The sequence below is a fragment of the Arthrobacter sp. NQ4 genome (assembly GCF_029077345.1).
Taxonomy (GTDB): Bacteria; Actinomycetota; Actinomycetes; order Actinomycetales; family Micrococcaceae; genus Arthrobacter.
The window spans coordinates 1-115,343 of sequence record NZ_JARETC010000010.1 but is presented as its reverse complement, the minus strand read 5'-3'; the positions used below and the strand labels follow the sequence as shown (position 1 = coordinate 115,343).

Sequence of the window (115,343 nt, the reverse complement as noted above, 5' to 3'; positions counted from 1 at the left end):
GGCCTGTGGATAAGTGTGTGGATTACTGAGGCGCTATGTTGTGGATAACAGTGTGGATAAAATCACAGTCCCTTGCCGCTTATGGGTATGGTGCCAGTGACGGAGTCAGCGGACAGCTGCAGTATTCAGCCCTGTCTTTCGCGGGCAGTCCGTAAGTCCGCTTGGCCTTAGCGTGGCCCTGAGAGGCGTAACGGTCTGAGCTGAGTGCTTCGAGCGGCAGCGTATTTGTCTGCCTGGATGCATTTTCAGTACAGGCGGCAGGTCCTCACCCAGCCCCCCCTACAACCTTGCATGGGACAGCAGAGTCCAGTGGCGGACACTCAAGCGCGAGGAGCCGACGTTCCGGAGCCCAGAACCCGCTGTGATGGCGGTCCTATTTGAATATGACACGTGCTTCGTGGGCCCTAGCCTCCAGAGGCTGCGGGCGCTCCATCCTTCCACACCGACCACCGTACCCGGGCCACCGGATACAGGCTAGCTGCCAGCTGGATAGCGGCGGTTCCCTGTTATCCGGAACGTCAACTGTTCCGCCTGTCGGCTGCGATACCAATCGCTGCCCTCTCCCGAATGTCGGCGCGGTCCCCCTCTCTCTCGAGTAGAATGACGAAGCAGCCGCAGAGTCCATATTCGACCCGCCACATAGCTGCGCGCTCAGTATTCTGGGCCGCCGTTTCACGTGAAACATGCCGGCCGTCGCCAGGGATTGTTTCACGTGAAACAGCTCAGGAGTAGCTGGATGGCAGGCAAGACTCCGTCGGAGTTCCTAAACGCGTGATTGAGTTGCTTCTGAATCTGTGAGTGGACATCGGGCGTCCACCGAAGGGCACGTGGGCTTTCAGATCGTTCACCACGCTTCAATGGTGGCCACGCCATACCCCCAAGCGTGGCCCTGGCTGGCGCGCGCGTTACTGAGTCGCCCGCATTCATGACCCGCGCCGCGCCAACCTCTACGGATCCGTGCGGCTAAGCGTCTTGTACCCGGTAGACGCTTTTGGTACCCGCTATACGCACGGTGATCCTCAAACTATGGTGACCTATCGTCGCGATGGTGTGCTGCAGCATCTTTTGTACGCAACCCCAAAACACGCGCGGCCAAGCTACCAGGTTCGCCCGCCTGTGCACGTGCTGTCCAGCCACATCCAACATGGATGTAGGCGGCTGCGGGTTCCCTGCTCGGCGCTCGTCCTGTGGCCGACGCAGAAGGCCAGCATCCAGGTCCCTATACCTTCGACTCTGATATATGCGTCTCCGATGCGGGTACCTGCTTTCTGCAATGGCGCAGGAAGCACGCTGGACAATGGATATTTGCATCCGGACGACCAGGCGGATACCTGTCGAAGATGGGCCAGCTTTGTTCCGGCCGAGCCGCGGCCCGAGGTGCAGCCTTCCCGTAGGCTGCTTCCGCCGAATGGTGACATACTCCGAGGGGCAAAGTGATGAGTGCGCCCCGACACCTAGCGGGCTAGATTGGGGCGCTGAGCGCTGCATGTTTCACGTGAAACAGTGCTCCAAGCGTCATCAAGGGTTCATAGCTAAGACTTACCATCGGCCTTCGACGGTGGTGGGTGCTCCAAGCTGGGGTCATCCCCCGACGTCCTGGCATATCGCTTCGCAGACGCACTTGATGCATTTTCCATAACGTCGATCTACATGCGCATTCCGCTACCGATGCAAGCAGATGCGCTCATCCAAAAACGGTCAGCAGGCGCCATATGCTGACCGGGCGGCCTACGTACATCACAGCTCGGCATAAGCCTTAATGCCTCAGTGGTAGTGAATCGGCACGTGTGTGGAAACGAGTTCCGCGTCGATTGGCCGTGTTTCACGTGAAACGTACCGGCAACGGGCACCCAGGCGCAGGCTTCGGACCATCCGCACACCTGCACACACGTCTCATGTCTACCACCATGACTCCAGAGCTCCAGATCTCCGGAGCACAGGCAAAAAAGTGGCCACCACCCGAAGGCGATGGCCACTTTCCGTTAGACCCCGGCTAAACCCGCAGGGTCCCCCGATACTAGGACAGAACGTCAGAGAATTCCTTCTCGAAGAACTGCTTCGGCTTGGCACCGATAACGGTGTTCTTCACTTCGCCGCCCTGGAATAGGTAGACGGCCGGAATGGAAGTGATTCCGTACTGGGCAGCAATGGCGGGGTTGTCGTCGACGTTGACCTTGACGACGTTAACCTTTTCGCCGTATTCCACTGAAATTTCATCCAGAATTGGTCCGAGCTTGCGGCAGGGACCGCACCATTCGGCCCAGAAATCAACAATTACCGGCTTATCGGCGGACAGGACATCGGTGCCGAAACTTGCGTCAGTCACATCTTTTGCGTTGCTCATAACCTTATCTTTCTCTTCGAATAACAGTGGCGCAGATTATGCGGGCAGGTCTGCCAGGTAGTGCTCAACATCGATGGCCGCAACACATCCCGAACCCGAGGCGGTAATCGCCTGGCGGTAGGTGGGATCCACAACGTCACCGGCAGCGAAGACACCCGGGAGACTGGTGCGGGAGCTCCTCCCGTCCACGGCAATGGTTCCCTCCGGGGTCAGATCCAGAACGCCCTTGACGAGGTCAGTGCGGGGGTCATTGCCGATGGCGACAAATACACCGGTGACGGGAAGATCGGACAGGGAGCCGTCCAGGAGGTTCTTCAGCCGAAGACCGGTCACCTTCTCGGTTCCCAGGACGTCATCGACGGTGCTGTTCCAGACGAAGTTGATCTTTTCGTGGGCGAGTGCGCGGTCGGCCATGATTTTCGATGCCTTCAGCGAGTCACGGCGGTGGACAACCGTTACTGATTTCGCGAACTTGGTGAGGAACAGCGCCTCTTCCATGGCGGAGTCGCCGCCGCCGATGACAGCGATGTCCTGATCCTTGAAGAAGAAACCGTCACAGGTTGCGCACCAGCTCACACCGTGGCCCGAGAGCCGCTTCTCATTGGGCAGGCCCAATTCCCGGTACGCGGAGCCGGTGGAGAGAATGACAGCCTTTGCCTTGAAGGTCTCCCCCGTAGCGATGGTGACCGTCTTGACGGGGCCGTCGAGCTCAAGGGCCGTTACATCCTCGAACTGGATCTCCGTCCCGAATCGTGCCGCCTGCTTCTCGAAGTTTTCCATCAGGTCCGGGCCCATGATGCCTTCCGGGAACCCAGGATAATTCTCCACGTCCGTGGTGTTCATCAGTTCGCCGCCGGCGGTTACCGAACCAGCCAGCAGCAAAGGCTTGAGGTTTGCCCTGGCTGTGTAGACGGCGGCCGTGTAGCCCGCCGGACCTGAGCCCACAATAATGACGTCGCGAACGTCCGACGCCGTCTTCTCTTCGATGGTCACTGGACCGTGAACCTCTTCCTTGTTCGACTCGCCTCCCGGTGGAGGCCGGCCACATGGCACAACTGTGTCCGGGTGCTGAATATTCCAGCGCCCGGACACCGTGGGCCATCGCAGGAGACAGAGGTCCAGCCGTCGCAGGGCGCTCTTTGTAGACTACATTCCCTGCTGCTGGGGAATGGATTCCAGCAGCAGGGGTGCACTATTGCGACTAAGCGCTACTGGACCTTGATTTCTGCGAGCCGGAGACCATAGCCGTACCGGGTCTTGGGCGCCGCAAGTTTGGGCAGTGCATTGATCGATACGATGACGTACTGCGCCTGGACGGGTTCCGGGAGGGGCATGTTCAGGTCAGTGGACGTGAAGCTGTTCGTCCCGACTGCCTTGGCGCCGTCCATGGAAGGCTTGTCGTTGGTGTAAACGGTGATGTTGCCGCCCGATCCCCCGAGCTGGGAGAGCGTGATGGAAGAGATGGTGGCAGTGCCCTTCAACTTCACAACCAGCGGGACGCCCTGGGGAGCCAGGCCACCCCAGTTCTCAGTGGCGAACTCCATGTCCGACCAGTAGCTGGCGGCGTTGCCGTCATATGCCTTGACCAGGTCTCCGTCGAAGGTCGCGGCGAAATCGAAGTTCCCCTGGCGGGTGACACTTTCGATGGCCGGCGGGACCACCGGCGGCGCGGACGGGGCTGCCTGCGTTGCCGGTGCAGAGTTCTGCGGGGCGCCACTGGTAACAGGAGCAGCCGTCGGCTTGGCCTGCGGCTCCGACGTGAAGAGGCTTCCCAGGTTGGTCACGGCGAAGATCAGGCCTGCGATGAGCACTACAGCCAGCAGGCCCCCAACGAGCCAGCGCATCGACCGGGGCTGGTTTTCAGACTCATCACGGTCATCGTTGTAGTCGTCCCGGTCAGCGAACGACACACCGGCGGCAGCGGGCGCTGCAGCGCGGGCGAAGAGCGCCGACTTGCTCCTGACCGGGCGGGATTCCTCCGGAGCATCGTCTGTGTCCTCGTAGGGGTCCTGGTCCCCCGCCTGGGCGTAGTCGTCATTGGACCAGAGGGACACCTTGGGCTTGCGGTCCCCGGCGGAAGGCTGGGCACCTGCCGCAGTGTGGGCCACAGCAGCGGTATCGTTCGGGCCCGTATCCGCCTCGGCGGAGGCTGAACGCTCCGACGAGGTTGCAGCATTGTGCGCAACAGGCTGCGCGGCGGTGGCATTGGGATCAGTCCGAGAGGAGCCAGTCCCCGTCTTCGACGCGGGGGCCGCGGCACCAGCAGCCGCGGCACCTGATACAGCGGCACCAGCAGCTGCCGCGGCAGCTCCCGCACCGGCGCCAGTGCGGCCGGTGGAAGCCGGCTGCTGGGCGGCGGGCCGGACCGGAGGCCTGGGCGGGACGGCAGGAGCCGACCGGGCAGGAGCAAGCCGGTCCGGGGCAGAGCGGTAGGGATCAACCTGGTTGGGGTGAGAGTCGGCGTAGCTGATGTAGCCCGCCTCGACGTGGTCTTCCTCGTCGTACGGTTCGGGCTCGTGCGACCGCGCCTGTCCGAAGATTTCGCTGCCCAGGGTGTCCGTGAAGAACGGCTCCACGTAGGGCGGATTGGGGGCCACCACCAGGTCCAGGAGGTCGGCGGCCGACGTGTGGTTGGTAATGAGGTAGGTGGCGTCCTCGGTCACGCCAAGGTCCAGGACCTGCACCGTTCCGGGACGTTCGCCGGTGGCCACTTCGCGGGCGCTCTGCGCAACCTGCTCGGTGTTTTCAGGTCCGGCAACCAGGATGCTGACCGGGCGGTTGAGGACCTGGTCCACACCATCCAGCACCAGATCGTGGTCGTGCGAGGCCAACACTGTGGCGGTGACCTTGTAGCGGCCGCCCAGTACTGATCCGACATCGATCGGGTTGGACACGTGTTCCTCCTAGACTGTCCGGGATTGCCGGCCTCGGTGACGCAACCGCCCTTCAGGTGCCCGCGTCGCACGGCCTGCCCTGAATGCAACTACCCCTGTACCTGTTCGATCCTAGCCGATCCGCTCCCGGCGGCTGCGGAGAAGACGGGCGCCGCAGCGCACGGGATTTACTTTTTACGCTTGCGCCGGCTGCTGAAAAACGGGTTCTCGCCGGCCTTCCCTTGGTAGGTCCGCCGGCCGGGAAGGGGAATCTGTTCGCTGAGCAGTCCTCCACGGGCCGTGCTGGGTTGGTCCTCACCCGGCAGGTAGGCGCCTTCGGCACCCTGCGGCGCGCCGGCGTCGTACGATTCCGGGCGGCGGGCCCCACGCTGGGGGTCCGGGCCCGCACGGAAGGAGACGGCGTCGAACTCGCCGGAAATCCGGGGAATGAGGCCGGTGTCCACGGAGGTGGTGGCACGCTCTGGGTGGTTCCCGCGGTCAGTGGAGGATCCCTCGGAAGGAGAGGGCGACGGCGCGTCCCCGGCTTCCGGAGCAGCGGCTGGGCCGCCCCGGCCGATCCGTCCCAGCAGGGGCCGCAGCATGTCGCTGAGTTCAGAGACACGGAACACCCGGAGGAGCAGGAAGTACACGGCCAGCATGACCGGTCCGACGACGGCGAGCGTCACGAGTGCCTGGAGGCGGCCGCTCCACGCGAAGCCGTCCGGGTTGTAGCTGCCCATGAGCCACAGGGCACCTGCGCCGGCAATGGCCGAGCCCAGGGCCGCGTACCCCATGCGGATGTAAGAGTTGGCGATCCGCGCCCCATCGAGGTGCCCCAGCATGCGGCGCAGGAAGAATGCGCTGATGACCACGGAGAGGATGTTGCCCACCATGTAGAGGATGGCGATGGCATAGATGATCTGGCCCACCGGCAGGAACTGGATGGCGAACGCACCGGCCACATAAACCACTGCCAGGAGCAGCTGCACGTAGAACGGGGTGCGGGCGTCCTCGTTGGCGTAGAAGACGCGGGACATCATGAAGTTGGCGCTCATGAACGGGGTGCTGAGGGCGAGGATGGTCAGCGTCTGGGCCAGCATGACGCCGTCCTGCACCTTGCCGCCTGAGAAGAACATGCCCAGCGGACCTGCCAGCGCAAACAGCGCCAGGGCACCAAAGACGGTGGCCACGGCCATGGTCCGCAGCCCATGCGAGAGCGCATCCCGCAGTTCGGCCCGGTTGCCCTCCTGGGAGGCGCGGGTCATGCGGTTGAACAGCACAGTGGCCAGGGACAGCGCGATGATCGAGTGCGGCAGCAGGTACAGCTGGCTGGCCACCTCAAGGACGGCGTTGCCGGGCAGGGTGGACGCGGCCGGGTCCCCCGCTTCCTGCAGCCGGATGCGTTCCGCGCCGGGAATGGTGGCGATGCGCATGACATACAGGAAGGCCAGCTGCCCGACGGCGGCGGTAAGCAGCGTCCACACGCTCAGCTTTGCGGCGTGGCCAAGTCCCACGCCGCGCCAGCCGAACCTGGGGCGGAGTCCGAGCTTCAACCGGAAGACCGGCACCAGCAGGATGGCCGTCTGCGACAGCACGCCAATGGTGGAGAACCCGGCCACCAACAGCGTCTGGGTGGAACCCCAGTTGTCCAGGGTGTGGGTATTGACGTCGTTGGTGCCGAAGATCCAGATGAACATCCCCAAGCCGGCGATGGCCACCACGTTGTTCAGGATGGGCGCCCACATGGCTGGGCCGAACGCGCCGTTGGCGTTCAGGACCTGGGTGAGCAGGGCGTAGAGGCCGTAGAAGAAGATCTGCGGCAGGCACCAGAACGCAAAGGTGACAGCGAGGGCCTTCTGCTGTGGCGAATACCCCTGCGTGGTCAGTTCGATGACCCCCGGCGCCGCCAGCGTAACCAGCGCTGTCAGGCCGAAGAGGAGCAGGACAGCCAGCGTCAGCAGCCGGCTGATGTAGTCCGCTCCCCTGTCCGGAGCCTTGCTGGCCTTGATGATCTGCGGGACCAGCACGGCATTGAACACGCCGCCGGCCACCAGGAGGAAGATCAGGTTGGGCAGGTTGTTGGCATTGATGAACGTGTCATTGACCGTTGAACCCAGGCCCAGGGCGGTGCCGAGCATCCAGGTCTTGGCGAAGCCCAGGAAACGTGACACGAGCGTCCCGGCGGCCATGATGGCGCTGGACCGGGTCTCGCTGACGCCTGCCGCTGCAGGCTCCGCAAGGTCCGGTGCCGCCGGCTCAGGGGGCACGCCGTCGGGCGCGGCGTCATCGGGCCGGCCGGACCGGTCGGAAGGAAAGTTGGTAGCTGACATCGACTTCATCGTCTCACCCGCGCGCACTTAACACCGCAATGGCGACGGCGGCGTCCGGGCTTAAAGGTGTCCGGGCAGGACCTCGCGGGCGAGGTCGGCGATGCGGCGTTCGTTGGGGAAGGACAGCTTCCGGGCCAGCTCCTGGATCGGCACCCAGGCCACATCCACGGCTTCCTGGTCGGGATCGTTTTCGATCGTCAGCTCGCCGCCCGTGGCACGCAGCAGGTAATGGTGCACGGTCTTGTGGACCCGGTGGCCGCTGACGGTGAACCAGTAGTCGATGCTGCCCAGCGGTGCCAGTATGATGCCCTCGATGCCGGTTTCCTCGGCGATTTCCCGGACGGCGGCCTCTTCGTTGTTTTCCTTGCCCTCCGGATGGCCCTTGGGCAGGCACCACTCGAGGCGTCCACCCCTGTTAAGGCGGGCGATAATCGCCACCCTCAATTCGGCGTCGGACGTGTCCACCACAACGCCGCCGGCTGACACTTCCTCAACCGTGGGCAGCGATGCCGGTGCCGACTGCTGGGCAGGGGCAACGTGCGCACCGATTGCCGACGGCAATGGTGCGTTTGTCCTCCTGCCTGGAGCGCTCGGTACTGGATGGGCCATGGAGTCCACTCTAACGACTGTTGCCCTCCCGTGATGACCGGAACATGACACCAACATGGACGGGATATGACGCACTTTCCGGAGGGGAACACGAATCAGCGCGGATCGTGACGCTTTTTTGGACTGCCAAGGCGCTGGTTTCTGCCAAGCTTAAGGAACTATGGCGCACGCACATCACAAGATTGATTCCCACACTGTCGACTTCAAGGTGCCCCCGGTGGTCCTGGAGCTCGGACAGCGCTTCGTGGACGCCGGCCACGAATTGTCCCTGGTGGGCGGTCCCGTGCGCGACCTGTTCCTTGGCCGGACCTCCCCCGACCTCGACTTCACCACTGATGCCACCCCGGACCAGACCGTGGCCCTGGTCAAGAAATGGGCGGACAACTTCTGGGAGATAGGCCGGGCTTTCGGCACCATCGGCATGCGCAAGGCCGGTTTCCAGATCGAGATCACCACCTACCGGGCCGAGGCCTACGATCCTGATTCCCGTAAGCCGGTGGTGGCGTTCGGTTCCTCCCTGACGGATGACCTGCTGCGGCGGGACTTCACCATTAACGCCATGGCGCTGAAGCTGCCCTCCATGGAGCTGGTGGACCCCTTCGGCGGTGTCCGTGACCTGCACGCCTCCGTGCTGGCCACGCCGGGGGCGCCGGAAGCGTCCTTCTCCGACGACCCCTTGCGGATGATGCGCGCCGCACGCTTCGCCGCCCAATTGGGGGTCTCGGTCCACGATGACGTCCGGGATGCCATGACGGGCATGGCCGACCGGATCAAGATCATTTCCGCGGAGCGTGTGCGGGACGAACTGGTCAAGCTGGTCTGCGGGGCCCGGCCGCGGAGAGGTATCGACCTCCTGGTGGACACGGGGCTGGCCGAGCATGTGCTGCCCGAGGTGTCCGCCCTCCGCCTCGAGTCCGACGAGCACCACCGGCACAAGGACGTGTACCAGCACTCCCTGCAGGTCCTGGAACAGGCAGCCGAGCTTGAAACGGACGCGGATGGGCCCGTGCCCGGGCCGGACTTCGTGCTGCGCTTTGCAGCCTTGATGCACGACGTCGGGAAGCCGGCTACGCGCCGTTTTGAACCGGGCGGCGCGGTGAGCTTCCGGCACCACGACATGGTGGGGGCCAAGTTCACCAGCAAGCGCATGAAGGCGTTGCGGTTCGATAATGACACCACCAAGGCCGTAGCTCGGCTGGTGGAGCTCCATATGCGCTTCTATGGGTACGGCGACGCCGGCTGGAGCGACTCCGCCGTCCGCCGCTACGTCACGGACGCCGGGCCACTGCTGGAGCGGCTGCACCGGCTTACCCGCTCCGACGTCACCACCAGGAACCAGCGGAAGGCCGAACGCCTGGCCTTCGCCTACGACGACCTCGAGTCACGGATCGCCGCCCTGCGTGAGCAGGAGTCCCTGGACGCGGTGCGCCCGGACCTGGACGGTGCCCGGATCATGGCCCTGCTAGACCTCAAGCCGGGCCCCGTGGTGGGCCGGGCCTACAAGTTCCTCCTGAATGAACGCATGGAACACGGTCCGCTGCCTACCGAGGAGGCGGAGACGCGCCTGCTCCGCTGGTGGGCCGAACAGCCTGAATCAGCACCTGCCGGCCCCGGGGCCGAAGCCTCTCCCGCCGTCGTCGAACCTTCACCCGTTGAGGAGTCCAAGTGACCAGTCCCGCCCTAGCCCCGCGCCCCCAGCTCTGGATCCTCCGCCACGGCGAGACCGAATGGTCCAAGAGCGGACAGTACACCGGCCTCACCGACCTCCCGCTGACCGTGGAAGGTGAGCAGCAGGCCGTGGAGGCCCGCAAGGTGCTGGACGGCGTCGATTTCGACCTGGTGCTCACCTCCCCGTTGCGGCGCGCACGGCGAACCGCCGAGCTGGCTGGATTCCCCGATGCCCGGCACGAGCCGCTCGCCGTGGAATGGAACTACGGCGACTACGAAGGCATCAGCTCCGACCTGATCCGCAAGGACAACCCCGATTACCTGATCTGGACGCACGGCGTGCCCAACGGCGAGACCCTGGACGAGGTGGCCGCGAGGGCGGACAAGATCATTGGCCGGATCCTGGAATCCGGGATGGATAACGTGCTGATCGTGGCACATGGGCATTTCTCCCGGATATTGACCGCCCGCTGGCTGGAATTGCCTCCCACGGAGGGGCGGCACTTTGTCCTGGGGACGGCCAAGGTCTGCACCCTGGGATGGGATAAGAAGACACCCGCTATTGTCCGCTGGGGCCTCTAAAACTTATTTTTCGGGAAGTTTTACTCTTTCCTGGTAAATTGCTGGCAATTCACGGAATCCTGCGGTACCTTTATTCCTGACCCCACGGTGATCCACCTGGGCTCCAGACCGCATCGCAATCCACGCAGCGGACAGCAGAAAAGGAGGTTGGGATAATGATGACTTTGACTGGCGAATGGAATGCCCCCATCAATGCGTTCCCGGCCTTTGCTGATTCCGCGCGCGTTGCCCCGGTCAATGCCGGCATGGGCGGGCCCGTCGCCCTCCCAGGCCTGCTGCGGCGCCGCTAACCGGCACCAGCTTTCCCCGCCGGGACTGCCGCTGCGGTATCCGGCCAGTTCCTCCCGGCAGCAGACCGTTGCGGTTCCCCGCTGACTCCCCGAAGCAGTTCTTGGCGTAGCCACGTGCACTGCCTTCAAACGGTCCTTGCCCGGAGAAACTGGCATTCGGCTTTTGCAGTTCCGCAACAGCCTCTTTCGCGCCGGCCTGTCTAATTGCGCTGATTCGTGCATTTTTCACTGATTCCTTTTGTGGAATTCCCGCACCGTTTTTGCATGCTCTTTTTTGCCATAAAACGGTGCTGATTCTTTGTGCCCTTTTCCATTCCTGATTATCAAAGAAAGGAGGTGGCTCCCTTGGTACGACGAATCCTGGGACTCCTGTCCCGGCCCCAGCAGCGCCGCAGTTCCTTGAACAGTGCCCTGCTGGAACAGCACCGGAACGACGTGTTCGTGCTGATGCACCAGCAGTTGGGCGGACTGCGCTGACAGCTGGCCCCAACCTGGGGGAAGGGGCCGGCTGTAAGCTCGATTCCATGCACGAGACCCAGCCGCCGGAGGATGCACGACGGCCCCGCATCGTGGTGCCCAGCCGCAGTGATTCCCTGCTGCGGAATTTCACCGAGGTGATCGGCGGCCCGCTGGGGACCAGGGCTGATCCCGGCGTGGTCACACCGGGCATCTTCACCGTGGAGCGGGTGCTCATTGTCCTCACGGCGCTGGCGGCCCTGCTGGGGATCCTGCTGAAGGGTTACTGCAGGGTCAACGGGTGGGCGACGCCCACACAGTTCTATGCCACCTGCTATTCGGACTTCCCGGAGCTGTTCCGTAACCGCGGCATGGCGGCGGGACTCTTTCCCATCCTCGGCAGCGGCAGCCAGTTTGAATACCCGGTGCTCATCGGTTTGATCGCGGGGCTGACAGCCTGGCTGGTGCCAGGTGGAGATACCAACGCCCAGGCTCTGGCCTACTTCGACATCAACGCCGTCCTGCTGGCGGCGGTTTCCATCCTCACCGTGCTGGTGACGGCCCGCATGCCCGGCCGGCGTCCCTGGGACGCGGCCATGGTGGCGGTGGCGCCGGGAATCGTACTGGCCGGAACCATCAACTGGGACCTGTGGGCTGCGTGCCTGCTCGCGTTGGGAATGTACTTTTTTGCCCGGCAGCGCCTCGTTCCCGCCGGAGTGATGATCGGCCTGGCAACAGCCACCAAGGTGTATCCGCTCCTGGTGCTGGGGGCCATCCTGCTGCTTGCGGTACGCACCGGGAGATGGCGCCCCCTGCTGGTAACCGCCGGCAGCGCGGCTGCCACATGGTTGGTGGTCAATCTGCCCTTCGCTGTCGCCAACCCCTCCGGCTGGGCCTATTTCTTCCAGTACAGCGCCGACCGCGGAGCCGGTTACAGCTCAGCCTGGTTCGCGTACAACCTTGTGGCTGAACGGCTGGGCTGGTCCGGGCTTGGTGCCGACGGCGTCAGCGTTCTGTCCACTGGACTCTTTGTGCTGGCCTGCGCCGGGATTGCCGCTGTTGCCCTCACGGCACGGCGCCGCCCACGGCTGGCACAACTCGCCTTCCTGGTTGTGGCTGCCTTCATCCTGACCAGCAAGGTCTATTCGCCGCAGTACGTCGTGTGGCTCATTCCCCTGCTGGCCCTGGCCAGGCCGCGGTGGCGCGACTTCCTGGTGTGGCAGGGCATCGAAGCCCTGCATTGGGCCGCGATCTGGATGTACCTTGGTCAGGTGACCAGCGCCGGTTCCTCCCAGCACAACCTGGACATGCCCTACTACGTCCTCGCCGTAGCCGCGCACATGGCCGCGGTGGGCTACCTCATGGCACGGGTGGTCTGGGATATCTACGATCCCTCGTACGACCCCATCCGCCGGCACCACCTGGATGACCCGCACGGCGGCCCATTCGCGAATGCGCCGGACCGGTTCCCGCTGCACCCATTCCGGCCCGGCACCCCGCTCCTTCCTCCGAAAGTAAGGTCCCATGCCTGATGTCGCGGTAGTAGGCTCCGGTCCCAACGGACTTTCGGCGGCAGCGGTCATGGCGCGGGCCGGGCTCTCAGTGGAGGTCTTCGAGGCTGCAGCCAAAATTGGCGGTGGAACCCGGACCACGGAGCTGATGCAGCCGGAGCACTTCCATGACGTCTGCTCCGCGGTGCATCCCATGGCTATTGCATCCCCTTTCTTCCGTGCCTTCGAGCTGCCCCGGAGGGTGGACCTGGTCACTCCGGAAATTTCCTTCGGGTCACCGCTGGACGGCGGCCGCGCGGCGCTGGCCTACAAGTCGCTGGACAGGACGGCATCGGAGCTGGGCCAGGACGGCCCCGCCTACCGGCGGCTCATGGAACCGTTGGTCCGGCATATCGACGATGTCATGGACTTCACCCAGAACCAGCTCCTCCGGATCCCCCGGAACCCCCTGGTGGCGGGGATCTATGGACTGCGGACCCTGGAACAGGGGACCGGGCTGTGGAACGCCAGGTTCCGGGACGACCTTGCCCCTGCCCTCCTCAGCGGCGTGGCCGCGCACGCCATCTCCCATTTGCCCTCCCTCGCAGCCTCCGGAGCCGGACTCATGCTCGGCGCCCTGGGGCACGCCGGCGGATGGCCCATCCCCCGCGGCGGCTCGGCGTCCATCGCGGCAGCACTTGCCGATGACATCCGGGCCCACGGCGGGGTGATCCACACCGAAACCCCGATCGACCGGCTGGAACAGCTTCCCGCCGCCCGCGCCACCCTCCTGGACGTGGCGCCGGCAGGGCTGCTCGGCATGGCGGGCAACGCCCTTCCCGCCCACTACCGACGGACCCTGGAGCGCTTCCGCTACGGCAACGGCTCCTGCAAGGTGGACTTCATCCTGTCCGGGCCGGTGCCGTGGCAGGGCGCCGGGCTTTCCGACGCCGGCACGGTGCACGTGGGCGGCACGCGTGCAGAACTGGCCCGCTCGGAGAACGAGGTCAGTTCCGGACGCCATCCCGAACGGCCCTACGTGCTGGTGGCGCAGCCTTCCCGCTTCGACTCCAGCCGCGCTCCGGCGGGCCGGCACACGCTGTGGACTTACTGCCACGTGCCCTCCGGCTCAACACAGGACATGACCAGCCAGGTCTTGGCCCAACTGGAGCGGTTCGCGCCGGGCTTCCGTGACCTGGTGGTGGAATCGCACGTCATCACCGCGGCGGAGTTGGCTGAGTACAACCGCAACTACATCGGGGGCGATTTCAGCGCCGGTGTGATGGACGTCCGCGGGCTTATCCAGAAGCCCGTGGTGTCCACCGTCCCGTGGCGGACCCCGCTGCTGGGTGTCTACCTCTGCTCGTCGTCCACACCTCCCGGCCCCGGGGTCACGGGAATGCCCGGGATGCACGCGGCAAAGTACGCCCTCAAGGACATTTTCAAACTGCCGGTCCCGGAGCTGGGCCTTTCCTAGGGGCACCGGTGACGGCCGGTGCAGGCGCCGGGAATGGCATTTCCAGCGCCCGGGCCGGGGGATAATGGCGCGATGGGGAAATCAACAAAACTTTCGCTTGCCATAGCTGGACTCATCCTTGGTACTTCGCTGGTGGCCTGCGATGACGGAAAATCCGGGGCGGAAGCCGCGGCACAACAGCTTGCCGGCGCGGTCTCGGCGCTGGACGTAGGGTCTGTGGCTTTCGAAGGCAAGGACGCCGCCGCCGCCAACGACCAGCTGCACCAGGTCTTTGCCGCCCTGGACCCGCAAAAGCCCGAGGTCCAGGCCGGTGCACTGACGCTGGACGGAGACAAGGCGTCCGCGCCCTTGAACTACACATGGAAGTTCGGCGATGCCGAGTGGAAGTACACCATCGGGGCCAACTTCAAGAAGTCCGGGGACAAATGGCTCACCGTCTGGGACCCGGCCATCCTGGCACCAGGCCTCGCGGACAGCGAGATTGTGACCAAGGGATCCCAGTCCCCCCAGCGCGCCGACATCCTTGGCGCCGGAGACGTCCCGCTGGTGACCTACCGTCCCGTGGTGAATGTGGGCATCGACAAGCCCCAGCTGGGCGCCGCAGACCCCGCCGATTCCGCCGGAAAGCTGGCAGCACTGGTGGGAGTGGACCCCGCCGCGTACGTGCAGCAGGTCAAGGCGGCAGGGGCGCAGGCCTTCGTTCCCGCCATCACGCTGCGTGAAGAAGGCCGCACCATCTCAGACGAACAGATCGCGGCCATTCCGGGCGCCCGCGGCATCCCGGCATCAATCCCCCTGGCCCCGAGCAGGACGTTTGCCCGCGCAGTGCTTGGCTCCGTTGGCGAAGCCACCGCAGAACAAATCGACGCGTCGAAAGGCGTTCTCACTGCTGGCGACGTTACGGGCATCGGCGGGCTCCAGCAGCAGTATGACGAACAGCTTCGCGGATCAGACGCCGTCGTGATCCGCGCGCAGCGGGCAGACCTGACCCGGGAACAAATCCAGTCCGCGGGTACCGATCCCCGGCGGGTCCTTTTCCAGGTGGCACCCAAGCCCGGGACGCCGTTGAAGACCACGCTCGATCCCCGGCTGCAGTCGCTGGCTGAAACTACCCTCGAAAAAGTAGGCCCGGCCTCGGCAATAGTGGCCCTGCGCCCCTCCACGGGCGCCGTGCTGGCAGCGGCCTCGGGGCCCGGCAGCAACGGCTACAACACCGCGATGCTGGGGCAGTACGCCCCGGGCTCCATTTTCAAGATGGTGGATTCCCTGGCCATGTTCCGCAACGGAATGACGCCTGATTCCACCGTCCAGTGCACCCCAACGCTCGCAGTGGACGGACGGACCTTCAAGAACTCCGAAGGCTATCCCGAGACCTCCCTGGGCGCCGTCACGCTCCGGGACGCCTTCGCGCACTCCTGCAACACCGCCTTCATCTCACAGCGCGACGCGGTTTCACAGGGCCAGCTTGAAGCGGCTGCCACGTCCATGGGTGTGGCGGTCGAGGCACCCAAACTTGGTGCGGAGGCGTTCCTGGGATCCGTTCCCGGCCAGGCCCAGGGCACGGAACACGCAGCCTCCATGATCGGCCAGGGCAAGGTGCTGCTCTCTCCTTTGGCAGCAGCGATCATGGCCGGGTCCGTCGCCAAGGGCGCCCCGGTCTCTGCGCAGCTTGTCCTGAACCCCGACGCCGGCGCTCCCGCCGCCGGGACAACGGCGGGTTCCACTGCTCCAGCAGCCGAAGCGACGGCGACGGCCACGGCCGAGGCGCCCTCCACGGCGTCGGACAAGCCCATCACCGCAGCGGAGGCGGCCTTGCTGGCCGACATGATGCGCGCCGTGGTCACCTCCGGACACGCGGGCTTCCTTTCGAGCGTCCCCGGGGCTCCGGTGGGAGCCAAGACCGGAACGGCCGAGTTCGGCACGGAGAATCCGCCCAAGACCCACGCCTGGATCGTGGCCGTCCACGGCGACCTGTCCGTGGCCGTCTTCGTCGAGGACGGCGGCCTGGGCGCCACCACCTCCGGCCCGCTCCTGAAGCAGTTCCTCACCGCCGCCGGCTAGGTACGGCATGGGAGGATTGACGGCGTGGCCCATATTGACGTTTCCGGCATTGACTACTTCCTCTCCGACGGCACCCAGCTCCTGAACGGGGTGACCTTCAAGGTTCCGGACGGTACCAAGACCGCCCTGATCGGCCCCAACGGGACAGGCAAGACAACCTTGTTCCGGATCATCGCGGGGGACCTGGTTCCGGACGAAGGCGTCATTGGCCGCTCCGGCAACATGGGCATCATGCGCCAGTTCGTGGGCCAGGTCCGGGACGGCTCCACCGTCCGGGACCTCCTGGTCTCTGCCGCTCCCCCGGCCCTGGCGGCCGCTGCCCGCGAGGTGGACGAGGCTGAGCTGGCCATGATGGAGCACGACGACGAACCCACCCAGATGCGGTACGCCCAGGCGATCGTCGACTGGGGCGATGCCGGGGGCTACGACGTCGAAACCGTCTGGGACGAGGTCTGCATGGCCGCGCTGGGACTCCCCTTTGACCGCGCCCAGCACCGCCCGGCGTCGACCCTTTCCGGCGGGGAGCAAAAACGCCTGGTGCTGGAAGCACTCTTCGCCGGCCCGGACGACCTCCTGCTCCTGGATGAGCCGGACAACTACCTGGATGTCCCGGGCAAGCGCTGGCTCGAGGAAAAGCTGAATGAGTCGAAGAAGACGGTCTTCTTCATCAGCCACGACCGGGAATTGCTGAACAACGCTGCCGGCCGCATCGTCACCCTCGAACCCGGAATCAACGGCGCCGCGGCCTGGATCCATGGTGGCGGCTTCGGCTCCTACGTGGAGGCCCGCGCGGACCGGAACGCGCGTTTCGAGGAACTCCGCAAGCGCTGGGACGAGGAGCACATCAAGCTCAAGGAACTCGTCAACATGTACAAGAACAAGGCCGCCTTCCGCTCTGACATGGCCAACCGCTACCACGCAGCCCAGACCAGGCTGGCCAAGTTCCTCGAAGCCGGTCCGCCCGAGGCGCTGCCCATCGAACAGAACGTCCAGATGCGGCTCAAGGGCGGCCGGACCGCCAAACGGGCCATCGTGGCTGAACGGCTGGAGCTGACCGGGCTGATGAAGCCGTTCTCCACCGAAGTGTGGTTTGGTGACCGCGTGGGCGTCCTGGGCTCCAACGGCTCGGGCAAGTCGCACTTCCTGCGGCTGCTGGCTACGGGCGGCACCGACCCTGAACGCGAACACCTGCCGGTCTCGGACGTGGAGATCGCCGAGGTGCCGCATGAGGGAACCGTGAAGCTCGGTGCCCGGATCCGGCCCGGCTTCTTCGCCCAGACCCATGTCCGTCCGGACCTGTTGGGCAAGACGCTGCTGGAAATCCTGCACCGCGGGGACGAACACCGGTCCGGACTGGGCCGCGAGGCGGCCGCCGGCGCGCTGGACGGCTACGGCCTGGCGGGGCAGTCGGAACAGAAATATGAGTCCCTCTCCGGCGGACAGCAGGCGCGGTTCCAAATCCTGCTCCTCCAGCTCAGCGGTGCCACGCTGCTCCTGCTGGACGAGCCCACGGACAACCTGGACCTGCATTCGGCCGAGGCGCTGGAACGCGCCATCGACCACTTTGAAGGAACGGTCCTGGCAGTCACCCACGACCGCTGGTTTGCGCGGACATTCGACCGGTTCCTGGTGTTTGGCTCGGACGGGAAAGTGTACGAATCTCCGGAACCGGTGTGGGACGAGCAGCGGGTAGAGCGCGCACGCTGAAGCATGATCACGTAATGATTAAATGATCATCGATTGATAGCATTTGATCATGAAAACCGATGAGCGGCACCGGGCCATAGCCGAGGTCCTCCGGCGGCAGTCAAAGGCAAGCGTGGAGGAGCTCATGCAGGCCTGCGGTGCCTCCGGCGCAACCATCCGCCGCGACCTCGAGGTACTGGCCGGCCACGGCGTGCTGAGAAGGGTCCATGGGGGCGCCAGGAGCCTGATCGGGCAGGGGCAGAACCCTGGCTACGGACAGCGCGAGCTGGAGGAGCAGGACGGCAAGATGCGTATCGCGGCTGCGGTTGCCGGCCTCCTGGCTGACCGCGAACACGTCTGGTTGGACAGCGGAAGCACGGCCACTGCGGTGGCCCGGGCCCTGGCCGGCAGGGAACTGACGCTGATGCCCATGTCCCTTCAGGCCCTCAATGCAGCGGCCGGGAGCGGGGGCACCGACGGCTCACGCCCGGCACTGCTCTTGCCCGGGGGCAGCGTGGTGCCCGGTGAACTCTGCTTCCGCGGACCCCTGGCCGAGTCCAACATCAGGTCGCTCCGCTTTGACACCGCCGTGCTCACGCCCTGTGCCATGGACTTCAAGGACGGCCTCCTGGCCCACGACCTTGACGATGCGGCAGTCAAGACAGCCGGCCTGGAATCAGCAGCACGGGTGGTGGTGGCCGCCTCCGCTGCAAAGTGGCAGGCACATGCAAGGGTGCTCGTGGCCGGCCTGGCCCGGGTGGACGTCATCGTGACCGACCGGAAATTCAGCGCGCAGGACAATGCCGAACTCGAAAAATACTCAGTGGAAGTAGTGAGCGTATGAGCACCAACACCGGTACGGAACAGCAGGCAGGCCTGAAGGCTGCCGCTGTGGCAACATTCGTGGTTTTCGGCATCAACGGGCTTGTCTTTGCCAGCTGGGCGGCCAGGATCCCCGCCGTCACCCAGACGCTGCAGATCACCTCCGGCCAAATGGGCACCCTGCTGCTGTGCACGGCCGTTGGCTCCCTGCTCGCGCTGCCCACCGCCGGCCTGGTGGTGGGCAGGATTGGAACGGCCAACACGGTGCGCTTTGCCGGACTCCTGGCCGCGGCCGCAGGCGTGGGCATCGCCATGTCACTCCTGGCGACATCCATTCCCGGAACGGCCGTGTCACTGTTCTTCTTCGGCATTGGAATTGGCCTCTGGGATGTAGCTCAAAACATCGAAGGGGCTGACGTGGAGCACAAGCTCCGGCGGACCGTCATGCCGCAGTTCCACGCAGCCTTCAGCGGCGGCGCCTTCGTAGGCGCCCTGGTGGGGGCGGGACTGTCAACCCTCGGCGTGGACCTGTCATTGCACCTCCTGGTGATCGCAGCCGTGGTGGTGCTGGTGGCGCTGACGGTGCCACGCTACTTCCTCCCCCACGTCTCAACTGCCCCTGTGGACGGGGAGCCGAAACAAGCCAAGGGACCGTCCGCCTGGCGGGACAGCAGGACCCTGCTCATTGGTGTGGTGGTTCTCGGCGCCACGCTTACCGAAGGCGCCGGCAACGACTGGATCGCCAAGGCCTCGGTGGACGGGCTCGCCACCTCCGAATCCACCGGCGCCCTCATGTTCGCTTTGTTCGTCCTGGCCATGACGGCAATGCGGTTCCTCGGGGGCCGTGTCATCGACAAATATGGACGGGTAGCGGTATTGCGCGCCAGCATGGCCGCGGCGGCCGCAGGACTGGGTCTCTTCGTGCTGGCTTCCAATATCTGGCTGGCCGGCGTAGGTGCCGCCCTGTGGGGAATAGGTGCCGCCCTGGCCTTCCCCATGGGCATGTCGGCCGCGTCAGATGATCCGAAGCACTCAGCGGCCCGTGTCTCCGTAGTATCCACTTTGGGGTATATATCGTTTCTGGCCGGACCGCCGCTGCTCGGCTACCTCGGCGACCTGACCGGCATCCATACGGCACTGCTGGCAATCATGGCGCCCATCCTGGTGGCTCTGCTCCTTGCGGGAGCGGCCCGGCCCCTGCGCGTTGAGCCGGAGTCCGCTGAAGGGCAGTAGCTGTTGGGGTTAGGGTGATCACATGCAAAGCACCAGGCGCAGGGGCCGGACGTGGATCAGCCGCCTCGATAGATACCTTCTAGGGCATGTTTCCAATTTGCCGGGAGGAAACCACGACGATTTCTTCCGCCGCCTTTCCGCCTCGGCAAACCAGGGCAAGCTCTGGATAGGAACGGCCGCGGTCCTGGCGCTCTTCCCTGGCAAGACGCGGAGGGCGGCGGTGCATGGCCTGATCGCCCAGGGCGTGGCATCCGCCGTCACCAACGTGGTTTTCAAGACGCTGCTCCCCCGGACGCGTCCACTGCCCGAGCACCTGCCCGTCTTCCGCTTTGTGCACCCGCAACCGACCAGCTCCTCCATGCCGTCCGGGCATTCGGCGTCGGCCGTGGCATTCGCGGTGGGAGCCGGACTGGTGCGTCCGGCCCTTGGTGCCGCCCTGGCCCCGGCAGCCCTGGGTGTGGCGTACTCCCGGGTCCACACCGGGGCGCACTGGCCTTCGGATGTCCTCTTCGGTTCGGCGCTGGGTGCCGGTGCTGCCCTCATAACCCGCCACTGGTGGCCGGTGCGGCCGCCCATCCCGCAGACCACGCGTATGTGGACCAACGCCCCAGCGCTTCCGGACGGCGAGGGGCTCAGCATTGTGGTGAACACCCTCGGAGGCTCCTTTAAGGAGGAGACCGCATCGGCGCTCCAGGAAGTATTCCCAAGGGCGCATATAAACACCGTGCAGCCGGACGAAGACCTGGTGCAGCGCATCAGGGCCACTGCCGACTTTCCCGGGACCCGCGCCCTGGGTGTGTGGGGCGGCGACGGGACTGTGGGCGCCGCGGCCGCCGCCGCCGTCGAACGCTCCATTCCCCTGCTGGTCCTGCCCGGCGGCACGCTCAACCACTTTGCGCGCGACGCGGGAACCGGAAGCCTGAAGGATGCGGTCGAGGCTGCGAACAAGGGCGAGGCTGCCCTGGCGGACGTTGGCGTGGTCACTGCGGAACGCGGGCTGGCCGGAAACCCTGAAGTCTCGGAGATGGTCATGCTGAACACTTCCAGCGTCGGCCTTTACCCGAATTTTGTGCGCAGGCGGGAGCACCTGCAACCGGCCCTGGGAAAGCCGCTGGCCGGGGTCGTAGCCATGTTCCGGACCTTCGCGGCCGGCACGCCCATCACACTGACCGTGGACGGCGTCCGGCACAAGGTATGGATCGCCTACCTGGGCCGGGGCCGTTTCTACCCGCGTGACCACGCGCCGTTGATCAGGCCCGTGATGGATGACGGGGTCCTGGACGTCCGCCTGATCACTGCTGATGAACGCTTAGCCCGGCTCCGCCTGCTCTGGTCCGTGCTGACGGGAACGGTGGCAAGCTCCGGGATCACGCACCTCCGGGAGGCAACGGAAGTCCGGATCGACGCCGGCGGCGCCCCGATGGCACTGGCTGTGGACGGAGAAGCACTGGCCGGGGTGCGCAAAGTGGCCTATGAAGTACGGCCCCGTGCACTGACCTACTATTCGCCCCGTCCGTAGCGGGGCCGGGATGGAGACCTACCCTGATTCGCCCCTGAATCATCCCTGAGAAGCGGCGAAAAGCGGCGGCGGGCTCGGTACCGTGGGGAAGGTACCCGCACCCCACAACGTCTGCAGCCGTCCGCTGCCGTTCAAAGGATGATTCATGATCGAGGTAAACGGGCTGACCAAGGTCTACGGCGCCAAAACCGCCGTAGCCGGTGTCAGTTTCACCGTCCGGGCCGGGCAAGTTACCGGCTTCCTTGGCCCCAACGGGGCAGGAAAGTCCACCACCATGCGCATGATCATGGGCTTGGACCGGCCGACGTCGGGGTCCGCCACGGTGAACGGCCTGCCCTACGTCCAGCACAGGGCTCCCCTGCGGGAGGTGGGCGCCCTGCTTGATGCCAAGGCAGTCCACACCAGCCGCAGCGCCTACAACCACCTGCTGGCCATGGCGGCCACCCACAGCATCCCCAAAGCACGGGTGCACGAGGTGATCGAGATGACCGGACTGGAAGCGGTGGCGCGCAAAAAGGCCGGCGGGTTCTCGCTGGGCATGGGCCAGCGCCTGGGAATCGCGGCTGCCCTGCTGGGCGACCCGCAGACGCTCATCCTCGACGAGCCCGTCAACGGTCTGGACCCTGAGGGCGTGGTGTGGGTGCGCAACCTGGTCCGGTATCTCGCCGGGCAGGGGCGCACAGTGTTCCTCTCCAGCCACCTGATGAGCGAAATGGCTCAAACGGCCGACCACCTGATCGTCATTGGCCGCGGCCGGGTCATTGCTGACGCCCCGATCCAGGACATCATCACCGGCAAGGGCCAGTCCCGGGTCCGCGTCCGCACCGACCAGCCCGACCGCCTCCACCAGCTGCTCGCCGGACGGGGTGCTTCCATTGCCGTTCCGGAACGTGAACTGCTCGAGGTCACGGGCCTGGACCCGAAAGCCATTGCAGCCGTGGCGCTTGAAAACCAGGTCATGGTGTACGAACTCACGCCGCTTGTCGCGAGCCTGGAGGAGGCATATATGGAACTGACCAAGGACGACGTCGAATACCACTCCCTGCCCGCTGCGGAGGTAAGCCACCCATGAGCTCCACGACCACCGAATCCATGCCCGCGCGCGAGCCGGCGCCTTCCCCTGCCGGGCACGCCGCCCGCAACGCCGGACGGTCCCTTCCCGGCCCCACCTTTGTCCGTGTCCTCAACTCTGAAGTCATTAAGTTCCGCAGCCTGCTCTCCACGCTGATCCTGCTCGCTTCCACCGCTGTGGTCATGGTTGGCTTCGGCGCCCTCTCAGCATGGGGGACGGGCCAGTTCGCGGATGCGGCCAACCGGGATCCGCAGGCCGCGGCCAGGATGGCGGCCCAGGGCGGAGACCTTGCCGTCAGCGTGCCCACGTCGGGCATCGCCTTTGCCCAGCTGATCCTGGGGTCCCTTGGCGTGCTCCTGATGAGCTCCGAATTCACCACCGGCATGGCGCGGTCCACATTTGCTGCGGTGCCCCGGCGCCTTCCCGCCTTCGCCGCCAAGCTGGTGGTGGTGATGGTGACATCGTTCGCAGTCACTGCCGTCTCCACCTGGGTGGCGGGCCTGGCGGCGGTGCCCATCCTGGACAACTATGGGCTCAATCTGGACCTGGGCAGTTCGCAGTCGGTGAAGCTCCTCCTGGTTAACAGTGTCTATGTGGCTGCGGTGGCTGCCATCGGCATGGCCCTGGGCACCCTGATCAGGAATTCGGCCGGCGGCATCATGAGCCTGGTGGGCATTTTCTTCGTGGCGCCCATTGCGTTCCAGCTGATTCCCGGGGACTTCTTCAAAGAAGCCCGCAAGTACCTGCCCGGCAACACCGTGGAGCCGCTGACGGCTGCCCAGCACGTTCCGGACACCCTGGAGGCATGGCAGGCGGGGCTGGTCCTGGGCGCCTGGGTGGTCATCCCGGTTCTGCTCGCAGCCGTCCTGCTGAAACGCCGGGACGTGTAGCACCAATCCTGTTTCCGCCACGCGGCCGCGCCGGGCACGTGGTTTCGGGCACATTACAAATATGCCTGAAGGGAAACTTTTATTGCTCCTGGGTGTTTCCGCTTGGAGTGCCGTCCTGTTGGCGGGAATCAGATCTGTTGGACTGCACAAAGCAAGGCGCATAATGGCGGATCTAGGGTGAAACGACGATGTGGTGCATCACACGGTCCGCCGGTGGTCCACCAAGGTACGTCGCTCAACCCATGCTATTTCCCAACAGGACGGCGCTTCCATGCATGCTGACCAGCAACTTTCAAAGTCCCTGAAACCCAGGCACCTGTCCATGATCGCCATCGCCGGCGTCATTGGTGCAGGCCTTTTCGTCGGCTCGGGGGCAGCCATCCAGCAGGCAGGCCCGGGCATCCTCGTGGCGTACGCGGCCGCCGGCCTGGTGGTCATCCTGGTGATGCGCATGCTGGGCGAGATGGCCGCAGCCAACCCTGAGACAGGCTCCTTCTCCACCTATGCAGACAAGGCGCTGGGCCGCTGGGCAGGGTTCAGCATCGGCTGGCTCTACGCCTGGTTCTGGATCATCGTCCTGGGCATCGAGGCCACCGCAGGCGCTGCCATCATGCACCGCTGGGTGCCGGGCATCGACCAGTGGGTGTGGGCCCTTGTCCTCATGGTGCTGCTGACGCTCACCAACCTCGGTTCCGTAAAGTCCTACGGCGAGTTCGAATTCTGGTTCGCCTCCATCAAGGTCGCGGCCATCGTCCTCTTCCTCATCTTTGGCGTCGCCGCCATCCTCGGCCTCATCCCCGGCGTCCCCGCACCCGGCCTGAGCAACCTGGTCAACAACGGCGGGTTCATGCCCAATGGCCCGGGAGCCGTCCTGGCCGGAATCCTCGTGGTGGTCTTCTCCTTCTTCGGCGCAGAAATCGCCACCATCGCGGCCGGTGAGTCCGAAAACCCCGTGGACGCCGTGAAGAAGGCCGTGAAATCCACTGTCTGGCGCATCCTGGTCTTCTACATCGGCTCCATCGCCATCGTGGTCACGCTGCTTCCGTGGAACTCCGCCTCCGTGGCCAAGAGCCCCTACGTGGCCGTCATCGAACTCTTCGGTATCCCCGGCGCCGGAACCATCATGGACGTCGTGGTCCTCACCTCCGTGCTGTCCTGCCTGAACTCCGGCCTCTACACGGCCAGCCGCATGCTGTTCTCGCTCTCCACCCGCGGTGACGCACCCCGTGCCTGGACCCGCATCTCCCGCCGCGGTGTCCCCGCCGCCGCCGTGCTCGCCTCCACCGTGGTGGGCTTCGTGACGGTTGGCCTGAACTACATTGCCCCGGACACCGTCTTCCTGTTCCTGGTCAACACCTCGGGCGCCATTGCCCTGTTCGTGTGGCTGGTCATCTCGGCCTCGCAGCTGGTCCTCCGCCGCCGGATGGGTGCCGCAGCCAAGGACCTGCAGCTGAAGATGTGGCTGTTCCCGTACCTCACCTGGGCGGCCATCATCAGCATCGTGGCCCTGCTCATCGGCATGGTGATCGTGGAATCCACCCGTGAATCCCTGCTGCTCTCGCTGGCACTGGCTGCCGTTGTGGTGGCGGTGGGCGTGCTCCGCTACCGGCGGAAGGGCGCGGAAGCCGCCGGACAGTCCGCAGTAGCAGCCGAGGCAGCTCCGGCGCCCGCAGAATAGGCGCGGCGCTAGACTCGGGACCATGCCTTTGCCTTCCTCTGCCGCAGACCACATCCAGGACCTTGGCGCGTATGTGAGCGCATCGCCGTCGAGCTTCCATGCTGCGCATGAGGGGGGCAGGCGGCTGGAGGAAGCCGGATTCGTCTGCCTGGATGAACTGCAGCCGTGGGAGGGTGGCGCCGGATCATTCTTCGTGATCCGCGATGGTGCCCTGATCGCGTGGGTGGTCCCGGAAGGTGCGGGACCGGCCACGGGGTTCAACATCCTCGGCGCGCACACCGATTCGCCGTCGTTCAAACTCAAGCCCAAACCCACCACCGGCGCCCACGGGTGGCTGCAGGCCGGGGTGGAGATTTACGGTGGACCGCTGCTGAATTCCTGGCTGGACCGCGAGCTCCGGCTCGCGGGCCGCCTGGTGATGCTCGATGGCACGGAGCACCTGGCGGCCACCGGACCGCTGCTGCGCTTCCCGCAACTGGCCATCCACCTGGACCGGGCGGTGAACGAGGGTCTCACCCTGGACAAACAGCGGCACATGAACCCCGTCTGGGGCCTGGGGAATCCCACGGACTCGGACCTGCTGGGTGTGCTGGCAGCTTCGGTTGCCGGCACATCCGTCGATCCGGCGCAGATCGGCGGGTACGACGTCGTCATTGCGGACTCGCAGGCACCGGCAGTTTTCGGGGGCAAGGGGGAGTTCTTCGCATCCGGGCGGCTGGACAACCTTTCGGCCACGCACGCCGGCCTGGCGGCACTGATTGCGCACGCGGGTTCCGCCGGCACCGGCAGTCCCATTGCGGTGCTCGCTGCCTTCGACCACGAGGAAATCGGGTCCAACTCCCGCTCCGGTGCGTGCGGACCCATCCTGGAAGACATCCTGGTGCGCATCTCCGACGGACTGGGTGCAACGGTGAGCCAGCGGCGGCAGGCCCTGGCGGCGTCGTTCTGCCTCTCCGCCGACGCCGGCCACGCAGTGCATCCGAACTACCCCGAGCGGCATGATCCCGCCAACCACCCCGTGCTGAACGGCGGTCCGCTGCTGAAGATCAATGCCAACCAGCGCTACGCCACGGATGCCTTTGGTGCGGCGTTCTGGGCCCGGCTCTGCGGCGAAACCGGGGTGCCGTACCAGGAATTCGTCTCCAACAACGTGATGCCCTGCGGCTCCACGATCGGCCCGCTCACCGCCACCCGGCTCGGGATCCGCACCGTCGACGTGGGCGTGCCGCTGCTGTCCATGCACTCCGCCCGTGAGCTGTGCGGCGTCGAGGATCCCCTTCGCCTGGCCGCCGTCACGGAGCTGTTCTTCCGGACCGCGGTGTAGTTCCAGCAGGAGTCCAGGTGAATTGAGTGGCCCTGTGGCCCTCCGCAAAACCCGGTGCGGATACCCACAGCGTGCCGGGTTCCTCGTGTTTGGAAACGGAGGGCACGGCTACGGTGGGTTCAAACGAACGCCCTTTGGTTTTCAGTCCACGGTTCCGGACTGTCCCGGTGGCCCCACCAGGTCCCCGGCGAAAAGGGCGTCTCGGTCATAACTGATTGACGCACCAGGCTTGGCGCCACTCGTTGGCGCCTGGCGGGCGAGGGGAGTGCAGACCCCAGACTCCGCTGTTTTCAGGGTGCGCCGAGACCCTGGAGCTGAGACATGTCTTCTGCACCCGCACTGTTTTCCAGTTTTGTCAGGAAGACCGCAGCAGCCACTCACGCCGAGCCGCGGAGGGTAAAGACAACACCGCCTGTCGAGCTGCCATTCCGCCGGCTGGACGCACCTGAAGTCATTGCCCTGGGCGGCGCTTTGGTTCATTTGACCAGCTTTGACCAGGCACTGGACATCATCCTTCGGAATGCGGCCGGTGCTGCCGGCCGCCCGCTGGCTGTCGCCTCTGCAAACCTCGATCACGTTAGACACTTCGGACAAGGTGCCTCCGGGGCCGACGCATTGATGTCAGGTGCGGGCCTGCGGTGGCTTACCCTGCTGGACGGTTCTCCGCTGGTATCCCAAGCTGAACGGCTGACGCACAAGAAATGGCCCCGTTTGGCGGGCAGTGACCTCTCCTGGCCAATCCTCGAAGCAGCCGCGGCGAATTCCCTGACTGTTGGGTTTCTTGGTGGGCGGTCGTCTACCCACCAACTGGTCCGCGAGAGGCTTGGAAGGGAGCTTCCGAACCTCAGAGTGGCCGGCTATTGGGCGCCTGACCGCCAGGTGCTGGGGGATGCCGCAGCATCACGGGACTTGGCTTCAGATATCGCCGGTGCGGGCGTTCAAATCCTCTTTGTCTGTTTGGGCAAGCCAAGGCAGGAACTGTGGATTAGTGCATATGGCCACCTCACCGGGGCGCGGGTACTTCTGGGTTTCGGCGCAGCTGTGGACTTCCTGGCGGGCACGATGCGGCGGGCACCACTGCCAGTTCGAAATGCCGGTCTTGAGTGGGCTTGGCGGCTCGTTCTGGAGCCAAAAAGGCTTGCCTCCCGATACCTCGTCCAGGGGCCCGCAGCCTATGCCCGGCTCCGTTTGGCCAGCGGCTTCCCGTCGACCTCGGTTCCGTTGGATTGGCGTCCCAAAATGGAAATGGAACCAGGCGCAGTCCAACTCTCCGGCCCCGGGTCATTCGCAGACCCGGGGGAACCTGCCGAGGTTGCCGTACTGATAGTGACCTACAACAGCGAAGACAGGCTGCCATTTCTCGTTGAAGACTTGCGGCGGGAAGTGGGGGATCAAAGCATCAAAGTGGTGGTAGCCGACAACTCACCGACCACCGCCACCATAGACGCACTTGCAGACCAGCCGGATGTCCACATCTTCGCCACTGGGGGAAACCTTGGGTACGCCGCGGGCATCAACCTGGCTATGCAGCGAGCCGGGGCAGCAGACGCGTTTCTGGTGCTGAACCCTGACATGCGGTTGGAACCGGGCTGTGTCGCAGCGCTCCGGCTTCGAATGCGGGCATCGAACGCCGGGGTCGTGGTGCCATTGCTGCGCGATGATGATGGGAGCCTGTACCCATCCCTGCGCCGTGAACCCACCGTCAGCCGTGCCATGGGGGATGCCGTTCTGGGGTCCAGGCTTCCTCTGCGCCCCGGTTGGCTGTCCGAAATGGACTTTGACCCGAGCAGTTACGTGCGGCCGCACCAAGTTGACTGGGCTACCGGTGCAGCCTTGCTGATCGACAGTTTGGTGGCCCGCCGCGTGGGCGACTGGGATGAACGCTATTTTCTTTACTCTGAGGAGACCGACTTCCTGCGGCGCGTCCGCCGGGCCGGCGCCTCGGTCTGGTTCGAGCCAGCCGCGCAGGTTATCCACTCAAGGGGTGGTTCCGGATCCTCACCCGCGCTGGACGCCCTCATGGCCGCCAATCGGGTTCGATACATCCGCAAGTTCCGTCCGGCCACCTACGCTCGAATCTTCCACGGAGCCGTGATCCTGAGCGCCCTGCTGCGGTCCCCGCTGCCGGGACACCGGGGAATCCTGGGAACTATTGTGAGGGAGTCCCGCTGGGCTGCTCTGCCGGGGCCGGACTGTGTCATGGATCCGGCGCTGATGCCCACGGGGTCGGTGATAATCCCTGCGCACAACGAGGCTGCCGTGCTGTCCCGCACCTTGCAGCCGTTGGTTCCCTATGCCGCTGCCGGACGACTGGAGGTCATCGTGGCGTGCAACGGATGCAGTGATGAAACTGCATCGATCGCCGCGCAACATCCCGGAGTGAGGGTGCTGCAAATATCTGAAGCATCCAAGGTGGCGGCACTGAACGCCGCGGATCGCGCGGCCAGCCTGTGGCCGAGACTGTATTTGGATGCAGACATCGAAATACAGCCCGCGGCGCTTGCTTCGGTCTTCTCAGCTCTGTCGGCCAGGACGTCAGCTCCCGGCGGCGCTCCCTACGCTGCCCGTCCCGAATTCGTCTACGACTCCCACGGAGCGCATTGGCTTGTCCGGGCTTATTATCGGGCGCGTTTCAGGATGGCGTCGCAACGAAGTCACCTGTGGGGTGCGGGTGCGTATGCAGTCAGCGCTCAGGGGCATCAGCGGATTCAGGCCTTCCCCCGGCTCACGGCCGACGACCTGTACGTCGACAGGCTCTTCAGCGACGATGAAAAGGCCATCATTACCACCACCCCCCTTGTGGTGCGGACCCCTCGCAGCGTTAAGGGATTGCATGCAATACTGCGTCGGACCTACCGGGGGAACGCGGAACAGGGCGGTATCACTGGGGCCCCAGTCAGTCGAAAGGCCATGGAGCTACTTTCCACCGTGACCGGCCCTATTTCGGCTTTCGATGCCGCAGTCTATGCACTGGTGGTGCTTCGCAGCCGTTCTGCCGCCCGCCTGGCGTGCCCCACAACCTGGGAGCGTGACGAGAGCAGCCGGCAGCCTCCATCGTCACCCCCGGAAAATCAGGAATCGGGGAACCTTTGAAAAGTGAAGCGCTAAATTGCAGGCCTTGCACATGGTGAGCCTTCACGCCGCAATCAAGCCACTTTCTGTGTGGAGGCAGTTTCCAGCCACCGGGCGAAACCCTCGGGTCCTCGCAGGCTCGGATGAACACGTCCGGCGCAGGGGTAACGTTCCTTTGCTGCTGAGGGTCACTTCGGCCGCCATCTTTATCTTTCCCTCGTCGATGGTGATCCAACCGATAGGAGCTGCTGGGACGGTTCCTCTTCTGCTTGCCCTTCTGCTGTTTGTCTTCTGGGCAGCTTCATGCATCTTTGCCCTGCACGATCCGATCCCCTTCCGGCACCCCGGACGCCTGGCCCTGGGCCTGCTGCTGTTAGGCACCAGCATTTCCTACGTCGGCCTCTACTCCGGGTGGACAGGACCCAGCAGCGTGGCCGCCAGGGCCGCCGCGGACAGATGGGTCATGCTCCTTCTTGCGAGCACAGCACTCATATGCGTTGCAGCCGAAACGGTGCGCACCATTGCCGACGCAATGGTGCTTGTCCGTGCGATCCTGGCCGGCGGTGTTTTCTGCTGCCTGGTAGCTGCAGTTCAATTTTTCCTGCAACTCAACCCCATGGAGTGGTTCCAGAACACAATGCCGGGCTTCAGCTACAACGGCGGGGATACCACTTTCCAACAGCGTGGGGCGCTTCTCCGTGTTGCCGGAACTACGTTCACACCGATTGAACTCGCCGTTGTTTCCTCCATGCTCCTGCCCCTCTCCATCTGGCGCGCACTTTTCGATGACAAGGGCCGCAAATGGCTGCACTGGGCGGGAACATGCCTGCTTATCTTTGCAATCGCCGCAACAATTTCCCGATCTGGAATTCTTGGCATTTCCCTTGCAATGGTCATCTTCGTCCCCTTCATGCCCCGGCTTGCACGAAAATGGGCCGCACTTGCCGTCCCAATGGTTGCGGCTGTCCTGTTCATGGGAGTTCCCGGGCTGCTGAGCACGCTATTCGGTGCCCTTGTCCCTGAACCCGGCGACCTTTCCATCAGCACCCGGACAAACAACTATCCGCGCGTGGCGGAAATGTTTGAACAGCGACCCCTTATTGGCACCGGTCCTGGCAACTACCTGCCGGACAACGCCCTGCACATCCTGGACAACCAATACCTCAATGCCACCGTCACGATGGGCCTCATCGGCCTGCTTTGCACCGTAGCGTACTTTGTCATGCCAGGGCTGGCCGCCTTGTTGGCTGCGAGGACGGCCAAAGCGCCCGTCCTGCGCTGCTTGGCAGCTGCAGTGGCCGCGGCCGGCCTGGTCGCCATGGCTTGCTCCGCAACCTTTGACTCACTTTCCTTTCCCGTTTTCGCCTTGACATATCCGCTCATTATCGGTCTTGGCGGCGCGGTCTGGATTATGACCAACAACGAGAATGTTCTGACGAACAAGGGAGTAATCTAATGGATCCCATGGCGGTAATCCGCACAATGCTGCGCTACAAATCATTTCTGCTACCTGTGGTTTTATTGACGGTGCTGGCAGCAGCATATGTGTTCCAGTTCGGACCCAGGTCCTACGAGGCGAGTACCAGCTTCGCAGTTGTAAACCCCCGCGTTCCCACCGACCGGGACCTGCTCCTCGACCCAAGTCTGGCGAACCTCAACGGAGATAACCCCTTCCTGCGCTCCTCCGACCAATCGCTCATCAGTGAGGTAGTGATTTCACGGCTGGCCAGCAGTGCAGTCGCCGATGAATTTAAAGAAGAAGGGTTAAGTACTGATTACACCGTCAGCAAGGGCATCAATGGCAACGGGTTCGTCATCTCGATTACTGCGAGGGGCGACTCGGAAGATCGGGCATTAAAGACAGCGGCAGCGCTGGGCGACGAACTCCAGCGGAATTTGCGTGCTGTGCAAAAAGTCAACAATGCGGATGACAGATTCCTTTTCACCGGGCTGGCAGTGACACCGCTAAGTAAGGCGACGGAACAGTTTTCCAGCCGGCTGCGGTCGGTGATCATGGTGTTGTTGGGGGGAACTGTCCTCATGTTTGGTGCAGTCTCCATGGCCCGTTCGATGGAGGCGGCTGCCTTGAACCGGCAAAGAAGGAAGGTGCAGACTGATCGTGCTGTACAGGAAATGCCGGGAGGTAACCATACTTCGGAGGAGCGAGGCAGCATGGACTCTCATGGCGTTGACACACCTGTAGCTTCGCGCAATGCCGTTGCTCCAGCACCCACCCTGAACAGGTCCAGGGGACCGCAACCAGGGACCCGCCGCTCCAACAGGATGTCCTCCCGTCCGCAAGGTGAGGACCCCCTGCGAACTCCCGCACGGGTCACCAGGTAGCTGGTTCCAATCGCCGCAGCGGGAAATACAAGGAGCCCAAGATGGAATTGCATCAGAAGCAGGACCGGATCCTAAGCCGCAGGCTGTTCGTCAGTGGCGTTGGTGCGGCCGCCCTCGCTGGCGGAGCCGCCGGCGCTGTGCTCAGCAACGTTGGGCAGCCCAGCCCGCAGAATGTAGCCATCGCCGTGCCGAACGGATCCAATCTTGCCGCTGTCCCCTGGGAGGGAGGGCCGGAGTATTGGCGGCGCTATCCCAAGGCCGAAGCGGCGGGATGGACAAACCCCAGCTTCTTCCCAGTTGGCGTCTTCTTCGGAAGACCAGCTCATGCCAAACAACTTAAAGCGCTCGGTATAAATATTTTCCAAGCAGTGGAGCACAATGCTCCTCTTGCCGCTGCAACGGCTGAAGGCATGTTCTGCATTGTGCAGGACGAATTCAGTTCCGCAGAGATTGGGGCGGATCCGTTGGCCGTCGGCCTCCTGGCCTACGACGAATGCGACATGGGCCTGGGATGCGGAGGCCAGACGACCCAGGAGAGTCTCGCAAACATGCGGGCGCAGGTGAACGCCCTCCGGTCCCGCAACGACGGGAGATTCATCAACGCGAATTACTCAAAAGGTGTCCTTGAGACGTTTTGGGCACGTGGCACAATGCGCGACTTCATGTCCGTGGTTGACTGCGCCAGCGTGGACAATTACGCCTATACCTCGCCAGATACCGCCGCCGCGATTGCCGCCTCTTCACATTGGCCTGCCGGCGTTCCCGTCGCCCGGGCAGCCACCTACGGTTGGCTCGTGGAAAGGATGCGCGCGTTCCAGGCCTATCCAGGTAGCCAACCGAACTGGATGATGGTGGAGACTGCCATGCCCTACCTGACTGACAAGGGGGCATCCACCATCACGCCGGAACAAATAGAGGGGGCGTGCTGGTCGGCTATCGCTCATGAAGCCCGTGGCATCGTCTTCTTCCAGCACAACAACGACGGTATCAACGGCAACTACTCGTTGGTGGAGTCTCCATTGGAGAGACGGGAACGAATCCACGCCATTATCCAAGGGATCCATACGATGGCTCCTGTAATTAATACGCAGTCCTATGCGTGGGACTTCGGTTCTGACACTGACACGATGCTGAAAATGCACGATGGTGCCGCCTACATATTCGCGTCCAATGCCTTAGGTGCGGAGCCCGGTGCGCACAAGCTTTCCCTGCCGCCATCGCTTCCTGCCGCTAGTATTGAAGTTGTCGGTGAAAACCGCACGATCCAGGTCAATAATTCTGCCTTCACGGACGATTTCACCTTCGAGTACTCCCACCACATTTATAAGTTTGCCGCCAATCCCGTCTGATCCGTTTGTGTGGCATCAGGTTCGAGCTGTAAAAGAACTTAGAACTGCCCTGCGGGTCTGCAGCTGAGTTCCGGATTTAGCTGATACCATAACTGCAAAATCAAGGGGAGTTGCGGTGGACAACAGCAACCTGAGAGCGTCTTCATTCAAAGGCTCTTCTTCATAGTGATTTAGGCAGTGCATGGTGGAACTTGATGGCACATGCGAGGAATTCAAAACGTCACGAACGTAGACGCCGTACAAAATCATTTCGGAAAAATGCAATTCTTTACCGACTGCGCTTACCCAGTCCGTGCCTGTCACAGACTCAATGCGGCCAAGCATGGAACGGACCAAGGCAGGCGACCAGGCGCAGGGACAGCAAATGTAGTCGGGCAATTCCGGTGATTCCATGGACGGCAGACCAAGAAGTCGCCGCGCAGTCGCATACCAGAGCCGGTGGCGTGGCAGGCTGCTGTCGATTCCACCAGCTACCTCGTACAGGGCCAGCTGGCCGTGTTGCATGAAGGTCTGCGAGCTCATAGGCCGAATCAGGACGACGTCGGAGTCCACCAGCACGACAACGTCGGTCGTCATAGCCGCAGCGGCCCCAAGTTTGACAATTTGTTGCGCGATCCAACCCCTTATCGGTGGCAACGGCCGCCGTGCGTTTATCCACATATTCGTCCGCGGTAATTTGATAATAGAACCGGGAAGATACTCCCGTACATCCTGAATATGCGTTCGACTTCCGGCGAGGGTACTAAAAAGTTTTCGGTCTGATTCGGGAACAATGATGTACTGCTCCACGTCTGAGTAAGTAAAGCGGAGGATTGACGAGTTGAGATCACGGCAAAGTTCAAAATCAGGGCGATAGCTGGGCGTAACGACGGCAAGAGTCGGAATGCGCTGATGGTCTTTCACAGTTGAACCTTTCGTTCTTTTCCTGGGGGAACCGCGGATACGGCGGAAGCCTCGATAAGGCTGAGGAATTCCTTGGCCCGTGCCTCCCACGAGTGCGCCCGGGCAAAAGACCTGCGTTCCATTTCTGCCGCTCCGTCATTCCGGTTGTGCAGACTCTTCAGTACTTTGTCGACGAAGTCCTGCCTGTTCGCTGCGACGGCCACATGGTTCGTGGCCAACCACCGGACTGCCGGGCTGTCCGTTGCTACTACCGGAACTCCTGCGGAGAGGTACTCCAAGGTTTTCAGCGGAAAACTGGCACGGTTGAAGGCGGAATCTCTATAGGGCGTCAATCCGGTACCAAGACGGGACAATTCGTCTGGGATCTTTCCGCCCGGTAGCGGGCCTGTCCACTCAACGTTCTCATTCTGGAGCAGAGCGTCGAAGCGTTGTCCGAAAGCCGGGTCCCGGTCCGTTCGAGGTCCGATGATCCGAAGGTTAATACCGGCCTGCTGGACGGCTTCCAAGAGGTCCATATCAAGCCGTTCATTCAGCTGGCCCACCAGGCCCGCTACGTTGCTGCGTGATCGAGGGGCCCCGACCGCGGGAGCAGGGCAGCCGTTCGGCAAAACGGCGAATAGCTGCGGGTAATGGAGGGCACGTGCCGGTTCAGCAGGAAGCATAGCGCGGAGGTCTTCCAACAGGGAGCCGGAGACAGCTGCCACCACGGAGCTGTGCGCGAGGTTATATGTCATCACCCGCTGCATGGCTCGGCGGGAGAACCCCATCAGTGCTGCTCCGGACAGCCAATCATCAGTCACGTACAACACCCTGCTGCCCGGGACGTCGGACGGAAACCGGGCGAGCGGGAAGGCCGCCACTACGCAATCCGGCCTCCATCCGGCGGCAGCCAAAGCGGAACGGATCGCCCGGTTGAGACACAATGCCGTTAGCGACCGGATGCCAGGCCTGGTAACGCCAGGCGGGGCAGAGACACGAAGCCTGAGGACCGTGTCACTAGCCCAAGATGTTGTCGGCTTGTTCAGCTGACCGGTTGCTAACCGCGTTGCTGCCTTCGCAACGTGCCACGGCGAAACGGCGACGGGTGGATCCACCCAGAGGATCTGCCGGTGCTTCGATAGAGCCTCGACAATGTTCCGGTCTGTGCCGGCGACATTGTCCCAGCCCGTTCCCGCTATCCATATCAATGGGGCCCGCGAAGAGCCGAAGGGTGTCCTCATGGCGCATTCCGGCCGACAAGGCTGGCACGTGCTGCTATTGGCCTGCTGTTGAAGTCGTCCGATGCCTCCCGGCCGGTCCATCGCGCCAGCAACCGCCGGCCTTCGTAGTTCACGAAGCGGGCTGCAGCCCGCCAGTCGGTGTTAGGGGCAGCAGCGAAAGTGGTGCGGTCACGCAATGCCTTCGAGTAGATGCCTATTTGGGTGTCAGCGGCACGCTCGAGACTGAAGCGGTCCCTTACGAGCGACAGTCCGTACTCTCCAAGTTCGGCCCGACATGCGGGGTTCGTCAGTAACTCCGACAGGATCCGGCCCAGCTGTGCCCTGCCCCGCTCCTTGTCCTGGCCCACACCGTACCAGCCTTGCCACAGAAACCGGTCGACAGAAACGGGTGTGAGAAGTTCCCAGAATCCCAGCTCGCCCTGCACCACCAACGGCTTGGCGAAAGCCATGGCCCTCAGGGCGGATCCACCCATCCCAAGGCACACATCCCCGATGTCGTATGCCGCCCGGGGATCATCCAGCTCGCCGGTAAGGAGGACGACTTTCCGGTCATGGCTGCTGTTGGTTTGCTCCGCGCGGCACGTAACTTCTGCCCTCGCGGGACCGTCCCCTACGATCAACAGTTGCACGTCCCGCCCTCGCGCAAGCCCAGACACAACATCGATAGCCGAGAAGATGCCTTCCAGCTTGAGCTGGTACGCCAGACGGGAAACTATGACCACTACCTGCGCCCCAGGGCGGATGCCCCAGCGCATCCTAAAGCTGTCCTGGTCCAAGCGGAGACCCGGACGGTTGCGGGTAACGTCGACCGGTGGTTCCAGTACCGTGACTGCAGACCGCCCGGACGCCTGTTCAACAGCGGCAATTTGGTGCGTTCCTACCGTGAGGGGGAGGCTTGCGGGAAGGAACGGTGCCACTGCCATGGACATCACCGTGGAAACCACTGCGGGGCCCTCCTTCTGCCGGGCCGCCAAATGGCATTCCAGGGACGGGGGCCATTCATAGCCGTGCAGCACTTCGACTGAGCGTGACTCAACGAGATGACGCAGCTTCTTTGCGGCGGCAAGGGATGGACGGCGCCGAACGGCGGGGGATTCGATGAACTCCAGGCCCAGGTCTCCGATATATTCCACTAAGGGCCCCGGCTGGCCAAAGACCACAACGTCATGCCCCTGACCTTGGACTGCCGCCGCGATCTCGATGGCATTCATCTGGCTCCCGCCCATCTTCAAATCGTGCGGGTAGACAAGGATTTTCATGGAATCAGCTCCACGTGTCTGGGCGCCTGAGGGGCACCAATCGTGCGCAAAGCACGTAGGGTGTCACGCCGCAGCCAAAGCATGCCTGCGGTGGCTGCGGCGGCGGTGCTGCCCCCTGCCGCCAAGGCCCATAACGCCACGGGAATCCAGTGCGCGAATCCCACCGAAAGAGCTCCCACTGGAAGAGCGACGAGCAGCGGAACCCCAACGGCCCGGGCGAAAGCGGTTAGGCGCAGGCCGCCACGGTGCAGTTGCCAGAGGTAAAGGGGAAGGACCACAGCCACGGTTACCACCGCTTGCGCGGCAGCCACACCCGCCAGGCCATACTGGGCGGCACCCCCTGCCAGAGCCGGTACCAGGACCAATAGACTCCCCGCCTGGATGGCGAAGACGGTACCGGACTTGCCCAGGACAACAACAAAATCGTAGGCAAGATCGCAAATGACCTTGGATATTGCAGCAACGACGAGCCAAGAAAGTGCTGCCGCTGCGGGAAGCCACTCGTCACCGTAAATGAACCCGATCAGCGGGGCAGCGCCGGCGGATACGAAGAGAATCAAGGGAAACGTAAGACTGGCAAGTATTGAGACGATTGCCTCGAAAGCATTGTTCATCCGTCCCCGATCGTGCTGAAGTGACGAGAAGGCGGCCGGTGCGACGCGGCGCAGCGGCTGGGCAAGGATACTGACCGGCCAACTCGAGAGGTTGAAGGCCAGGACGTAGAAACCGAGGGCCGTGGAACCAAGGACGGCGCCGGTGGTCAGTTGGTCCGCGTAGCCCAAGGCGAAGAAGATGATGCTCGTGCCCGCCAGGGGCAGCCCGAACCGGAGCAGCGGCATGACCAGCTCCCGGTCCAGGCCCAGCCGGTAGGGGACCGGGGACGCCCGAAGGAACATCACGGCGGCGAGCAGGCTGCCGCCCACACGGCCGACGGCCAGCGCCATCGCTCCCATGCCCGCAAGAGCCAGGACCAGGGACAGCAGGGCCCCCACCCAAACATTCACCTGGTCGATCCCCAGCCGCGTCTTTTCGCGGAAATCCCGCTGAAGCAATGCGGCCGGGGAAGCCACCACGCCGTTGATCAGGACGCTGAGGATCAACACCCTGATGACGTCCGTGGCGTGAGGATCTCCCACGGCGGCGGTAAAAGCCGGGGCGGCAACAATGGCCGCCCCGCAGAACAAGGTGCTTCCCGCCACGGAAATGGTGTTGACGGTGGGCACGATCCGGGCCGGATCTCCCGGCCACCTGACGATGGCCAGGGAAACGCCGAGTTCGTTGAAGCTCAACACCGCCATGAGTGCCACCAGCGCCACCGCGAAGGTGCCGAATGACTCCGGTCCCAGCACACGGGCCAGGACAATGCCGATGCCCAGCGTGCCCAGCCGGGAAAGTACCGTATTCAGGACACTCCAGCCGAATGCACTGGAAGCTCCGGGGCGGGGCGCGGGTGCCGTCATGATGTCTTCACAGCATCTGCCAGCACCTCTGCGACCCGCAGCTGCTGTTCCGCGGTGATGTGCGGGAACAGCGGCAGCGACAGGATCCGGCGGGCGGCTTCTTCGGCAACAGGGAACGAACCGGAAGTACCGCCGGCGTACGCCTCGCTGAGGTGAACCGGGACGGGGTAGTGGATGCCGGCGTGGATCCCGGCAGCGTGCAGCGCCCGGAGGACCGCATCCCGGTGCTGGACCCGGACCACGTACAGGTGCCACACATCCGCGTTTCCGGGCGCCTCCTGCGGAATGTCAACCCCCGGCACGCCGGCAAGAAGCGCCGCGTACCGTTCCGCGGCTGCGCGCCGCCGCTGGTTCCATGCGTGAAGCCTGGCAAGCTTTGCCTTGAGGACTACTGCCTGGACCGTGTCCAGCCGCGAATTGAACCCAATGGCCTCATGCCGGTACTTTTCTGAGCTGCCGTGCGCGCCCAGCAGCCGGACCCGCGCCGCGAGGCCGGGATCGTCGGTCAGCACCGCTCCGGCATCCCCGGCGGCGCCAAGATTCTTGCCAGGGTAGAAGCTGGTTCCTGCCGCCGCGCCCAATGTACCGGCCTGGGCTCCAAAGCGTGTTGCACCCTGGGACTGTGCAGCGTCCTCGATGATCACGGCACCGCAGGACTGCGCGATGGGCACCAGGCGCTCCACGAACGCGGTCTGCCCAAACAAATGGACCGGCACTATGGCCTGCGTTCTGGATGTGACGGCGGCCGCCACGGCGTCCGGATCAATCAGAAGGTAGTGGGGGTCGACGTCGACGGGTACCGGGACTGCCCCGATGCGGCTGACTGCCTCTGCCGTTGCGATGAAGGTATTCGCGGGGATGATCACTTCCCCGCCGGGGCAGACGCCCCCGGCCCGCAGGGCAAGTTCCAGGGCGTCGGTTCCGTTGGCAACGCCGACACAGTGCCCGGCGCCCACAAACGAGGCGTACGCGGCCTCAAAATCTGCAACGGCCGGTCCGCCGATAAAGGACGCCGTGGAAAAGACGACAGCCAGTTCCGCCATGACTTCCTCATGGACCTCCGCCTGCTGGGCGGCGAGATCCACCAGTGGAATGGTCTGTACGTCTATCCCGGTGCTCATGACATCCCCCGAAACTTGAAGTTCTCCCCGTTGATTTCGTGCGCCGGCACACCCACCCACGTCTGGCCATCGGGAACGTTGCTGAGGACCGCCGCGCCCATACCCACCGTGGCGTAGGCCCCCACGGACGTCCGTTCACGCACGCTGGCGTTCATGCCCAGATATGCTCCCCGGCCAATCCGGACTCCGCCGCCCAGCGACACTCCCGCAGCGAATGTGGCGAAGTCGGCCACGTCGTCGTCGTGCGTGAATGTCACCGACGGCATGGCGACCACATGCGAGCCCAGCGTGACGGCCGCAGTGAGTGTGACGTTCCGCAGCAGGATGCTGCCCCTCCCCACACGGCACCCCTCCGGGTACTGGACGGAGGGATCCACGGCGATGGCATAACGGGCCTCGGTGAGGCCCAGCGCGGTCAACCGCTCCACCACAGCTTCACGGACCCGGCCGGAGCCGATGCAGACCAGGACGAACGCGTGCGTGTACTTCGCGGCGTCGTCGATGGTCCCGAGCACGGGCGCCCCGTCCACGGTCACGCCCGCCATTTCCTTGTCGTCATCAAGCAGGCCGACGACGTCGTACTGGCCGCTGCTGCGCACCATCGCCAGGACTTCGCGGGCCAGGCCGCTGGCAGCTATCAGGATCAGCTCACTCATGTGCGCATCCCGGCGGCCGCAGCCCGGATGGTGCTGATAATCCTGGCCAGCCCTTCGTCGTCGAGTTCGTGGTAGACGGGGAGGATCAGCGTCCTGTCATTGAGCCGCTCCGTCTGCTGCAGCAGGGCCCGGCCCGCGTTCCGCCACCGGTAGGCGGGCTGGCGGTGGGCGGCCATGATCCCCCTTCTGGCCGAGATGCCAGCTTCCGCCAGGAGCTCCATCAATCCGTCCCGCGTAGTCCCAAAGTTGGGCAGGACCTCCACCCAGAACGACTGGAAGTTGGTGGTGCCATAAGGAGGATCCGACACCAGCCGCAGGCCCGGCACCCTCGAGAGGCCGGCAACATACTGCGCTGCGATGTCCCGCCGCCGTGCCAGCACCTCCGGCAGCCGGCCCAGCTGCACCAGCCCGACGGCGGCCTGCAGGTCCGTCATCCGGTAGTTGAACCCCACCTCAAGGTAAGACTCCGGCGGAGCGAGCAGTGAACCGTGCCGGTCCGCAGCGGACACGCTCATCGAGTGCTCGCGCAGGGTCCTGGCCCGGGCCGCCCAGTCAGCCCGGTTGGTGGTGAGCATGCCGCCCTCACCGGTGGTCAGGATCTTGCGCGGGTGGAAGGACCATACGGCAACATCCGCGCCCGCGCCCACCGGCCGTCCCTTGTAGGTGGATCCGACGGCACATGCTGCGTCTTCAATCACGGTGATTTCGTGCCGGTCGCACAGCTCGCGGATGGGGTCGATGTCCAGCGGCACGCCGCCCTGGTCCACCACGATCACGGCACGGGTGTCCAAAGTGAGCGCAGCGTGGATGGTTTCCGCGGTCACGTTTCCGGTGGCCGGGTCAACATCGCAGAACACCGGGCGCGCCCCAACATATGTCACGGCGTTCGCGGTGGCGATGAACGACAGGGACGGCACAACCACGTCGTCCCCGGGCCCGATTCCCGCGACCACCAGCGCCAGGTGCAAGGCCGTGGTGCAGCTGGACGTGGCAACCGCATGGCGGACTCCCTGGAATTCGGCGAAGCGCGATTCAAATTCCTTGACCTTGGGCCCCTGCGCCACCCAGCCGGACGCCACCACCTCAGCCAGCGCCCGGGCTTCCTCCTCACCGAGCCAGGGCTTCATGACGTTGATCCGGGCAAGCACTGGTTCAGCAGTCATCACGCACCAACCTTCCGTGCAGCGGCGATCTCGTCGCGCAGCGGCAGCCACCAGGTGACCAGTTGCCGCAATCCCTCTTCCAGTTCCACCTCGGCCTTGAAGCCAAGGTCGCGGGCGGCGGCGGAGGTGTCAGCCAGCCGGCGCACCACGCTGTTTACCTGGCGCGCGGGCCCGTGCTCCACGGCGAGGCCGGAACCCATGACCCGCAGGAGTGCCTGCGCCATCTCCAGCAGGCTGGTTTCCGTACCGCTGGCCACGTTGTAGGTCCCTTCAACGACGTCGCTGCCGGCGGCCAGCACGTTCGCGCGGGCGACGTCGGCGGTATGGATGAAGTCCATGGTCTGGAGTCCGTCGCCAAAGATCAGCGGCGGCTCCCCGTCCATGATCCGCTCCATCCAGCGCACCAGGACCTCGGTGTACAGGCCGTGGACGTCCATCCGGGGCCCGTACACGTTGAAGTAGCGGAGCATCACGTAGTCCAGTCCGGTCATGGCCCGGAAGCTCCTGGCCATGCCTTCATTGAAGGACTTGGCTGCCCCGTAGAAAGTGTCGTTGTTCGCATGGTGGTGCCGTTCGGTGGTGGGGAACTCTTCAGCCATCCCGTACACGGAGGCGCTGGACGCCGCCACGAGCTTGGCTACCTTGTGCTCCGCGGCCGCTTCCAGGACATTGAAGCTTCCGTCCACCAGGACCTCCAGGGCCAGCCGCGGCTCCTCGGCACACTGGGTGATGCGGATGGCCGCCTGGTGGAACACCAGGTCCTTGCCGTGGGTGAGGTCATGCACCAGATCCCGGTCCTGGATGTTGCCCTGTACCAGCTCAACCTGCCCGGATGCCAAGGCGCCGGCCAGGTTGTCCAGCCTGCCGCGGACCAGGTTGTCGAGCACGTCGATATGGCTCACGCCGGCGTCCAGGAGGGCGTCCACCAGAGTGGACCCGATGGTGCCCGCCCCGCCGGTGACCAGGACGCTGGCCCCCTCAAGGCGGCTCACAGTGCTTCCTCCAACTCGGCCCCGGAGCCACCCAACGCGGCGCCTGTCGCGGCCAAGGCAGAACCGGCCACGGGAGTGGGGCGCCCGTCCTGGGTCAGGCTGCGGGTCACCGCTTCCAGGACGGACAGCACGCGGAGACCGGATGCGCCGCCTGTCCTGGCGTCACGGCCGTTGCGGATGCAGGACGCGAGTTCAGCCACCACCTGGCCGAGGGCCTCGCGCTCGGGCAGCGCGGGGGACCAGGTGTCGCCGAGGCGGTAGGAAACGGCGGTGGAGGCTCTTTCCCCGGCCGATTTGGGTTGCCGGTCCAGGCTGACGCCCCGGTCATAGACGCTAAGCCGCTGCTGGGGGTTCAGGTCATCCCACACCAGGGTCCGCAGGGAACCACCGATCACCATCTGGCGGATCTTGGTGGGGCTCAGCCAGTTCACGTGCACGTGGGCGGTGGCATCGTTGGGAAGCCGGAAATTCAGGTGCCCCACGCAGTCCCGCCCGGTTCCCAGCGGGTCCGCGCCGAAGGCGGACACGGTGGCGGGGTTGAGTCCGCCGGGGAGGACAAAATCGAGGATGGAGAGGTCGTGCGGCGCGAGGTCCCAAAAGACATCCACGTCGGGCTGCACGAGCCCCAGATTGATCCGGGTGGAATCCACGAACAGGATCTCTCCAAGGGACCCGGACTGGACCAGTTCCTGCATCTTGAGGACGGCCGGGGTGTAGCAGTAGGTGTGGTCCGCCATCAGGACCAGCCCGTTGGCATGTGCTTCGGCCACCATCTCCAGCCCGTGTTCCCTGCTGTCTGCCAGCGGCTTTTCCACCAGGACATGCTTCCCGGCCCGGAGCGCCGTCATGACCGTTCCGTGGTGGGTGCGCGCCGGCGTCGCGATGGCTACCGCGTCCACCTCAAAGGTGTCCAGCAGCTCATCCAGTGACTCCACGCAGGGGATGTCCCCGAGCGTGGCGGCAAGTTTCCGCGCCCGCTCGACGTCCAGGTCGCAGATGGCCACCAGGTCCCAGTCCGGGCTGGCCTGGAGGTTGCGCGCCAGGTTTGGTCCCCAGTAGCCGGCGCCCACGACGGCGATGCGGAGTTTGGGCGCAGGTTGCGGTTGGGTGGCGTGGAATGGATTGGTGAAGGCTCTCATGTCACTTTCTTCCCATTTTGTGGATTTGCTAGTAAGCGCCCGATGGCCGGACTACAGCCCGGAAGGTCCGCCAAAGAATCAGCAGGTCGCCCGCGAGGGACCAGTTTTCGACGTAGTAGAGGTCCAGCCGGACCGCTTCCTCCCAGGGGAGGTCCGAGCGGCCGTTGATCTGCCACAGTCCGGTGATGCCCGGCTTGATCAGGAGCCGGCGGCGGGTGTGGCGTTCATAGCCGCTGACCTCACGGTCCAGCGGTGGCCGGGGCCCCACCATGCTCATGTCGCCCAGCACCACGTTCCAGAGCTGGGGGAGTTCGTCCAGTGAGTACTTCCGCATCCAGCGTCCGCAGCGCGTGACCCTGGGGTCGTCTTTCATCTTGAAAAGCACCCCGGCGCCCTGGTTCTGCTGGTTCAGGGCCGCCAGCCTCGCCTCGGCGTCGACCACCATGGAGCGGAACTTGAACATTCCGAAGACCTGGCCGTCCTTGCCGATCCGGTCCTGGCGGAAGAGCACGGGACCAGGGCTGTCCAGCCGGACGATCAAGGCGATCAGCAGGAGCACGGGTGAGAGCACCAGGAGGGCAGCAAGCGCAGCCGTGACATCCATGACCCGCTTCAAGGCGTGCTTCGCTCCGGTGTATTGCGGGATGTCCACGTGCATCAATGGCAGGCCGTCTACGGGGCGCCAGTGGACGCGGGGCCCGGCCACGTTGGTCAGGGTTGCCGCGAGAATCAGCTCGGTGGACGATTCCTCGAGTCTCCAGCCCAGTTCGCGGATGAACTTGTTGCCGCCCGGGAGGGGACCGGCGATGATCACAGAGTCCGCCTGGACCAGGCGGACTGTCCTGGCAATGGCGTCCGTGGAGGAGAGCACGGGCACTGTTTCGTCTTCCACCCGCAGGCCGGCTCCCCGCCGTGCCCCGGGAAGGCATGCGCCCAGGATCTCGTATACAGCTCCCGACTTGCGGACCTGCTGAACCACATAGCGGACATCTTCCGGTTCGCCCACCACTACGGCGCGCGAGAGGTGGCGGCCTTTTGCCTTCTCGGCGGTGAGCCGGCGGCGGAACAGGTGGCGGTTCACCGTCAGGGCCGCCACGCCCAGCGGGAGGGACACCGTCACGAACGCGCTGGCGCCGTGGATGGAGAACACCACCGCGGCCAGGGCCATGAGGCCGAAGATGTGCAGCGTCGCCGAGGCCACCCGCTTGTACTCATCGGCCCCGATGCCCAGCACCTTGAGGTCCCTGCTGTGGTAGAGCTCAAGTGCGCCCAACCAGGCAACGGTCAATGCCGCGGCCGCGGCAGCTGCTCCGCCGTCCCTGGGTCCCTCCGGCGAAAATCCTGCTTCCGAAAGGAGGAAGCCGGCGTAGGCGGCAGCCATCACCACCGCGGCGTCCGTGCACCTCAGAAGATTGATATGCGTGGAAATCCAGGCCGCGGTTGCCTTCCTGGTCCGGACTTTCACTGCCAAGGAGGCTCGGGCCGCCGACGGCAGGGGAAAGCGGGTTCCTGCGCTTTCCCCTGCCGCCTGCTGCCCTGTTCCCGCCCGCTGTGCAGCAGCGGGGGAAACAGGCCAGTCGAACGCTGCGCGCCGGGTCCTGGCTACTGGTATTTCTGCCATGGTCACCCTTTCCGGCGTAGCCGCCTGTCCTCTGGCCGTGAAGCAAAGTTAGCCGCAGACGGCCGGGTATTGAGGGGATGGGCAAGGCCTTTGTGGCTCTTGCAGGGGAAGGTTGTGGAAACTGCGGTTACCGCAAATCCAGGGTTTTTCCTACAAAACAGGCAGGACGTACGGCTCCGTGGCCGCCGAGCCCTTATCCGTAGCGAGTGCCGTCAGCTGTGCCCGGGACTCGACACCGAGCTTGCGGTAGATCGCCGTGAGGCGCACTTCGACCGTGCGCACGGACACATACAACGTCCCGGCGATCTCCTTGTTGCGCATGCCCCGGGCCACCATTTTCGCGAGGACCCGCTCATGGTCTGCGAGCATCAGCATGGCCGGATTGCCCTGCGGGTGGACGGGCTCCACGCGTTCGTCCAGAAGGAGGGCATCCACATGCTGGGTCCATGCGTCTGCGCCGGCCTCATCGAACATCACCTTCGCCCGCAGGAGCGCATCACGCGCCTCCCGCAGCCGGCCAAAGGCATGCAGCCGCTCCGCGTAGCACATCAGCGTCCTGGCCCGCTCAAGCGTGTGACCGTTCCTGCCCTCCAGTGCCTGGCAGAAGAGCTGCAGTGACCGCTCGCCGTCCGCCAGCATCGCGCGGCTGCGGGCCACCACCATCATCAGCCAGGGGGAGCGCAGACCCACGGAGCGGCTTTCAAGGCGCAGGAGTGCCTGGGTGGCTTCACGGTGCCGGTTCAGGCGGATCAATACCTCCACCAGGTCGGCCTCACAGCGCAGCAGGGTGGGGCTGCCAAACTTCATGCCGATCTCGGCGGCCCGGGACAGCTGGGCAACAGACTCTGCCAGGTCCCCGCGCAGGAGGGCGAAGTGGCCCTGGCAGGCAGCGAGTTGGGCCATGATGGCCGGGTGGCTTTCGGCCCCTGCGTAGCGCTGGGCCTCGACGGCGCAGACCTGGGCCCGTGCAGCATCGCCCAGGGCGTAGGCGCGCCACACCCGGAAGTAGTACCGCATCCCGCGGTGGTATTTGATTTCAGGTTCGGAAAGCTCAAGGTCATCGATCAGCTTGACGGCTGCGCGCACATTTCCTGCGCGGATTTCGTTGTCCACCGCCATGAGGGCTGCGGTTTCCCGCCAGTTGATGTGGGCGGGCTCGGCGGAGCTGCGGAGCATGGCAAACGCTTCATGGGCAGTTTCGTAGTGCTCCGCGTACGTCAGTGCGCGCCCCTGCACCAGGATGCCGGCTGTGCGGGTGGCACCGGTTTGATCGTACTTTCGTCCAAGGTTTGCCGTGTCACCGCTGACGGATTCGATCAGGACCTTGGCCCGGTCGGCCAGGGCCAGGCACTGGGCGGACGCCGACCCCTGGAATCCGCCGGCGAAGTGGAGAAGCTCGGCGGCGTCCTTCAGCTCCCACCGCTCGGCATAGTAGAGGGCCCCGATGGCCAGCAGGCTGGCGGCATAGGCCGGATCGTGCTGTCCGAATTCCTTGACGAGGCGCAACACCATGCTCGAGCGGACGGAGGCTCCCTGGGCAAACTGGATCTCGAATGACAAGCCGGTCAGCCGCAGGATCAGGGCGGGATTGCGCGTTACCCGCTGCGCCCATTCCAGGTAGCGCCGCGCATACACGAATTCACCGCGGTTGAACAGCAGTTCGGCCACGCTCGTGAGCCGGGCCGCCGTCTCCGCTTCCCAGGGATTGACGGTGAGGGCGCGCTCGATGTACTCCACGGCAAAGGAAACCTCCCCGCCCCGGATCAGGTCCACGGCATGGCGGAGCAGCTGGAAAGGCGTCTGGCGCTCCAGGGCCGTAAAGCTGAGGTGCCAGCGCCGGGCATAGGGGTCCGTGTCGGCGGCTGCTTCTGCAAGGGCGCGGTGGTTGGCGGTGCGGACCGCGGGGGTCATGGCGGTGAATACGTAACCGCGGAGCAATTGGTCGCCGATGCCCAGGTGCGGCCCGGTCCGTTTCACCAGTCCCGCGGTCAGCAGTTCATCCACACTTGTCCACACGTCGCGGTCAATCTTCTCGATCGTGGAGATGTCGCTGCGGCAGGACAGCGCAAGCAGGTCCAGGACGTTCCGCGCGCCAGGTGTCAGCGAGCCCACCAGCGCCGCGTACTCTGCATCAAAGCTGCCGCTGGAGGGCAGCGGGACGGGCAGCGCGTACTTGCCCTCAGCATGACGTTCAATGAGCCGGTCATAGAGTTCGACGGCGGCAAGCGGGTTGCCGCACGTGGCTGCGGCAACCGCGTGGGCGGCCGCCGTCGTGGTCCGTTTCGTGGGCACGCTTTCCAGCATCCGCACCGTGTCGCTGTAGCTCAGCGGAGCGAGCAGCAGACCGGGAAGGCCGCTGAAGGGGCCCTCCGGGAGATCCTCCCGCAAACTGACGAACAGGACGATGTCCGTGCCGGCCAGGCGCCGCGCGAGGAACCCAAGGACTGCCTGGCTGCCGGGATCCAGTTGGTCTGCGTCATCAATCACGATGATGGTCCGTGATGACGAGCGCTGGTGCAGGCCCTCGAGCAGCATGCTGGACACGGCGGGGACGCTCAGGGCACCGGCCGTGTCCCGGAGGAGTTCATCTGCAATCCGGTTCAGGACGGGATCGTCCATGCCGTTCAGGAGGGCAGTCAACCCGGACAGAGGCCAATCGGATTCAGCGGCGCTGGCGGTCAGGAACACGGTACGGTAATCCGCCAGGGTGGGAATCTCGGACAAGAGTGCGGACTTGCCCGTGCCCTTCCGGCCGATGACTGCCAGAGTGCTTTCCTTGGGCCCCCGGACCACGGAAAGCACGCGGTCCAGTTCTTTGCTCCGCCCGATAAGCGCCATGGTGTCCCCATTCGTCGAAGAAGGAGACCGCATTCTTGAACTGACCAATTCGATGCCGACCCACGCTCCCCAGCGCGGGTTGAGCCGACAATGCGAATATAGTGCCGAAACGAACATTGGCACCAGCTTGTTACCTGCTGAATTCCATCAAGATTTCATCTCCGACTTGCTCAAGATTGCAGTCCAGTTATTCAGGACCATGACCCGGGACGAAAGTCCCTCGCCAAGCCGGAACAGGAGGGCTATGCTCTCTCCTGTACGCCCTGGATAGGTTCAATGCCCGGACGCAGGTCGGAGTTTGCCAACTGGGCGGCCCCGCACGGCAGCCGCTGCCGCATTGTTCCGTACTGCCCTTTCCCGGTGCGGGGAACATGGAAGCCGGTTGGAGCCCGTTCAGGGGCTGGGTTTTGTGGCCCGCCTGTAGCTTTAATTCAAGATTGACGCGCGGAATTCCTCCCACAAAGCGGATGCTGAACGGCAATTTTTCGAAATGGTGGCAGGAAGACTTTGCGAAGACTTTCATTTTTAGCCGGACACGGATGACCACTAAAGTCGCGGCACAAACGGCGGTATTGCAAATAACTTCGAATTCCCGTGTTTAGAAGGGGATAGGCCCCGGTCCGCCATGCCGGCGGGCCGGAGCCGCTCCTTGTTCAGTTATTCATTCAGTTGTCTATTCAGTTATGGGTTCCACTAGGCCGCCGGCTTGAGGGCGGTCCGCCAGGCGGCAACAGCCCGTGCGGCACTCAGGGTCCACGTGGCCGTTCCGCTGGCGCCCGCCGTTGCCTGCGGTTTGTCCGCCTGCTCGGCGATCTGCCCAGCCGCTGCCTCCCAGCGTTCGGTCCAGCCCGACGGGGCTGTGACCACGGGTGCGCTGCAGTCGCAGGCCACCCCGCCAATCAGCATCGCGCCGTTGCTGGCCGTGGTGATGCTGCCCACCGTGATGCTGGTGGCCGAGTAGCTGGTGTCAGCGGCGGTCACCACCGGGCTGTCCAGGGGCGTGGTGTTGTTGACGCCGCGGTAGGCGGTGATGCCGCCACCCCACTTGGCCGCCGAACTGAGCGCCCAGCTGTACGTTCCCGGATCCGAGGCACCCACCACCTTGTAGTACGCGAACGCCCGCGCACCGGAGGTTGAGGTGCTGTTGATGGATTTCGCATTGACCATTGCCGTCCAGCCGGCAGGGGCGGTCAGGTTCGGGTTGAGGTCCGTGGTGATGGAGGCAACCAGGACGTCACCCGCCGCAGTACCGGCAGGAACCGTCAATGACGCAGTGGTCACGGCAGTCCCGGAGTTGGAGGTGCTGGAATTCACCACGGTAATGCCGCCGGTTGCCGGCGGTGGTGCCGAGCCGACGGTAATGGTGGCCGTCGCCGACGATGATCCCGTGGCATTGGTCGCCGTGAGTTTGGCGGTGTAGGTCCCGGCCGTCGTGTACGAGTGGCTGGGGTTCTGTGCTGTGGACGTGCCGCCGTCGCCGAAGGTCCATGCCCACGAGGTGGGTGCATTGGTGGACGTATCAGTAAAGGCCACATTCAGGGGCGCGGCACCCGACGTCGGGTTGGCGGTGAATGACGCTACGGGAGCCTGGCCCGCGGGCGGCGGGGTGCCGCCGAGCGACCGGTCCGAGAACCAGTAGCGCTTTGCCACGTTGTCGCTGGCCATGACCACCAGTCCGGTGGTGTTGTTCACGCTCTGCTTGCTGGTGGTCACGTCATTGATGTTCGACGACGACGCTGCCTGCATGATGGGCGTGCCGCGGCCGGAACCGAAGACGGGATTGTCCATGGACGCGGTCTTCTCATAGATGCTTCCCGCGACGCCGGAGTAGGCACAGCCGGAAACCGACGTTGGCGGTGCCGTGTGGAACGCCCGCACCAGGTTGTTCTGGGTGTCCAGGATGATTTGCGGCCGCGAGACGCAGTCGCCGGTCTTGGCAATCGTGGACTGCGTGAATGCTCCGGTACCGGGCTTGAAGACCAGGAGGATCAGCTGCGGCAGCGTCTTGTCGCTGGAGATGTCATTCAGGCTCGTCTTGACCGCCGCGAAGACCCGGCCGGTGGTGTCCGCCTGCAGCGTCTTGAGGTTCATGTGGTCATCGGACTGGCCGTTGCCGCGCAGGGCCGGCTGCAGTTTCCAGGAGGAGTTGGCAGCATCTGAATCCTTGTGCGTGGCCCACCAGACGGTGTCGGACTTGTGGTCACTCCACATGACACCCACCTGCCCGTTGCCGAAGGCCACCACCGCGGAGATGTCATCCGGAGCGGGGTTCGGGTTGCTGACGGGAAGGACGAAGGGGGTCCCCCAGGAGGCGCCGCTGTTGGTGGCGGCGTTCATGTACACGGTGTTGGTGTATCCCGACGTCGAGTTTCCGGCCACCTGCGTCCAGGTCGCCCAGACCCGGCCGGTGGTGTCCTTGTCGATCGTCATGGATTCACTGGAATTGTTGGTGATGGTGGTGGGGAATCCGCTGTCGAGCGTGTATTTGCCGCCGGCGTAGCTGTACCGGTAGAGCTTGGCCGGGGAGTTGGAAAGTGACGGCTTGGGTGTTCCATCGCCGGTGATGGTCACCACGTGGGAGGCAATGTAGAGGTGGGACCCGTCCCACATGGTGTCCGCCAAGGTGCTTCCCCTGGTGTCATTGACCACCCCGGTGTCCACCCAGCTGTTGGAGGCCCGGTCCAGCCGGTAGATGCTCCATCCGGTGCCGGACTTCCACATGTCGGCCCACCACGATCCGTCATTCCACCACAGCTTGCTTTGCGGCTTGTCCGACGTCGGCGGATTGGACACCCCTGAATACGCAATGCTCTGCGTGCCATAGACGGGATCCGCTAAGGCCGTACCGGGCAAACCGAGGATGGAGGCCGCCAGAACCATTGCAACGGCAAGGGCCTGGCCTGTCCGGCTGAAAAAGTGTCTGCGTCTGAGCTTCATAAGGGAACTCCTGGGGCATAGGAAGAATTCGGGGAACGTCTGCCCGTTTGGCCCAGTCACAAAGAGCTCTCAGCCCCCAAGTACCGAGAAGCGTATGCCCGGACAGGAGCTGGGGCAATGCAAGTGCCATACCTAAATAGGGGTTTCTCCCATCCCCCTACCTAACGTTTTCCCGGCACCCGGTTCCCCCTATACCTAATCTTTTCGGCCTCCCCCAAGCCCTTTACTTGCCTAACAGGGGGTAAACCCCAGGTAAAAAGTGAGTACCTACTACTCGTGATACCCGCATTAGGTAGGGGGTAGTCTTCCGGAACGGCCAGAGGATTGGCGACGGTTTGCTGGGGGGTCAGCGACCAGACCATGACCGGATGAAGCGTTAGTGCCACCGCCATAACGGCCGGCGGCCTTGTCAAGAATCCGAACTGTCATGAAGTGGTGAGGCAATTGTCGATTTCCCCCCAACTTCCAGCTCTCTTTTCCGAGCCGGGACATTTATTTCCACAAGCCTCAATCAGCGTGGTCATTCCCACCCTGAACGAGGAAAAGAACCTCCCCTGGGTTCTCCGCCGGATGCCCTCTTACGTCGATGAGGTGATCATCGTCGACGGCCGCTCGCAGGACAAGACTGTTGAAGTGGCCAAGGCCCTCCGCCCGGACGTGGTGGTGGTCAATGAAACCCGCAAAGGGAAGGGTGTGGCCCTCCGCGCCGGCTTCAACGCGGCCAAGGGGGACATCATCGTGATGCTGGACGCGGACGGGAGCATGGACCCCCAGGAGATTGGTTGGTTCGTTGCACCCCTCCAGCACGATTTTGATTTCGTGAAGGGCTCCCGGCACGTCACCGGCGGCGGGTCGGAAGACCTGACCCGGCTGCGGAAGGCCGGCAACCGGGCGTTGACCGGACTCGCTAACGCTGTACTGCACAGCAACTACTCGGACCTTTGCTACGGGTACATCGCCTTCCGCCGGGAATGCCTGCAGGTGCTGGAGCTGCAGTCGGACGGCTTCGAGATCGAGACGGAACTTATCGTCAGGGCTGCCAAGGGCGGGCTGAGGATTGCCGAGGTTCCCAGCCTTGAGCTCGACCGGATTTCGGGAGCATCCAACCTCCAGACGTTCCGCGACGGGTGGCGGGTGCTGCACACGCTGGCCCGGGAATGCACCCTGTGGGAGGCACCCACGGCAGGTGCCCGCCCGGAGGCGCTCCGCCGCGTGAAGTACACCTACTCCAACGTCCACTTCCCACGGCTTCCGGTGGATCCGCACAGCGTCCTCGCCCCGGCCGTAAAACAGCATGACACCCTCGTCGCGGCGGTGAGCCGGCATGCTTGACCGCATCAAGCCACTGTCCGTGACAGTGGTGATCTGCGCGTATACCTCCCAGCGGTGGGGAATGCTGCTCGACGTCATCGAATCAGTCCGCAACCAGACGCTTGCCCCGGACCAGGTGCTGGTGGTCATCGACCACAACGAGGACCTCTACGAGCGGCTCATCGAGATCGTCGACGACGTCACGGTTGTTGAGAGCGAAGGCCTGCCCGGGTTGTCCGGGGCCCGCAACACGGGCGTGGGGCTCGCCGAATCGGACATCGTCGCCTTCCTTGATGACGACGCCGAGGCGGCTCCGGACTGGCTCGAACGCCTGGTTGCGCTGTACGACGATCCGGATGTCCTGGGTGTGGGCGGGAAGGTGGTCCCGCTGTGGGAATCCGGCCGCCCGGGGTACTTCGCGGAGGAACTGGACTGGATTGTGGGCTGCAGCCATCGCGGCCTGCCCCGCGTCGCTTCGGAAGTCCGCAACGTGATCGGCGCCAACATGTCCTTCCGGCTTGAGGTGCTGCGCCAGGTGGGCGGCTTCAACCAGTCGCTGGGCCGCAAAGGCACGCTGCCACTGGGATGCGAGGAGACCGAAATCTGCATCCGCTCCCGGATGGGTTTGCCGGGTTCGCGGATCGTCTATGAACCCGCGGCGCTGGTACACCATCATGTTCCCGCATCCCGTGGGACATGGCGCTACATGATGTCCCGGTCCTGGGCCGAGGGATTGTCCAAAGCCCAGGTCAGCCAGTTGGTGGGCCACAAACGGGCACTCGGCCCGGAACGCCGCTACGTCCGCAGCGTGCTCCCGCGCGCCGTGTTCACCGGCCTGAAGTCGTGGGGGCGCGATGGCAGTCCCGACGGGCTGGGCCGTGCCGGCGCGGTCATCGCGGTCCTGGCCTGCACCGCGGCCGGGTACTTCCAGGGGCGCCGGCTTCAGCATTGGACGGGCCCGGAGGAAGAGGACGTGGTCCTGGTCCCGGCCGGGGCACAGTGGAGGGAAGTGCAATGAGCGAAGGTGCCGGCCAAGTGCTTGAGGATCTCCAGGGCGAGGCGCTGATCCTGGTGCCCGCCATGGAGTCGCTGTTGCCGCCGGCGTGGCCGGGGGCGCGGTGGATCGGGTCGGTGGACCTGGAAGACCTCGCGGACTGTTCGCGCTTTGAACTGGAGAACCATGCTGGATACGAGCGGGCACGGCTGCTGGTGCGTGCGTCGGGGGCTGTGCGGGGATTTGTCGACGTGCCGTCGCCGGCGGGAATCGTGGATCGGACTGTCTTCGAGGACGCCCTGGCGGCCCTGCCGCCAGTCGCATCGTTCCCGCCGGCGGTGACCACCCCGCACATCACGGTGGTGGTGTGCACCAGGGACCGTACCCTGCAGTTGCGGGGTGCGCTGCTGACCATCCTTGCCCTGGACTACCCGCACTTTGACGTGGTGGTGGTGGACAACGCCCCCGCCACGCAGGCCACTGAAGAACTGGTCCGGCGCGAGTTCAGGGACCAGCGGGTGCGGCTGGTGACCGAACCCGTTCCGGGCCTCTCCCACGCCAGGAACACCGGCCTTCGGCACGCCAGGGGAGACGTCGTAGCCTTCACCGATGACGACGTGGTGGTGGACAGGTCCTTGCTGCGGGAGATCGCCGCCGCCTTCGAAGCCGTTCCCGGGGCTGCCTGCGTTACGGGGCTGGTTCCCGCGGGAGAGCTCCGCACCCCCACCCAGGGCTATTTCGATTCGAAGGTCAGCTGGTCACGGAGCCTGGTTCCGCAGGTCTACTCGCTCGCCAACCCGCCCGCGGCGCTCCCCAAGTTCCCGTTCAGCCCCGGTGCTTTCGGTACGGGAGCCAATTTCGCCCTCCGGCGCCAGCCGGCACTTCGCCTCGGCGGGTTCGATCCCGCCCTGGGCGTGGGAACTCCCACGGGCGGCGGGGAAGACATCGACATGTTCACCCGGGTCATCCTCGCGGGGCACGCTTTGGTGGTCCAGCCGGCCGCCATTGTCTGGCACCGACACCGGGACGGCCTCGAAGACCTGCGGGTACAGGCGCGGGGCTACGGCAACGGCCTCGGGGCCTGGATGACGAAGGTGATGATGGACCCCCATACCGCGAGGCTGGCCCTGGCCAGGAGCTGGGGCGTTGGACTCGAGTTCCTGAACCGGCGCCAACAGGCCGGCCAGCCGGCGCTCCAGGGGCCGCCGATCCACAGTTCGCTGGAGGCCCAGGTCGACCGGCTCGTCTGGCTGCAGCTTCTGGCTGTGGCCCTGGGCCCCTACAAATATCTGCAATCGCGCAGGGCTGCCGCGGGCAGCTAAGACAACAGTCCACAGTCGGGGCCGTTGGCGGAGGGTCGCTCCACCGGCGGCAAGCAATCCAGGAGTTGAAACAGTATGGCGCTTCTCATCAGGGGTGACGTGTCCGGCCCGATGAACTCCCGCCCTTCACGCCGGCGCAGGCCAGGGTATTCCGATTACGTCCTGGCACTGCTCGGTGCCGTGACGGCGGTCCTGATCCTGTTCGACGTCGGGGGCGAGTCCATTGCGGGCGCCAAACTCCTGGTGTGCCTCCTCATTCCGGGCTGGGCACTGGTGCGGTGGGTCCGGAATGTGGACCCGGTGGCCCGCCTGATCTTCACCGTCGTCGCCGGCGCCACGGCACTTGCCCTGGCCGCCGCCGTCATGGGGTGGCTCCAGCTCTGGAATCCCCGGCCCGCCGCCGTCGGCATCATGCTGGCCTCCGCGGCCGCCCTCCTGGTGCCGGGGCCACCCAGCCCCCGGGTTGCCGCAACCCGGCTGCCACGTCCGGAGCTCAAAACCTATGCACCCTGGCTGGTTCTCCTGGCCGCCATGGTCACGTGGGCCGCTACATTAGGGCTCACAAACCCCCACCTCGGCGACCTCGGCCTGCTCGCCGCCTTCCCTGTCACCTGGTACGTGGCGCTGGCCGTCGTGGTGGCACTCTGCATCTGGAGCATCGTCCGGCAGGGCGAGCACTCCGGGTGGCTTACCGGTGCCTCGATCACGGGCCTGGTGGTCATCCTTTATTCTTCCGCCGGGCTGCTGGCCAACGTCCCGCGGCTGCCCTGGACCTACAAGCACATAGCCGTCACCGACCTGATCCAGACCACCGGCCAGTTCGACCCGGACATCGACATCTACAACCGCTGGCCCGGCTTCTTCCTGTTCAGCGCGTTCCTGGGTGAATCCAGCGGCTACAAGGACGCCATGGCCTACGCCGGATGGGCCGAGCCGGTATTCGCGCTGATAAACGTCGCCCTGGTGCTTGCCATCGCCCGGACCCTGACAAAGAACCCGCGGATCTACTGGACGAGTGCGCTGGTTTTCGCCCTCTCCAACTGGCTGAACCAAAACTATTACTCACCGCAGGCCTTCGCCTACACGCTGCACCTGACCATGTGCCTGCTGATCCTCACCTACCTTCGCGGCAACCCGGCCCCCTGGGTGCTCAGGCTTGAGGAGCGGCTGTCCGGCCGTTTCTCAAAAGAGGCCCCCGAGCCGGAGGAGGTCAGGACCTACAGCGGCCGCCAGCAGGCACTGGCCATCTCCGCAGTCCTGGTCCTGCAGGCAATGATTGTGATGAGCCACCAGCTGACCCCGTACCTGGCCATCCTGGGGCTCTTCCCCCTCTTCCTGGCCCGCTACTTCAAGCCGGCCTGGGTAGCGCCCGCGCTGCTCCTGATGGCCCTGCTCTACCTCCTTCCCAACGCCGAGTTCGTCAAGGACAAGTACGGCCTGCTCAACGGCTTCGATTTCCTCGCCAACGCCGGCTACAAAGCCTCCAGCGGCGCACCGGGACCGTCCCTCCTCTCCGGACGGTGGCTGGCACGCGAAGCACTGGCGTTGTCCCTGTTCACCGCCCTGCTTGCGGGGTTGGGGTTCATCCGCAACATCCTCCGGGGCAACGTCCGCACCACCCTGATCGTGGGAACGCTTGCGGCAACCCCCATCATTGGCCTCTTCGGCACGTCCTACGGCGGCGAGGGCAGGCTCCGCGTCTTCATGTTCGCCCTTCCGTGGCTCGCCATCGGCGCGGCCTGGCTCTTCTGGTCCGGGAAACTCCCGGGCAGGAAGGCCGTCGTAGGCGCAACCTCGGCCATCTCGGTAATGGCCGTGCTGTTCACGGCCGTGTACTTCCAGAATGAAGCCAACGTCCGGGTACCGGCCGCAGACGTATCGGCCAGCCGCTGGCTCGACTCCAACGTCCGCCGGGGCGACGCAGTGGTGGAAACGAACTACCATCTGCCGCTGCTGGTCGGCTCGCACTACGCCTTCTACCTCCGCACCGGGCAGCTTGTTTCGGTTGCGTCGAAGCTGCACAACACCGCCCAGCCGTTCACGGGGGATGACATGCTGGCCTACGTGGACAAGACCCGGGCAGCAGCCAGGCTGCGCCCCTCGGACCGGGTCTTCGTGGTGGTATCGGACCTGCAGCAGCGTACCTCCACCGGCGTTCCACGCCAGTTCCCCAAGGATGTCCTGGTCCCGCTCGAGCATGACCTGAACGTGGCCAGGGGCACCGAGCTGGTGTTTGAGAACAAGTCGGTGCGGATCTACGAGGTTTCACGTGCTGACTGGGGAAAGTAGCGGACGGGTGTACCAGTTGTCGCTCGTCACGGTAACGTCGTTGTCCATCGTCGGGGCGGCGCTGCTGGCCCTGCACGCGGATTCCTCGAAGGTTACCGGGGCCCCGAAAGGGGATCTGCCGTCCTGGCGGCAGACCATGGTCCAGGACTTCGACGTCCCGGCCCCGCTGGGGGCCGTGGGCCAGGTGTACGGGCCGGACATGCGTGGGTATTCCGGTTTTTCCGACTCATCGGGCTTTGGCACGTACACGCCCGACGATGTCCTTTCGGTCCATGACGGCTACCTCGATTTCTACCTGCACTACTCGGACAGCAGGCCGCGGGTGGCCAGCGTCATTCCGTTCGGCTATACGGGCCAGACGTACGGAAGGTACTCGGTGAGGTTCCGGTACGACTCCACCCCGGGCTACAAGATCGCGTTCCTCCTCTGGCCGGCCAGCGACGACTGGAACGAAGGGGAGATCGACTGGCCGGAAGGAGCCCTGGACGGATCCCTCTACGGGAATTCCGCCATCAAAGGGACCCGCACGACCGACGGGATGGAGTTCGATCCCGCCGACAGGAAGTACTCGGACTCCCGCGCAGGCCAGTGGCATGTTGCCACCATCGAATGGAGCCCCGGCCTGGTCCGGTGGTTCCTGGACGGCGGGCTGGTGGACCAGACAACCAAACCCAAGGGTGTGCCGAACACGCCCATGCGCTGGACCCTTCAGGCGGAGACCGCCGATGACGCCAAAGCAACCTTTCCGGCCGCCGGCACGGCAGGGCATCTGCAGGTTGATTGGGTGGCCCAGTATGCCTACACGCCGTGAACGAACCAAGTGCCGCGACCGCGGTTTAGGACGATTTGGGGGATTGCACCATGGAAATCACCAGTGACCTTCCGGTTCCCGAAGAGCTGGGTCACCCGGGTGCCCTGACGGAGCCCGACGTTGGCGGAAGGCAACAGATTCACCCCCGGGTGGCAGCGGTCTTCGACACCCTCGACGGGACAGGGTTGCCGTGGCTCCTGCTCCGCGGCGAGGACGATCTGGCCCTGCCCGCGGGGGACGTGGACATCCTCGTGGACAAGCACCTCCTTTCCCGGCTCGACGACGTGATGGCGGCAGCAGGGTTCTGCAGGGTCCTTGCCTGGGGACACGGCAGCCACAGGTTCTACTTCAGCTACTCACCCGGCGACGGAGCCTGGATCAAGCTTGACGTCGTCTCCGACCTGGCGTTCGGCTCCTGCCAGCAGTGGCGCACCCCGTGGGCGGCCCGCTGCCTCCGGCGTAGGGTCCGGTATGGCTCCTACTGGATGCCCGACGCCGCGGACCAGGCCTGGCTGCTGCTGCTGCATCTGTTCATGGACAAGGGTGGAATCACGCCGGCGCGGCAGGAGGCTGCGCGGGCGGCTGCCAGGGTGGCGGCCGACGGCGGCAGGATTGCGGAGTCGGTTCGGCGCAGGGTGGGTGCAGGGCTGGCAACCGACATGTTGAACCTGGTCCTCGCCGGCCGGTTCGGGGATGCTCCCGCGATGGCCTCGCGGATGAGGGCGTCCTGGAGTGGCGGGGCGAACCCTGCGTTCATGGAAGCGGTCAGACGGACACTGAGGCGCTCGGGCGCCCGGCTCCGGGGGCATACTCCTTTGCTGGGCGTCATGGCTCCGGACGGAGCGGGAAAGACCACCCTGCTGAACGGACTCCACGCCGACGTGCCGCTGCCCACCAAATACGTATACATGGGCCTGTGGGGCGCGGGGCCTTTTGATGCTGTGCTCAACCGGATTCCGGGCGGAAGGACGGCCAAGAAGGTGTACCGGCTGGTCCGTGGCGGGATCCTGGCCAGGTTCTACCGCCGCATGGGCAAGGTGGTGCTGATGGACCGCGTGGCGTACGATGCGCTGCTGGCCGGCCCCGGCGGCGGTCCCCTGGCGCGGATCAGCAACGCCCTGGCCCTGGCCGTCATCCCTGCCCCGGACGTGCTCCTGGTGCTTGATGTTCCCGGCGCGGTGATGTTCGAGCGGAAAGGTGAACACAGCCCGGAGCTCCTGGAGTCCTGGCGGAACGACTACCTCCAGCTGGCGGGCCGGCTCCCCGGCAGCCGGGTGGTTGATGCGGCCCAGCCGGTGGAGGCCGTGCAGCGCGTGGCTACCGGCATCATCTGGGACACGTGCTCCCCGGCTGCCGGGAGGGCAACCACCGCAGGACGCGCCCCGCACCGCACCCCCGCCGTCGGCCCCACTTCCCAGAGCCCGGCCGCGGCGGAAACCGTCGCCGGCGAGGCCCTGTCCCTGCACCTGTGGCGGCTCCTTGACTGGCGGTTCCTGCTTCCGGTCCTGCAGCCGCGCACCCTCGGCTTCGCCGGAAGGGTGAGCGCGGAAACAGAATCGGCGCTGCGCCTGCTGGACCCGCAGGCTGTGCGGCTGGACGAGCCGGACACCGGGCCGGTCGGCCGGACGTGCGACGTGGTGCTGCTGGCCTCGCCGGGCCCCGGCCAGATCGAAAGCGCAGGCTTGGCACTGGAGCCGGGAGGCTGGATCTGCGTGGAAGCCAGCCGGTCCCTGCTCCAGCGTTCCGGACCCCGGACGCTGCGAGGGTGGAAACGGACGCTGGAACGCCGGGGTTACCAGGACGTCGCCTTGTACTGGAACGCCCCCAACCGGGAGCGGACAGCCCGGCTGGTTCCGGTGCGGTCCGGAGTATCCATCCGGGACACCCTGGCCCTGCGCAAGGATGTGCGCTTCGGGGCCCTCAAAGCGGCTGCGGTGCACATGGCCTTGGCACTGCACGTCTTCGACCTCCTGGTCCCCGAGGGCACCGTCACCGGGCGGCTTCCGGAGAGGAACGCGGCGCAATGAGCTTCATAGACCAGTTCCTGCGGGACCACTTCGACGAGTTTGTCCTGGACCAGTACGGCCTGGGCAAACAATGGGAGACACTGCTGCTGACCCCGCGGTTCGCAACCTCCCGGCACGTGGTGGCCCTGGTGTTCCCCTCCCGGCACAGCGAACCGGCCCTGGTGGTGAAGGTGCCGCGGCAGCCCGGGGACAACAGCGGCGTCCGCCGTGAGGCGGCCATGCTGGCCCAGCTCTCCGCCGCCGTCCGCGACTCAGGCGCCGGTGTTCCACGACTGGTGGGAATCCGGGACGTGGGGCCGTACACGGTGCTGGTCGAAACCGCGCTGACCGGCCTGCCGCTCGATCCCAGGACGGTGGCAGCGGATCTTCCTGCCGCCGTCGCCACCGGGGCCGCGTTCGTGGGGGCACTTCCCTGCACGCAGCCCGCCGCCGGCAACGTGGACTGGTACCAGCGCGCCGTTGCCGCGCCGTTGGCGGCCCTGGAAGGATTGGCCGGCCCGGATGCCCGGACAAACGAACTCGTTGGGCGCACGCACGAACTCCTTGCCCCGCTGCGCCGCTCGCAACTGCCCGCGGTCATCGAACACGGCGACCTGAGCCATCCGAACCTCCTTGTTAAACCCGGCGGCGCCCTGCAGGTCATGGACTGGGAACGGTCGCTCACGGATGGAGTGCCCGGGCACGACCTGGTGTTCTACCTCCAGTACTTGAGCGAATCCAGTGAACAGGCGTTCGCCCGGGAGGCCCAGATGGCGGCCTTTGACAAAGCCTTCGGCAAGGGCGGCTGGGCGCTGGAGCCGCTTTCCCGCCACCTTGGCATGAGGGGAGTGGACCTCTCACTCCTCCCGCTGCTGGTCATCGCCACGTGGGCGCGGTCCACCGCCACGCTCGCCGACCGGCTGGCGCAGGAGGCGGAGGCTGATCCGACGCAGGGAAACGGGAAAGTCCGGGCCGCCCTCCAGGCGGACAGGGACTTCTGGTTGTGGCGCCATGTTGTGGAAGCCGCGTAGGGCGGCCACCCGCTAGGAGGTCCGGCTTTCCGCCGCTCCCGGGTTTTCGTGGTTGCGCCGGAAAAGGCCCAGGATCTCGTCGTGCAGGTCCCGGTAGCCGAACCGCAGCACCGCGTACACCGCGCCCACTCCGGCCACCACCATGACAGCCAGCGTGGGGACCGGTCCCAGGGCATGCCGTGCCAGGTTGACCAGGCCCACCAGGCCCACCGCGGCGCCGCACACCAGGCCCGGAGCGGCGGCCCGCATCATCCGGCGCATCCTTGTCCCCATGACCTTGGCGGCTACTGCCTGCATGCCGAACGCGAAGACCACGGCCACCACCATCTGGGCGCAGGCGACCCCCACGATGCCCCACTGGGTGGCAAAGACCAGGGCCGGGAGGAGGACCACCAGGCGGACCACGGAGATCCAGATGGAAAGACCGGGCCGGCCCATCGCCTTGTAGACGTCATTGGCCCCGGCACCCAAGGAGCGGGCGGCCGCGTACAGGGCCAGGAATACCAGCGGGGTCACCGACTCCTCCCATTGCTGCCCGAAAAGGACCGGGACCAGGACGGGCGCCACTACGGCCAGGCCCACACCTGCCGTGATGCCGTAGAGCGCCTGCACGGTGACACTCTTCAGGTAGCCGTCCCGCAGCCGCTGCCGGTCGCCCCGGACCTGCGTGTACAGGGGAAACAGGACGGTGGACAGCACAAAGAACACGTTCAGGATCAGGGCCTCTGGCAGCCGGAAGGCGAGGGTGTAGAGACCCAGGGCGTGTGCGCCCAGCACAATGCCGATGACCAGGTAGTCGACGTCGAAGATCGCCCGGGCAAGCATGGTGCTGCCGGCGACGGGGGCGCCAAAGCGGACATTTTCCCCGATGGCGCTTTTGCTCACGCGCCAGATTTGCCAGGGCGCCTCGCGGCGGACCAGGAACCAGCAGGTGGCGGCATAGGCCACCGACCCGGCAGCCGTTCCGACGGCGAGTGACCAGGCGCCGTGGCCGGTGAAGGCCAGGTAGAGGGTCACCGTTCCCATGGTTGCGGCGCGCAGTACAGGAGCCGCCGTGAGCTGCCTGAACTTCAGGTCCCGGCGCATGATGGCTTCCGGGACGGCACCGCAGGCCGTGGCAAGCACCGAAACGCCAAGGACCTGCACCAGCGGGGCCACGCCGTCCAGCCCAAGGAGGTCCTCCACCGCGTCAGCGGCGAGCAGGGCCGCCACGGCCAGCACTGCGCCCAGGGCAACGGAAAGCAGCAGCGCCGACCTGGCAATGACCGGTGTCTTGGGCAGGTACACCAACGCCTGACCCACCCCGGCATCGGCGATGGTCTCGGCGTAGGCCATCAGCACCAGCGCCAAGGCGACGAGGCCGTATTCCTCAGGTGAGAGCAGCCGTGCCAGGACCACCGTGGTCACCAGCACGATCACCCTGCCCGAGGCGAAGGCCAGCCCCTGCCACAGGGCTCCCCGGACTCCCTTGCGCTCCAGTTCCCCCGGCGCGTACGTCATGGTTGCCTGTTCGTCCGGGTAAGCTCCCCCGCCGGGGATGAAGCGGCCATGGCCGCACGGACTTCCGCCAGGTATTCGCCTGCCACAGTGTCCCAGGTGCGGACTGCGCCTGCGGCGGCCGTTCCGGCAGTGCCGTGGGAAGGCCCGGGCGGTTGCTTGGGGGCGGTGAGGTGCTCCACCACCTCGCGGACAAGGGTGTCCTGGCTGTCCCGAACGGCCAGCAGCGGATGTGCGGGAAGTTCCCTCGCGGCCACCGGCGTGGCCACCACGGGCAGCCCCGCGGCGAGGGCCTCCAGGACGGAGTTCCGGATACCCACGCCGTGTTCGTCCGGGAAAACCGCCACATCCGCGCCCTGGAACACATCCAGGATGGAAGGCACGTTGGCCAGGATATCCACCCGGGGTCCGGCCAGCGCCTGAACCGCCGGTGTGGGGCGCCGCCCTGCGATGACGAAGCGGGCGTCCGGGACCTCCCGCCACACGAGCGGCGCGATCCTGTTGACCAGTACCGTGGCGCTGTCCACGTTCGGCGCGTAGTTCAGGCTGCCTGCGAAGCACACCACGGGGGCTTGCCGCTCCCGGCGGGGACCGGTGGCCACCGCCGTGCCGTTGGGGATGCTCGTGACCGGCCTGCCCAGCGTGGCGGACCAGGCCGCTGCGTCCTGGGCTCCGACGGTCAGGAGCCTGGCCCGGGGCGGCAGCTGACGTTCAGCTCGGGCTGCCAATTGTTCGCGCAGCCGGTAGGCGGGTCGGAAGGTACGGGCGATGGCGGTGTCCATGCCGGCCCGGATGGACCAAGGGTCCACTGTCTGCAGCACCAGGGGACCGGTGACGCAGTGGGACAGGAAGAGGGCATGGGGGCCATGGATCAGGGTGGCGTCCCGGCTTGCGGACAACCGGGCCGCGGCGGCGCGGGCGGAGGGGGTGGACCGCCGATGTTTTCCTAATCCGGTGAGCCCGCCCATGGAGCGGGCAAAGGCCGAAAGTTCCTCGCGCGGGGCCAGTTCGTACACGGTATCGCAGCGGTTCCTGATGTCTGCCGGAACCGGAACAGGACCCGAGAAAGTCAGCAGCGTGACGGCAACGGCAGGGGCGAGGTGCAGGATCACTTCGTACGGGATCATCGAGCTTCCATCCCCCAGTTCCGGATCCCGGTTGGGCACGCTTTCCGTCACGTACAGGAGCTTCATTGCAAGAGTGTACTGGATCACACCGTCCCCGGAGGGTTGCTTTAGGCAACCTTGAGGGAAGCCGAAAAAGGGCGACGGCGGGAGGTCCCGCCGTCGCCCTTTCACCTGGGTGCGTGGCCTGCTACTGCCAGGCGCGCACGTAGTCCACCATCATCTGGGACGGCGCGCCGTAGGCCGGGTTCGTGGAGGAGGCGCCGACATTCAGCACGATGTACTGCGGGGCATTTCCGTCGTCGGTGGGGTAGGACTTGACCTTGACGCCGTCGAAGTACACGTCAGAGGAGTTTGCCATCCGGTGCAGGCCAAAGGTGTGGTACTCGTTGGCCCAGTTGCCGCCCACGCCGCCCTGGTTGTGGGAGCCGGAACCGGAGTGGTAGTTCACGGTCATCTTGGCCTGCAGGACCTCGGCGATGTCATTTTCGCCGGTGGCCGGCCACGACTGTCCGGTGGTCCAGAAGGCAGGCCAGTTGTAGAGGCCGTTGGCGTTGCCAGGGAACTTGATCCTGGCCTCGACGTAGCCGGTGGTGAACTGGAAGCCGGTCCCCGCCCCGCCCTTCGGGTTGGTGGATACCAGTCCGCCGGAGGTGGATGAGCTGAGCCCCAGGGCCAGGTTTCCGTTGGCCACGGAGACGTTCGCCGGGCTGGTGGAGACCTTGTTCATGGTTCCGCAACCGGGGGAGAACCAGCAGCCGGACCACTTCGCGGTGTCCAGTCCGGCCCCGTTGAACTCGTCGGCGAAGGTCATGGTCCAGTTCCCCGGGACCCCGGCGGGCGCAGGCGTCCCGGTGCTGGCCAGCTGTGCCGCCGCGGGCGCCACAGCGATGGGTGCTTCGGAGGGAGGGGCAGGGGCAGCGGGTGCCGGTACTGCTGCGGGGGCAGGTGCCGGTGCCTCTGCCGGCGAAGGAGCGGCGGCAGGAGCGGCCTCGACTGCCGGGACTGGCGTTGGAGCGGGGACCGGAATGTCCGGAGTTTGGGTGGGTGCGGCGCTGCCGGCATCCCCTGCACTCGCCACCCGCGCCACGTCAGCGGTTCCGTCACCGTGGGTCAGGCCCAGGCCAAGGGAACCTGCTCCGAGGAGTGCTGCGGCAAGACCGGCGGCAAGGGGCCAGCCGCGGAGCGCCCGGGCCGGAGCACCGGACTTGAAGGCCGGGGATGTCCAGGTGTGATCTGTCTCATTTTGATAACGGTGCGCTCGTTTGGCGCTGCCTTTGCGGGGTGCGGGCATGGGGATGCTACCTCTCGTCGCCTGCGGAGTTAGCTGTCGGGTTCGAATGAGGGCATTCGGCCGCGTGCTGCGGCTTCACCCCAAGGGCAGGCGCGTTGCCGTGCCCGGGACGCTTGGGTCCCCCGCCTCTGCCTGGAATCTGGTGATAATCACGGACGCGGCAGAGTTGGGCGGCATCCGGGACTGGAGCCGGCTGGGGGCGGCCCCCGGACGACCGTACACGAAAAGGGTCTGCGAATCACAATTAGGTAACGGACCTCACCTGCGTTGGCGTGGCGCTCCCCTGTCGGTAAAAGTGCATTGGTATGGGCGCCAGTGACGGCAGGGTTTTCCACATGGCTGAACCTGCGGCTGCTGCCCACCTCCACCGGGGCTAGCCTTGGGTCAAGCGCGAATCGCCTATCGGGTCCAAATGCACTAAGATATTGAAGTCTGTGCTGCGTCCTGCCTCCGTTCCGGCGGCAAGGCATTGCATGGAATCGCAAATGAACCTCCTGTTACGGAAATGCCGTAACCGCTTAGCCCAAAGGAGGTGGGTTCACATATGCGTCCTTACGAATTGATGGTAATCATCGACCCCGAGGTCGAAGAGCGTACCGTTGAGCCGTCGCTTCAGAAGTTCCTGAACGTCATCACCAACGATGGTGGAACCATCGAAAAGGTTGACATCTGGGGCCGTCGCCGTCTGGCTTACGACATCAAGAAGAAGTCCGAAGGTATCTACGCCGTGGTGAACTTCACCGCCAAGCCGGAGACCGCCAAGGAACTTGACCGCCAGCTGTCTCTTAACGAGACCATCATGCGCACCAAGATCACCCGCCCCGAAGAGCAGAAGGTTGTTGCTGAGTAATTCAGCACCGTCTTCATTCTTTACCCCGCAGGAAACGCACTCTTCACCCAGGATCGAACAAGGAGGCAGTAGATGGCAGGCGAGACCACCATTACGGTCATCGGTAACCTCACCAATGACCCGGAATTGCGGTTCACACCGTCCGGTTCGGCAGTAGCGAACTTCACCATCGCTTCCACCCCCCGCACCTTTGATCGCCAGTCCAACGAGTGGAAGGACGGGGAAACCCTGTTCCTCCGCGCTGCCGTATGGCGTGAAGCAGCCGAGAACGTCGCCGAATCCCTGACCAAGGGCATGCGCGTCATCGTGACCGGCCGCCTGAAGAGCCGTTCCTACGAAACAAAAGAAGGCGAAAAGCGCACCGTTATCGAGCTTGAGGTCGACGAAATCGGCCCCAGCCTGCGCTACGCCAATGCCAAGGTCAACCGCACCCAGCGCTCCGGCGGACAGGGTGGCGGCGGCTTCGGCGGCGGCAACAGCGGCGGTGGCTTCGGAGGAGGCAACTCTGGTGGAAACCAGGGCGGCAACTCCGGTGGAGGTTGGGGCGGCGGCAACCAGCAGGCTGCACAGGACGATCCCTGGGCTACGCCCGGTGTCTCCAACGCAGGCGGCTGGGGCAACGGCCCCGATTCCGAACCTCCCTTCTAAAACCCAAATAACGGCCCGGCGCCGGGACTGCCCGGGTGCGCCACGCACCCAAGGCACTGCCGCCGTCGGACCACCACCATCCCGTGGATCAATATCCACGGGCTCCCTAGAATAGGAGCTCCACGATGGCTAAGGCTGAACTCCGTAAGCCCAAACCAAAGTCCAACCCCTTGAAGGCCGCTGACATCACTGTCATCGACTACAAGGACGTAGCATTGCTGCGCAAGTTCATCTCCGACCGCGGAAAGATCCGCGCCCGTCGCGTCACTGGCGTCACGGTGCAGGAACAGCGCAAGATCGCCCAGGCAATCAAGAACGCCCGCGAAGTTGCTCTGCTGCCTTACTCCGGCGCTGGCCGCGGCTAAGGAAGGGATTAACTAACATGGCAAAGCTCATTCTGACCCACGAAGTCACCGGTCTCGGTGCTGCCGGCGATGTTGTCGAGGTCAAGGACGGTTACGCACGTAACTACCTGCTGCCCCGCAACTTCGCCCTGACCTGGTCGAAGGGTGGCGAGAAGCAGGTTGAGTCCATCAAGGCTGCCCGCGCCGCCCGCGAGCACGCTTCCCTGGAAGATGCTCAGAAGCAGGCCGCTGCACTGTCCGCCAAGCCGGTCAAGCTCGTCGTCAAGGCCGGCGAGTCCGGCCGCCTGTTCGGCACCGTTAAGCAGGGCGACGTCGCCGACGCTGTTGAGGCCGCTGGCCTTGGCAAGATCGACAAGCGCAAGGTTGAACTGCCCGCACACATCAAGTCGGTCGGTTCCTACCAGGCCAACGTCCGCCTCCACGCTGACGTTGCCGCTGTGATCGAACTGGACGTGGTGGCAGGAAAGTAATTTCCCCACTCCACGTCACGACCCCCGTCGCCGGACTCCGGCGGCGGGGGTCTTTCGTTTGTGCGGTGGTAGCCTGCTCCGGTGAACCCGAACCCCCGCCCCCGCCCCTTCCACCAAGTGGATGTTTTCGCCGGCCTGGCCTACCGTGGCAATCCGCTCGCCGTCGTGCTTGATGCCAAAGGCCTGGACGCGGCGACCATGCAGCACTTCGCCAACTGGACCAACCTCTCGGAAACCACCTTCCTGTTGCCTCCCCGGGATCCCCGCGCCGATTACCGGGTCAGGATTTTCACCGGGAGCGAGGAGTTCCCGTTTGCGGGCCACCCGACTCTGGGCTCTGCCCATACCTGGCTGGAAAGCGGAGGGGTGCCGAAGTCCGACGGCTGCGTGGTGCAGGAATGCGCGGCGGGGCTTGTCCGGATCAAGCGCGACGGCGGGAGGCTGGCTTTCGCCGCGCCGCCCCTGACGCGATCCGGCCCCGTGGAGGAGCCCGTCCGCCGGCAGCTGGCAGCGGCGCTGCGCGTGGCCCCCGGCGACATCGTCGACGCGTGCTGGCTGGTGAACGGGCCGGAATGGATCGGTGTCCTGCTGGAGTCCGCCGGGCAGGTGCTGGCCCTGGAACCGAACCACGCAGCCATGGGCGACCTGAAGATCGGCGTCATAGGACCGCACGCTCCCGGCGCCGGCGCCGACTTTGAGGTGCGCACGTTCCTGCCCGGTGACGCGATGGCCGAGGACCCCGTCACCGGCAGCTTCAATGCCGGTGCAGCCCAATGGCTGATGGGAACCGGCAGGGCGCCGGAGCAGTACGTGGCCTCGCAGGGGACCGTGCTGGGCCGGGCCGGGCGCATCCATGTGAGCGCTGAGGGCGGGGACATCTGGGTGGGCGGCGAATCGACCACGTGCATCCAGGGAACCGTCCTGCTCTGATCAGGGTCCCGCAGAACCTCCGGGAATACTCCGCCACCTGCGGCAGTTCAACGGTATAGATGCAAACGCATGTATGATGATTTGAACGAGCACCAGGAGAATGCCATGGAAACCCGCCGCATCACCGTCCTCTCCGCAGGACTTGGCGTACCCTCATCGAGCCGGCTGCTGGCCGACCAGCTTTCAGCGGCCGCTGCGAGGCAGCTTGAGGCAGGCGGCTACCAGGTGGCCGTGGACGTCGTCGAGCTCCGCGACCTTGCGGTGGACATCGCCAACAACTTCGTCACCGGCTACGCCGCCCCGAGGCTGGCGGACGTCATCGCGGGTGTGGAGGCATCGGACGGAATCATCGCCGTGACCCCGGTCTTCAGCGCCTCCTACAGTGGCCTCTTCAAGTCCTTCATCGACGTCCTGGATCCCAAGTCGCTGGATGGCAAGGCCGTCCTGCTGGGCGCCACCGGTGGAACGGACCGGCACCAGATGGTCCTGGACTACGCTCTTCGGCCCCTGTTCAGCTACCTTCGGACGCGCATTGCGGCCACCGGCGTCTTCGCTGGGCCCCAGGACTGGGGAACCGCCGAGGAAGGCGGGGCATCCCTCGCGGACCGGATCGAACGTGCTGCCGGGGAGTTCACCCGCCTGCTGGAGGGGCTTCAGCCGGGCCGGAAGTCCGCCCCGCTGGAATCCCTCCCGTTCGAGCAGCTGCTGGCCGGTATTTCCGGATCCCGCTAGTCGTCCAGCAGGGCGATGAATTCCCGTGCCTGCTTGAGCGAGATATCGGAGTGCCGCGTCAGCGCCGTGGCCGCCGCCTCGGTGTCGCCGCTCCGGGCCAGCGTGCGGATCCTTCCGTAGATCTCGTCATTGAGCATGTTGCTGCTCACTTCCCGGGTCACGTCGCCTTTGCTGGCGATCGCCCGGTAGCGGTACGGGAACCGCTGCGGCTCGTCGTCGTCCTCTTCGATGACCGGTGCGGGCTCCTTGCCCACGTAGGGCTGGGGGTGGGCCGCCAACGCGCCCACCGCATCGCGTGACGCCCGCAGCCCTTCACCGGTGACCTCGTAGTAGAGCTTGATGGCGGCCATGGCCTGGCCCTGTGCGATCAGGGCGTAGATCCGCCGGTGCTGTTCCTCCGTCAGGCGCCCGGCAGCTGTCCGGGCCAGTTCCTGGGGTGTGGCGGCGGGCTGGGACGGGGCGGCGCCGCGCGCTGCTTTGCGCCTGCGGGCGGCGCTGTATGCCACCAGGACCCCCGCAATCACCGCGAGCAGGATGAGGACCGGGGCCACAAGGGATTCCATTTTCATGAGCCGTTCTTTGTACTTCCTGGCCGTTGCCAGGTGCGGTTGCTTTGCTGGCCACCCGCCCGGATATATTCCTGCTGCTGGTTGTGCTGCTGGGCGTTCTGGCTGGGGTGGGTAGCCGCCGCCAGGCCGGCCCTGGCAGCGGTGGCAGCCTGGACCTGGGCTGCGTAATGGCGTGCCGAGCGCTCGGCAAGCTCGCGCTGGTATTTGTCGGCTTCCGACGTTCCCGCATCACGCGGCCGCAGTGCGGTGGCAATGCCCCAGATGAGCGCCACTAAAGCTATCGCCGGCAACAGCACCAGCAGGAGATCGCCCATACGTAGAGCTTAATCCAGATTGGGTTTATCCACAGCAATATTCACGTGTGCGCATACAGGGCCGGGCGCGCGGCAGTCAAACTTCCGGCACGGAATATGAGGAGCACCACGGGCCTGCGGAGAGGGACGCTCCGGGGACCCTGCAGCCCTCCTGCCGCTGCACATCCCCTTCAGCGCCTGTGGATGAAATTCCTTGGAGGAAATATTTACTCCACAAGCAAGCCCTCATGTTTCCGCAGGTCAGACGCTGAAAGCGGGCCAAAAAAGTTTTGTATCCACAGAGTTCCCCACAGGCTGTGCACAAGCTATGCCGCATACTGCACAGGTTATCCACAGGGCCTGCGGCATGCTGGCTTTGCGGGTGGCGCCGTGGCGGCTAGCGTAGCGGGGTACCTGTTCTCCACAGTCGAAACAGGGTCCCCTGGTTCGGTTTTCGGGGCCCTTCGCGCCGCCTCCCACGTCTCTCTGTGGAAAAGCTGTGGATATTGGGGATAACTCCGGCCCGGAGCTGGTTTCCGGACCCCGGAGCTTGATTGTCAGGGCCTGCGGGTAGACCTGGATGGGTGGCGGATCCGGTTGTCGGAGGCCGTGAACAGGATGGACCACCGGGCCGCACGCCCGGTACAAATGGAGGACGGCAGCTTTGTCAATCGCGCATCTGGACCCTGTTGAGGCAACCCGTGGATCGGACGCGAGCCGGAAGCCGCCGCAGGACATCGCCGCCGAACAGTCGGTTCTTGGCGGCATGATGCTGTCCAAGGACGCCATCGCGGATGTTGTTGAAATCCTCCGCGGCCAGGACTTCTACCGCCCGGCGCACGAGACCATCTACGAGGCCATTATCGACCTCTATGGCCGCGGGGAGCCCGCGGACGCGGTTACGGTATCCGATGAACTGACCAAGCGTGCCGAGATCAACAGGATCGGCGGCCCTGCCTACCTGCACGAGCTCATCCAGACCGTGCCTACTGCAGCCAACGCCGGCTACTACGCCGAGATCGTCGCTGAACGTGCGGTGCTTCGCCGCCTGGTGAACGCCGGCACCAAGATCGTCCAGCTGGGCTACGGCTCCGACGGCGAGGTGGAGGACCTGGTCAACCAGGCCCAGGCGGAGGTTTACGCCGTGGCTGAACGCCGCACCGCGGAGGACTACGTGGTGCTGAAGGACGTCATGGAGTCCACGGTGGACGAAATTGAGGCGTCCGGCCACCGCGGGGAGGGCATGACCGGTGTCCCTACCGGGTTCTACGAACTCGACGAGCTGACCCACGGACTCCACCCCGGACAGATGATCGTCATCGCCGCACGCCCCGCCGTTGGTAAGTCAACGTTCGCCCTGGACTTCGCCCGGTCTGCGGCCATCAAGAACAACCTCTCCACGGTCATGTTCTCCCTGGAAATGGGCCGGAACGAGATCGCCATGCGCCTTTTGTCCGCTGAAGCCACCATTGGGCTCCAGGACCTCCGCAAGGGAACCATCAAGGACGAGCAGTGGTCCAAGATTGCCACCACCATGGGCCGAATGAACGATGCCCCGCTGTTCATCGATGACAGCCCCAACATGTCCCTGATGGAAATCCGGGCCAAGTGCCGCCGCCTGAAGCAGCAGCATGACCTCAAGCTGGTTATCCTCGACTACCTGCAGCTCATGAGCTCGGGTAAGAAGGTGGAGTCCCGCCAGCAGGAAGTTTCCGAGTTCTCGCGTGCGCTGAAGCTCCTCGCCAAGGAACTCCAGGTTCCCGTGATCGCCCTGTCCCAGCTGAACCGTGGATCGGAACAGCGCCAGGACAAGCGCCCCATGGTGTCGGACCTCCGTGAGTCCGGTTCCATCGAACAGGATGCCGACATGGTCATCCTGCTCCACCGCGAAGACGTATATGACAAGGAATCACCCCGCGCCGGGGAGGCGGACATCCTGGTGGCCAAGCACCGTAACGGCCCCACCAAGGACATCGTGGTGGCGTTCCAGGGCCACTACTCCCGCTTTGCCAACATGGCGGGCGACGCCGGCGGTGGCGGCGGCTTCTAGGAGCCTTCGCTCCCGGTGCGGGACGCGGCGCTGCCGGCAGGTCCCGCTGCGGCGAGAAGATGGTTCGGCAGGCGGTTCCCCGGGGCCGTACCCCGGATCTCCAGGAGTTCGCGGGCGTGGGCGTGGAGCCGCTTGTCTTCCTCGCTGACCGGCACCCATGCCGGGACGGGCACTGAGTTGCCTTCGTCGTCGCGCGCCACCATCACGGTGAGGCAATAGGTGGTGAGGTTCAACTCCCGGCCCTTTGGATCGCCGGAACGGACGTGGACCGCGATGTGCATGCCCTTGGTCCCCGTGTAGACCAGCCTCGCCTCCACCTCCACAACATGGCCAATCAGTAGGGGCCGGTAGAAGCGCACGCCGCCGGAGAAGACCGCCACCGTGTCCCGGCCGCAGTACCGGGACGCGCAGACGTACGCGGCTTCGTCGATCCACTTCATAACGATGCCGCCGTGCACCTTGCCGCCCCAGTTCACATCGGTAGGGGCGGCCATGAAGCGCAGCGTTACGCGTTCGGCCGTACCGGCGTCCGTATATTCCTGCCGGTTCATGGCTTCCACAATCTGCTCGCGGACCTTGATCCGGGCCAGTGCGTGGTCGCGTTGCTCGATCTCGGCAGGGGTGGCGGGTTCGAACTGCTGCACCGGGATGGGCTTGCCGTCCGCCCCAACCGCCACGAAGATCACCATGCACTGGCTGCGCATTGTGGCCGGGCCGCCTTTCGGATCCCCGGAAGAGACCACCGTGTGGATGTGCATGGAGGACCGGCCCGTATAGACGATGGTCGCTTCCACCTCCACCATGTCCCCGCTGTTGACGGGGTCGGCAAAGTGGATGTTTCCCACGTAGGCAGTCACGCAGTAGGACTTGGCCCATCCCACCGCTGCGGCGTAGGCGGCCTTGTCCACCCACTCGAGCACCGTGCCGGCATCCACCGAGCCGCTGTGCCCGACGTCGGTGGGAGCGGCGAGGAAGCGGAGGGTTACGGAGTTGGGACGGCCGGACTCAGTCATGCTGCGATCCTACTGGCGGCCCCGGTTACCGGCCGGTTGGCGCTGCAACAAAGCCAAGGCGCAGCTTAAAAGTCCGACGGCGGCAGGGCACCGTGGGTGCCTTGCCGCCGTCGTTCGGTCATGCAGGAGCCGTTAGGCGAGGACCGCCAGGCGGGACTCCGGGCGGCGGCCGAAGAGGGCGCGGTCCAGGGAAAGCCTGCCGGCTCCGGTGAGGGCCAGGGCGAAGGATGCCGCAGCCAGAAGCAGCACGAGTTCGTAGCCTCCGTTTGCCGCGAACACGCCGGCAGGCGCGTGCACCAGGAACAGGGCGCCCAGCATGTCCAGGACGAGGAGGGCGGCCACCACGCGGGTGAGGATCCCCAGGATCAGGGCAATACCGCCGGCAAGTTCCAGGACCGCAATGGCGGGCGCCATGACGTCGGCGGCCGGAACGCCCATCTTGGCGAAGGAAGCCTGGGTGCCGGCGATGGTCCATTCGTTGAACTTCTGCCAGCCGTGGGCTGCGAAGAGAAAACCAAGGATGATGCGGAGGGCGGCAAGGGCAGTAGTGGTCAGTGCTTGCTTGTTCATGCCTTCCACTGTTCCCGATATATAGTTGAAGTGTCAACTAAGTTGCCCTGGTTGTGGGATTTGTCATGCCGGAGGCGGTCCGGACGGCAGGCGCGGTTAAGCTGGCAGCGTGCCCCAACAACCTGCCCTTGCCGCCGCGGCCGGCACCCGCGCCCCCGCCCGCGAAATTCTCCGCCTCGCCGTCCCTGCCTTCGGGGCGCTGGTGGCTGAACCCCTTTTCCTGCTGGCGGACTCTGCCATCGTGGGGCATCTCGGCGTCGCCCAGCTCGCGGGGGTGGGGCTGGCATCAGCCGTACTGCAGACCGCCGTCGGACTAATGGTCTTCCTGGCCTACTCCACGACACCCGCCGTGGCCCGCGCCATCGGCGAAGGGCAGCTGGGCAAGGCGCTGGCCGCGGGGCGCGACGGCGTGTGGCTGGCAGCCCTCCTCGGCGTACTGCTGGCGGTGGCCGGGTTCGCCGCGGCCGAACCGCTCATCGACCTGCTGGGCGCGGAGGGCAGTGCCCGCACGTTTGCCGTCGACTATTTCCGCTGGTCCATGCCGGGCCTGGTGGCGATGCTGCTGATCTTCGCCGGCACCGGCGTGCTGCGGGGGCTGCAGGACACCCGGACTCCGCTGGTGGTGGCAACGGCCGGATTCGGCGTGAACATTGTGTTGAACCTGTGGCTGGTCTATGGCCTGGGCTTGTCCGTGGCAGGCTCGGCGATCGGTACCAGCGTGGCCCAGTGGGCCATGGCCGCGGTCTATGTGGTGATGGTGCGCCGGAACGCCGTCCGCCACGGCGTAAGCCTGCTCCCCAGCTGGCGGGGGATCCGCAGCATGACCCGCGTCGGATCCTGGCTCATGCTGCGCACGCTCAGCCTGCGGGCAGCCATCCTGGCCACGGTGCTGGTGGTGATCGCCCAGGGTGAGGTCAACCTCGCCGCCCACCAGCTGGCCATGACCATTTTTTCCTTCCTGGCGTTCGCCCTGGATGCCTTGGCCATCGCCGCGCAGGCGCTCATCGGGAAGGAGCTGGGTGCTTCGAATGCCGGCAGGGCCAGGCTTCTGACCGGCACCATGATCAGATGGGGCGCGGGGTTCGGCGTGGTGACCGGCCTGCTGCTGGCCGTGGTTGCCCCTTGGGCAGGAGCCCTGTTCACCCCGGATCCCCAGGTGCAGTCGGCGCTCACGGTCGCCCTCTGGGTCCTGGCTGCCGGGCAGCCCATCGCCGGCTACGTCTTCGTCCTGGACGGGGTGCTGATCGGCGCGGGCGACGCCCGGTACCTCGCCCTCGCCGGGCTGGTGAACATCGCCATCTACGTGCCGCTGCTGGCCTGGGTGGCATTCTCCGGCGCCACCGGCGCCGCAGGGCTGGGCTGGCTGTGGGCCGCCTTTGGTGTGGGATACATGGCCGCGCGGGCACTCACGCTGGGCGTGCGCGCCCGGTCCGACCGTTGGATGGTCCTGGGCTCCGCCTGAATCGAGTGCAGGCAAAGTGGGTGCAGTGCCGGTTCGACCTCCCGGCAGCCCCCACTAAACTGGACCGGTGACGCAACCATCCACCCCTGCGGGCGCTGCCCCGGGAACTGCCCCCCGTAATGACCTTTGGAAGCCGGTCCTGCTGCGCTCGGCTGCTGCCCTGGCATTCGGTGCCGTGACGGTGTTTTGGACTTCGCCTTCCGTGGAGGTCATGGGCTGGGCCGGCGGCCTGTATCTCCTGGCCACGGGCGTGGTTTCCCTCCGCGCCATCCCTGCCGCGGGGATTGCCCCGAAGTCGCTCTCCGGCAAGCTGCTTTCCGCCGCCGGCGCCGTCCTGGCCGGCGCGGGCTTCGCGGTGCTCCTGCTGCACAGCGACCTGCTGTTCGGGGTGATTGCCGCCCTGGGCCTGGGGGTGGCCGGTGTCCTCGAGCTGGCCTGCGGCCTGCAGCACCGGGGCCGCCACGTCCTGGCGCGCGACTGGATAGCGTCCGGGATCATCGGGATTGGAACAGCGGTGCTGCTGCCGTTCTTCATCAACCTCGGCGCCCACGCCCTGCTGGGCGTGGCCGGTGGAGGGGCGATTATTTCCGGGGTCCTCTGGGTGCTGTCCGGCCTGACCCTGCGGCACGATGCCCGGGGCGGCGCAGGAAAGCCGTAAACTAGGAGGAGCGCCCTTCTACTTTCTGTAGAAAATCGGGTGCGAAACCGCAATTCGTACACCAGGCCGGCCGTGCGCCGCCTGCAGGGAGGAACCACCGTGGCTGACCAGCATCAAGGAAAACCGCGCAAGCTGCGGACCTCGGTGAAGGGGCCGCTGATGTTTTCGGCCTTCTGGGCCGTCGTCGCCTTCGTTGCAGTGTTGATCTTCGCCTCCGGGGGAAGCGCCCGGGCGCCCCGCTTCGACCTCGCCTTCACGGCGGCCGGCATCGCTTTCATCGTGACCCTGGTGATCGCGGCCATGCTCTCAATGAGCTACAAGGAGAACGCCGAACACCTGGGCAAGGGTTCGGGCGTGAACCTGAGCTCGGCGCCCAAGGCATCCCCCCACGGAGGATCCGGCCACGGCTTCGGTACTCCGGGCAGCCAGAACCCGCCGGCATCCGGCGACGGCGCCGACGGCACACCCCAGCGCTAGGGCCACACCGGCGCACAACGGAACGCTGGCAGCGCCGGCCTGCTAGTTCGCGGCCGCCTGCCTGGCCCGGTAGGCCGCAACGTGGGCCCGGTTGGCGCAGTTTCCCGTGTCGCAATACCTCTTTGACCGGTTGCGGCTCAGATCCAGCACGGCGGCATCGCAGTCGTCGGATTCGCAGGTGCGCAGCCGCTCCATCTCCTTGCCGCGGATCACGTCTGCCAGCGCCATGGCTGCCTCGGTACTCATCCGGTCCGCCAGGGGAGCCTCCGGTGCCGTCGCGTGCAGATGCCAGTCCCAGCCGTCGTGCTTCATCAGCTGCGGCAGCGCGTTCGCGTCCCGCAGGAGCCGGTTGACGGTATCAACGGCGGCATCCTCATCCGCTGTCCACACCGCCGCCAGTTCACGGCGCAGCTGCCGCACACTTTCCAATTCCGCAGCATCCCGGGCGCGTCCCCCGGAAAACCCCTCAGCCGCCAGGAAGGCATCCAGGTCCGCAACGGAGGCCAGACTTTCCCGGCCATTCGCGGACGTGTTGATGAGGTTCACCACCGTCCGCAGGGCCACCTCCGTGTCAGGGGCGAAAACCATGTTGACTCCTTACAGCACGCGGGCGTAGTGTCATGGGCATTACCCCACTTTACTCCTGACAGGAGGCGACGTTGCCTGCCGCCAACAACCACACCCCCACCGCGGAACTTCCCGCCGGGCGCCCCGGCTTCCTGGCCTCCGGAATTGGGATCGCGCTCTTCTCTTCCGCAGTCTTTGGCCTGTCCGGATCGTTCGCCAAGTCACTGCTGGAAACCGGCTGGTCGCCGGGGGCGGCCGTCACCGCCCGCCTGACGGGTGCCGCCCTGATCCTCGCCCTGCCCGCCGCCTGGGCGCTTAGGGGCCGCTGGCACCAGCTGCGCGACAACTGGCTCACCATCATGCTGTTCGGGCTCATCGGGGTCGCGGCCTGCCAGCTGTTCTACTTCAACGCAGTGGCACGGTTGTCCGTGGGAGTGGCACTCCTGCTGGAGTACCTTGCCCCGGTGATCATCGTCCTGTGGCTGTGGGCGGCCAGCCGCCGGCGCCCCCGGCTGCTGACCTCCGGCGGAACACTGCTGTCCCTGGCCGGGCTGGTGCTGGTCCTTGACCTCACGGGAGCGGTGAAAGTGGACCTGGTGGGCGTCCTCTGGGGCATGGCGGCGGCAGTCTGCCTGGCCATCTACTTCTTCATCACGGCCAGGGAAAACGACACCCTGCCGCCCATCGTGCTCGCATCCGGCGGTCTCCTGACGGGCGCGGCGGTCATGTGGCTCGCTGCCGCCACCGGCCTGCTGCCCATGGCGTTCAGTACCGCGGACACCACGCTTGGTCCCTGGACCACTCCCTGGTGGGTATCCCTGGCCGGGCTGGTGGTGCTCGCCACCGTACTGGCCTACACCTCGGGCATCATGGCCGCCCGGGCCCTCGGCTCCAAGGTGGCCTCCTTCGTGTCGCTCACCGAGGTCCTGTTCGCCGTGCTGTGGGCGTGGCTGCTGCTCGGGGAACTTCCCGGCGCCATCCAGCTCCTCGGCGGAGTCCTGATTGTCGGCGGAGTCATCCTGGTCCGGGTGGATGAGCTGCGGGCCCCCGCCCCCGCCGCCGCCGGAGAGCGCGCCGGGGTTCCGGCATCACCTCTGGAACACGCGAACGACGTCGAACCCGTCCCCTAGGCGGACCTGCACAGCCAGGCGCCGCCGTCGGACGCCACAAAAGATGCAACAAAAAAGGGCAGGGACACCGGTTGGTGTCCCTGCCCCCGCCAGCGGCGGTAAGCCTAGTGGGAGGCCTGGCTCTGCTCTTCAGCGTTGCGCTTGGCCTGCGAGCCGGCTTCCTTCAGTGCCTCGGCAACCTTCGTGAGCATCGCGGTGTGGGTACCGGACCACTCGTTGCGGAACTTGGTTGCGTCCGGGCCTTCCCAGTTGGTGCTGCTCAGAACCTTGGTGAGAGTGGACTTCTGCGTCTCGATCTCGGACGCCCCTGCCTGAAGCTTGCTGCCGAGCTGGCGAAGCTGCTCAACGTCTGCACCCCAAATAGCCATCAGTTTCTCCTTGTTAGAACGTGGATCCGAACCTGGTCGGCATCCCCCTCGGCCTCCCGGCTCATCCGGAAGATCCATTGCCTAAAACCTACCCCGGCCCGTAAAACGGTGTCGATGGGCAGCCCTGCCCATGCCGGCCTCCCCATGGACGCCGCGGCGGGACGAAGAAAAAGGGGTCGATCCCAGGCGTTCGAAGAGCCTAGCATGGCGGTATGTGCCGGAATATCCGAACCCTCCACAACTTTGAACCGCATTCCACGTCCGAGGAAGTGCACGCGGCCGCCCTGCAGTATGTCCGCAAAATCAGCGGCAGCACCAAGCCGTCAAAGGCCAACCAGGAGGCCTTTGACGACGCCGTGCATGAGATCGCGCACATCACGCAGCATCTGCTGGATGCGCTGGTGACGCAGGCCCCGCCCAAGGACAGGGAGGCCGAGGCGGCCAAGGCCAAGGCGCGTGCCGCGGTGCGGTACGGCGCGGCCTGAGCCCCCGCCCGCACCCGCCGGGACTGCGGCTACTTGCCGAAGCTCCGCAGCCGCAGCGAGTTGGTCACCACCAGGACCGAGCTGGCGGCCATGGCGGCGCCGGCGATCATCGGATTGAGCAGCCCCAGGGCGGCCACCGGGATACCCACCGCGTTGTAGAAGAACGCCCAGAACAGGTTGGTCTTGATGGTGCCCAGGGTCTTCCGGGACAGCTCAATGGCCTGCGCCACCTGGGCGAGGTCGTTGCCCATCACCGTCAGGTCCGCGGCTTCGATGGCCACATCCGTGCCCGACCCCATCGCAATTCCCAAGTCGGCCTGCGCCAGCGCCGCAGCGTCATTGACGCCGTCGCCGGCCATGGCCACCGTGGCACCGCCGGCCTGGAGCTTCCGTACTGCCTCGACCTTTCCTTCGGGCAGGACGCCGGCGTAGACATCGTCCGGAGCGATGCCGACGGCGGCAGCCACCCGGGCGGCCACGGCGGCGTTGTCACCGGTCAGCAGGATGGGCCGCAGGCCCAGTGCCTTCAGCCGGGCGACGGCGGCCGCGGACCCCGCCTTGACGGTGTCCCTGAGGCTGATGATTCCGGCGGCTTTCCCGTCCACGGCGACGCAGATGGCCGTTGCGCCGCCCTCTTCTGCCGATGCGAGCGTGGCCTGCTGGGCGGCGTCCAGAACGATCCCGTTCTGCTCCAGCCAGCCGCGCCGCCCGGCCATCACGGCCCTGCCCTCAACGGTTCCCGACACTCCGCCGCCCGGCGCGGAACTGAAACCCTGCACGGATGGCAACGCGCCGGCGTCGTCCGTGGCGCCCGTGGACGGGACCGCGGCAGCTGCGGCAGCGATGGCACGGGCCACCGGGTGCTCGGAGGCTGCCTCGACGGCTCCGGCAAGCCGGAGGACGTCCCGGTCCTGGAAACCGGTGAAGGCTGCCGTGGCGTCCACGGCCAGGACGCCGGTGGTGACCGTGCCTGTCTTGTCCAGCAGGATGGTGTCCACGGTGCGCGTGTCCTCCAGGACCTGCGGGCCCTTGATCAGGATGCCCAGCTGCGCGCCGCGGCCGGTGCCCGTCAGCAGGCCTACCGGCGTGGCCAGGCCCAGTGCGCAGGGGCAGGCAATGACTAGTACGGCGACGGCGGCCGTAAAGGCCTGCCGAAGGTGGTCGCCATCAGCGGCCGGGCCGGCGAGGAGGAGCCAGAGCACGAACGTCACGACCGCCAGTGCCAGGACCACCGGCACGAAGACCGCACTGATCCGGTCCGCGAGCCGCGCGATGGGCGCCTTCCCGGTCTGGGCCTGCGACACCAGCCGCGCCATCTGGGCAAGGGTGGTTTCGGAACCAACCCGGGTAGCCCGGACCAGCAGGCGGCCGGACGTGTTGATGGTGGCGCCGGTGACACGGCTGTCCGGCCCCACCTCCACGGGGACTGATTCACCCGTCACCAGCGAGGCGTCAACGGCCGAGGCGCCGTCCACCACCACGCCGTCCGTGGCGATCTTCTCTCCCGGGCGGACCACCAGGACGTCGCCCACCTGCAGCAGGTCGGCGGGGATCCTCTCTTCCTTGCCGTTGCGCAGGACCGTGGCATCCTTGGCACCCAGGTTCAGCAGTGCCTGGAGGGCGTCACCGGCCTTCTGCTTGGCATTGGCCTCCAGGTACCGGCCCAGGAGCAGGAAGGTGGTGACAACGGCCGCCACCTCGAAGTACAGGCCGCCGGACATGCCCTCCATGCCAGGGTGCTCAGTCATGCGCGGATCCGCCAGCAGTTGCCAGGCCGAGAACAGGTACGCTGAGGCCACCCCGAGGGACACCAGGGTGTCCATGGTGGAGGCGAAGTGCCGCGCGTTGACGGCGGCCGCGCGGTGGAAGGGCCACGCGGCCCACGTGACCACCGGCAGCGCCAGCACCGCCGCCACCCAGCCCCAGTTGGCGAACTGGAACGCCGGGACCATGCTGACCAGGAACACCGGGACGGTCAGGACTGCGGCCAGGATGAGGCGCGGGCGGAGCAGGGACGCGGGAATTGCAGCGGGCTCAGCTGCGGTGCCGGCGTCCGGGCCTGCGGGGCGCTGCTGGCGTACCCGGGCCTTGTAGCCGGCCGCGTTGACCGTATCCACCAGCTGCTCGTCGGTGACGCCGTCCGGGACCGTGACGTAGGCCGACTCGAGTGGCAGGTTGACGGTTGCAGCCACTCCGTCGAGCTTGCCGAGCTTCTTTTCCACGCGGTTGACGCAGGACGCGCAGGTCATCCCTTCGATGTCGAGTTCGACGACGCGGGTGCCCGGCGGGTGGAGCAGTTCCTGGTGGCTCATTGTCAGCTTTCCGGTGGGGGAAGGGTTTCTAGGCTTCGTTGGCAACCACCAGGTAGCCGGCTTCGGCTACGGCTTCGCCGATTTCCGCGGGGGAGAGTTCCTTGCCTGAAGTGATGGTCACGGTGGAGATGCCGCCGGCGTTCAGGTCCACGGCCACTGCTTCAACGCCGTCGATGGCTTCGAGTTCTTCGCTGACTGCCGACACGCAGTGTCCGCAGGTCATGCCCGAGACGCTGATGGTTGTGGTGGTGGGTGAGGTGGTGCTCATGGCTTGCTCCTTCATGTGGTGCCGGCGGTGGCCGGGTTGGTGTGGGGGTGTGTCAGCGAAGCAGCCGACCGATGGCGTCGGCAGCTTCCTTTACCTTGGCATCGATGGCTTCTGCGCGTGCGTCGGGGTCCGGCTCGGAGGCCGCCCCCACCACGCAGTGGCCGATGTGTTCCTCGACCAGCCCAAGGCTGACGGCGTGCAGGGCCTTGGTGACGGCGGCAACCTGGGTCAGGATGTCGATGCAGTACTTGTCCTCATCCACCATCCGGGCAATGCCCCGCACCTGGCCCTCAATGCGCTTCAGGCGGCGCAGGTAGGCGTCCTTGTTTCCCGTGTACCCGTGCTGTGGGGCAGTGCCATCCTCCCCAGCCGGCTGTTCGGCCGCCGCAAGGGTTTCTTCGGTAGCGTTCATGGAGCCAACATATACCCCTTGGGGGTATCAATGCAAGTACCCCCTGGGGGTATCTGCAGAAGTGCCGCGGCGCGCGGAAGGCCCGGTCCGTCAGGGCACAAAAAAGCTCCGGAGTGCGTTATTGGGGGATACGCACTCCGGAGCAGCTCTTGGGCAATTCCGGCTTCCACCTGGGTGGATCGGCCTTGCTTGAATCAGCTTACTGGCTGGTACGGGACTGCGCCAGCACCGCGAATAACTACTTTCGCTTTACTTTAATCACGCCCGGAACGGAGGCATTTTGCCCTGGATGCGCCGGTCATGGCCGGTCCTCATGGGCGGGCATCCGGTAGGGAACCACCAGCACCGGCCGGCTTTGATGGTGGCTGAGCCACGCCCCAACGGACCCACCCAAAGCCTCGGAAAGGCGATGGGACAATCCACGTTCCGAGGTTCCCACGATGATCATGGGGGCATCCACTTCCGCGGCCAGCTGTCCCAGCGCACGGGCTGCGTCGCCCGTAAGGGTGCGGAAGGACCAGTCAGGGGGGCTGCCACCGGGCAGCTTGTCCACGGTGGCCTGGACCTGTGCTTTGAGCTCCGTTGCGAGTTCCAGCATGTCGTCATCAGCGTCCGGGTGCCGGGAAAGGCGGTGGGCGGAGCGGGCCGGATCCCACTCCACGAGGTAGCTGGCTTCGTCCACGTACGCGCAGACCAAGGGGGCGCCCAGCCGGGCAGCCAGGGTGGCCGCGGTCTGGATGACCTCCGGGTGCTGCTTGGGCATGATCCCCACCAGCAGCGGGGCCCCGTCGAAATGTTCCCACGTCATGCTGCCCATTGTCCGCCCGCCCAAGGCCGCCTGAACAGGTACGTTAGGCCCGGGCACGTCCCGGAGCGCCGGGCCCGGAGCTAGGGAACTGCGGGGTAGGCGGTGACAACCACGTTCCTGCCCCACGGGTCTTCCGTGTAGCAGCTGATGAGGACCAACCGGTTGGGCACCATCTCCCAGACAGGGCTGTCCTTGAGGCCGGACTTCAGGTAGGTCGTGACGCTGTCCACGCGGTAGCTGATGGTTCCGGCCGGAGTCTGGACATCAAGCAGGTCGCCAATGGCCGCGGCGGAACTGAGGTGGTTGAACGGGGCGTCCGCGCCCTCCCAGCTGTGGCCGATGACGTAGGTGGTGTTGCCGGAGCCCTTCCCAGGAGTGCCGAAGGCCGTGAGCCAGTACCCGTCCTTGGTGGCAGGGGGTTCTATGGTTCGGCTGGCCTGGGCTTCTCCGTCCAGGTCCAGGGGTTGGACGGCTACGTCAAATGCGGCGGCCGGGTAACGGATATGGATTGGCTGGGCAGCCGGGGGAAGGGCAGGTGTTGCCGCCGCCGGACGGGCCGGAGCCTGGGCGGCCGCCCCTGCCGGCTGTGGCATGCCGGTCTCCGCCATCGGGGCCGCTGCCCCGGCAGGCGCCGCGGCGGCGCGGACGCCGGGAGTCGAAGTGGAGATGCCGGGGACCGTCAGCGTGGGTGCCTCGTGGAAGAGGGGTGCGCCCGCCGTAAACGACAGGAAGGTAAGGACGCCGCAGCAAAGGATGGCCAGATCGCCCCTGCTCCACCGCTGCCAGGTGGCGATGCGTCCCCCGGGCGCTGCGTGCCGGCGTCGGTCCTGTGGCATGGCATTTCCTCACGGGTGGTCGGTGGAAAGGAAGGAAGGCGCCCTGCCGGGCACTGGCAGGACGCCTTCCTTGTCGGGAAGCCACGGGAAGTGGCGGATGGCGGGCTAGCCGGCGGTGTGCAGCGGGCGTGGCCGGCGGCGTACTGCCACTGCTGCTCCTGCGGCAGCCAGCGCTCCCACACCTGCAAGCCAGCCGGGCGCGCCGTCAGCGGCGCCCACAGCCGTCTGGGCGTTGTAGCCCTGGTTGGTTCCCACACTGGCGGCCGCTGCGGCGGGGGCTGCCTTGGGAGCGGCGGCGGCCTGCTGGGCAGGCGTTGCCTGGGCGGGTACAGCTGCCGGTGCCACTGCGGCCGGTGGCACCACCGCAGGAGTTTCCGCAACAGGCGTATCCGCCGGAGGCTGCACCGCGGGTTGTTCCACGGGCTGGTCCACGACGACGGGCGTTTCGTTGGCCGGGGGTGTCACCGCTGGCGGTTGCTCAGTTGGCGGCGTGACCACGGGAGGGTCGACGACGGGGGGCGGGGTAACGACGGGCGGGGTGACGGGAGGATCGACGACGACCGGCGGATCCACGGGATCGAGCACCTCGCCGGGCGGCAGCGGGGCGCACTTGGCGACGTAGAGTGCCTTTCCGGCGCTGGTCCAGTTCTTGCCCGGCGATTTGGACGTCGGCGGAATGATGTCCAGCGGATGCTGGTCATGGCCGCCAAGCCCATTGATGCTGAATTCCAAAGGTGCCCAGGTGCTGCCGTCGCTGTGGCAAACGGTGACTTTCTCTCCCGCGGCCATGGCAGGCGCTGTGAGGCTGATCAGGCCGAGCCCAACCACCCCCAGTGTGGCTAAGGTGCGTTTCATGTCTTCTCCCCATATGTGCGTGAAACGGACCATGGCGGGGGACGGCCAGCGGTGGCGCCGTATGCCCCAGCAGCACGGTCAGCTTGCTTTGAGATTTCAGGCTAGGGGCGCCTCCCGGGGCAGTCGCCAGTAGGGGGTACTTGTCTTTCACCGGCGCAGGCCGGCCAAGTTACCTGCCAGTACCCTAAAGCCGGCCTGGGCCACCTGCTTCCGCGCCGGGACCTTGTCCGCTGCGTGGGCCGCGCCTAACGTTTTAAGTGAAGCAAGGAGGGGAATCGTGGAAATCTTCATGTGGTGGCTGGACCTGGACCTCGCCAGCAAGGAGTGGCTGCGCCAAAACCTTCATTCAGAGGAACTTCCGCTTCCGGTGCTCCAGGGGATCGCGGAGGCGGGCGGTCCGCACCCCGGCAACCCCGCTGCTGTACTGACCGCCGCGGACTGGGACTTCATCGAGACCCAGTCGGAATTCGTGGACTGACCCCCGACCGCCGGCAGTTCGGGAGCTGAAGGGGGCCTGTACCCGTTGCGCCTTGGCCACTGCGGTGGTTGCATGGTCCGCATGGCAACGGCGGCAGAATCATTCCTCCTGGCAATCGGCACCAAGAAAGGGCTGTGGCTCGCCACCAGCCCGGACAGGCGGGAGTGGTCCTTCACCGGCCCGCATTTCCTCATGGCTGAAATCCCCAGCATCGGAATCGATACCAGGGAGGGCCGCACCCGCATCCTGGTGGGCGTCCGCAGCCCGCACTGGGGGCCCACGGTTGCACACTCCGATGACCTGGGCGCCACGTGGTCCGAGCCGGAACATGGTGCCATCACGTTTCCCGAGGACACCGGCGCCGCCCTGGACCGTGTGTGGCAGATCTACCCGGACGCAGAGTCCCGTCCCGGGGTGGTGTGGGCGGGAGCGGAGCCCATCTCCGTGTGGAAATCGACTGACGGCGGCGAGCACTTCGAGTTGAACCGGGGCCTGTGGGACCACCCGCACCGCAGTGAGTGGGGAGCAGGCTATGGCGGTGCGGCGGCACATTCGATCGTGGTGGACCCTGCCGGTGAAACCGTGCACGTCGCCATGAGCACCGGCGGCGTGTACCGCTCGCTCGACGGCGGCAGGTCCTGGGAGGCGCGTAACAAGGGCATCTCGGCCTATTTCATGCCGGACCCCAACCCGGAGTTCGGCCAGTGCGTTCACAAGATCGCTGCCGATGCCGCGGTGGCAGGACGCCTCTACGCACAGAACCACCACGGGGTCTACCGGACAGACGACAATGCCGACAGCTGGAACTCCATCGCAGAGGGCCTGCCCGCGGACTTCGGCTTCGTGATGCTGACGCATCCGCGCCGGGACGGCACCGCCTGGGTTGTTCCGCTGAAGGCCGACGGCGAACGCATTCCTCCCGACGGAAAGCTCGCCGTCCACCGCACGGACGACGCCGGGAACAGCTGGAAGCGGCTCAGCACCGGACTCCCCGGGCACGAATACAACAGCGTGCTCAGGGACGCCGCCTCGGTGGACACGGCCGAACCCGCCGGCGTCTACTTCGGCACCCGGGGCGGGACCGTCTACGCGAGTGCGGACGAAGGGGAGACTTTCAGTGAAGTGGCATCGCACCTGCCGGACGTCCTTTGCGTCCGGGCGGCAGTGGTGGCCGGTGCCTGAGATCTCGCTGCTGCTTCCCGGTGTCCTGCAGCCGCTGGCCGGCGGGCAGGCCGTCCTGTCCACCCGGGCCGACGGGCCGGTGACGGTGGCACACCTGCTTGACGCGGTGGCCGCGGACTATGCCGTGCTGGGCCGGCGGCTCCGCGACGAGACCGGGGCCCTGCGCAAATTCGTCAACATCTATGTGAACGGCGACGAAGTCCGACGCCTGCAGGGCCTGGACACCGAGGTACAACCCGGTCAGGAAGTGCTGGTGATCCAGTCCGTTGCGGGTGGCTAAGCCGCGCCCGAAGTCCTGACCGCCAAACGATTCCAAAATCGTTGACAATTTCGTCCGCGATCCGTACCGTCGGTTTCGTGCAGTGGTGATCGACTGCACCCATTCCTAGCGATGATGCGACAGGAAGGTACAGGGTGGCCGCGAGCCTGAGCCTCAAGGACGTCAGCCTGCACTTCGGCGGGGTCAAGGTGCTGCAGGACGTCAGTTTCGACGTCGAGCCTGGCGTGATCTTTGGCCTGGTGGGCCCGAACGGTGCCGGCAAGACCTCCCTGTTCAACTGCATCAGCGGCCATTACCGGCCAAGCTCCGGTTCGATTTCCATCGACGGGACCGAGGTTTCCGGGAGCGCCCCGTCCCGGATGGCCCGCCTTGGACTTGCACGCACCTTCCAGCATCCGGCACTGCAGCTGAACGCCACAGTCCTGCAGAACGTGCTCCTCGGAGGGCACACGCGGCTGCCCGGCGGCCCGGTCTCGTGGGCGCTCAGGATGCCCTACACCGTCCGGGCCGAGCGCGCCGTCCGCAGCGAGGCGCTCGAACTCCTCGCCAAGGCCGGGCTGGGCTGGGCGGCGGATGTGCCTGCCGACGAACTCTCCCACGGGCTCCATAAAGGCATCGAGCTGTGGCGGGCCCTTCTTTCCAGGCCCGCACTGCTTCTTCTCGACGAACCGGCAGCCGGGCTCTCCCACGGGGAAGTTGAACAACTCATCGCCACCGTGAAGCGCCTCCGCGCCGAGCAGGACGTCACCATCATCATCGTGGAGCACCACATGGGACTTATCTCCGCGCTCACGGACCAGGTGGTGGTCCTGGACCACGGGCGGAAGCTGATGTCGGGAACTGCGGCGGAGGCCCAGTCCGATCCGCGCGTTATCGAGGCCTACATTGGGAGGGACGCCGCTGATGACGCTGCTTGAACTCACGGACGTGACAGCGTCCTACGGCCCCGTGCAGGTCCTGGACGGGGTCTCGCTCAGCGTGCCGGACGGCGGGTCCGTGGGCATCCTGGGTGCGAACGGGGCGGGCAAGACCACCACGCTCCGTGCCATCAGCGGCAGCGTCAGGACCGGTGGACGGATCAGGTTCGATGGCCGGGACATCCGGGGCCTGCGGCCGGACCAGGTGGCCGCGCTGGGCATAGCCCACGTACCCGAGGGCCGGGGCACCCTGGGCCAGCTGAGCGTGCGCGAGAACCTGATGGTGGGCTCCTACCTGCGCAAGGACCGTAAGGCCATCGCCGGCGACATTGACTACTGCCTTGACCTGTTCCCGCAGCTGCAGGACAGGGTTGGCTCCCGGGCAGCGGCACTCTCGGGCGGCGAACAACAAATGCTCGCGGTGGGCCGCGCCTTCATGGCCAAACCCAAACTGCTGCTCCTGGACGAAGCCTCGCTGGGGCTGGCGCCCAGTACCGCCAAGGCGGTCTACCAGGCCATCCGCCGGCTGCGGCTCGAGTCCGGGATCGCCATGCTGGTGGTGGAACAGAACGCAAACCTCGCGTTCTCCCTGGTGGATACCGCCACCGTCCTGGAAACGGGCCGGAACGTCCTCACCGGAACCTCGGCCGAACTCAAGGGCATGGACGAAATCCGCCGCGCCTACCTCGGGGGCTGACGGTATGGGAACCTTCATCCAACTGGTCGTCGACGGCCTCGCCACCGGCTCCATCTACGCCGCCCTGGCCCTGGCCATCGTGCTGGTGAATCAGGCCACCGGCCTGATCAACTTCGCGCAGGGCGGCATGGCGGTGCTGTCCGCCTACATCGCGTATGTTTTCGTGCAGCTCGGCCTGCCGCTCATCCTGGCCATCATTATTGCCATTGTCCTGTCCTTCCTCTTCGGCGCACTGGTGGAACGCTTCCTGATCCGGCGGTTTGAACGGGGGGATCCGGACACCGCAGTGGTGGTGACCATCGGCCTGCTCACCCTGGTCACGGGCATCTGCGCGGTCCTTTGGGGCTACAACAACCTGGGGTTCCCGTCGCTTTTCCCGCTGACCAGCGTTGAAATCCTGGGGGCCGTGGTAAGCGTCAGGTCCCTTGCCACCGCCGTGACCATCGTTGTGATCATGGTGGTCCTGCAGCTGCTCTTCCTGCGCACCAAGCTGGGACTGGCCCTTCGCGCCGTTGCCGACAACCCGGCGTCGGCCGCTTTTTCCGGCTTGCCGGTGGGCCGCCTGCTCATGGTGGGATGGGGACTTGCCGCCACCCTGGGGGCGATTGCCGGCGTCCTGGTGGCTCCGCAGCTGACCCTCACGCCCGGCATGCTGGACACCGCACTGGTCTACGCGCTCGCAGCCGTGATCCTCGGCGGCCTGACCAGCCCCATCGGCTGCGTGGTGGCGGCATCGGCCATCGGTGTCCTGGAAAACCTGGTGGCCGTCTACGTTCCCCTCATTGGCCACGACCTCAAAATCGCCGTGCCCTTCGCGCTGATCTTCGTCATCCTCATCGTTCGTCCCCAGGGCCTGTTCGGCAGAAAGGTCGTGGTGAGGGTCTGATGAACGCCGTTGCCGCCACCGCCCGCAGGCCATGGGTCCGGATTGTCCTCGCCGCCGTCGTGGCCGTGGTGCTGATCGTGGCCCCGCTGGCCCTGCCGGCCTTTGCCAACCAAACGCTGGTCCGCATCGGTGTCTATGCCGTGGCGGTGCTCGGGCTGAACATCGTCATGGGCTACACAGGCCAGGTCAACCTCGGGCAGATCTTCTTCGTGGGGCTGGGCGCCTATGTCACCGCGTACGGCGTCAACCATGGCTGGAACATCCTGCTGGTGTTCGCTGCCGCCTGCGCCGTTGCCGGCGTGGTGGGGCTGCTGGTGGCCCTTGCCGCGGCCCGCCTGGGCGGCCTTGCCATCGCGATGGTCACCATCGCCCTCCCGATCGTCGGCGTGCCCCTGGCCAAGCGCCTCTCCGAATTTACCGGCGGCTCGCAGGGGATTTCCGCGCGGTTCACGGACGCCCCGGACTGGTCCGGGCTGGACAACGACCAATGGCAGTTCTACATCGTCCTGGTGGTGGCGGCCGCGGCCTTCCTGCTGGCGCGGAGCCTGGTCCGGGGCAAGTACGGGCGGGCATTTGCGGCCGTCCGGGAAAACGAGGCCGTTGCGGCCTCCATGGGCATTTCGCCCTACCGGACCAAGGTCCTCGCCTTCACCATCGCCTCCATCTTCGGCGGTGCCAGCGGCTTCCTGTACCTCGCGGCCGTGCAGTACACCTCGCCTGAGACCCTTAGCTTCGGCCACTCCATCAGCCTCCTGGCCGCGATGGTCATTGGCGGGGCCGGAAGCATCGCCGGTTCCCTCCTGGGAGGCGCCTACTACGTCTTCGTCCCGCAACTGACCAACGCCATTGACCCCAACCTCACCACCATCAGCCAGGGCGCCATCCTTCTGGCGGTGCTGTTCCTGCTGCCCGGCGGCCTGGTCAGCCTGCCCCGGGTGGTGCGGCGGCTGGCCCGCCGGACCGATGCCGCCCGCGGCCGCTCCACCGGCCGTTCCACCGCGGCCCTTCCACCGCAGACCTCCGAGCAGAACGCTCCAGCGCACCATCCGGTACCGGACAGTGCGCTGGATGGACACGAACAAACAGAGAGGCAGGATGGACCATGAAGATGAGAAAGAAGCCCGGCGGGGTACTTGGCATCGTTGCCGTGACGGCCGCCGTCGCGCTTTCCCTGTCCGGATGCAGGGGTGACAGCGGCGGCCAGGGCGGCGGTTCGGCGTCCTCCCCGGGGATCACGGACTCGGCGATCACGCTGGGGATCACCACGCCGCTCAGCGGCGCCACTGCCGGGCCGGGCAAGTGCACGGTCGCCGGGGTCTCGGCGTACTTCGGGGCCGCGAACGCCGCCGGCGGGGTGAAGTTTGGTGACGGCAAGACGCGCACCGTAAACATTAAGTCCTACGACGACGCCTACGACCCACAAAAGTCCCTGGCCAACTTCCAGCAGATGGTGTCCGACAACGTGTTTGCCGCCACCGCGGGCCTGGGGACGCCCACCAACAGGGCATTCCGTGACGCTGCCATCAGCCAGAAGGTCCCGCAGGTGCTGGTGATGACCGGTGACCCGCTCTTCAGCGACCGGAAGCAGAGCCCCTGGCAACTGGGCTTCGTGCCCGTCTACCAGAATGAGGGTGCCGCGTTCGGAAAGCTCCTGGCGAAGTCGGGTGCGCAGCACAAGGTGGCCATCCTGTCGCAGAACGATGACTACGGCAAGGGCTACGTCTCGGGCTTCAAGGAGGCCATCCAGGGGGCGTCCAACATTTCGGTGGTGGGCGAGCAGACCTATGAGGCCACCGACACGTCCGTTGATGCCCAGCTCACCCAGCTGGCCTCCTCCGGGGCGGATGTCTTCTTCAACGCCATGTCCATCACCCCGCTCACCATCGCCTCGCTGCAGAAGGCGCAGCAGATCGGCTGGAAGCCCAGCTGGTTCCTGCCCTCCAACACGTCCAGCCCCACAGCGATCCTCGAACCGGGTGGCGCCTCCGCCTACCCCGGCATCTACTCAGTGTCCTTTGCCAAGGCACCGCAGAGCCCGGCGTTCGCCAAGGACCCCGACGTCGTCAAATTCCTCGACGAACTGAAGAAGTACGGAAACTACCCGGACATGCCGGCCTTCCCGCACTGCATGTGGAGCTACATGGTGGGGGCCACCCTTGAAAAGGCGTTCCAGAACATGAAGGAGCCCACGCGGGACAGCTTCATGACGGCGCTGCGGGATATCAAGGACCTGAAGGCGCCACTGATGCTGGAGGGCACGTCGGTCAACACCACGGTGGATGGCCAGCCGGCCGTGTCCTCGGTGGTGGTGCAGAAGTACAACGGCAAGGGCTATGCAACGGCCGAGAACTTTGGCTGATCAACCCCGGGTCTGATCAGCTCCGGGCGGCGCTTGGCACTGGCCTCGTGCCGCCCGAAGCTTCCAGGGCGTCCACCAGTTCCAGCCCGCGCCGGGCCCACGCGATCTCCACAAGCGCCCGGTCCACCAGGCCCTCGTAGGTGAACCTTTTAAAAGCGATGGTCCGTTCGCGGTCGGCCGGATCGGTCACGGCCAGGCGGCGCACCAGCATTGGGTTGTCCACCTGGTCGATGCGCTGGAGCTCACCCTCCCATTGGGCGAGTTCGGACTCCCATTGCTCCTTGTGCCGGCGGAAGAACGCACGGGCGGCCTCCGGCGACGCCGCTTCAAGGTAGGCGGCCCGCAGGTGGGCGGGGTCGCGGACCCGGGCGTACTCCAAGGGGGTCTGCATCCAGTCGAGGAAGGCCTGGTTTCCGGTATCCGTCACGTGGTACAGCCGCCGCGTGGCGCGCTGGCCCCTGGGCTGCTCCTCACCCTCGATGAGGTTCTCCGCTTCCATCTTGCGCAGCTCGGGGTAGATCTGGGAGTCGGGGGCATGCCACACGTGCCCCACCGACATGGAGAACTGCTTCTGCAGTTCGTAGCCTGACAGCGGGCCCACGCGCAGCAGCGCAAGCAGCGCGTACCGAAGGCTCATGCGGTACTCCTCCAAGGGCTCAAGGAAGGTGCGGGGGCGCACTCGCCCCCGCACTCCGGGGTCCCCAGCCTAGGCCGACTGGTAGTTCGTCCGCCACCCGCCGTGGTACGTGGCGCGCGCCACGGTGGAGTAGGGCACGGGGCTGACCACGGCCCGCACTTCAGTCTGCACATGGGGTTCGACGGCGGCCTTGGCGGTTCCGCCATTCGGCTCACCCCACACGACCTTCAGTTCCGTGCCTTCCGGGACGTTGGGATCGATGGTGGCCAGCGACAGGGCCCGGCGTTCGTTGGCGCTGTAGCCGGTGAACATCGAGTAGCCCACCACCGTTCCGTCGGCGTCCACCACCGAGTCGTAGTTGGCCGAGCCGTAGTTTGCCAGGGGCAGGTCAAAGAACTTGTAGCTGGGTCCGTCCACGTTGAACAGCGACGCGAAGATGGAGGTGACATCTTCCGCGTCCCAGGCCAGGGTGACCTTCTTGCGCTGGGCGGCGGGGTCGATTTTCTGGAGTGCGTCGCGGCCAATGAAGTCGTGGTCGAACTTGACGAACGAGCCGTAGCCCAGCTCCCACGGGGTCAGGTAGTAGTCCTCGATGTTCCCGGACACAAACGAGCCCGCCAGGGTCCCGGTGGCTTCGTAGCCGTCAGCGGGCAGCCATTCGCGGTAGCCGCGCTCCGCTTCGCCGGTGTAGATGGCGGGCAGCGGGGACGGGATCCAGCCGGACTCGAGGGTGTTGGATGGGTACGCCCGGGAACCGACGGGGACCAGCCCGAACTCGGCTCCGGCCTCCACGATCGCGTCGCGGATGCGGTCGTGGTCCGCGTACGGTCCCCACACCTCCAGGCCCGGTGCGCCGGCCATCCCGTGCCGCAGGGTGCGGACGGTGGTGCCGGCGATGGCCATGGTGGACATGTTGAAGAACTTGAGCTGCTCCAGTGCGCCGCCGTTGAGCTTTTCGATGACCTGCCAGGCGTTGGGCCCCTGGATCTGGAAGCGGTAGTACTGGCGGGTCACGGGGTGGCCGTACGGCCGCGACGGTGAGCGCCGGTCCACAGTGATGTCCAGGTCCCGGTAGCCGCCCGTCTCGCCGTGGTAGAGCAGCCAGTTGGCCGCCGGGGACCGGCCGACGTACACGTATTCGTCCTCCGCCTCGTGGAAGAGGATGCCGTCGCCGATCACGTGCCCGGACTCGGTGGTGGGCACGTACTGCTTGGCTTTGTTCACCGGGAAGGTGGCGGTGGAGTTGATGGCGGTGGCGGTGATCAGCTTGATCGCGTCCGGGCCCTTCAGGAACAGGTTGTCCATGTGGTGCGACTGGTCGTACAGCACGGCCGTCTGCCGCCACGCGGTCTGCTCCTTGATCCAGTTCTGGAAGTCGGCCGGGACCACCGGGTAGATGTAGGAGCCGATCTGGGAGTTGCGGAGGAGGTCAACCGCCCCTTTCGACGCGTCGAGGACTTCCTGCAGGTTTTTCGGTGCCACGTTGAACCTCTTGTTCTGTATCGGATTGGTGGTGGGTCTTTAGAAGACGATGGTCTGGTTGCCGTGCCGGATGACCCGGTCCTCGGCATGCCACTGGACGGCGCGGGAGAGCACCGCGCGTTCCACGTAGGCGCCGCGCGCCTGGAGGTCCAGGGCGGAGTGCCCGTGCGTTACGCGGGCCACGTCCTGTTCGATGATGGGCCCCTCGTCCAGGTCCTTGGTCACGTAGTGCGAGGTGGCACCGATCAGTTTGACCCCCCGCTCCTTGGCCTTGCGGTAGGGCGCGGCGCCCACGAACGCAGGCAGGAAGGAGTGATGGATATTGATCAGCGGCACGGAAACCGCGTCCAGGAATCCGGGGGACAGGATCTGCATGTACCGGGCCAGCACCACGAAGTCCACGTTGCCCTCCAGCAGCTTCAGGATCTGGGCCTCCGCTGCTGCCTTGTCCGGCCCGGCGGAGGGGACGTGGAAGAACGGAACGCCAAAGGCCCGCACATCCTCGGCCGTGTTCGTGTGGTTGGAGATCACCATGGGAATGGTCACCGGCAGTTCACCCCTCCGGTGCCGCCAGAGCAGTTCCAGCAGGCAGTGGTCGGAGGTGGATACCAGGATGGCCATGCGCTTGGGGATGGAGCGGTCGGTCAGGGTCCAGGACAGCCCCAGCGGGGTGAGGGTCCTGGCGAGGTCGGCTTCGATCTCAGGCATCGCGGCGGCCAGGTCCGGCCGGTTGAAGACCACCCGCTGGAAGAAGTCGCCCGACGAAGGATCACTGGAGTACTGGTCCAGGGAGACGATGTTTCCCCTGTTGCGGGTCACCAGGGCGGCCACCGCAGCCACGATGCCCGGCTGGTCCGGCCCGTGGACGATCAGGCAGGACTGGTCCTTGCGGGATTCAGTATGCAGGACCATCGGATGCCGTCCTAGCCCTCTTCCGCGGTGAAGTGCCGGACCCAGTTGGCCGTGGCCAGCAGGCCGCCAAACGTATAGAAGTGCAGGCCAACCTGCCCCGGGAGGTGCTGGTCCTGGCCGGGCGCACGGTCGGCAAGGACGGCGGCCAGGTCGTTCACGAACCGGTCCGGGCCGGCATCGCCCATCAGGTTGGTCAGCGAGAAGCCGTATTTCTTCACGATCATCGCGTTGGCGCCCACCCCGAAACGGCGCGCAAAGCCCAGGAGCCGTTTGACTCCCGCCGGGCCGGGGGTTCCCACGCGGATCGGTGCCTGGATTCCCCTGGCCCGGACCTCGGCGATCCACGCAGCCACAGGTTCGGTGTCGAACGCGAACTGGGTGATGATGGAGGCGCCAAGGTCCTGCGCGGCGAGGGCTGCGGTCTTGTCCTCCAGCGCCCGCCAAAGGTCTTCCTTGCGGATGTCGGGATGGCCCTCCGGATATCCGCCGATTCCCACTTCCCGCACCCCGAACTGCTGCAGGAGGCCGGTGTTGACCAGCGCCAGGGAGTCTTCGTACGGGCCCTCGGGTTCTGCGGGGTCGCCGCCCACCACGAAAAGGTGCTCGGCGGCGCCCACTTCCGCCAGGCGCTGAAGGAACTTTTCGAGCTCGCCCTTCGATGCCAGCCGGCGCGCCGAGACGTGCGGCACGGGAATGAATCCCAGGTCCCGGGCGGCCTTGGCGGCGGCCACCCGCATCTCCAGGTCCTCGTTGCCGAGGAAGGTGACGTTAATGCGGGTGCCCGGCGGAATCCTGTCTTTTGCTTCGATGAGGGCGGGAATGTCCTTGCCGGTCATCTCCAGCGAGAAGTTGTTGATGAGTTCCAGGGATGCTGCCCGGTTGGGGGCGGGCATGATTCGAGTCGTCATCAGGCCATCCTTTCGGCGGGTGCAGCGGTGCACCCACCTCCAAGATTACCTATGTGCATAGGTAATGTCGATAGCTATTGATGGAATCCGGAACCTTCCGGTCCGCCGTCCGTTCCGGGCCTACCCCTGTGCTGCTTCCGGTTCCAGATGGGCGATGGCACGGGTGTCCTGGAAGGCCCGGACCCCTTCAATACCCTGTTCCCTGCCCATGCCGGACTGCTTCATTCCGCCAAATGGCGCGCGCAGGTCCAGTCGGGTTGCCCCGTGGTCGTTAACCCAGACGTAGCCGCAGACCAGGCGTCCGCCCACGCGGTCGGCCGCTGCCGGGTCGGCGGTCCACACCGAGCCGCACAGCCCCGCCCAGGTGGCGTTCGCCGCCTCCACCGCCTCGTCCTCCGTGTCGAACGGGATCAGGGGGATGACCGGCCCGAACTGTTCCTGGGTGACAACCCGCAGCGAGGGGTCCGGATCGATGACCAGTGCCGGGCGCAGGAAGTTCCCGCCGTGCAGTTCAGGGTCCGAGGGAAGGGTGCCGAATTCCCTGACGTCCGCGCCCCCCTCCTTGGCCTCCTCGATGAGCTCAGCCACGAAGGCCTTTTGTACGGGGGAGTGCAGCGGACCCATGGTGGTCCCGTCGTCGAGCCCGTAGCCAATGACCGCCTTCTCCAGCCGCTGCGAGAGCCCGGCCACCACCTCGTCCAGGCGCGACCGGTGCACATAGACCCGCTTCGCGTTCATGCAGATCTGGCCGGTGGTATCGAAGATCGCGGCGTAGAGCCGGTCCAGGTGGGTGTCATCGAGGACCGCGTCCGCGAGGATGACGGCGGCATCGTTTCCGCCGAGTTCAAGCGTTACCCGGGTGAGTGACTTTGCCGCCATTTCCATGATGCGCTTGCCGCCGCCCACGCTTCCCGTGAAGCAGACCTTGGCGATGTCCGGGCTGGTGATGAGCGCAGCCATGTCCGCGTCCTTGCCGGTCACCACGTTCAGCACCCCCGGCGGCAGCTTTTCGGCAATCCGCTGGACCACGCGCGTCGTTGCCAGCGGCGCGGTGGGTGGCGGCTTAACGATTGCCGTGTTTCCCGCCAGCAGTGCGTGCGGGAGCGAGGCCGCGAGGATGGCAATGGGCCAGTTGAACGGCACGATAACCGTCACCACGCCAAGGGGCTGGAAGGTGACCGAGGTGGAGACGGGAATGCCAGGCGCGGGCGGCAGCACCTTGGCGGTGTCGACGTCGGGAGCCAGTTCCAGCGCGAGGTTCCACCTGATCTCGAACACCAGGGAGTCCACCCAGGCCTCCATGCGGATCTTGCCGTTTTCCTGCGAGAGGATGGCGGCATCCTCATCACGGAAATCCGCGATGCCCTCCAGTGCCTGCCGCATCCGGTCTGCGCGCTCCCGTGCACCCAGCGCGGCCCATCCGGGGTAGGCCGCCTTTGCCGCGGCAATCGCGTCCTGGACGTCGGCCGCGCCGGCCGCCGCGGCGTGGCCCACCACTGTGCCAGGCTTGCCCGGATCGGCGATGTCCATCGTGGCGGCGGCCTGCCGTTCTGAGCCTCCGATGTAGAGGCCGGTGGTCACCGGGGCGGACGTATCCACTGTGTTGGTCATGATGATGCACCTCTCTGTGCGGTACTGCCGGGATCCTTTAATTTTCTCACTGGGGGATGTTTGGCGTTCCGTGGGTATGGAATGTCTCGATGGTTTTCATGCCCCAGGCCTGCCCTTTCCTGCGCTCCTCCTGGCTCCACTCCACCACGGGCGAGTCCGGGTCCAGCAGCAGGCGGGCACCGGCGTTGGCCAGTTCGATCCGATTGCCGCCGGGCTCCCAGACGTAGAGGAAGAACGTCTGGTTGATGGCGTGCTTGTGCGGACCGGACTCGATGTGGATGCCGTTTTCAAGGAAGATGTCCGCGGCCTTCAGGATGTCTTCGCGGGTATCCGGGGCGAATGCCACGTGGTGGAGCCGGTTGCCGTGCTTGAGCCAGTCGTCGGAGTAGACGATGTCATAGGACTTGTTGTTGAAGTGGAACCACCAGGCGGCATATCCGCCGTCGTCGAGCCGGATGCGTTCACTCTCCCGCCCGCACAGCGCGTGGACCACGAACTCCCCGTTGGCCACCACGTCCTTGGCCAGGAAGTTGATGTGGTCCAGCCGGCGGGCGTTAACGCCCCGGCCGGGGAAGGCCGAGGCCTGGTTCTTCAGGGCGGGTTTGTCGTCCGTGGCCACGTACCGTTCGGTTTCGTAATAGATGCCCATGAGGTGCCCGTCGGGGTCCCGGAAGGAGTAGGTGGGCCCGGTGCCCACCTCGCCGTCTTTCCAGCCGATGCCCAGGCCGGTGGCTTCGATGGCGTTGACCCGGCGCTCCAGGGCCTCCTGGCTGGTGGTCCGGAAGGTGGTGCGCCCGACCCCGGCATCGGCTGAGGCGGTGAGCTTGAGGGTGTAGCGCTGGTATTCGTCCCAGGTGCGAAGGTAGGCGGACTTCGTGCCGGCGCTGCCGGTCTCCGCCACGACGCGCATGGCGAGCAGGTCGCGGAAGAACCACAGGCTTTCCTCGAACACGGGGGTCAGCAGTTCCACGTTTCCCAGGTGGGCGACGTCGAACGAGGTATACCCGGTCATGAAGCTGTCCTCTCTCAAGGGGTCGTTGTGCAGTGGTTAGGGGCGCGGGCGCGGGAAGACGCGTCCTTCGAAAATCTTCCGAGCTGTCCTGAGGGCAGTTGAGCGGGTCACCGTGCAGCCGTCCGGGGTCTTCTCGATGGCCACCTCGACGTCAAAATGGCCGGTGGGGTGTTCCACCCGGAAGGGTTCCCCCGGTGAAGGAAGCGCGGCCAGGTCATGGCCCACCGACCCCTCCGCCAGCACACCCGCCGCCACCGTGAGTGCTCCGAGTACGCCGATGGAGGTGTGGACCCGGACGGGAAGGAAGCTGCGGGTGGCAATGGCGCCCCCGGCCCGTGGCGGCGCCAGCAGCACCAGCTTGGGCACGGTGGCAGCGCTGACATCGCCCATGCCCATCAGGTCCGCCGCGGCGAGGCGGATCCCGGCCAGCCGTAGTGCCAGGTCTTCATTGGCCTCGAGGTCTGCAGGGGCCTCGTTCCCGGTGATGCCCAGAGCGGCGGCACGCATCAGGACGGTGGGCATTCCGTTGTCAACGCAGGTGAGGTCCACGCCCTCCGTGTGGTCCAGGGTCCTGCCCGTGGGGAACAGGGCGCCGGTCGAAGACCCCGCCGTGCCCTCGAAATTGAGCCGGATGGCTGCCGCCGTCCCCGGAACGCCATCGATGGCCACCGCACCGCCTGCCGCCGGGCCGCCGTCGTAATCCACCACGCCGCCGGGAGTGGCAAACCGTGCGGTGGCCATGCTGCCCGTGTTCAGCATCCGGATGCGCACTTCCGTGTGGCCGTCGGCTGGCTGCACCAGGCCACGTTCCACGGCGAAGGGCCCGACGGCGGCAAGGATGTTGCCGCAGTTCTGCCGGCTGCTGACAAGTGCGGTGTCCACAGCGACCTGGAGGAAAAGGTAGTCCACGTCCGCGCCGGCGTCCGGAGACGGCGCGATGACGGCAACCTTGCTGGTCAAGGGGTGCGCTCCACCCAGTCCGTCCACCTGGCGGGGATCAGGAGAGCCCATGATCCGCAGCAGCAGGTCGTCGCGTTCTCCGGGGTCGGCAGGCAGGTCCGACGCCAGGAACAGGGCACCCTTGGAGGTCCCGCCCCGCATCAGGAGGCAGGGGATCCCCTCTGTATCGGGCATGTGCACCCTCGCGTTCCACGGCGGGCATGGTGCCTGGGCGGCCCATGGTCAGTCCTTTCCGGCGGACAGTGCCAGAAAACCACGCTCTGGAACTCTGGTCAAGACATCCGATACAATTTTGTTAGCAATCGTGTTGGTACTGGACGTCCCGGGCTGCTTTCCACCGTGGACCGAACGATGGAGTTCGCAGTGACAGGGATTTGGCAGTGACAGGGTCTTTGCAGGAGGCGCTGGACCAGGCGGCTTCACCGGTCCAGCTTTTGCGCGATTCGCCCGCCAGCCCCCACGTTTTTCCCGTGCGGGCCGAGTTCAGCAACTGGCGCTCCGAGCAGAATTCCTGGCGTACAGCCTGTGCCCTCCTGGACCAGTCGCACCACATGACCGATCTCTTCCTCTCCGGACCGGGCGCGGAAGGATTGCTGCGCGGGCTCGCGGTGAACTCTTTCGCGAACTTTCCCGTGGACCGTGCCAAGCAGTTCATCGCGGTGAACCATTCAGGGCAGCTCATCGGCGACGCCATATTGGCACACCTCGACGAACAGTCCTTCAACCTGGTGGGCCACCCGATGGCCATCGACTGGGTGCAGTACCACGCCGAAACCGGAGGCCACGACATTGAGGTCTCCCGGGACGGAAACTCGATCGTCCGCGCCGGTGACCCCCGGCTGTTCCGCTACGAACTCCAGGGGCCAACCGCCCTGGCCCTCGTCGAAAAACTCACCGGCGCCCCTGTGCCGCAGCTCGGTTTCTTCCACATGGGGCACCTCCCCATCGCCGGATTGCAGGTCCGGGCGATCCGGCACGGCATGGCCGGGCAGCCCGGCTATGAGCTGTTCGGCCCTTGGGCAGAGGGCGAACGCGTCAGGGACGCGTTGCTACAGGCCGGCGGCGAGTTCGGGCTGACCCAGGTGGGGGCTAAAGGCTACTCGACGGCGAACCTTGAGTCCGGGTGGGTGCCCTCGCCCGTCCCGGCGGTCTTTACGGACGAACGGTTGCGCGGCTACCGCGAATGGCTCCCGGCGTCAGCGGCCGGTTCACTCGGCGGGAGTTTCGATTCGGCGGACATCGAGGATTACTTCCTGACCCCGTACGAGCTCGGGTACGGCCGCTCCGTCGCATTCGACCACGACTTCGTGGGCCGTGAGGCCCTGGAGGCGCTCTCCCGCACACCCTCCCGCCGCAAGGTGACACTCGTCTGGAACCCGGACGACGTCCAGGACGTGATGGGTTCCCTCCTGCGTCCCGGGCTTCCCGCCAAGTACATCGACATGCCCAAGGCCCGCTACGCCCTGTTCCAGGTGGACCGGGTGCTCCAGGGCGGCGTAACGGTGGGCCAGTCCTTTGACTGCGGCTACATCGCCAACGAGCACTCCTTTGTTTCCCTGGCGGCGGTGGACGGACTGGAGGACGGCGCCGAGGTCACCGTGCTCTGGGGCGAAGAGCCCAACTCCGCCAAACTGCAGGTGGAACCCCACCGGCAGGTCCCCATCCGGGCCACCGTCGCCCCCGCTCCCTTCGTGCAATACGCACGCGAGAGTTACCGCGCCACCCACTGAACTGCGCCACCCCTGAACCGAAGGAGAACAGCCCATGGCCCCGAAATCCCTGCAGGACGTGCTCGATGCGGCGGGCAGCACCGTCGAACTGCTGCGCAATTCCCAACTTGGCACCTACATCTATCCGGTGGTTCCCGCCGAGTTCACCAACTGGCGGCGCGAGCAGCGCGCATGGCGTGAAACGGCGGTGCTCTACGACCAGTCCCACCACATGGTCAACTTCTTCGTGAAGGGCCCCGATGCGCTGAAGCTCTTCTCGGACACGGGCATCAACAGCTTCGCCAACTTCCCGGTCAACACCGCCAAGCAGTTCGTGCCCACGGCCTCCAACGGCGGGGTGATCGGCGACGGCATCCTGTTCCACTTGGAAGAGCAGGAATTTGTCTACGTTGGCCGCGCGCCGGCCGCCAACTGGCTCCAGTTCCACGCCGAAACCGGCGGATACGACGTCGAATGCACCTACGATGACAGGTCGCCGTCACGCCCCTACGGCCAGGCTGTCGGCCGGAAGTACTACCGCTTCCAGATCCAGGGCCCCAGCGCCTGGCAGATCATCGAAAAGCTCAACGGCGGGACCCTGGAGCAGGTGAAGTTCTTCCACATGGGCCACCTGGGCATCGCCGGGGAACAGGTCCGCACGCTGCGCCACGGCATGGCGGGAGCCCCGGGGCTGGAAATCTGGGGACCCTACGAACAGCACGGAAAAATCCGGGATGCCGTGCTCGAGGCCGGGGCTGAGTTCGGGCTGGAACCATGCGGGTCGCGGGCCTACTCCTCGAACACGCTCGAATCGGGCTGGATCCCCTCGCCGCTGCCGGCCATCTACAGCAGCGACGCCGAGCGCGCCTACCGTGAATGGCTGCCGGCCACCAGCTACGAAGCGGTCAACGCGCTCGCCGGCTCGTTCGTCTCCGGCAACATCGAGGACTACTACCTGACCCCCTGGGAACTGGGCTACGGCTCCTTCGTCAAATTCGACCACGACTTCATTGGCCGGGACGCCCTCCAGCAGATCGACCCCGCCGCGCAGCGGAAAAAGGTCACCCTCGCCTGGAACGATGAGGACCTGGCCACCATCTGGGCATCGTTCCTGGACCGCGACAAGCCCGGCTACCAGTTCTTCGACGTCCCCAACGCCAACTACGGGTCGTCCAACTACGACTCCGTCATCGACGCCGACGGGACGGGGGTGGGCCTGTCGCTCTTCACCGGCGTGACGGCCAATGAACGCCGGGGCCTCTCGCTGGCCACGGTGGACCCCAACGTGGAGATCGGTACCGAAGTGCGGGTTGTCTGGGGTGAACCCGACGGCGGATCCCGCAAGACCACCGTGGAACCGCATGAACAGATCAGTGTCCGGGCGGTCGTCAGCCCGGCGCCCTACGCGGTCACCGCCCGTACCGAATACCACGGCGGCTGGCGGACCGCGGCCGCCGGTGCACGGTAGTCCGGCGGGAACGGCGGGAACGGCCGGCCGGCCTGTCGCCGTCCTGGGCCTGGGGGAAGCCGGGAGCATCTACGCCCAGGACCTGGCCGCCCGTGGATTGCGGGTGACGGGAACGGACCCTGCTGTCGACGCAGTCCCGCCCGGGGTGCTGCGGGCCCCTGGCATCAGTGAAGCAGTGGCGGGCGCCGGCCTGGTGATCAGCCTGGTGGGAGCCCGCGCCGCCGAATCCGTCCTTGACGAGGCGCTGGCCGCGATGGACCCGGCGGCCATCTTCGCGGACCTCAACACCACCGGACCGGACCAAAAGCGGCGGCTCGCGGAACGGGCGGCCGGGAGCGGCATCCTTTTCGCCGATGTCGCCGTCCTGGCGCCCGTTCCGCGGGGCCGGATCAGTTCGCCCCTGCTGGTCAGCGGCACGGGGGCGGACGCGTTGGTGGCCCTCTTCACCGGATGGAACATCCCGGCCACCAACGCCGGAAGCGAAGCGGGAGCGGCGGCCGGCCGGAAGCTGCTCCGCAGCGTCTTCATGAAGGGGCTGGCCGCCACTGTCCTGGAGTCAGTCACGGCCGCTGAGGCGGCAGGGGCAAAAGACTGGGTCATCAGCCAGATTGCAGCGGAACTTGGCCCGTCAGGCGATGCGCTGGTGGCGCGGATGCTTGAGGGCACGCGGCTGCATGCCGTCCGCAGGGAGGCAGAGATGGTTGAGGTGCGGGACTTCCTGGAGTCGCTCGGGACCGCCCATCCGGTAACGGACGCCAGCATCGAGTGGCTGCATTCGCTCGCACTCCGGCAGCAGGAGCCGGAGGAGGAACAGGTTGCGGACAGTCCTTCCTGACTACGCCCGCCACCGTCTTCCCGGACCTGCTATGCCACCCGCCAGACGCTGCACTCGTCCGTATTGATTGCTTTGCGCACGCCGCTGATGCGGTCCAGGATCCAGACCACACCGATGCCGGGCGCTGTTTCCTGGACGCTGCCGCGGCGGATCACCACGTCGTCGTAGGAGGGCCCCACCGACAGGCGGGCTTCGATTTCATCGCCGCGGTGGAGCTGGTCCAGGGCGCGGACTCTTGTTACATGCGTGGTCGCTTTCTTCAACATCGCTGGGGCCTCCTGGCTGGAGCTGGTGCCGGCTCTTGCCTGCACTACCAAGTGTGGGCCTGGAATGTTGCGTACCGGTTTCCCCGCGGTTAGGGCCCGGTTAGTTCTTCGCGCCGCCGCGGTTTCAGGCCACGGCCCCGCTCCGGTAAGCCGCCAGGAACGAGGAAATCCTCCGGACGGCTTCCTCGATGTCCAGCACCGAGGGAAGGATGACAAAGCGGAAGTGGTCCGGCGCAGGCCAGTTGAAGGCCGAGCCGTGGGAGACCAGGATCTTTTGGTCCCGCAGCAGGTCCAGGACGAATTTCTCGTCGCTCTCGATCGGGTACAGCTCCGGGTCCAGGCGCGGGAACAGGTACATGGCGCCCGACGCCGGGACGCAGGTGACGCCGGGAATGGCCGTGAGCAGTTTGTGGGCAAGGTCCCGCTGCTCGCGCAGCCGGCCCCCCGGCTTCACCAGCGCGTCAATGCTTTGGTAGCCGCCGAGGCAGGTCTGGATGGCGTGCTGGGCGGGAACGTTGGCGCACAGGCGCAGCGACGCGAGCAGTTCCAACGCTTCACGGTAGGCGGCGGTGGCAGCCAGCGGGCCGGTAATGGCCACCCATCCGGCCCGGTAGCCGGGCATCCGGTAGGCCTTGGACAAGCCGCTGAACGTCAGGCAGCACACATCCTCGGCCACCGCGGCGGTGTGGATGTGCGTGGCGCCGTCGTAGAGCACTTTCTCGTAGATCTCGTCGGAGAACAGGACCAGGTTGTGCTTCCGGGCCAGCCCGGCGAACTGCTCCAGGATGTGCCGGGGGTAGACGGCGCCTGTGGGGTTGTTCGGGTTGATGATCACGATGCCCTTGGTGCGGTTGGTGATCTTCGCTTCCACATCGGCCATGTCCGGCCACCAGTTCTCCGCCTCGTCGCACACGTAGTGGACGGGCTTGCCGCCGGTCAGGGTCACGGCGGCCGTCCACAGGGGGTAGTCAGGTGCCGGGACCAGGATTTCGTCGCCGTTCTCCATGAAGGCCTGCAGGCACATGGAGATCAGTTCGCTGACGCCGTTGCCGATGACGATGTCCTCGACCCCAATGTTCATCAGGCCCCGGGTCTGGTAATACTGCGAGATGGCGGTCCGGGCCGTGAAGATGCCCTTTGAATCGCTGTAGCCCTGGGCGCCGCGAAGGTGGTGGATCATGTCCACCACCACGGACTCGGGCGCTTCCAGCCCAAAAGGCGCGGTGTCCCCAAGGTTCATCTTGAGGATCCGGTGCCCTTCGGCCTCCATGTTCTTGGCGGCCTCAAGGATCGGCCCGCGAAGTTCGTAACGGACGTTCCGGAGTTTGCTGGAGTGTTGCATGGCGCGCATGGTTGATCTTTTCACAAAGCACGACGGCGGGCGGCGGGGGAGGCCACTCCGTGGACGCCTGCTGGCACAACGCACCTTATTCGATAAGTTGTGAACTTGTAGTACTGCCTTCCTGCGGTGGTGCACGGCGGAACCGGAAGGAAGTACCCCACGTGGGCGGTGTGCTGATCGGACTGGCGGTGATCGGCGTCGTCATTGCCGTCGGATACCTTGCCGCGCGCTGCGGCCTGGGCGATGAACCCACCATCAACGCCCTGACCCGTACTGCCTTCTTCATCACCAACCCGGTCCTGCTGTTCACGGTGGTGCTGAAATCGGATCTGTCCGTGGTCTTTTCCGCCTATGTTCCGCTGGCCATGATCACGGCGGCGGCCACCGCGCTGTTATACGTGGCCGCCAGCCGGATCTGGTTCCGGCGGCCCCTGGCTGAGACCGCAGTGGGTGCCATGGCCGGCTCCTACGTCAACGCCAACAACATCGGCATCCCCATCACGCTCTATGCCCTGGGGGATGCAACCCCGGTGGCCCCGGTACTGCTGGTCCAGCTCCTCCTGTTCGCCCCGCTGGTCCTGACCCTGCTGGACCTCGCGGAAGCCGGCCGGTTCTCGCCCCGGCTGATGCTCACGCAGCCCTTCCGCAACCCCATGATCATCGCCTCGCTCCTCGGTGTGGTCCTGGCGGCGTTCCACGTGGAGCTGCCCGCCCCGGTGATGGCGCCGCTCACCCTGCTGGGCGGTGCTGCTGTCCCGGTGGTGCTGCTGGCTTTCGGCATGTCGCTGCGCGGAACCAGGATGCTCCGGAGCGGCGGCCACACGGCCGAAATCCTCACTGCCACGGCACTGAAGTCCGCTGTGATGCCGGCGGTGGCGTTCGTCGTCGGACGTTTCCTGTTCAACCTGGACCACCACATGCTCCTGGGCGTGGTGCTCATGGCAGCGCTGCCCTCGGCCCAGAACGTGTTCCTGTTCGCCAGCAAGTATGGGCGGGGCGTGGCCGTGGCGCGCGAAACCATCCTGCTCTCCACGGCCGCCGCTGCGCCGGTGCTGGTGCTGGTCGTGTGGCTGCTGGCGGCCTGAAGCGGGCGCGCCGCCCTACCGCCCGGGCCACCGGCCGGGCAAGAATGGGCACATGGAACTTCCCGTGATGCCGCCCGTCCCGCCCATGCTTGCCAAGGCCGTCAGCGGCATCGACGGTATTCCCGGCGGCGGGGACCTCAGCTACGAACCCAAGTGGGACGGCTTCCGGTCGATCATTTTCCGTGACGGCGATGACCTGGAGATCGGCAGCCGCAACGAAAAACCCATGACGCGGTACTTCCCGGAACTCGTGGCCGCGCTCAAGGAGAACCTGCCCCCGCGCTGCGTGGTGGACGGCGAGATCATCCTCGTGGGGGCGTCCGGGGACAGGCTCGACTTCGACACCCTGCAGCAGCGCATCCACCCTGCCGCCAGCCGCGTGAAGCTCCTGGCGGAACAAACCCCGGCAAGCTTTGTGGCCTTTGACCTCCTGGCCCTCGGCGATGAGGACTACACCGGCAGGCCCTTTGCTGAGCGGCGCGCTGCGCTGGAGAAGGCGCTCGCCACGAGCAAGGCACCAGTGCACCTCACCGCGGCCACCACGGACAAGGACACGGCCGGGCACTGGTTCGAACAGTTCGAGGGGGCCGGGCTGGACGGCATCGTGGCCAAGCGGCTGGACGGCCGGTACGAACCCGACAAGCGGGTGATGTTCAAGGTCAAGCACGAGCGCACCGCGGACTGCGTGGTGGCCGGCTACCGCCTGCACAAGAGCGGCCCGGACGCCATCGGCTCGCTGCTGCTTGGGCTGTACAAGGACGACGGCGGCCTGGCCAGCGTGGGAGTCATCGGCGCCTTCCCGATGAAGCGCCGGCAGGAGCTGTTCCAGGAACTCCAGCCGCTGGTGACCGATTTCGACAACCACCCCTGGGCCTGGGCCAAGCAGGAAGAAGGCGAACGGACCCCGCGGAACGCGGAGGGGAGCCGCTGGAGCGCCGGCAAGGACCTGTCCTTCGTTCCGCTCCGGCCCGAACTGGTGGTGGAGGTCCGCTACGACCACATGGAGGGTGACCGGTTCCGCCACACTGCCCAGTTCAACCGCTGGCGGCCGGACCGGGACCCGGAATCCTGCACCTACGCGCAGCTGGAGGAGCCGGTGAACTTCGACCTCGCCTCGGTGCTGGAGACAGGGCGGTAGCCGGAGACTGGCCCAGTCTTAACGGACTGGCCCAGTTTTAACGCCGGAGAGCCCGCCATGTGGGGGAATGGCGGGCTCTCCGGCCTGAAAACCGGGCCAGTCTGTACGCGGCGGACGGCCTACTTCAGGCCGAGCTGCTTGGTGGGGGTCCGGAAGGATTCCTTTGCGGTCAGGGCCGAGACAGCGGCCACCGCGCAGATGATGGCAGTGAAGATGCTGATCTGGACCCAGCCGCCGGGCTTGATGCCGCCCATGGCAGCCACGATGGCGGGCGCGAACCCTGCCATCAGGAAGCCCAGCTGGGTTCCGATGGCCAGGCCGGAGAACCGGACCTTGGTGCTGAACATTTCGGCGTAGAAGGAAGGCCAGACGGCGTTGGCCGCCGCGTAGCCGCACGAGAAGTAGCCGATGGCGGCCAGGAACATCAGCGGGACGCTGTGGGACTCCAGGCTCAGCAGGAAGACGGGGGTGAGGACCGCGCTGGCCAGGGCGCCGTAGATAAAGACGGGCTTGCGGCCGATCTTGTCCGCCAGCATTCCGAAGAGCGGCTGGGTGCCCAGGGCCACGATGTTGGCGGCAACCACCAGCCACAGGGTGGTGGTGCCGTCCACGCCGGCAACGGTCTTGGCGTAGCTGATGGCCAGGGTGCCGAAGACGGTGGAGACGGCGGCGATGAAGGCGCAGCAGATCACGCGGAGCACGTCGCGCCAGTGGCCCTTGAGCAGGTCTGCCACGGGCAGCTTGGCGATCTGTGCGTTCTTCCGGGCTTCCTCGAAGGCGGGCGGCTCGTGCAGGGTGCGGCGGATGAGGAACGCCACCACCACCACCGCGGCGCTCAGCCAGAACGGGATGCGCCAGCCGATGCCGAACTTGATCTCGTCCGGCAGGGCCAGGACGGGGATGAACACCAGGGCTGCGAGGATCTGGCCGCCCTGGGTGCCGGTGAGGGTCCAGGAGGTGAAGAAGGAGCGGCGGTTGTCCGGGGCATGCTCCAGGGTCATGGAGGAGGCGCCGGCCTGCTCGCCTGCCGCGGAGAGGCCCTGGCAGAGGCGGGCCAGCACCAGCAGCGCCGGTGCCCACCAGCCGACCGTACGGAAGTCGGGCAGGCAGCCGATGACGAAGGTGGAAGCACCCATGAGCACCAGGGTGAACATCAGGACTTTCTGCCGGCCCACCCGGTCGCCGAAGTGGCCCAGGATGATGGCGCCGATGGGACGTGCCACGTACGCGAACCCGAAGGTTGCGAAGGACATGATGGCGGCGTTGGCATCGGCATTGGGGAAGAAGACCGTGGGGAAGATCAGTGCTGCGGCCGAGCCGAAGATGAAGAAGTCATAGTATTCGACGGCGCTGCCCAGGAAGCTGGCGAGGGCGGCCTTCTTGGGTGTCCCGGCGGAGGTGATGGCACCCGCCCCTGCGGACGGAAGTGTCTTGCTCATGGTGTTCCTTTGGTGTGACGACATTGTCGCGGATGGATCTGGGGGGGGTCGCAGCCGCCGATGCCTTGGTGCGGGCGGGGGATGCGGCTGGAGTCCGGTGCAAAGACCCGGCATTTGTAGCCACATGGTGGGAGCTACTTTTGCGATACAGAAACTATGACTGTGAGGGCAGTCACCTGTCAAGAAAATATTCACCATCTAGAAATAGCTCTCACATTGTGGCAACATCGAATGCATGAGTGTGAACCAAACCACAGCGGTCAATGAAGAATCCGCTGCCGCCGCCCGCGCCGGAGAGCCCGTGAATGCCATGCCGCCGGAAGGCAAAGTGGGCGCCCGTCCCGCTGACCGCACGGACATGGTGGGCAAGGCCCTGGGGCTGCTGGTCCTCCTGGGTGATGAACCCCGCGGTGCCAGTGCCGCAGAAATTTCCCGCCGCGCCGAACTTCCCTTCAGTACCACCTACCGCCTGCTGGGCTCCCTGACCCGCGACGGCTTTGTCGACTACGAGCCGGACGGCCGCCGCTACCACCTGGGCCTGCGGATCTTCCAGCTGGGGCAGCGCGTCTCCAACCACCATGGCTTCGCGGGTACGGCCATGCCCATTCTCCGCCGGGTCACCGAGCAGACCGGCGAGGCCACCATCCTCAGCGTCCGCGACGGCCTGCACCACCTGACCGTCAGCAAGGTGGACGGGCCGCAGACCTTCCGCGTGACCAGTGACCCCGGCCACCTCGGCTCGCTCTCGACCACCGCCGTGGGCAAGGCCCTGGTGGCTTTTGCCGAGGATGCGGAACGGGAAAAGCTGCTGGCGGAGCTCCCGCTGGAGGCGCTGACTGACAAGTCCGTGACGGACCGCCGCGCTTTCCGGGCTGAGATCGAAAAGGTCCGCCGGCAGGGTTACGCCGTCATGGACGAGGAGAACGAGGCAGGGATGCGTGCCGTGGCCGTGCCGCTGCTCAACGACCAGGGGCACGCCTTCGCCTCGCTGGCAACTGCCGTGCCGGTCTTCCGGCTGGACCTTGAGGGGCTGGTGGCGCACGTTCCCCTGCTCCAGGAAGCCGCCGCCGAACTGGCGGCCAGGCTGCCGCAGCGATAGCACCAAGGGGCCAGCAACCGTCCCCGGGGCGACACCGTTGTTCGCATGAAGAACAATAGTGCGATAAGTGAACATTTGTTGTACCGTAATCCCTATCACCCCGCAGCGCGGCCGAGTTCCGCGCCTGCCCGGTGCCGTACCAAAGGAGCTGCACGCATGAGCAATCGAACTGAGTCCTACCTTGTAGGGCTGGTTGGTGATGGCGTTACGCCATCGCTCACGCCGCCCATGCACGAACGGGAAGGTGACGTGCAGGGCCTGCGCTACCTGTACCGTCCCATCGACCTGCTGGAACTGGGGCTGACCGGGGAATCGGTGGGCGCCATCCTGGACAGTGCCCGCATCCTGGGCTTCAACGGCCTGAACATCACCCATCCCTGCAAGCAGCTGGTCCTGCAGCACCTGGATGAGGTCAGCCCGGACGCGCGCCGCCTCGGTGCCGTCAACACCGTGGTCATCCGGGACGGCCGCTTCATCGGCCACAACACCGACTTCTCCGGCTTCGCCGCCGCCCTCGCCTCCGGCCTTCCCGGCGCCCGGCTGGACCGCGTGGTGCAGCTCGGCGCGGGCGGTGCCGGGTCCGCCGTCGCCTATGCCCTGCTCAGCGCAGGCGTCAAATCCCTGGACCTGGTGGACATGGACCCCGCCAGGGCCACCGCACGGGCTGCCGAGCTGCAGGGCTTTTTCCCGGACAGCACCGTCACGGCCCGCACCACGGCGGAGCTGCCGCAGCTGATGCCGCTGGCCGATGGCCTGGTGCACTGCACACCCGTTGGAATGGCAGCCCACCCCGGCGTCCCGCTGGACCTTGACCTGCTCGAGCCCCGGCACTGGGTGGCGGACATCGTCTACCGCCCGATCGACACCGAACTGGTCCGCGGCGCCCGCGCCAAGGGCTGTGAGGTCCTGGATGGCGGCAGGATGGCAGTGGGCCAGGCCGCCGACGCGTTCCGGATCTTCACCGGCCTGGACGCCGACCCGGAGCGCATGCGCTCGCACTTCCTGGAGCTTGTGGCCGCCGAGGAGGTGGCCGCCTGATGCGCACAGGAATCGCCACGGTCTGCCTCTCCGGCACCCTGAAGGAAAAGATGCAGGCCTGCGCCATCGCCGGCTTTGACGGCATCGAAATCTTCGAGCAGGACCTGGTCACCTCACCGCTCAGCCCCGAAGACGTGCGGAAGATGGCAGCGGACCTGGGGCTCGGCCTGGACCTGTACCAGCCCTTCCGCGACTTCGACGGCGTCACCCCGGACCTGCTGAAGGCCAACCTCCGCCGCGCCGAGGCCAAGTTCAAGCTCATGGCCCGCCTGGGCATGGACACCATCCTGGTGTGCTCCAACGTTGCCACCGCCACCATTGACGACGACGCCGTCCGCGCCGAACAACTGGCACAGCTCGCAAACCTCGCGGGGGACCACGGCGTCAAGGTGGCCTATGAGGCCCTGGCCTGGGGCAAGTACGTCAACGACTACGAGCACGCCTACCGCCTGGTGGAGATGGTGGACCACCCCAACCTGGGAACCTGCCTGGACTCCTTCCACATCCTGTCCCGCGACTGGGACACGGCGCCGATCGAGGACATCAACCCGGACAAGATCTTCTTCGTCCAGGTGGCGGACGCCCCCAAGCTCTCCATGGACGTCCTGTCCTGGAGCCGTCATTACCGCGTCTTCCCGGGCGAGGGGCAGTTCGAGCTGGCCAAGTTCATGGGCCATGTGGTCCGCGCCGGCTACACCGGACCCGTGTCGCTGGAGGTCTTCAACGACGTCTTCCGCCAGTCGGACGTCGAGCGCACCGCGGTGGATGCCATGCGGTCCCTGATCTGGCTGGAGGAGCAAAGTGCCAAATGGCTCGCCGGCGCCGAAGCCGCGCCCGGCAACGCAGCCGCGCTCCGCCGTCGTTATCCCATGGAACTTGCCACGCTGCCCAAGGTCAACGAACCTGCCGGCTTCAACTTTGCCGAGGTCAAGGCGGACGATACCGCCCAGCTGGAGAAGCTCCTGGGCCAGCTCGGGTTCCAGTTCGAGGGCCGCCACCGCACCAAGGACGTCCAGCTGTGGACCATGGGGCAGGCCCGGGTGATCATCAACGAGCAGGCCGCGCAGCACGCCGAGCCGGCCATTGCCGCGCTGGGGTTCGACGTCGATTCCCCCGTGATTGCCTCCGCGCGGGCCCAGCAGCTCAAGGCCCCCGTGGTGGCCCGCAAGGTCCAGGCGGACGAGGAAGTGTTCCAGGGCATCTCCGCCCCGGACTCCACCGAGATCTTCCTCTGCCAGGGCAGCCCGGACGGAACCGCGGCGTGGACGCACGAATTCGGGGAAGGGCTGGAACACCCTTCGGCAGGAGCGAGGGCGGTCATCGACCACGTCAACCTGGCCCAGCCGTGGCAGCACTTTGACGAGGCTGTCCTCTTCTACACCAGCGCCCTGGCCCTGGAGCCCCAGCCGTTCGCCGAGGTACCCAGCCCCAGCGGCCTGGTCCGGTCCCAGGTCATGCAGACCTCCGACGGCGCCGTGCGGCTCGTGCTCAACCTGGCACCCATCCAGCAGGCACGGAACCAGGCCCGCAAGACCTATCAGGAACACATCGCCTTCGCCGTGGAGGACTTGGTGGCTACCGCCCGGGCCGCCCGGGACCGCGGCCTGGAATTCCTGCAGATCCCGGCCAATTACTACGAGGACCTGGACGCGCGGTTCGACCTGGAACCGGGATTCCTGGCCACGCTGCAGGAACTCAACCTGCTGTTCGACCGGGATGCCGAGGGCGAGTTCCTGCACTTCTACACCGCCACCGTGGGCAGCGTGTTCTTCGAAATGGTCGAACGCCGCGGCGGCTACGACGGCTACGGCGCCCCGAACGCCCCGGTGCGGCATGCGGTCCAGTACGACTCGCTGCACCGCACCACTTAAACCCGCACCACCCAGTACCCAGACGCAACAAACCCAACAGATCAGAAAGGAGCCAGCCGTGAAGGAAGACATCAACGCCGAGCTGGAGTCGGAGGAGCTCGTGCCCCCGGCCGAACCCAAGGCTGCCCACCAGCCCCTGGACAAGGCCATCGAGTCGCAGGCGGACCTCAGCGCAGAGATCAGCGCCATCGGCGAGGCTTACCGGCGCGCCCTCAAGGACGGCGGCCAGCCGGAGATCCAGCCGCGCCTGGACTACCCGCCGTACCGCAGCAGCATCCTGCGCCACCCCACCAAGAGCCTGCAGCACGCGGACCCGGAAACCATCGAGCTGTACTCGCCGGCGTTCGGGCACCAGGACGTGCACGCCCTGGAATCGGACCTCACCATCCAGCACAACGGCGAACCGCTGGGCGAACGGATCATCGTCTCCGGCAAGGTCCTGGACGGCGACGGCCGCCCGGTGGCGGGACAGCTGGTGGAAATCTGGCAGGCCAACTCCTCCGGCCGCTACATCCACAAGCGTGACCAGCACCCCGCGCCCATCGACCCCAACTTCACCGGCATCGGCCGCTGCATCACCGGCCCGGACGGCTCGTACCGGTTCATCACCATCAAGCCCGGCGCCTACCCGTGGAAGAACCACCTGAACGCGTGGCGGCCGGCGCACATCCACTTCTCGCTGTTCGGCACCGAATTCACCCAGCGGATCATCACCCAGATGTACTTCCCTGGCGACCAGCTGTTCCCGCTGGACCCGATCTACCAGACCATCGTGGACCAGGACGCCCGCGACCGGCTGGTGGCCACGTATGACCACAGCATCACCGAACCCGAATGGGCCCTGGGCTACAACTGGGACATCGTCCTGACCGGTCCCAAGCGGACCTGGACCGAAAACGAGGCGCTTGGCGCCGCAGGCGACGAGGAGTAGGAAAGATGAGCACCAAACTGGTACCCACCCCCGGCCAGACCGTGGGCCCGTTCTACGGCTACGCGCTCCCGTTCGAGAAGGACAACGAACTCCTGCCCCCCGGCTTCCCGGGCTCCATCCGCCTGCAGGGCACCGTCTACGACGGCGCCGGCCACACCATTCCGGACGCCATCCTGGAAATCTGGCAGCCCGACGCGGACGGCAAGGTTGTCCAGCGCACCGGTTCCCTGGTCCGGGACGGCTACACCTTCACCGGCTGGGGCCGCGGCGCCGTGGGCAACTCCGGCGTCTTCACCTTCACCACCGTCAACCCCGGCCCCACCAAGCCGGGTGCGGCCCCGTTCATTTCCGTGGCACTCTTCGCCCGCGGCCTGACCAACCGGCTGTTCACCCGCATCTACCTGCCGGAGGACACCGAGGCACTGGCCAATGACCCGCTGCTGAGCTCGCTGGAGCCGGAGCGCCGCGAGACGCTCATCGCCCGCCGCGACCCCGACGGCGGCCTCACCTGGGACATCCGCCTCCAGGGTGAGGGCGAGACGGTCTTCCTGGACTTCCAGTGACCCACGCCGCCGCTTTGGGAGACCTGCGCGCCTTCGCGGAAGAGGCCGACGCCGGCCTGCTCACCCCCGTCTCAGCGTCGCCGTTGGTGGCGGCGCTGACGGGGGACCGGGCAGTGCTGGCGGCCATCCTCGCCGTCGAAGCCGGCTGGGCCGCCGTGCTGCAACGGGCCGGGCTGGCACCCGCCGGTTCGGCCGCCGTCGTCGCCTCCGCCGCCGAGGCGGGGCGCTACGACCTGGCCGGTATTGCGCTGCGCGCCCAGGGCGGCGGCAACCCGGTGATCCCGCTGCTGGCGGACCTCCGGAAGAACGTGGCGGCCCTCGATGCCGCCGGGGTTGGTGCCGCGAAGGCCGTGCACACCTCCCTGACCAGCCAGGACGTGCTGGACACTGCCCTGATGCTGCTGGCCCGCAACACCGTCCACGCGGTGCTGGCGGACCTGAAAGGCACCACGACGGCGCTCGCGGACCTTGCCGGGCAGCATGCGGGCACGCTGTGCGTGGGCAGGAGCCTGACACAGCATTCGCTGCCTTACACCTTCGGGCTGCGGGCCGCGCAGTGGTTCCAGGGCGTGGCCGCCGCGGGGCGGCAACTGGAAAACCTGGAGTTCCCGGTCCAGTTCGGCGGGGCGGCGGGGACCCTCGCCGCCGGAACCGTGCTGACGGATGGCTCCTCCGCCACGCCGTTTACCCTGGCCGACGCCCTGGCGGCCCAGCTGGGCCTGGCTCCGGCCGCGGCTCCCTGGCATACCAACCGCCTGGCCATCACATCCCTGGGCCATGCGCTGGCATCCGTGCTGGACGCCTTCGGAAAGATCGCCGCCGACGTCCTGTTCCTGAGCCGGCCCGAGGTGGCTGAAGTCGCCGAACCGCGGGCCGCCGGGCGCGGCGTCTCCTCCGCCATGCCGCAGAAACAGAACCCGGTGCTGTCCGTCCTGGTCCGCAGCGCCGCGCTGCAGGCACCACAGCTGGCCGCCCAGCTGCATGTGGCTGCCGCCAACTTCAACGACGAACGCCCGGACGGCGCCTGGCACACCGAATGGCCGGCCCTGCGCCAGCTGCTGGCCCTGGCCCTCGGCGCCGCTGGCCACATCCGCGAACTCGCCGAAGGGCTCCGGGTGTTCCCGGACATCATGCGCCGCAACCTTGACCTGTCCGGCCCGCTGCTGCTGGCTGAGGGCGTCAGCGCCGCGGTGGCCCCCCTGCTTGAGGAAAGGGACGGACTCAGCGGCAAGCAGCAGCTGCAGGACGTGGTGGACCAGACGCTGCAGGCGCCCCCTCCGGAGCAAGCCGCCACCTACCGCAAGCTGTTCCGCGGTGCCGTCCCCGCCGCCGTCGTCCCTGACGCCCGGCTGGAGGAGCTCCTGGACCCCGCCAGCTACCTGGGCCAAGCGGCGGAGATCGCCCGCCGCGTCCTGGCCGCCTTTCCCGAATTCACTTCCCCTACCACCGACGCGAATGGAGCCTCCCGTGGCTAAGCCGGCCTTGAAAGCAGCGCTGCTGTCCCCGCAACGTCCCCTGGGCGACCACCCCCTGATGGTGGTGGGACCCTCCCTGGGCACCTCGTCGATCCTGTGGAACAGGGTGGCGTCCCTGCTCGGCAACGACTACGACGTGGTGGCCTGGGACCTTCCCGGCCACGGCGTCTCACCCGCCGCCACCGAAGCTTTCGATGTCGCCGCGCTCGCTGACGGCGTCGTGGACCTGGTGGACTCCATCGCCCCCGGTGAAAACTTCCACTGCGCAGGAGTCTCCCTGGGCGGCGCCGTCGGCCTTCAGCTGGGCATCAAGCACGGGGAACGGCTGAAGAGCCTTTCCGTGCAGAACAGCGGCGCCAAGATCGGCACCCCCGAAGGGTGGCTGGAGCGCGCCGAGACCGTCCGCACCCAGGGCACGCCGGTCATGATCCAGGGGTCCGCGGAGCGCTGGTTCGCGCCGGGCTTCATGGACCGGGAACCCGATTTCAGCAGCCGCCTGCTGCACGCCCTGCGCGACGCCGACCGGTTCAGCTATGCCTTCTGCTGCGAGGCGCTGGCCGCCTTCGACGTCCGGCAGGAGCTGGGCAGCATCACCGTCCCCACCCAGGTCATCGCCGGGTCCCTGGACGGCGTCGCCACGCCCGCCATGGCCGAGGAAGTGGCAGCGGGAATCACCGCCGGGGGCGGAACCGCGACGGCGGTGACCGTGGAGGGCATCGCGCACCTGGCACCCGCCGAAGCTCCGGCGCACGTTGCGGACCTGATGCGGAGCCTGGCCAGCTGGGCCGAATCACGGCAGGCCGCCCAGTGAGCGGCGCTGAACACGACGGGGCGCAGCGCCACGGCGTGGTCCAGCCCGGCGCCACCAGCCAGGAAATCTACGACGGCGGCATGGTGGTCCGGCGCGAGGTGCTGGGCGACGCGCACGTGGACCGGGCCAACGCCAACAAGGACGAATTCACCGACGACTTCCAGGACATGATCACCCGTATCGCCTGGGGCGGCATCTGGACCCGGCCCGGCCTGACCCGCCAGATGCGCTCCGCGGTCACCATCACCGCCATGGTGGCGCACGGCCACTGGGAGGAGCTGGCCATGCACATCCGCGCCGCCCTCCGGAACGGCCTCAGCAGGGATGAGATCAAGGAAATCCTGCTGCAGACCGCCATCTACTGCGGAGTCCCCTCCGCCAACACCGCCTTCAAGACCGCCCAGCAGGTCTTTCGAGAAATGGACACCACCCGATGAACCAGGCTTTTGTGTACGACGCTGTGCGCACCCCCTTTGGAAAGTTCGGCTCCGGTCTTTCGGCCGTGCGTCCGGACGATCTTGCCGCGCACGTGATCGGGGAGTCCGTCAAGCGGGCGCCGTCCCTCGACGTCGAGCGGATCGATGAGGTGGTGTTCGGCAACGCCAACGGTGCCGGTGAGGAGAACCGCAACATCGCCCGGATGGGCACGCTGCTGGCCGGGCTCCCGG

The 115,343-nt window shown here is 65.9% G+C and carries 101 protein-coding genes, 1 pseudogene and 1 riboswitch; of the genes and pseudogenes, 60 read left to right on the top strand and 42 right to left on the bottom strand.

The genetic code is table 11. The annotated features are described in order from the left end of the window. Positions 1–2,017: 2,017 nt before the first annotated feature. The 5 genes from trxA to PUN51_RS16110 all read right to left on the bottom strand — a co-directional run bounded on the left by trxA (position 2,018) and on the right by PUN51_RS16110 (position 8,108). Positions 2,018–2,344: a thioredoxin gene (gene trxA / locus PUN51_RS16130; RefSeq protein WP_224023934.1), complete on the bottom strand. Its 327-nt coding sequence runs from the start codon at positions 2,342–2,344 to the stop codon at positions 2,018–2,020. A 36-nt stretch (positions 2,345–2,380) separates the two neighbouring features. Then, positions 2,381–3,337 carry a thioredoxin-disulfide reductase gene (trxB, locus tag PUN51_RS16125; protein ID WP_275181734.1) on the bottom strand — a complete coding sequence of 319 codons (957 nt, stop codon included), beginning with the start codon at positions 3,335–3,337 and terminating at the stop codon, positions 2,381–2,383. 215 nt (positions 3,338–3,552) lie between these two features. Next, on the bottom strand, positions 3,553–5,238 hold the full coding sequence (locus PUN51_RS16120) for a discoidin domain-containing protein (protein WP_275181732.1): 1,686 nt from the start codon (positions 5,236–5,238) through the stop codon (positions 3,553–3,555). A 167-nt stretch (positions 5,239–5,405) separates the two neighbouring features. Further along, positions 5,406–7,547 carry a murein biosynthesis integral membrane protein MurJ gene (murJ, locus tag PUN51_RS16115; protein ID WP_275181730.1) on the bottom strand — a complete coding sequence of 714 codons (2,142 nt, stop codon included), beginning with the start codon at positions 7,545–7,547 and terminating at the stop codon, positions 5,406–5,408. 60 nt (positions 7,548–7,607) lie between these two features. After that, a complete protein-coding gene (locus PUN51_RS16110; RefSeq protein WP_159629410.1) occupies positions 7,608–8,108 on the bottom strand; it encodes an NUDIX hydrolase in 501 nt (166 codons plus the stop codon). A 208-nt stretch (positions 8,109–8,316) separates the two neighbouring features. Between PUN51_RS16110 and PUN51_RS16105 the strand changes: the two genes are divergently transcribed. The 19 genes from PUN51_RS16105 to PUN51_RS16015 all read left to right on the top strand — a co-directional run bounded on the left by PUN51_RS16105 (position 8,317) and on the right by PUN51_RS16015 (position 33,168). Next, positions 8,317–9,825 (top strand): CCA tRNA nucleotidyltransferase, encoded by a 1,509-nt coding sequence (locus PUN51_RS16105; RefSeq protein WP_275181727.1) that lies wholly within the window; start codon positions 8,317–8,319, stop codon positions 9,823–9,825. Beyond that, complete coding sequence (locus PUN51_RS16100) at positions 9,822–10,406, top strand: histidine phosphatase family protein (protein WP_159629414.1); 585 nt, start codon at positions 9,822–9,824, stop codon at positions 10,404–10,406. The genes PUN51_RS16105 and PUN51_RS16100 overlap by 4 nt, the downstream gene beginning before the upstream one ends. A 155-nt stretch (positions 10,407–10,561) precedes the next feature. Then, entirely contained in the window at positions 10,562–10,696 is a 135-nt protein-coding gene (locus PUN51_RS16095) for a hypothetical protein (RefSeq protein WP_255173822.1), read from the top strand. A gap of 345 nt (positions 10,697–11,041) precedes the next feature. Continuing rightward, entirely contained in the window at positions 11,042–11,173 is a 132-nt protein-coding gene (locus PUN51_RS16090) for a hypothetical protein (protein WP_275181724.1), read from the top strand. Between the two features lie 47 nt (positions 11,174–11,220). Continuing rightward, entirely contained in the window at positions 11,221–12,684 is a 1,464-nt protein-coding gene (locus PUN51_RS16085; RefSeq protein WP_275181722.1) for a glycosyltransferase family 87 protein, read from the top strand. After that, the gene (locus PUN51_RS16080; protein ID WP_275181720.1) at positions 12,677–14,119 is read left to right on the top strand and encodes a phytoene desaturase family protein; all 1,443 of its coding nucleotides are present in this window, start codon (positions 12,677–12,679) and stop codon (positions 14,117–14,119) included. Before PUN51_RS16085 ends, PUN51_RS16080 begins: the two co-directional genes overlap by 8 nt. A 72-nt stretch (positions 14,120–14,191) precedes the next feature. Continuing rightward, the gene (locus tag PUN51_RS16075) at positions 14,192–16,180 is read left to right on the top strand and encodes a penicillin-binding transpeptidase domain-containing protein (protein WP_275181718.1); all 1,989 of its coding nucleotides are present in this window, start codon (positions 14,192–14,194) and stop codon (positions 16,178–16,180) included. Between the two features lie 24 nt (positions 16,181–16,204). Further along, positions 16,205–17,887 (top strand): ABC-F family ATP-binding cassette domain-containing protein, encoded by a 1,683-nt coding sequence (locus PUN51_RS16070; RefSeq protein ID WP_159629435.1) that lies wholly within the window; start codon positions 16,205–16,207, stop codon positions 17,885–17,887. A 49-nt stretch (positions 17,888–17,936) separates the two neighbouring features. Then, on the top strand, positions 17,937–18,710 hold the full coding sequence (locus PUN51_RS16065) for a DeoR/GlpR family DNA-binding transcription regulator (RefSeq protein ID WP_275181716.1): 774 nt from the start codon (positions 17,937–17,939) through the stop codon (positions 18,708–18,710). Further along, positions 18,707–19,921 (top strand): MFS transporter, encoded by a 1,215-nt coding sequence (locus PUN51_RS16060; protein WP_275181715.1) that lies wholly within the window; start codon positions 18,707–18,709, stop codon positions 19,919–19,921. The genes PUN51_RS16065 and PUN51_RS16060 overlap by 4 nt, the downstream gene beginning before the upstream one ends. Positions 19,922–19,943: 22 nt before the next feature. Then, positions 19,944–21,440: a bifunctional phosphatase PAP2/diacylglycerol kinase family protein gene (locus tag PUN51_RS16055; RefSeq protein WP_275181714.1), complete on the top strand. Its 1,497-nt coding sequence runs from the start codon at positions 19,944–19,946 to the stop codon at positions 21,438–21,440. A 145-nt stretch (positions 21,441–21,585) separates the two neighbouring features. After that, positions 21,586–22,512: an ABC transporter ATP-binding protein gene (locus PUN51_RS16050; protein WP_275181712.1), complete on the top strand. Its 927-nt coding sequence runs from the start codon at positions 21,586–21,588 to the stop codon at positions 22,510–22,512. Beyond that, positions 22,509–23,402: an ABC transporter permease gene (locus PUN51_RS16045; protein ID WP_275181711.1), complete on the top strand. Its 894-nt coding sequence runs from the start codon at positions 22,509–22,511 to the stop codon at positions 23,400–23,402. Before PUN51_RS16050 ends, PUN51_RS16045 begins: the two co-directional genes overlap by 4 nt. A gap of 271 nt (positions 23,403–23,673) precedes the next feature. Continuing rightward, on the top strand, positions 23,674–25,080 hold the full coding sequence (locus PUN51_RS16040) for an amino acid permease (protein ID WP_224023908.1): 1,407 nt from the start codon (positions 23,674–23,676) through the stop codon (positions 25,078–25,080). Positions 25,081–25,102: 22 nt separating this feature from the next. Then, positions 25,103–26,404, top strand: coding sequence for a M18 family aminopeptidase (locus tag PUN51_RS16035; RefSeq protein WP_275181709.1), 1,302 nt, complete (start codon positions 25,103–25,105; stop codon positions 26,402–26,404). A 321-nt stretch (positions 26,405–26,725) separates the two neighbouring features. Continuing rightward, positions 26,726–29,497, top strand: a complete 2,772-nt coding sequence (locus PUN51_RS16030; RefSeq protein ID WP_275181707.1) for a WecB/TagA/CpsF family glycosyltransferase — start codon at positions 26,726–26,728, stop codon at positions 29,495–29,497. A 202-nt stretch (positions 29,498–29,699) separates the two neighbouring features. Then, the gene (locus tag PUN51_RS16025; protein ID WP_275181706.1) at positions 29,700–30,932 is read left to right on the top strand and encodes an O-antigen ligase family protein; all 1,233 of its coding nucleotides are present in this window, start codon (positions 29,700–29,702) and stop codon (positions 30,930–30,932) included. 8 nt (positions 30,933–30,940) lie between these two features. Then, complete coding sequence (locus tag PUN51_RS16020; RefSeq protein ID WP_275181704.1) at positions 30,941–31,819, top strand: chain-length determining protein; 879 nt, start codon at positions 30,941–30,943, stop codon at positions 31,817–31,819. A 41-nt stretch (positions 31,820–31,860) separates the two neighbouring features. Then, positions 31,861–33,168, top strand: coding sequence for a beta-galactosidase (locus tag PUN51_RS16015; RefSeq protein WP_275181703.1), 1,308 nt, complete (start codon positions 31,861–31,863; stop codon positions 33,166–33,168). Positions 33,169–33,183: 15 nt separating this feature from the next. Here the strand turns inward: PUN51_RS16015 and PUN51_RS16010 are convergent, their stop codons facing one another. The 12 genes from PUN51_RS16010 to PUN51_RS20775 all read right to left on the bottom strand — a co-directional run bounded on the left by PUN51_RS16010 (position 33,184) and on the right by PUN51_RS20775 (position 50,333). Beyond that, complete coding sequence (locus tag PUN51_RS16010) at positions 33,184–34,071, bottom strand: DUF6492 family protein (protein WP_275181702.1); 888 nt, start codon at positions 34,069–34,071, stop codon at positions 33,184–33,186. After that, positions 34,068–34,871 carry a glycosyltransferase gene (locus PUN51_RS20780; protein ID WP_224023894.1) on the bottom strand — a complete coding sequence of 268 codons (804 nt, stop codon included), beginning with the start codon at positions 34,869–34,871 and terminating at the stop codon, positions 34,068–34,070. Before PUN51_RS20780 ends, PUN51_RS16010 begins: the two co-directional genes overlap by 4 nt. A gap of 416 nt (positions 34,872–35,287) precedes the next feature. Beyond that, positions 35,288–36,550 carry a glycosyltransferase family 4 protein gene (locus tag PUN51_RS16000; RefSeq protein ID WP_275181700.1) on the bottom strand — a complete coding sequence of 421 codons (1,263 nt, stop codon included), beginning with the start codon at positions 36,548–36,550 and terminating at the stop codon, positions 35,288–35,290. Continuing rightward, positions 36,547–38,010 carry an oligosaccharide flippase family protein gene (locus PUN51_RS15995; protein WP_224023890.1) on the bottom strand — a complete coding sequence of 488 codons (1,464 nt, stop codon included), beginning with the start codon at positions 38,008–38,010 and terminating at the stop codon, positions 36,547–36,549. The genes PUN51_RS16000 and PUN51_RS15995 overlap by 4 nt, the downstream gene beginning before the upstream one ends. Then, positions 38,007–39,131: a DegT/DnrJ/EryC1/StrS family aminotransferase gene (locus tag PUN51_RS15990; protein WP_224023888.1), complete on the bottom strand. Its 1,125-nt coding sequence runs from the start codon at positions 39,129–39,131 to the stop codon at positions 38,007–38,009. The genes PUN51_RS15995 and PUN51_RS15990 overlap by 4 nt, the downstream gene beginning before the upstream one ends. After that, positions 39,128–39,787, bottom strand: coding sequence for an acetyltransferase (locus PUN51_RS15985; RefSeq protein ID WP_224023886.1), 660 nt, complete (start codon positions 39,785–39,787; stop codon positions 39,128–39,130). The genes PUN51_RS15990 and PUN51_RS15985 overlap by 4 nt, the downstream gene beginning before the upstream one ends. Beyond that, on the bottom strand, positions 39,784–40,950 hold the full coding sequence (locus PUN51_RS15980; protein ID WP_201302367.1) for a DegT/DnrJ/EryC1/StrS family aminotransferase: 1,167 nt from the start codon (positions 40,948–40,950) through the stop codon (positions 39,784–39,786). The genes PUN51_RS15985 and PUN51_RS15980 overlap by 4 nt, the downstream gene beginning before the upstream one ends. Further along, on the bottom strand, positions 40,950–41,942 hold the full coding sequence (locus tag PUN51_RS15975; RefSeq protein ID WP_275181697.1) for an NAD-dependent epimerase/dehydratase family protein: 993 nt from the start codon (positions 41,940–41,942) through the stop codon (positions 40,950–40,952). Before PUN51_RS15975 ends, PUN51_RS15980 begins: the two co-directional genes overlap by 1 nt. Further along, a complete protein-coding gene (locus PUN51_RS15970) occupies positions 41,939–43,081 on the bottom strand; it encodes a Gfo/Idh/MocA family protein (protein ID WP_224023882.1) in 1,143 nt (380 codons plus the stop codon). The genes PUN51_RS15975 and PUN51_RS15970 overlap by 4 nt, the downstream gene beginning before the upstream one ends. Positions 43,082–43,109: 28 nt before the next feature. Beyond that, complete coding sequence (locus tag PUN51_RS15965; RefSeq protein WP_275181695.1) at positions 43,110–44,702, bottom strand: sugar transferase; 1,593 nt, start codon at positions 44,700–44,702, stop codon at positions 43,110–43,112. A 150-nt stretch (positions 44,703–44,852) separates the two neighbouring features. Continuing rightward, positions 44,853–47,540, bottom strand: coding sequence for a helix-turn-helix transcriptional regulator (locus PUN51_RS15960; RefSeq protein WP_275181694.1), 2,688 nt, complete (start codon positions 47,538–47,540; stop codon positions 44,853–44,855). Between the two features lie 693 nt (positions 47,541–48,233). Continuing rightward, positions 48,234–50,333 carry a PKD domain-containing protein gene (locus tag PUN51_RS20775; RefSeq protein WP_275181693.1) on the bottom strand — a complete coding sequence of 700 codons (2,100 nt, stop codon included), beginning with the start codon at positions 50,331–50,333 and terminating at the stop codon, positions 48,234–48,236. 660 nt (positions 50,334–50,993) lie between these two features. Between PUN51_RS20775 and PUN51_RS15950 the strand changes: the two genes are divergently transcribed. The 7 genes from PUN51_RS15950 to PUN51_RS15920 all read left to right on the top strand — a co-directional run bounded on the left by PUN51_RS15950 (position 50,994) and on the right by PUN51_RS15920 (position 60,241). After that, entirely contained in the window at positions 50,994–51,809 is an 816-nt protein-coding gene (locus tag PUN51_RS15950; protein WP_236560671.1) for a glycosyltransferase family 2 protein, read from the top strand. Further along, complete coding sequence (locus PUN51_RS15945; protein WP_275181692.1) at positions 51,802–52,806, top strand: glycosyltransferase family 2 protein; 1,005 nt, start codon at positions 51,802–51,804, stop codon at positions 52,804–52,806. The genes PUN51_RS15950 and PUN51_RS15945 overlap by 8 nt, the downstream gene beginning before the upstream one ends. Continuing rightward, positions 52,803–54,104: a glycosyltransferase gene (locus PUN51_RS15940; protein WP_275181691.1), complete on the top strand. Its 1,302-nt coding sequence runs from the start codon at positions 52,803–52,805 to the stop codon at positions 54,102–54,104. Before PUN51_RS15945 ends, PUN51_RS15940 begins: the two co-directional genes overlap by 4 nt. Positions 54,105–54,179: 75 nt before the next feature. Further along, a complete protein-coding gene (locus PUN51_RS15935) occupies positions 54,180–56,393 on the top strand; it encodes a hypothetical protein (RefSeq protein ID WP_275181690.1) in 2,214 nt (737 codons plus the stop codon). Between the two features lie 7 nt (positions 56,394–56,400). Continuing rightward, positions 56,401–57,204 (top strand): glycoside hydrolase family 16 protein, encoded by an 804-nt coding sequence (locus tag PUN51_RS15930; protein WP_224023869.1) that lies wholly within the window; start codon positions 56,401–56,403, stop codon positions 57,202–57,204. Positions 57,205–57,254: 50 nt separating this feature from the next. After that, the gene (locus PUN51_RS15925; RefSeq protein ID WP_224023868.1) at positions 57,255–59,231 is read left to right on the top strand and encodes a dTMP kinase; all 1,977 of its coding nucleotides are present in this window, start codon (positions 57,255–57,257) and stop codon (positions 59,229–59,231) included. Beyond that, positions 59,228–60,241 carry an aminoglycoside phosphotransferase family protein gene (locus PUN51_RS15920; RefSeq protein ID WP_275181689.1) on the top strand — a complete coding sequence of 338 codons (1,014 nt, stop codon included), beginning with the start codon at positions 59,228–59,230 and terminating at the stop codon, positions 60,239–60,241. Before PUN51_RS15925 ends, PUN51_RS15920 begins: the two co-directional genes overlap by 4 nt. A 12-nt stretch (positions 60,242–60,253) precedes the next feature. Here PUN51_RS15920 and PUN51_RS15915 read toward each other — a convergent pair whose 3' ends face one another. The 3 genes from PUN51_RS15915 to PUN51_RS15905 form a co-directional block, all read right to left on the bottom strand. Beyond that, on the bottom strand, positions 60,254–61,741 hold the full coding sequence (locus PUN51_RS15915) for an oligosaccharide flippase family protein (protein ID WP_275181687.1): 1,488 nt from the start codon (positions 61,739–61,741) through the stop codon (positions 60,254–60,256). Continuing rightward, complete coding sequence (locus PUN51_RS15910) at positions 61,738–62,931, bottom strand: glycosyltransferase (protein ID WP_275181685.1); 1,194 nt, start codon at positions 62,929–62,931, stop codon at positions 61,738–61,740. Before PUN51_RS15910 ends, PUN51_RS15915 begins: the two co-directional genes overlap by 4 nt. Positions 62,932–63,052: 121 nt before the next feature. After that, the gene (locus PUN51_RS15905) at positions 63,053–64,156 is read right to left on the bottom strand and encodes a glycoside hydrolase family 16 protein (RefSeq protein WP_275181683.1); all 1,104 of its coding nucleotides are present in this window, start codon (positions 64,154–64,156) and stop codon (positions 63,053–63,055) included. Between the two features lie 3 nt (positions 64,157–64,159). Next, positions 64,160–64,311, bottom strand: a riboswitch (cyclic di-AMP (ydaO/yuaA leader). Between the two features lie 389 nt (positions 64,312–64,700). Between PUN51_RS15905 and rpsF the strand changes: the two genes are divergently transcribed. The 6 genes from rpsF to PUN51_RS15875 all read left to right on the top strand — a co-directional run bounded on the left by rpsF (position 64,701) and on the right by PUN51_RS15875 (position 68,151). Then, a complete protein-coding gene (gene rpsF / locus PUN51_RS15900) occupies positions 64,701–65,006 on the top strand; it encodes a 30S ribosomal protein S6 (protein ID WP_015939036.1) in 306 nt (101 codons plus the stop codon). A gap of 72 nt (positions 65,007–65,078) precedes the next feature. Continuing rightward, on the top strand, positions 65,079–65,654 hold the full coding sequence (locus PUN51_RS15895; RefSeq protein WP_141158852.1) for a single-stranded DNA-binding protein: 576 nt from the start codon (positions 65,079–65,081) through the stop codon (positions 65,652–65,654). Between the two features lie 125 nt (positions 65,655–65,779). Next, entirely contained in the window at positions 65,780–66,019 is a 240-nt protein-coding gene (gene rpsR / locus PUN51_RS15890; RefSeq protein WP_003800144.1) for a 30S ribosomal protein S18, read from the top strand. Between the two features lie 17 nt (positions 66,020–66,036). Next, positions 66,037–66,489 (top strand): 50S ribosomal protein L9, encoded by a 453-nt coding sequence (rplI, locus tag PUN51_RS15885; RefSeq protein ID WP_018769834.1) that lies wholly within the window; start codon positions 66,037–66,039, stop codon positions 66,487–66,489. An 81-nt stretch (positions 66,490–66,570) separates the two neighbouring features. Further along, positions 66,571–67,419, top strand: a complete 849-nt coding sequence (locus tag PUN51_RS15880) for a PhzF family phenazine biosynthesis protein (protein ID WP_275181678.1) — start codon at positions 66,571–66,573, stop codon at positions 67,417–67,419. 105 nt (positions 67,420–67,524) lie between these two features. Continuing rightward, positions 67,525–68,151, top strand: a complete 627-nt coding sequence (locus tag PUN51_RS15875; RefSeq protein ID WP_159634976.1) for an FMN reductase — start codon at positions 67,525–67,527, stop codon at positions 68,149–68,151. Here the strand turns inward: PUN51_RS15875 and PUN51_RS15870 are convergent. After that, positions 68,148–68,714 (bottom strand): hypothetical protein, encoded by a 567-nt coding sequence (locus PUN51_RS15870; RefSeq protein WP_224027241.1) that lies wholly within the window; start codon positions 68,712–68,714, stop codon positions 68,148–68,150. The genes PUN51_RS15875 and PUN51_RS15870 overlap by 4 nt on opposite strands. Positions 68,715–68,716: 2 nt before the next feature. Beyond that, positions 68,717–69,034 carry a hypothetical protein gene (locus PUN51_RS15865; protein ID WP_275181677.1) on the bottom strand — a complete coding sequence of 106 codons (318 nt, stop codon included), beginning with the start codon at positions 69,032–69,034 and terminating at the stop codon, positions 68,717–68,719. Between the two features lie 643 nt (positions 69,035–69,677). Here PUN51_RS15865 and dnaB point away from each other — a divergent pair. After that, entirely contained in the window at positions 69,678–71,063 is a 1,386-nt protein-coding gene (gene dnaB, locus PUN51_RS15860; RefSeq protein ID WP_159629496.1) for a replicative DNA helicase, read from the top strand. Here dnaB and PUN51_RS15855 read toward each other — a convergent pair. Together PUN51_RS15855 and PUN51_RS15850 are read right to left on the bottom strand one after the other, a co-directional pair. Then, complete coding sequence (locus tag PUN51_RS15855) at positions 71,060–72,076, bottom strand: acyl-CoA thioesterase (protein WP_224023860.1); 1,017 nt, start codon at positions 72,074–72,076, stop codon at positions 71,060–71,062. The genes dnaB and PUN51_RS15855 overlap by 4 nt on opposite strands. A gap of 132 nt (positions 72,077–72,208) precedes the next feature. Next, positions 72,209–72,646 (bottom strand): DoxX family protein, encoded by a 438-nt coding sequence (locus tag PUN51_RS15850; protein WP_224023859.1) that lies wholly within the window; start codon positions 72,644–72,646, stop codon positions 72,209–72,211. A 109-nt stretch (positions 72,647–72,755) separates the two neighbouring features. Between PUN51_RS15850 and PUN51_RS15845 the strand changes: the two genes are divergently transcribed. From PUN51_RS15845 to PUN51_RS15835, 3 genes are all read left to right on the top strand, one after another. Next, positions 72,756–74,108: an MATE family efflux transporter gene (locus PUN51_RS15845; RefSeq protein WP_275181676.1), complete on the top strand. Its 1,353-nt coding sequence runs from the start codon at positions 72,756–72,758 to the stop codon at positions 74,106–74,108. Between the two features lie 67 nt (positions 74,109–74,175). Next, entirely contained in the window at positions 74,176–74,766 is a 591-nt protein-coding gene (locus PUN51_RS15840; protein ID WP_224023857.1) for a hypothetical protein, read from the top strand. Positions 74,767–74,865: 99 nt separating this feature from the next. Next, complete coding sequence (locus PUN51_RS15835; RefSeq protein WP_275181675.1) at positions 74,866–75,243, top strand: hypothetical protein; 378 nt, start codon at positions 74,866–74,868, stop codon at positions 75,241–75,243. 42 nt (positions 75,244–75,285) lie between these two features. Here PUN51_RS15835 and PUN51_RS15830 read toward each other — a convergent pair whose 3' ends face one another. Next, positions 75,286–75,831 carry a CGNR zinc finger domain-containing protein gene (locus PUN51_RS15830; RefSeq protein WP_224023854.1) on the bottom strand — a complete coding sequence of 182 codons (546 nt, stop codon included), beginning with the start codon at positions 75,829–75,831 and terminating at the stop codon, positions 75,286–75,288. Between the two features lie 71 nt (positions 75,832–75,902). Between PUN51_RS15830 and PUN51_RS15825 the strand changes: the two genes are divergently transcribed. Then, on the top strand, positions 75,903–76,940 hold the full coding sequence (locus PUN51_RS15825; RefSeq protein WP_275181674.1) for an EamA family transporter: 1,038 nt from the start codon (positions 75,903–75,905) through the stop codon (positions 76,938–76,940). 104 nt (positions 76,941–77,044) lie between these two features. Here PUN51_RS15825 and PUN51_RS15820 read toward each other — a convergent pair whose 3' ends face one another. After that, positions 77,045–77,308: a WXG100 family type VII secretion target gene (locus PUN51_RS15820; RefSeq protein ID WP_110545130.1), complete on the bottom strand. Its 264-nt coding sequence runs from the start codon at positions 77,306–77,308 to the stop codon at positions 77,045–77,047. 212 nt (positions 77,309–77,520) lie between these two features. Here PUN51_RS15820 and PUN51_RS15815 point away from each other — a divergent pair, with 212 nt between their 5' ends. Beyond that, positions 77,521–77,793, top strand: coding sequence for a DUF2277 domain-containing protein (locus PUN51_RS15815; protein WP_275181673.1), 273 nt, complete (start codon positions 77,521–77,523; stop codon positions 77,791–77,793). A gap of 29 nt (positions 77,794–77,822) precedes the next feature. Here the strand turns inward: PUN51_RS15815 and PUN51_RS15810 are convergent, their stop codons facing one another. From PUN51_RS15810 to PUN51_RS15785, 6 genes are all read right to left on the bottom strand, one after another. After that, positions 77,823–80,105, bottom strand: coding sequence for a heavy metal translocating P-type ATPase (locus PUN51_RS15810; RefSeq protein ID WP_275181672.1), 2,283 nt, complete (start codon positions 80,103–80,105; stop codon positions 77,823–77,825). A gap of 28 nt (positions 80,106–80,133) precedes the next feature. Then, positions 80,134–80,373 (bottom strand): heavy-metal-associated domain-containing protein, encoded by a 240-nt coding sequence (locus PUN51_RS15805; protein WP_224023846.1) that lies wholly within the window; start codon positions 80,371–80,373, stop codon positions 80,134–80,136. A gap of 52 nt (positions 80,374–80,425) precedes the next feature. After that, the gene (locus tag PUN51_RS15800) at positions 80,426–80,785 is read right to left on the bottom strand and encodes a metal-sensitive transcriptional regulator (RefSeq protein ID WP_275181671.1); all 360 of its coding nucleotides are present in this window, start codon (positions 80,783–80,785) and stop codon (positions 80,426–80,428) included. Positions 80,786–81,083: 298 nt separating this feature from the next. Beyond that, positions 81,084–81,593 (bottom strand): universal stress protein, encoded by a 510-nt coding sequence (locus tag PUN51_RS15795; protein ID WP_224023842.1) that lies wholly within the window; start codon positions 81,591–81,593, stop codon positions 81,084–81,086. A gap of 80 nt (positions 81,594–81,673) precedes the next feature. Continuing rightward, positions 81,674–82,429, bottom strand: a complete 756-nt coding sequence (locus PUN51_RS15790; protein WP_224023840.1) for a class F sortase — start codon at positions 82,427–82,429, stop codon at positions 81,674–81,676. 105 nt (positions 82,430–82,534) lie between these two features. Next, positions 82,535–83,284, bottom strand: coding sequence for a hypothetical protein (locus PUN51_RS15785; RefSeq protein ID WP_275181670.1), 750 nt, complete (start codon positions 83,282–83,284; stop codon positions 82,535–82,537). A gap of 277 nt (positions 83,285–83,561) precedes the next feature. Between PUN51_RS15785 and PUN51_RS15780 the strand changes: the two genes are divergently transcribed. From PUN51_RS15780 to PUN51_RS15745, 8 genes are all read left to right on the top strand, one after another. Beyond that, positions 83,562–83,762: a hypothetical protein gene (locus tag PUN51_RS15780; RefSeq protein WP_159629526.1), complete on the top strand. Its 201-nt coding sequence runs from the start codon at positions 83,562–83,564 to the stop codon at positions 83,760–83,762. Positions 83,763–83,834: 72 nt separating this feature from the next. Beyond that, a complete protein-coding gene (locus PUN51_RS15775; protein WP_275181669.1) occupies positions 83,835–84,944 on the top strand; it encodes a WD40/YVTN/BNR-like repeat-containing protein in 1,110 nt (369 codons plus the stop codon). Continuing rightward, positions 84,937–85,224: a MoaD/ThiS family protein gene (locus tag PUN51_RS15770; RefSeq protein ID WP_159629530.1), complete on the top strand. Its 288-nt coding sequence runs from the start codon at positions 84,937–84,939 to the stop codon at positions 85,222–85,224. The genes PUN51_RS15775 and PUN51_RS15770 overlap by 8 nt, the downstream gene beginning before the upstream one ends. A gap of 134 nt (positions 85,225–85,358) precedes the next feature. Further along, a complete protein-coding gene (locus tag PUN51_RS15765; protein WP_275181668.1) occupies positions 85,359–86,141 on the top strand; it encodes an ABC transporter ATP-binding protein in 783 nt (260 codons plus the stop codon). After that, entirely contained in the window at positions 86,128–86,838 is a 711-nt protein-coding gene (locus PUN51_RS15760) for an ABC transporter ATP-binding protein (RefSeq protein ID WP_255173762.1), read from the top strand. The genes PUN51_RS15765 and PUN51_RS15760 overlap by 14 nt, the downstream gene beginning before the upstream one ends. A 4-nt stretch (positions 86,839–86,842) precedes the next feature. Beyond that, the gene (locus PUN51_RS15755; RefSeq protein ID WP_159629536.1) at positions 86,843–87,724 is read left to right on the top strand and encodes a branched-chain amino acid ABC transporter permease; all 882 of its coding nucleotides are present in this window, start codon (positions 86,843–86,845) and stop codon (positions 87,722–87,724) included. Then, entirely contained in the window at positions 87,724–88,830 is a 1,107-nt protein-coding gene (locus PUN51_RS15750; RefSeq protein ID WP_275181667.1) for a branched-chain amino acid ABC transporter permease, read from the top strand. The genes PUN51_RS15755 and PUN51_RS15750 overlap by 1 nt, the downstream gene beginning before the upstream one ends. Further along, complete coding sequence (locus tag PUN51_RS15745; protein ID WP_224023830.1) at positions 88,827–90,083, top strand: ABC transporter substrate-binding protein; 1,257 nt, start codon at positions 88,827–88,829, stop codon at positions 90,081–90,083. Before PUN51_RS15750 ends, PUN51_RS15745 begins: the two co-directional genes overlap by 4 nt. Positions 90,084–90,099: 16 nt before the next feature. On the opposite strand, the gene PUN51_RS15740 is transcribed toward PUN51_RS15745, so the two are convergent. From PUN51_RS15740 to PUN51_RS15710, 7 genes are all read right to left on the bottom strand, one after another. Next, positions 90,100–90,720, bottom strand: coding sequence for a PadR family transcriptional regulator (locus PUN51_RS15740; RefSeq protein WP_275181665.1), 621 nt, complete (start codon positions 90,718–90,720; stop codon positions 90,100–90,102). 69 nt (positions 90,721–90,789) lie between these two features. Then, positions 90,790–92,202: a vanillate/3-O-methylgallate O-demethylase gene (gene ligM / locus PUN51_RS15735; RefSeq protein ID WP_275181663.1), complete on the bottom strand. Its 1,413-nt coding sequence runs from the start codon at positions 92,200–92,202 to the stop codon at positions 90,790–90,792. Between the two features lie 39 nt (positions 92,203–92,241). Next, entirely contained in the window at positions 92,242–93,114 is an 873-nt protein-coding gene (gene purU, locus PUN51_RS15730; RefSeq protein ID WP_159629544.1) for a formyltetrahydrofolate deformylase, read from the bottom strand. A gap of 11 nt (positions 93,115–93,125) precedes the next feature. Further along, positions 93,126–94,022: a methylenetetrahydrofolate reductase gene (locus PUN51_RS15725; RefSeq protein WP_275181661.1), complete on the bottom strand. Its 897-nt coding sequence runs from the start codon at positions 94,020–94,022 to the stop codon at positions 93,126–93,128. A gap of 120 nt (positions 94,023–94,142) precedes the next feature. Further along, positions 94,143–95,633, bottom strand: a complete 1,491-nt coding sequence (locus tag PUN51_RS15720) for an aldehyde dehydrogenase family protein (protein ID WP_275181658.1) — start codon at positions 95,631–95,633, stop codon at positions 94,143–94,145. 46 nt (positions 95,634–95,679) lie between these two features. Further along, the gene (locus PUN51_RS15715; RefSeq protein WP_275181656.1) at positions 95,680–96,645 is read right to left on the bottom strand and encodes a VOC family protein; all 966 of its coding nucleotides are present in this window, start codon (positions 96,643–96,645) and stop codon (positions 95,680–95,682) included. Positions 96,646–96,681: 36 nt separating this feature from the next. Continuing rightward, on the bottom strand, positions 96,682–97,779 hold the full coding sequence (locus PUN51_RS15710; protein WP_275181654.1) for a 4-oxalomesaconate tautomerase: 1,098 nt from the start codon (positions 97,777–97,779) through the stop codon (positions 96,682–96,684). 206 nt (positions 97,780–97,985) lie between these two features. Here PUN51_RS15710 and PUN51_RS15705 point away from each other — a divergent pair, with 206 nt between their 5' ends. The 3 genes from PUN51_RS15705 to PUN51_RS15695 are packed head-to-tail and all read left to right on the top strand — an operon-like array spanning position 97,986 to position 101,617. Beyond that, positions 97,986–99,335 (top strand): aminomethyl transferase family protein, encoded by a 1,350-nt coding sequence (locus tag PUN51_RS15705; RefSeq protein ID WP_159629554.1) that lies wholly within the window; start codon positions 97,986–97,988, stop codon positions 99,333–99,335. A gap of 34 nt (positions 99,336–99,369) precedes the next feature. Beyond that, complete coding sequence (gene ligM / locus PUN51_RS15700) at positions 99,370–100,782, top strand: vanillate/3-O-methylgallate O-demethylase (RefSeq protein WP_159629556.1); 1,413 nt, start codon at positions 99,370–99,372, stop codon at positions 100,780–100,782. Next, on the top strand, positions 100,772–101,617 hold the full coding sequence (locus tag PUN51_RS15695) for a DUF1932 domain-containing protein (protein WP_275181651.1): 846 nt from the start codon (positions 100,772–100,774) through the stop codon (positions 101,615–101,617). The genes ligM (PUN51_RS15700) and PUN51_RS15695 overlap by 11 nt, the downstream gene beginning before the upstream one ends. A 29-nt stretch (positions 101,618–101,646) precedes the next feature. Here PUN51_RS15695 and PUN51_RS15690 read toward each other — a convergent pair whose 3' ends face one another. Both PUN51_RS15690 and PUN51_RS15685 read right to left on the bottom strand, forming a co-directional pair. Further along, a complete protein-coding gene (locus PUN51_RS15690) occupies positions 101,647–101,883 on the bottom strand; it encodes a hypothetical protein (protein WP_141158887.1) in 237 nt (78 codons plus the stop codon). Between the two features lie 124 nt (positions 101,884–102,007). After that, positions 102,008–103,234 carry a pyridoxal phosphate-dependent aminotransferase gene (locus tag PUN51_RS15685; protein WP_275181648.1) on the bottom strand — a complete coding sequence of 409 codons (1,227 nt, stop codon included), beginning with the start codon at positions 103,232–103,234 and terminating at the stop codon, positions 102,008–102,010. Between the two features lie 152 nt (positions 103,235–103,386). On the opposite strand from PUN51_RS15685, the gene PUN51_RS15680 reads away from it, so the two are divergent. Both PUN51_RS15680 and PUN51_RS15675 read left to right on the top strand, forming a co-directional pair. Next, positions 103,387–104,310, top strand: a complete 924-nt coding sequence (locus tag PUN51_RS15680; RefSeq protein WP_224023814.1) for an AEC family transporter — start codon at positions 103,387–103,389, stop codon at positions 104,308–104,310. A 52-nt stretch (positions 104,311–104,362) separates the two neighbouring features. Next, positions 104,363–105,448, top strand: coding sequence for an ATP-dependent DNA ligase (locus tag PUN51_RS15675; RefSeq protein WP_275181646.1), 1,086 nt, complete (start codon positions 104,363–104,365; stop codon positions 105,446–105,448). A 119-nt stretch (positions 105,449–105,567) separates the two neighbouring features. Here PUN51_RS15675 and PUN51_RS15670 read toward each other — a convergent pair whose 3' ends face one another. Beyond that, entirely contained in the window at positions 105,568–106,887 is a 1,320-nt protein-coding gene (locus PUN51_RS15670; protein WP_275181645.1) for an MFS transporter, read from the bottom strand. A gap of 235 nt (positions 106,888–107,122) precedes the next feature. Here PUN51_RS15670 and PUN51_RS15665 point away from each other — a divergent pair, with 235 nt between their 5' ends. The 9 genes and pseudogenes from PUN51_RS15665 to PUN51_RS15625 all read left to right on the top strand — a co-directional run. After that, the gene (locus PUN51_RS15665) at positions 107,123–107,986 is read left to right on the top strand and encodes an IclR family transcriptional regulator (protein WP_201302370.1); all 864 of its coding nucleotides are present in this window, start codon (positions 107,123–107,125) and stop codon (positions 107,984–107,986) included. A 156-nt stretch (positions 107,987–108,142) separates the two neighbouring features. Continuing rightward, positions 108,143–109,024 carry a shikimate dehydrogenase gene (locus PUN51_RS15660; protein ID WP_159629568.1) on the top strand — a complete coding sequence of 294 codons (882 nt, stop codon included), beginning with the start codon at positions 108,143–108,145 and terminating at the stop codon, positions 109,022–109,024. Beyond that, on the top strand, positions 109,024–110,895 hold the full coding sequence (locus tag PUN51_RS15655) for a bifunctional sugar phosphate isomerase/epimerase/4-hydroxyphenylpyruvate dioxygenase family protein (RefSeq protein WP_224023807.1): 1,872 nt from the start codon (positions 109,024–109,026) through the stop codon (positions 110,893–110,895). The genes PUN51_RS15660 and PUN51_RS15655 overlap by 1 nt, the downstream gene beginning before the upstream one ends. A gap of 58 nt (positions 110,896–110,953) precedes the next feature. Beyond that, positions 110,954–111,826 (top strand): protocatechuate 3,4-dioxygenase subunit beta, encoded by an 873-nt coding sequence (pcaH, locus tag PUN51_RS15650; RefSeq protein WP_159629571.1) that lies wholly within the window; start codon positions 110,954–110,956, stop codon positions 111,824–111,826. Between the two features lie 5 nt (positions 111,827–111,831). Beyond that, positions 111,832–112,389 (top strand): protocatechuate 3,4-dioxygenase subunit alpha, encoded by a 558-nt coding sequence (pcaG, locus tag PUN51_RS15645; protein ID WP_159629573.1) that lies wholly within the window; start codon positions 111,832–111,834, stop codon positions 112,387–112,389. Beyond that, a complete protein-coding gene (locus tag PUN51_RS15640; RefSeq protein ID WP_275181643.1) occupies positions 112,386–113,864 on the top strand; it encodes a lyase family protein in 1,479 nt (492 codons plus the stop codon). Before pcaG ends, PUN51_RS15640 begins: the two co-directional genes overlap by 4 nt. Then, on the top strand, positions 113,857–114,675 hold the full coding sequence (locus PUN51_RS15635; RefSeq protein ID WP_275181642.1) for an alpha/beta fold hydrolase: 819 nt from the start codon (positions 113,857–113,859) through the stop codon (positions 114,673–114,675). Before PUN51_RS15640 ends, PUN51_RS15635 begins: the two co-directional genes overlap by 8 nt. Continuing rightward, a complete protein-coding gene (gene pcaC / locus PUN51_RS15630) occupies positions 114,672–115,112 on the top strand; it encodes a 4-carboxymuconolactone decarboxylase (protein WP_159629579.1) in 441 nt (146 codons plus the stop codon). Before PUN51_RS15635 ends, pcaC begins: the two co-directional genes overlap by 4 nt. Continuing rightward, positions 115,109–115,343: pseudogene (locus tag PUN51_RS15625) on the top strand (3-oxoadipyl-CoA thiolase); the annotation flags it as partial. The gene pcaC and the pseudogene PUN51_RS15625, both read left to right, overlap by 4 nt.

Bases quoted from the DNA above. Each gene is read 5' to 3' on its own strand.
- PUN51_RS15710 (WP_275181654.1), bottom strand. From the start codon at position 97,779: ATGCCCGATACAGAGGGGATCCCCTGCCTCCTGATGCGGGGCGGGACC.
- PUN51_RS15940 (WP_275181691.1), top strand. From the start codon at position 52,803: ATGAGCGAAGGTGCCGGCCAAGTGCTTGAGGATCTCCAGGGCGAGGCG.
- PUN51_RS15685 (WP_275181648.1), bottom strand. From the start codon at position 103,234: ATGCGCGCCATGCAACACTCCAGCAAACTCCGGAACGTCCGTTACGAA.
- PUN51_RS15925 (WP_224023868.1), top strand. From the start codon at position 57,255: ATGGAAATCACCAGTGACCTTCCGGTTCCCGAAGAGCTGGGTCACCCG.
- PUN51_RS15980 (WP_201302367.1), bottom strand. From the start codon at position 40,950: ATGACTGCTGAACCAGTGCTTGCCCGGATCAACGTCATGAAGCCCTGG.
- ligM (WP_159629556.1), top strand. From the start codon at position 99,370: ATGGCCCCGAAATCCCTGCAGGACGTGCTCGATGCGGCGGGCAGCACC.
- PUN51_RS16105 (WP_275181727.1), top strand. From the start codon at position 8,317: ATGGCGCACGCACATCACAAGATTGATTCCCACACTGTCGACTTCAAG.
- rplI (WP_018769834.1), top strand. From the start codon at position 66,037: ATGGCAAAGCTCATTCTGACCCACGAAGTCACCGGTCTCGGTGCTGCC.
- PUN51_RS16085 (WP_275181722.1), top strand. From the start codon at position 11,221: ATGCACGAGACCCAGCCGCCGGAGGATGCACGACGGCCCCGCATCGTG.
- PUN51_RS16045 (WP_275181711.1), top strand. From the start codon at position 22,509: ATGAGCTCCACGACCACCGAATCCATGCCCGCGCGCGAGCCGGCGCCT.
- PUN51_RS15830 (WP_224023854.1), bottom strand. From the start codon at position 75,831: ATGGTTTTCGCCCCTGACACGGAGGTGGCCCTGCGGACGGTGGTGAAC.
- PUN51_RS15760 (WP_255173762.1), top strand. From the start codon at position 86,128: ATGACGCTGCTTGAACTCACGGACGTGACAGCGTCCTACGGCCCCGTG.
- trxA (WP_224023934.1), bottom strand. From the start codon at position 2,344: ATGAGCAACGCAAAAGATGTGACTGACGCAAGTTTCGGCACCGATGTC.
- PUN51_RS16030 (WP_275181707.1), top strand. From the start codon at position 26,726: ATGTCTTCTGCACCCGCACTGTTTTCCAGTTTTGTCAGGAAGACCGCA.
- PUN51_RS16040 (WP_224023908.1), top strand. From the start codon at position 23,674: ATGCATGCTGACCAGCAACTTTCAAAGTCCCTGAAACCCAGGCACCTG.
- PUN51_RS15745 (WP_224023830.1), top strand. From the start codon at position 88,827: ATGAAGATGAGAAAGAAGCCCGGCGGGGTACTTGGCATCGTTGCCGTG.
- PUN51_RS15740 (WP_275181665.1), bottom strand. From the start codon at position 90,720: ATGAGCCTTCGGTACGCGCTGCTTGCGCTGCTGCGCGTGGGCCCGCTG.
- PUN51_RS15995 (WP_224023890.1), bottom strand. From the start codon at position 38,010: ATGACGGCACCCGCGCCCCGCCCCGGAGCTTCCAGTGCATTCGGCTGG.
- PUN51_RS15790 (WP_224023840.1), bottom strand. From the start codon at position 82,429: ATGCCACAGGACCGACGCCGGCACGCAGCGCCCGGGGGACGCATCGCC.
- PUN51_RS16035 (WP_275181709.1), top strand. From the start codon at position 25,103: ATGCCTTTGCCTTCCTCTGCCGCAGACCACATCCAGGACCTTGGCGCG.
- PUN51_RS16075 (WP_275181718.1), top strand. From the start codon at position 14,192: ATGGGGAAATCAACAAAACTTTCGCTTGCCATAGCTGGACTCATCCTT.
- PUN51_RS15820 (WP_110545130.1), bottom strand. From the start codon at position 77,308: ATGGCTATTTGGGGTGCAGACGTTGAGCAGCTTCGCCAGCTCGGCAGC.
- PUN51_RS15715 (WP_275181656.1), bottom strand. From the start codon at position 96,645: ATGACCGGGTATACCTCGTTCGACGTCGCCCACCTGGGAAACGTGGAA.
- PUN51_RS15690 (WP_141158887.1), bottom strand. From the start codon at position 101,883: ATGTTGAAGAAAGCGACCACGCATGTAACAAGAGTCCGCGCCCTGGAC.
- PUN51_RS15905 (WP_275181683.1), bottom strand. From the start codon at position 64,156: ATGCCCGCACCCCGCAAAGGCAGCGCCAAACGAGCGCACCGTTATCAA.
- PUN51_RS15755 (WP_159629536.1), top strand. From the start codon at position 86,843: ATGGGAACCTTCATCCAACTGGTCGTCGACGGCCTCGCCACCGGCTCC.
- PUN51_RS15960 (WP_275181694.1), bottom strand. From the start codon at position 47,540: ATGGCGCTTATCGGGCGGAGCAAAGAACTGGACCGCGTGCTTTCCGTG.
- PUN51_RS15750 (WP_275181667.1), top strand. From the start codon at position 87,724: ATGAACGCCGTTGCCGCCACCGCCCGCAGGCCATGGGTCCGGATTGTC.
- PUN51_RS15915 (WP_275181687.1), bottom strand. From the start codon at position 61,741: ATGACGTACGCGCCGGGGGAACTGGAGCGCAAGGGAGTCCGGGGAGCC.
- PUN51_RS16060 (WP_275181715.1), top strand. From the start codon at position 18,707: ATGAGCACCAACACCGGTACGGAACAGCAGGCAGGCCTGAAGGCTGCC.
- PUN51_RS16080 (WP_275181720.1), top strand. From the start codon at position 12,677: ATGCCTGATGTCGCGGTAGTAGGCTCCGGTCCCAACGGACTTTCGGCG.
- PUN51_RS15865 (WP_275181677.1), bottom strand. From the start codon at position 69,034: ATGGGCGATCTCCTGCTGGTGCTGTTGCCGGCGATAGCTTTAGTGGCG.
- PUN51_RS15875 (WP_159634976.1), top strand. From the start codon at position 67,525: ATGGAAACCCGCCGCATCACCGTCCTCTCCGCAGGACTTGGCGTACCC.
- PUN51_RS15970 (WP_224023882.1), bottom strand. From the start codon at position 43,081: ATGAGAGCCTTCACCAATCCATTCCACGCCACCCAACCGCAACCTGCG.
- PUN51_RS15805 (WP_224023846.1), bottom strand. From the start codon at position 80,373: ATGAGCACCACCTCACCCACCACCACAACCATCAGCGTCTCGGGCATG.
- PUN51_RS16020 (WP_275181704.1), top strand. From the start codon at position 30,941: ATGGCGGTAATCCGCACAATGCTGCGCTACAAATCATTTCTGCTACCT.
- PUN51_RS15670 (WP_275181645.1), bottom strand. From the start codon at position 106,887: ATGAGCAAGACACTTCCGTCCGCAGGGGCGGGTGCCATCACCTCCGCC.
- PUN51_RS15665 (WP_201302370.1), top strand. From the start codon at position 107,123: ATGAGTGTGAACCAAACCACAGCGGTCAATGAAGAATCCGCTGCCGCC.
- PUN51_RS16015 (WP_275181703.1), top strand. From the start codon at position 31,861: ATGGAATTGCATCAGAAGCAGGACCGGATCCTAAGCCGCAGGCTGTTC.
- PUN51_RS15990 (WP_224023888.1), bottom strand. From the start codon at position 39,131: ATGAGCACCGGGATAGACGTACAGACCATTCCACTGGTGGATCTCGCC.
- PUN51_RS16000 (WP_275181700.1), bottom strand. From the start codon at position 36,550: ATGAAAATCCTTGTCTACCCGCACGATTTGAAGATGGGCGGGAGCCAG.
- PUN51_RS16055 (WP_275181714.1), top strand. From the start codon at position 19,944: ATGCAAAGCACCAGGCGCAGGGGCCGGACGTGGATCAGCCGCCTCGAT.
- PUN51_RS15895 (WP_141158852.1), top strand. From the start codon at position 65,079: ATGGCAGGCGAGACCACCATTACGGTCATCGGTAACCTCACCAATGAC.
- PUN51_RS15800 (WP_275181671.1), bottom strand. From the start codon at position 80,785: ATGAACGCTACCGAAGAAACCCTTGCGGCGGCCGAACAGCCGGCTGGG.
- PUN51_RS16065 (WP_275181716.1), top strand. From the start codon at position 17,937: ATGAAAACCGATGAGCGGCACCGGGCCATAGCCGAGGTCCTCCGGCGG.
- PUN51_RS16050 (WP_275181712.1), top strand. From the start codon at position 21,586: ATGATCGAGGTAAACGGGCTGACCAAGGTCTACGGCGCCAAAACCGCC.
- PUN51_RS15785 (WP_275181670.1), bottom strand. From the start codon at position 83,284: ATGAAACGCACCTTAGCCACACTGGGGGTGGTTGGGCTCGGCCTGATC.
- PUN51_RS15965 (WP_275181695.1), bottom strand. From the start codon at position 44,702: ATGGCAGAAATACCAGTAGCCAGGACCCGGCGCGCAGCGTTCGACTGG.
- PUN51_RS15775 (WP_275181669.1), top strand. From the start codon at position 83,835: ATGGTCCGCATGGCAACGGCGGCAGAATCATTCCTCCTGGCAATCGGC.
- rpsF (WP_015939036.1), top strand. From the start codon at position 64,701: ATGCGTCCTTACGAATTGATGGTAATCATCGACCCCGAGGTCGAAGAG.
- PUN51_RS15720 (WP_275181658.1), bottom strand. From the start codon at position 95,633: ATGACCAACACAGTGGATACGTCCGCCCCGGTGACCACCGGCCTCTAC.
- PUN51_RS15815 (WP_275181673.1), top strand. From the start codon at position 77,521: ATGTGCCGGAATATCCGAACCCTCCACAACTTTGAACCGCATTCCACG.
- PUN51_RS15725 (WP_275181661.1), bottom strand. From the start codon at position 94,022: ATGACGACTCGAATCATGCCCGCCCCCAACCGGGCAGCATCCCTGGAA.
- PUN51_RS15810 (WP_275181672.1), bottom strand. From the start codon at position 80,105: ATGAGCCACCAGGAACTGCTCCACCCGCCGGGCACCCGCGTCGTCGAA.
- PUN51_RS15870 (WP_224027241.1), bottom strand. From the start codon at position 68,714: ATGGAATCCCTTGTGGCCCCGGTCCTCATCCTGCTCGCGGTGATTGCG.
- PUN51_RS15920 (WP_275181689.1), top strand. From the start codon at position 59,228: ATGAGCTTCATAGACCAGTTCCTGCGGGACCACTTCGACGAGTTTGTC.
- PUN51_RS15655 (WP_224023807.1), top strand. From the start codon at position 109,024: ATGCGCACAGGAATCGCCACGGTCTGCCTCTCCGGCACCCTGAAGGAA.
- PUN51_RS15935 (WP_275181690.1), top strand. From the start codon at position 54,180: ATGGCGCTTCTCATCAGGGGTGACGTGTCCGGCCCGATGAACTCCCGC.
- PUN51_RS15795 (WP_224023842.1), bottom strand. From the start codon at position 81,593: ATGACGTGGGAACATTTCGACGGGGCCCCGCTGCTGGTGGGGATCATG.
- PUN51_RS15850 (WP_224023859.1), bottom strand. From the start codon at position 72,646: ATGAACAAGCAAGCACTGACCACTACTGCCCTTGCCGCCCTCCGCATC.
- PUN51_RS15910 (WP_275181685.1), bottom strand. From the start codon at position 62,931: ATGAAGCTCCTGTACGTGACGGAAAGCGTGCCCAACCGGGATCCGGAA.
- murJ (WP_275181730.1), bottom strand. From the start codon at position 7,547: ATGTCAGCTACCAACTTTCCTTCCGACCGGTCCGGCCGGCCCGATGAC.
- PUN51_RS15675 (WP_275181646.1), top strand. From the start codon at position 104,363: ATGGAACTTCCCGTGATGCCGCCCGTCCCGCCCATGCTTGCCAAGGCC.
- PUN51_RS15985 (WP_224023886.1), bottom strand. From the start codon at position 39,787: ATGAGTGAGCTGATCCTGATAGCTGCCAGCGGCCTGGCCCGCGAAGTC.
- PUN51_RS15855 (WP_224023860.1), bottom strand. From the start codon at position 72,076: ATGACTGAGTCCGGCCGTCCCAACTCCGTAACCCTCCGCTTCCTCGCC.
- PUN51_RS16025 (WP_275181706.1), top strand. From the start codon at position 29,700: ATGGTGATCCAACCGATAGGAGCTGCTGGGACGGTTCCTCTTCTGCTT.
- pcaG (WP_159629573.1), top strand. From the start codon at position 111,832: ATGAGCACCAAACTGGTACCCACCCCCGGCCAGACCGTGGGCCCGTTC.
- PUN51_RS16095 (WP_255173822.1), top strand. From the start codon at position 10,562: ATGATGACTTTGACTGGCGAATGGAATGCCCCCATCAATGCGTTCCCG.
- rpsR (WP_003800144.1), top strand. From the start codon at position 65,780: ATGGCTAAGGCTGAACTCCGTAAGCCCAAACCAAAGTCCAACCCCTTG.
- PUN51_RS15660 (WP_159629568.1), top strand. From the start codon at position 108,143: ATGAGCAATCGAACTGAGTCCTACCTTGTAGGGCTGGTTGGTGATGGC.
- purU (WP_159629544.1), bottom strand. From the start codon at position 93,114: ATGGTCCTGCATACTGAATCCCGCAAGGACCAGTCCTGCCTGATCGTC.
- PUN51_RS15945 (WP_275181692.1), top strand. From the start codon at position 51,802: ATGCTTGACCGCATCAAGCCACTGTCCGTGACAGTGGTGATCTGCGCG.